Raw genomic sequence first — 115,343 nt, forward strand, 5'->3', positions numbered from 1 at the left:
TGGTAGATCCCTCCATGGAGCACTAAGGCTGCCATTACAAGTGCACCAATGGCTAGAGCCATTAGTTCAGTTTCACTTGTAATACCCCAGGCTCTCCACATTTGGAAAATTCCTGAGGTGATCTGAAGGCCTTGGAAATTGCCCCCTAAATCAGCATTAAGGATTTCTTGGCCGACTATTGGCCAAACCACCTGCGCACCTGGTTTCACGTGCGTGGGGTCGGCTAGCCAACCTGAGTAGTTGGAAAAGCGGGCACCGTGGAAGAAGGCACCACTCATCCAAATAAACACAACAGCCAAGTGGCCGAAGTGGGCCGAAAAGATTTTTCGGCTCGTTTCTTCCACATCACCGATGTGGGTTTCAAAATCGTGAGCGTCTGCGTGGAGGTTCCAAATCCAGGTTGTGGTTTTGGGACCTTTGGCGAGGCTTCTAGACCAGAAACCGGGCTGTCCGGCTTTTTCAATGTCGGCTGGGACGGGGTCCCTGTCGACAGGCTGGTCGTAAATAGCCTTCGTCCCACGCTCTGGTGGGCTAATGGTCATCGAGAGGTTCCTCGAGGTACGGGTATCGAGGTGGAGGGCCACCCCTTGGACAGGCACATAGGTCCTGCCAGGGCCCCGAGATCGCAATTGCATAAAGCAAAAATGAACTCGGGCGCCAGTGATAGTGGAGGTAGAAACCTGCCTTTTCACTGGAGCGAGTGGGCCCCTGTAAGGGGACCGCTCCCGAAAGCATAAATGCGACAGCCGGTCACTACTGAAGCCAGTAACAAATGTTCTATCCGTCCGTTAATCAGTCTGGGCCTGGAGTCTTCAGAAGAGTCTCGGCTAGCCCTTGATACTTAATTCACGTAAATTTACATCTACCAGGCAAGAGTATGTTTGAGGCCTAAGTAACATAAATAAAGAAATCAGTCATAATAAGACTTTGTGGCGGATTTTCTTCCTCTTTGCAGAGCTCTCAAGATGCCCAAATTGCTCTGTTGCCCCTAGGTTGAAGTTGGAGGGGGTTGTTGAGGTGATGTTTTGAAAAGCAATTTTTGCTTGTTATCCCGATTAATTAAATTTTTCCAAATTCTCTCTCTAGTTTGTTTACTGATCTTCGCTTCGGCATGGTCTGTTGATGGCTTGCCTGCCTTTCAGTTCAAAGACGAACAGGAAGCCTTCGCAGAGCTGGACTCTTTTCATTTGGAAGAAGTCCCCCCTTCCGCGGTTGTGGAGCAATTGCGCAATGAACTCGATGAATATCAGCCAACTTTGAGTCTCCTAAGTCCCTCTAGTGGAGATGTCTTGCCAACACAAGATTGGGAATTGTTGATGCAAGTAAAAGATTGGCCTATCAATAATGATAGGGAACTTGGGATAGGACCCCATGTGGTTTTGCAAGTTGATGATGCTGAACCAGTTCGATTAACTGATGAAAACGATGGAGAACTTAGAGTCCTTATGAAAGCTTTAAAGCCAGGGACTCATAGACTGTCTGCTTATCTCGCATACCCATGGGGAGAAGCTGTAAGAAGTCCTGGTAGTAGGCTTCAGTGGCGCCTGCATTCATTACAGTCATTAGAAGGCACTCAGCCGGAGGATGATCAACCTTGGCTTACTGTTGTGAGCCCTTCTGATTTAAGTAGTATTGAACCTATTTTAATTGACTGGATACTTTGGAATGCTCCTTTGCAGAATCTGATTGAAGGAGACATAGTTTGGCGCATGAGAATAACGCTTGATGGAGAGAGTTTCCTTTTGTCTTCTGAAGAGCCGATTTGGATAAAGGGGTTTGGGGATCAAGCAAGTACTGTCCAATTTGAATTATTAGATGGAATGGGTGAGGCGATAGAGCCTGTCTTTAATAAACAATTAGTGGAACTTAATTCAACTGAATTTGATAATAAACCCATTTGGATGAATTCAGACATTAGTGATAAATCTGTTGCCAGACTCTTAGGCCAAGGCCCTCAGGACTTAGAGAAATCCTCCACCATTGAGCAAATGACTTTTAGTTCTGATCAGAGTTTGTTCAATAAAGAAGAGTTGCCAATTCCTGAGGAGAGCTTAGATGTTATGAGCTCCAAGGTATTAGACCCACCTAAAGAGAGTATTAAGGAGTCTTCCCCTTAAGAATTTGCTCAGCATTTTGAAAGTCCTCTTGATATTGTTCCCCTGAAAAAAACATCAGCTAAATCTCACTCCGATCGATTGGCTCTTGGCCTTTCAGCGAGTTCATGGCCTTTGCTGCAAAGACTAAGGGATAGGTCTTTTGTTTATAGCTTGGCACTAACAGCTAGGGCAGCTTTGGCGGTTAAAAATTTGCCCGAGGATGTATTTGTAGGGTCCGCAAGTGAAATTATTGAGAAACATTGGGTTAAAGGAGGAACAATTTTTGTTGTTGGAGCTATTGGCGCAGTTACACGATTAATAGCTCCTTTGCTAAAGAACAAAGTAGATGATCCAGCTGTGATTGTTCTTGATGCTTTCCCTTTGAATATTGTCCCACTAGTTGGTGGTCATCAGGCTGGGGCTGAAGATTTAGCACATCAGGTGGCTGCTGCGTTTGGCGCTAAAGCTGTGATAACTGGAGATTCGTATTTTCATAGAAGATTGGCCTTAGATAGTTTTGGAGAAGCGTGGGGATGGTTGCCGGGAGGTAGCTCAGAAGCTTGGCAAGATTTAATGCTGAGACAAGCGTCTTTTGAAAAAGTTTGTCTAGAACAAAGCTCAGGTACGAAATTGTGGCAATCCACTCAAGGCTTTTTTAATTCTTTTATCTCAGCGAATGAAGAGAGATCATTGACTGGCGGAAACCTACACATTGGCCCTTGTTCAGTCAGACAATGTGGATGGCATCCTGCAACCTTATGGCTTGGGATTGGTTGTGAGCGCGCTACTAGTTTTGAATTGTTGGAGGAAGTGGTTACTCAAACTTTGCAGGAAGAAGGCTTTGCTCCAGAAGCTGTTGCAGGTATCGCAACTATTGATTTGAAATCAGATGAGCCAGCTCTAATCACTTTGTCAAAAGAGAAAGCTTGGCCAACAAGATTTTTTAATGCAGTTGCTCTTTCTAAAGTTCCAGTTCCAAACCCTTCAGTTGCAGTTCAAAAGGAAGTGGGTACTCCTTCTGTTGCAGAAGCTGCCGCAATTCTTGCGGCTCAAAACAGCAATGGTTTAAGAGTTCAGAAACAGATATATCGCGCTAGAGCTGGTCAACAAGGTGCAGTCACTATTGCTATAGCTGAATCAGAAGCACCCTTTGCCCCAAGAAGAGGTGAGTTGCATTTGGTTGGTAGTGGTCCTGGCGATTTGTCCATGCTTACTCAAGATGCTCGTTTTGCGCTTGCCAGGTCAGTCGTTTGGGTCGGATATACCCCTTATTTGGATTTATTGGAACCATTACGAGGGTTTCATCAAGCCCGTGTAGAAGGGAAATTAACCCATGAAAAAGATCGTTGCAAACAAGCACTTGACTTGGCTATGCAGGGAGTTCGAGTCGCATTGATTTCTTCGGGCGATAGTGGAATTTATGGAATGGCTGGCTTGGCCCTTGAGTTTTGGATGAGATTGCCTATAGAGGCTAGGCCATTATTTCAAGTACATCCCGGTGTCTCTGCATTCCAAATGGCGGCTGCCCGATCAGGAGCTCCTCTCATGCAGGACTTTTGTGCTATTAGTCTTAGTGATTATTTGACTCCATGGAAGACAATTGAGTCTCGCTTGCATGCTGCAGCACAAGGAGATTTTGTGGTTGCGCTATACAACCCAAGGTCTATAGATCGTGAGTGGCAATTAAAGAAAGCCATAGAAGTTTTTTTAGAATATAGAGCTACGAATACACCAGTTTTATATAGTCGACAACTTGCACGTCCAAACGAATATGTAAAGCTATTTACCCTTGCAACATTGCCTATTGAGGAAGTTGATATGTTGACTTTGGTCCTTGTAGGAAATAGTGCCAGTTCTTCTAAGGATGGGATTTTTCTGACCCCTCGGGGGTATTCCTAATGAGGGTTTAGTTTTGAAGTCGGGATGACAGGATTCGAACCTGCGGCCCCTTCGTCCCGAACGAAGTGCGCTACCAAGCTGCGCTACATCCCGATATTGGTCTTTATAAGAAGGGGCTTGGACTGTGGCCAGTTGCTTCTTAAAGTTGCTTTATTAGGAGGGAAGTCTTGTTAAAACCAACTTGGCTAAGAGTAAAGGCTCCTCAGCATGAGCGTATTGGGGATGTAGCGGAATTGCTTTCGGATCTCAATTTAAATACTGTTTGTCAAGAAGCTAGTTGCCCAAATATTGGGGAGTGTTTTGCAGGTGGTACAGCTACCTTTTTAATTATGGGACCAGGCTGTACAAGAGCCTGTCCTTATTGTGATATTGATTTTGATAAGAGTAAAAGAGACCTTGATTTAACCGAACCTCTTCGCCTTGCTGAGGCAGTGGCTAGGATGAGGCTGCGTCATGTTGTTATTACATCGGTTAATCGTGATGATCTAGGGGATGGTGGAGCCAGTCATTTTGTAGCTTGTGTTGAGGCAGTTCGGAAGAAATCGCCTAAGACTTCTGTTGAATTATTAATACCAGATTTTTGTGGGAACTGGGATGCACTAGAGCAAGTAATGACATCTTCACCAGAAGTTCTTAACCACAATATTGAGACTGTGCCAAGACTTTATTCAAAAGCCCGACCACAAGCAGAGTACAAAAGATCTTTAGAGCTTTTGAGCAGGGTAAAAGTTGATAGCCCAAAGGTATATACTAAATCTGGTTTAATGGTTGGTCTAGGTGAAACAGATGATGAGGTTTTAGATGTATTGGCAGATTTAAAATCCCATAATGTTGATATAGTAACTATTGGTCAATACCTTTCTCCTGGAGAAAAGCATTTGCCAGTTGAGCGTTTTGTTCCCCCAACACAGTTTGAGGTGTTTCGTGTAAAAGGTGAAGAGGAATTGGGCTTTCTTCAGGTTATTAGTACACCACTTACTCGTAGTAGTTATCATGCGGGAGAGGTTCAGTCTTTGATGGAGAAATTCCCTCGATAAATATTTATATTAGTGAACCTATAACTGGAATCCATTCTTGTATTTCCCATGTGACTAAACCTGCAACAATCATAGGGTCTTGTTTAATTAATATCGTTGCAGTTTCGATATCTTTTGATTCAAGGACTAATAATCCACCTCCTCCTGGTTTGCCTTGTGCATCGACTAAATACCCACTAGATATATTTAACCCTTGCGACCTTAAATGATTAACCCAACTCTTATGGGCATTAATATAATGTTTTTTTTTCTGAGGAACTAATTCTAGAGCTTTTGGCTTGAAGATCTCTGTTTTTATAAATAAGGGCATATTTAAACTGCAACTTTTTCTTTTTCAGCCAAGCCAACTTTGGCCCTTTCGCTTGGGGGTACAAGAACCTTAAACTTCTTGCTCCAAAGCTCCCAATCTAAAAGAATTTCCTTTGCTTTGTTGCTATCAGTTTCTTTGGCATGAGACTCGAGTAATGGCTTTATAAGTAATTCTTGTTCAGGAGTAGTTAGGTCGAAAATGTCTACATTATCTTTGTTGACGCGCAAGTTTGCACGCTGATCTTCGTCCAGTAGAAAAGTGACACCACCAGTCATGCCTGCTGCGACATTCCTTCCTGTAGATCCAAGGATTACTACTATGCCGCCTGTCATATATTCGCAGCAGTGATCTCCAGAACCTTCAACTACCGCTTGGGCACCACTATTCCTGACTGCGAATCTCTCACCTACTCTTCCTAGGGCGAATAGCTTGCCACCAGTAGCTCCGTAGAGACATGTATTTCCAAGAATTACTTGTTTGCTTTTATTGGAGACTTCTTGAGGAGGTATAACAGTTATGAGCCCACCATTAATACCCTTGCCTACATAGTCATTGGCTTCACCAACTAATCTGATATTCATGCCCTGTATTAGAAATGCTCCAAAGCTTTGCCCCGCAGAACCATTAAAGGTGAGATCTAATTGGCCTTTGAAGCCTTTATTTCCATATAGTTGAGCTATTTCTCCAGAGACCCTTGCACATACACTTCTGTCAGTATTTTTTATACTAATAGATCTAAAAATTCTCCCATGGTTATTAACTGCAGTTCGAAAATCTTGGTCATTTAGCAATTTTTCCTCCAATATCGGACCATTGCTATGAGCATTTTTATCATGAATGACCCAATTTCGATTGTTTGCTTCTTCGATTGGCGTAAGTAAACAAGTAAGATCTACAGCCTTTGTCTTTGTTAGTTCAACTTCCCTAGGTTTAAGTAGTTCTGTGCGACCAATCAATTCTTCTAATTTCTTATAGCCAAGTACACTCATTATTTGCCTTACCTCTTCGGCAATAAAGAGGAAGAAATTAACAACGTGTTCAGGTAGACCCGGAAATCTTTTTCGTAGATTCGCTTTTTGCGTTGCTACACCTACAGGGCAATTATTGGTATGACAAACTCTGGCCATAATGCATCCCTCTGCAATCATAGCTACGGATCCAAATCCATATTCTTCGGCTCCAAGTAATGCGGCTATAACTACATCCCAACCTGTTTTTAAACCACCGTCCGCGCGAAGTAAAACTCGATCTCTTAATCCATTTTCAAGAAGAGATCTATGTACTTCCGTAAGTCCCAATTCCCAAGGGCATCCCGCATGCTTGATGGAACTAAGAGGGGAGGCCCCAGTCCCGCCGTCATGACCTGAGATTTGAATAACATCAGCATTGGCTTTTGCAACTCCAGCAGCAATAGTTCCTATACCAATTTCAGCAACAAGTTTTACGCTAACTTTGGCAGTGGGGTGAATTTGGTGTAGGTCGTGGATAAGTTGTGCGAGGTCTTCTATGGAATAAATGTCATGGTGAGGAGGTGGAGAAATAAGTGCTACGCCAGGCTTGCTATTGCGTAATTTTGCTATATATGAATCAACTTTTGGGCCTGGCAGTTGCCCTCCCTCCCCAGGTTTTGCCCCTTGAGCAACTTTTATTTCAAGCTGCTTTGCACTTCGAAGATATTCAGGCGTAACTCCGAAACGGCCAGAAGCAACTTGTTTTATTGCTGAACATGCAGTATCTCCATTTCGGAGACCATTAATGGTTGGTAGGGTCTGTGAATGACTTTCGTTGTCAACATCATCAAGGATTTTGAACCTAGCTGGGTCTTCTCCACCTTCACCACTATTACTTTTACCTCCAATTCTGTTCATAGCTATAGCGAGAACTTCATGAGCTTCTCTTGACAATGCTCCGAGGCTCATGCCTCCTGTGCAAAAACGTTGGCAAATGCTTTCAACACTTTCAATTTGATCAAGTGGAATTGGATTTTGTGCAAGCTTAAAAGTAAGTAGATCTCTAAGAGCTGTAGAAGGCCTATTTTCTAAAAGTGTTTTATAAGTTGAAAAATGATCGTAACTTGGGCCAGCTTTTACTGCTTCATGCAGAGCTTTGGACATTTCGGGAGTATTAAGGTGAAACTCTCCACCATTTCGATATTGAACGAATCCCATAAATTCGAGCTTCTTGCGGTCTAGTTCGGGAAAAGCTTTTGTGTGGAAGCAAAGTGTTTCTATGGCCAAGTCATTAATAGTTAGGCCTGCAATACGACTAGTTGTTCCTTGGAAGGCCAAGTTAATCAGGTCGGCGCCAATGCCTATAGCTTCAAAGATTTGAGCTCCGTGGTAACTTGCCAACATTGATATTCCAATTTTTGAAAGTATTTTTCTCAAACCATCTTCTAAAGCCTTTTGTAAGTTTTTTTGTGCCTCTTCGATTTTAAGATTGGGTAACTTGTTTGTTTCTATAAGTTTTTGTGTTCGAGGAAGTTTCCACCAATGTCTAGTGGTTTCTAATGCAAGCCAGGGGCAAACTGCACTTGCTCCATAGCCAATTAAACAAGCTAAATGATGCGTGCTCCAACATTGAGCAGTGTCAACTACAAGAGAGGTATTTAGGCGAAGCCCTTTCTTAAGTAGATAATGGTGAACAGCTCCTACTGCAAGAAGAGGAGATATATAAGTGGTTTTTGCATTAACTCCGCGGTCTGAAAGGATAAGAATTTGAACTCCCTCTAGAACAGCATTTTCTGCTTTTTTGCATAACTTTTCAACTGCTTCCGTGAGGCCTTGAGGACCATCTTCTACAGAAACTAGAGTTGAAATAGTCTGTGTAGAAAGTTTCTGGTTAGATAGTGTATTGAGTTCTGATTCGTTAAGTACTGGACTTTGTATATGTATTACTGAAGCTGCTGAAGACTCTGGCTGAAGAGAGCATCCGCGTTTGCCTAGATGCATCTCTAGACTCATGACTAATTTTTCTCGAAGAGGATCAATGGGTGGATTGGTAACTTGTGCAAATCGTTGTTTAAAATAGTCAAAAAGTAAATGAGGTTTTGTAGAAAGAATGGCAAGAGGAATGTCATCTCCCATGCAATATGTTGGTTCTTTCGCTCCCCCTGCCATTGCGTCAATGACAAGGTCAAAATCTTCCGCGGTAAAGCCGAAGGCTGTTTGTTGTTGAAGTAAATCTAGATCTGACAGCAATGTGTTTTCTTGCCATGGTTGAGGAGTGAGAGTTTTTCGATTTTCGGAAAGCCATTGGGCATATGGATAACGAGAGGCAGTTTCTTCTTTCACATCCCAATTACGAAGAAGCCGCCTTTCTTGCAGGTTCACTGCAAGCATCTGGCCCGGACCAAGGCGTCCTTTTTCAATGATTTGATTGTCTTCTAATTCCACAACTCCTGTTTCAGAGCCCATAACAACAAACCCGTCACGGGTGATGCAATAGCGGGCAGGACGCAGCCCATTGCGGTCTAAGGTCGCACCAACGTAATTACCGTCTGCAAAAACAAGCAATGCTGGACCGTCCCAAGCTTCTTGGGTACAGGCTGAATACTCGTAAAAGGCTTGTATCTCTGGTTTTTCCTTTAGCTCGGGCTGATTGCGAAATGCCTCTGGAACGAGAGTTAGAAGACTGTCTGTAATCGGTCGCCCACTGCGCACTAATAGCTCGAGCGTGGCATCTAGATTTGCGGAGTCGCTGAATTGTGGATTGACAACTGGTTTTATGTCATTCGCATTATTTTCCCAAACTTTTTGAAGATTTACTTCTGTAGCTTTTGCCCAATTCAGGTTCCCTAAAAGAGTATTTATTTCCCCGTTATGTCCTAATAGGCGCATTGGCTGAGCTAGTGGCCAACGTGGAAGAGTATTAGTGCTAAATCTGCGGTGATATACGGCAAAAGCTACTTCAAATCTAGGATCTTGCAGGTCCGTGAAAAATCTGGATAAGACTTCTGAGCGGACCATTCCTTTGTAAACAATCGTTTGGTTGCTTAGAGAACTTATGTATAGCTGTTCTGCGTCAATACCCCAGGCGCACCTTGTTCTTTCTCCTATACGGCGTCTGAGTCGAAACAATAAAGCTTCTAGCTCTTTGCCTGTTTGGGTGCCAGTAATAAGCCATTGCTCAATTCTTGGTGCGGTTTTTAGTGCAAGAGGGCCAAGCTCGCTGCTATTGACTGGTACCTGCCTCCAACCAATGGAGTTGAGGCCTAGGGAAACAGCTTCTTCTTCGCAAAAATTCTTGGCTTGCCTCCTTTTGGCTTTGTCTTGAGGGAAAAAGATCATGCCTAGACCAGATGAACTGGTATTAAGCGGTTCAGCTTCTTTCCAAATTGCTTTTAAATAGCTCCAAGGAATTCCGCAGAGAATTCCTGCTCCATCGCCAGAATCGCTATCACCGCCGCAGCCTCCTCGGTGTTCCATGCATTCCAGGCCGCGAAGGGCTTGTTTTAGAACCCAATTACTTTTTTCTCCTTCGATATGAGCTAAAAAGCCGACACCGCAGGCATCTTTCTCACCGGCTACTGCTAGCGGAGCATGGCTATCGCAGTAGGGCCATTCATGTTCATTGAGGACTTGAGACATAACCTTTTAACCAAGCTGTCTTTCTTGCTTGAGCGGAAGAGGAACTAACTGGGGAAACATCAACTGTTAATCCTAGAGATGTGCCTTCCTAAAAAGACCTGCATTGAATGAGGTGGTTGACTTCCACCGTCTTTCATTAGGCTTTTCTACTAGCTTAATTTTCCATTGGAAAATTGGGTGAGAGGGTTTTGTATTGGTAATCGTTTTAAGGGAATTCATTGTTGTGCTTAAAGTTTTTTTTTGCTGACATGCTTTAGCTTTCTTTAACAAGGGTCATGTCTCAGCATGCTCTCAATCAAATCAAGGCCTTCTTGCAAGGCTCTGTAGCTTTTCAGTTTTAACCATTTAGTCATGAGCAAATGCAACTCCTTTTAGGGAGGTGACCAAGTATTGTGGGAGATTGTGAAAACCGGTCGGACATCCGACCATATGTTTATCGTCGATGCCAACTATCCAACAGCTGATTCGTACTGAGCGACAGCGACTCACACGTAAAACCAAATCACCTGCTCTGCGTGCTTGCCCTGAGCGAAGAGGAGTCTGTACAAGGGTTTATACCTCAACCCCTAAAAAGCCCAACTCAGCTTTGCGAAAAGTTGCTCGTGTAAGACTCACTTCGGGCTTTGAAGTAACTGCCTATATCCCAGGTATTGGTCATAATCTTCAAGAGCACTCGGTAGTACTTATTCGAGGTGGAAGAGTTAAGGATCTTCCTGGTGTTCGATATCACATCATTAGAGGGACTCTTGATACTGCTGGAGTTAAAGATCGTCGTCAGGCTCGATCTAAGTACGGAGCAAAGTCACCTAAGGAGTGACCAACTTCTATTAATTTGAATCTTTTCTTAGCTCTTAATTAACTTCAAACACTTTCTTATCTATGTCTCGCCGTAATGCTGCTGAGAAACGTCCAGTTCTTCCTGACCCTCAGTTTAATAATCGATTGGCGACCATGATGGTTGCACGTTTGATGAAGCATGGGAAGAAATCAACCGCTCAGCGAATCCTTTCTCAAGCATTTGGATTAATCAATGAACGGACTGGTTCCGATCCAATTGAGTTATTTGAAACCGCAGTAAAGAATGCCACGCCCCTTGTAGAAGTCAGAGCTAGAAGAGTGGGTGGAGCTACCTATCAGGTCCCTATGGAAGTGCGGCAGGAAAGAGGAACTGCTATGGCATTGAGGTGGCTAGTTAATTTTTCACGAGCAAGAAACGGCAGGAGCATGGCTCAAAAGCTTGCTGGAGAACTCATGGATGCAGCTAATGAAGCAGGTAGTGCGGTTCGAAAAAGGGAGGAAACCCATAAGATGGCAGAAGCCAACAAGGCTTTTGCTCACTACCGCTATTGACCTACATCAGCCTTTCTAGGAACTCGTCAATTGAGTGAGAAGAGGGCCGACATGTAGAGTCTCAGATCGTTTTAACGCACAACCCCGGAGAGATTGCTGTGGCTCGCGCCTTCCCATTAGAACGTGTACGTAATATAGGTATCGCTGCGCATATAGACGCTGGGAAAACAACCTGTACAGAACGAATCTTGTTCTATTCAGGAGTTGTGCACAAGATGGGAGAGGTGCATGATGGCGCTGCAGTCACTGACTGGATGGCTCAGGAGAGAGAGCGGGGCATTACCATTACTGCCGCAGCAATTTCAACCACCTGGCAAGATCATCGAATCAACATTATTGATACACCAGGTCACGTTGATTTCACAATAGAAGTTGAGCGCTCTATGCGAGTGCTGGATGGCGTAATTGCTGTCTTTTGTGCAGTTGGTGGAGTACAGCCTCAATCTGAAACGGTTTGGCGCCAGGCCGACCGATATTCAGTTCCAAGAATGGTCTTTGTTAATAAAATGGATCGGACTGGGGCTGACTTCTTAAAGGTCTATAAGCAAATTAAAGATCGATTAAAAGCAAATGCAGCACCAATTCAGTTACCTATAGGTGCTGAAAATGACCTTAAAGGAATTGTTGATCTTGTTAAGAACAAGGCTTTTATCTATAAGGATGATCTTGGTAAGGACATCCAAGAGACTGAAATACCTGAGGAGATGATTGAGCTCGCAGCTGAATGGCGTGCAAAATTGATGGAGTGTGTTGCTGAAACAGATGAGAGCCTTATTGAGGTTTTTCTTGAGACAGGAGAATTAAATCAAGACCAACTTGAGGCAGGTATTAGAGAAGGTGTGCTTAAGCATGGCTTGGTTCCAATGCTTTGTGGCTCCGCATTTAAAAACAAGGGTGTTCAATTGCTGTTGGATGCTGTTGTGGATTATTTGCCTGCTCCAGTTGATGTTCCACCAATTCAGGGTTTATTGCCTTCAGGAGATGAGGCTGTACGCCCTTCCGACGACTCTGCCCCATTCAGTGCGTTGGCTTTCAAAGTAATGGCTGATCCTTATGGAAAACTTACCTTTGTGAGGATGTATTCCGGAATTCTTGAGAAAGGAAGCTATGTATTGAACTCAACTAAAAATGAGAAAGAGAGGATCTCTAGGTTGATTATCCTTAAGGCAGATGATCGAGAGGAAGTTGATGAGTTGCGAGCTGGTGATTTAGGGGCAGTTCTTGGATTGAAGAACACAACAACTGGAGACACTCTTTGTGCGACAGAGGATCCAATTGTGTTGGAAACTCTGTTCATCCCAGAACCGGTTATTTCAGTTGCTGTTGAGCCAAAAACCAAGGGTGATATGGAAAAGCTTTCCAAGGCACTCACAGCATTAGCTGAGGAAGATCCCACTTTCCGGGTTAGTACAGATCCTGAAACTAGTCAGACAGTTATTGCTGGAATGGGTGAACTTCACCTTGAAATTCTTGTGGATCGCATGCTTCGAGAGTTCAAAGTTGAGGCAAATATTGGAGCGCCTCAGGTCTCTTATAGAGAGACGATTAGAGCCAGTTCGCGAGGTGAAGGAAAATTTGCCAGACAAACAGGAGGTAAAGGTCAATATGGCCATGTTGTTATAGAAATGGAACCTGGAGAGCCTGGTTCAGGATTCGAATTTGTAAATAAGATTGTGGGTGGTGTTGTCCCCAAGGAATTTATTAAGCCAGCCGAATCAGGAATGAAAGAGACTTGTGAATCAGGTGTGATAGCTGGATATCCATTAATTGATGTCAAGGTGACAATGGTTGATGGGTCTTACCACGATGTTGACTCATCTGAAATGGCTTTCAAAATTGCAGGTTCGATGGCCTTTAAAGATGGAGTAAAGAAGTGCAGTCCAGTACTCCTTGAACCTATGATGAAGGTCGAAGTTGAGATTCCTGAGGATTTCCTTGGGTCGATCATCGGAGACCTTTCTTCTAGAAGAGGTCAAGTCGAAGGACAGTCCATAGATGATGGATTGTCTAAAGTGCAGTCCAAAGTGCCACTAGCCGAAATGTTCGGTTACGCCACTCAACTCCGATCTATGACACAGGGTCGGGGTATCTTTTCCATGGAGTTCAGCCACTATGAGGAAGTTCCTCGCAACGTAGCTGAAGCCATCATCTCCAAGAATCAGGGCAATTAATTCCTGATCTCTACAATTCAATCCTTATCCCCGATTCTTTAACAAATGGCACGCGAGAAGTTTGAGAGGAACAAGCCTCACGTCAACATCGGTACTATTGGCCACGTTGATCACGGCAAAACCACCCTTACAGCAGCAATTACTAATGTGCTAGCTAAAAAGGGCCAGGCAAAAGCCCAGGACTATGGCGATATTGATGGCGCCCCTGAAGAAAGAGAGCGCGGCATCACTATCAATACTGCTCATGTTGAGTATGAGACAGATGGCAGGCATTACGCCCATGTTGATTGTCCTGGCCACGCAGATTATGTGAAAAACATGATTACTGGTGCTGCACAGATGGATGGAGCAATCCTTGTCTGTGCTGCAACTGATGGACCAATGGCTCAAACCAAGGAGCACATCCTTCTTGCTAAGCAAGTTGGTGTTCCTGCACTGGTAGTAGCACTTAACAAGTGCGACATGGTCGATGACGAGGAGATCATCGAGCTTGTTGAGATGGAAATTCGTGAGCTGCTTAGTAGTTATGACTTCCCTGGGGACGATATCCCAATTGTTCAAGTGTCAAGCTTGAAGGCATTAGAGGGTGATTCAGCTTGGGAATCAAAGATTGAAGAGCTGATGACCGCTGTAGATTCCTCTATCCCAGAGCCAGAGCGAGAGGTGGATAAGCCCTTCCTTATGGCAGTGGAGGATGTTTTCTCAATTACTGGTCGAGGAACTGTGGCCACAGGTCGCATAGAGCGCGGCAAGGTAGTTGTTGGTGAAGAAATAGAAATAGTCGGGATTAAAGACACCCGTAAAACAACTGTTACTGGTGTGGAGATGTTCAGAAAGCTTCTAGATGAAGGAATGGCTGGTGACAATGTTGGTTTACTACTTCGGGGTATTCAAAAAGAGGATATTGAGCGGGGTATGGTTCTTGTTAAGCCAGGATCAATTACTCCACACACAAAGTTCGAAGGCGAAGTTTATGTACTGAAAAAAGAAGAAGGTGGCAGGCACACCCCTTTCTTTGCTGGTTATCGACCTCAGTTCTATATCCGTACAACTGATGTGACCGGTCAAATCACTGCATTTACTTCTGATGATGGAAGTAACGTGGAAATGGTTATGCCTGGTGATCGCATCAAGATGACAGGAGAATTGATTTGTCCTGTTGCTATTGAGCAAGGTATGAGGTTTGCCATACGAGAAGGGGGGCGGACTATTGGAGCAGGGGTTGTATCAAAGATTCTTGAGTAGATAGATCTTTTCTTTTTAGGGGCAGAGAAGGCTCTAGAGTTTTCTCTATCCCCTAAAATAATTTATAGGCTTATTTGCATAAAGCACCTAGAAAATTAATTCACCCCCCTTTCTATTAAGAGAGGGGACATCACCTTTGATTCCCATGTCTACGGCTATCGCACAGCAAAAGATTCGGATCCGACTTAAGGCGTTTGATCGACGTATGCTTGATCTCTCCTGTGACAAAATCATTGAGACGGCTGATACAACTGCTGCTTCCGCTATAGGTCCTATCCCTTTGCCTACAAAACGGAAGATCTATTGTGTCCTTCGTTCACCACATGTGGATAAGGATTCAAGGGAGCACTTTGAGACTCGGACACATCGTCGGATAATTGATATTTATAGCCCTTCTGCGAAGACTATTGACGCATTAATGAAACTTGATCTCCCTAGTGGAGTTGATATTGAAGTTAAGCTTTGAGAATCACAAAACATACAAAGCGAGATTATTTAACTAAAATTCAACTCTGTTCAGGACGATTTCCGTGACGGATATTTCAGTCAGGGAATTGCCCTTATTCCCATTGCCAGATTTGGTTCTATTTCCGCAGGAGGTACTTCCTTTACATATCTTCGAATCTAGATATCGCATCATGCTGCAAACAGTGTTGGAAGGTGATGGACGTTTTGGAGTATTGAGGTGGGACCCTGAAAAGAAGACAATGGCTGAAGTTGGCTGTTGTGCAGAAGTTGTTCAACATCACACTTCTGAGGATGGGCGCAGTTACATCGTTACCATTGGTCAGCAGCGGTTTCGTACTCTCGATTTGATTAGGAAAACACCCTTTCTAACCGCAATGGTCACCTGGATTGAGGACGAAGAGATAACAGATCAAGAAGCACTTTCTAAGTTGGCTATTCAGGTTGAATCATCTCTTCGAGATGTTGTTGGTCTTACTGCAAAGTTGACTGATTCTGAGATGTTTTTGCCAGATGATCTTCCAGATCTGCCAAGAGAGCTTTCCTTCTGGGTTGCTGCGCATCTTGATGGCCCAGTGTCCGATTTGCAGCAATTATTGCTTCAAAGTACTGATACTAAGGGACGCTTACAGCGCGAGTTAGAGATGTTGGATCACACAAAGCGGCAATTGGCTGCAAGAACAGCTTTAAAGGATACTTTTTCTAATGTTGACCAAGCTAATAGTTGATGTTACTTAGATCAATAGTCTCCATTGCTTTTGTTAGTTGCATATCAATGCTTTTGATATGGCTTATTAGAGATCGTAAATATCAATCTATAAATACGGTCGCGACTGCTTATGACAAGTGGACTAAAGATCAGTTGCTTGAAAGATTGTGGGGCGAGCATATACACCTTGGCTTTTATGATGCCTCTTCCCAAAAGATGGATTTTCGAGAGGCAAAAGTTGCTTTTGTGCACAAGTTGGTCCAGTGGAGTGGTTTGGATCAATTGCCCAAAGGCTCCAGGATTTTGGATGTTGGATGTGGTATTGGTGGGTCTACTAGAATCCTTGCCAAGGATTATGGCTTTGAAATTATAGGAATAAGCATTAGTTCTGCTCAGGTTAGACGTGCTTCTGAACTCACATCAGATCAATTAACTTGTAGTTTCCAGGTAATGGATGCATTGGATTTGAACTTTCCTGAAAGTACTTTTGATGGTGTTTGGAGTGTTGAAGTAGGCCCACATATTCAAGATAAACAGAAGTATGCAGATGAGTTGTTGCGGGTTTTACGGCCAGGGGGTGTTTTAGCAGTTGCTGATTGGAATAAACGTAATTTACAAGATGGGGAGATTGTTGGGATTGAAAAGTGGGTTATGCGCCAGTTATTAAACCAATGGGCTCACCCTGAATTTGCAAGCATTTCGGGCTTTAAAATGAATCTTTTAAGAAGTCCTTTTTGCGGAGGTGGAGTAGATACTGAGGACTGGACACGAGCAACACTACCTTCATGGAATGAGTCGATCATGGAAGGGATTCGTAGGCCTAAAGCTGTATTTGGTTTAGGCCTATTTTCAGTAATTAAAGGTCTTCGAGAAATACCTACGATTTTACTTATGAGATGGGCTTTTGCGAAAGGACTGATGCGTTTTGGGGTATTTCGTTCTCGTGGCTAGTTTTTTGACTTTAAATCATTTGATCGCTTGGGTATGCCCCAAAATTAGCAAGATGTTCACATAAGGGATCTAAACTTTGCAGAAGTTCCACAAGCAAATGATCTATTTGGTTTGGTAATTCAACATCTACAAAGAACACATATTCACCTAGTTCTCTTTTCGAAGGTCGCGATTCTATACGACTCATGTTTAGACCTAATTTGGCTATACATTTTAGGGCTTTGAGCAGAGCCCCTGGGGAATTGGCATGCAGAGAAAAGGCAATGCTTGCAATATCCGCTTTTCTTGATGGCTCATCATGAGAGAGAAGAAGGAAGCGAGTCCTGTTTCCTGGTAAGTCATTTATAGGGAAAGCTAGCTCTAACAGTCCCATAGGATTGCCTGAATTTTTTGAAGCTATGGCAGCCCTGAATTTGCTGCCTTTGATCATTCGTACTGCATCTGCTGTTGAGGTGGTTGGCAACTGAAGTGCATTAGGTAAATGCTTGCTTAGCCAACCGCTACATTGAGCGAGTGCTTGTGGGTGAGAGAGAACTTCAGAAATCTCCTGGATTTGACCACTACCTATTAAGGAATGTTGGATGGGTATTACTAAGGCTCTTTGAATAAAGAGTTCAGGATATAACCAGAGTGCATCAAGGCTTGCCGTTACTCCTCCTTCTACCGAATTTTCTATAGGGATTACTGCTCCATCACAATTTTTTTTTGCAACATGCTCTACTACAGAGTGCAATCCTTGACAGGGCACCAGTTCAATTTCTTGCAGTCCTTCCAGTTCTGCCAAGGAAATAGCAGCCTTCTCGGCGTAGGTCCCCTCAGGACCTAGAAAAGCTAAGCGTTTAAGCATTCTCATTTTCTAGCAGAAAGGCCGATAAAATCATTAAGCGTTACCCGCCGGTTATGTCTCTGGCGTTCAGAGCCTGTCAGAAATTAGATTTACCGTTCAGAGACAATGTTGAACGGTTGCCTGATTACTTGCTTCAGCAGGAGAGAGTAGTTGGTGCAATGCTTGATTCGAAAAAACTTACTCTTCTAGGCCCAGGCAGCTATCGATATACCGTAACTAGCCTGCAGGTTTTTCAATTACAAGTGAATCCAGTAGTTTCTATAGGAGTTGTTAATTGCGAGGATGGCAAGCTCAGAATGCATGCCACTGATAGTGAGTTGAAAGGCTTGGGCTTGGTAGATGATTTTGTTCTTGGTTTGGAGGCTACCCTAGAAGCCACCCAAAAAGGACTTGAGGGCGAAGCTCTTCTCTCGGTAACAGTTAGTCAGCCTCCTTTATTAAGACTAATTCCCGCTTCAGTTCTAGAAAGCACTGGTCGTTCAATATTAAATGGCATTTTATTAGGAATTAAAGCAAGAGTTGGGCAGCAACTTGTGGAAGACTTTGAAGATTGGTGTCGTGAATCATCAAAAAGTTAACTGATAACTTTATTGAGTTTTTTTTGGTTATAGAGCTTTTTTAGAAATGTCTTTCTATGCAATGAAGTTGCTCCTAATGTAAGTAATGAACTTCTATGTAAGGCTGTGCCATAGCCAACGTGTTTTTCTAGCCCATATTTGGGAAATTGATTTGATAGCCGCTTGATTAATTCGTCTCTTGATTGTTTTGCAAGAACACTGGCTGCGGAGATTGCAATGTTAGAACTATCTCCATTGACTATGGTTTTTTGAGGCCCTTCCCAATTACTGATAGGTAATATTCCATCCACAAGTACAAGGTCAATTGGCTCGGAGATTTTTTGTAGGGCTCTTATCATTGCTGTTTCGGTAGCAAGTCTTATGCCGAAGGTATCAATCTCTCTGGCAGAAGCTTGTCCAAGGCCCCAAGCTGTAGACAACTTTTCAATTTTAGGCACTAGAAATGCTCTATGTTTTTTGGACATAGCTTTACTATCAGTAAGCCCTAAGTCTTGTAGGGTTTTCCTGGCAGTCTCATTTAAAACAACTGCACCTGCGAAGACAGGCCCAAATAAACAGCCGCGTCCAACTTCATCTACGCCAGCTATTTTTTGGGATTGAGAGATCATCTCAATTTGCTGCTGAAGAACGTCTTCTTCGTCGACGAGGATCCTCAGGTTCAGGAGCAGATTGATTCTCAGGAGAAGGGCTTTGCGTTGAAGCTTCTTCAGATGTGTCTTTATCTTCTAGTGGTGTAATTTCTACGCTTAGAGCATGTTTATTTTCTTCTGCTTGTTCTAATCTTTCTTTTTCGATTGAGTCAGCATTTGCTGCAGTTGATGCTTCTGGTATTGAACGATTTGTTCCACGCCCACTATTCCTTCCTCTACGTCTCTTCCTATTTGAAATTGTTGAGAGATCTTGTCTAGCTTCTTCAAGTATTTGCTCAGTACTTTCCCCTGGTCTAATCACTCTTACCACTAGGTTCTCACTGTCTGGAGTTGGGTCTAGAAGCAGAGCTGGACTAAGTCCCAACGCACTAAAAACTATCTCTTCTTGTTCATTCATTTCTACTGGAATGATATCAGGTTCTTGGCGGTTGTTATTTACTTCTGAAGAAGAATTTTCTTCTTGGTTCTCATTGCTACTGCCTGTGGCTTCGAGGCTGCTTTCTAAGGTGGAGAGCTCGTTTGGAGATCGGCTACGACCCCCACGTTTGCGGCGAATATTATTACTTTCAAGTGAATTTTGCAAGTCAAATTTTATTGAACTAGTTGACTTAACAAGGCCAGCTTCTTGCACTATTGGCTTCGCTAATTCGTCACCAGGTAGAACACTGGTAAGACCTAGCCCATGACAGTGAGGACAAGACTTGCCAAAAAGTTCATATATATTTTGCCCTTGTCTCTTTCGAGTAAGCTCAACAAGGCCTAGTTCAGTAAGTTGTGCAATTTGAGGTCGTGCTGAGTCGTCTTTTACTGCTGATGTGAAATGTTCTAGTAATTGCAGCTGATCTCGTCTTGACTCCATATCTATAAAATCAATAATTATGACTCCCCCGATGTTCCTAAGTTTAAGTTGTCTTGCGATTTCTATTGCGGCCTCACAGTTGGTCCAAAGTACGGTCTCTCTTGCATTCGCTGAGCGTGTAAAAGAACCAGAATTGACATCAATAACGGTTAAAGCTTCCGTTGGCTCAATAATTACGTATCCACCAGAGGGCAGGTCTACTCTTGGTCTTAGAGCATCTTGAATAGCTGAATTAATTCTAAAATGCTCTAGAAGACTATTAGATCCAGAATGCGCTTCTACTAATGTATTTGGGCTGTCTTGCTCAAGAAAATTACTTACTCGTTCAATAGCATTTGGATTATCTAGAATAACTCTGACTAAATCTGGACAGATATGATCACGGAGTATTCGGTAAATAAAATCCTCATCACGATTTAAAAGTATTGGAGGTTCAGATAGCTCTGCAGCTTGTTGAATTGCTTCCCATTGTTTAAGTAGGCATTCAAGATCATCGATAAGTAAGTCATCGCTAATTCCCTCTGCTTCTGTTCTAACTAATAGGCCAGTCGCTGGAGGCTTAACTAGAACTCCAAGTGCTCTTAATCGGTTCCTTTCCCCTTCAGAACTAATCTTCCTGGATATATTTACACCTTGACCATGAGGTTGAAGGACTAAATATCTTCCTGGGAGAGCAAGATTTCCTGTAAGACGAGGCCCTTTTGTGCCAGTTGGCTCTTTCATGACTTGAACCAACACTTTTTGGCGCGGTTCAAGCAATTCAGTAATTCCTGCAGCACTCTTCTTCAGACGAAGAGGGCCTAGATCACTGACATGAATAAATCCGTTTTTTTCACTTTCACCAATATTGACAAAGGCTGCATCAATACCTGGCAGGACGTTTTCCACTGTGCCGAGGTAGACATCCCCAATTTGATAGCGCCCTTGAGCAACGATCAATTCATCTACTCGTTCATCGGTGAGCAATGCTGCGATACGCAACTGCTCCGCGATAACAATTTGTTTGGGCATAGAAAAGAAGGTGAGAAGCCCTACTTGGCTATTTACCAATCAATCGCCTTCAGACGCACTGTTGAAGGCTTAGCTAATGGTTTTCAACCAGAAGGTTGTTCAATAAATACACGGAGTCGAAGCTCCTATGATTTGCCGGTTACTTACCCGGAAACGTCGTACCGGAATGAGTAATGAAGCTGTTGGCCTAGCTTTTCTCGAGTGTGGGTTGAGAAGGCCTGTGATTGCCAAGTCGCATTTTGCTAGCTACTCGGCCTACGTCAACACTAGCATTTTATTAATCTCAGCTTTTCTCTTTTAACATCATTGACTCGTATTGGTTGGTTTAGATTTTCTCCTATCCAATGTCTTATATGGTCAGGTTTCAGGCTCCGGCCTAATTTATCGATTTGTGCGTCTAGTTGCAGGTTTACTCCGCGATAAGCATTCTTCTGCTCGTTTTTGTCTATAAAACAATTGAGTTGAATCGAACGAAGTACTGAACGACAGTCTCGTTCGCGAGGCCTTCCTTTTTTATCTTTGTCTTTCCATATGAGTTGAGTTGATTTGAGGATAGATTTGATTGCATTTTCCCATTCAAGAGCTGTTGGGTAATGACTTGTTTCTACTTCGAGGTTGAAATTCCACAATGCCCCATCTAGTTCTTGCGATAGGCTTTTGCTTTTTAAAGGTATCTTGATTGCATTTTGCAGTACTAATCCTTGCGGTAGCTTCGATTGAAGTTCTGTTTGTACAAAATGGGCATCAACATATTTGGTGAATTCAATATCCATTAGTTCCTGGAATGCCTGAACTCCTAGAGGGAGTGCTAGGGCAATTTGTAATCGTGGTAATGGGTGGTAGCCACCCGTGAAACTTACTGGCAGATTGCTTCTCCTAAGTGCACGTTCGAATAGTCGCACCATGTCGAGATGACTTAAAAAAGACATGGCTCCAGTTTTGGAGAAACGAAGGCGAATTTTGCAAGCTCGTTCACTGGGAGGAGCTTTTACCTTTAGTTTTGCTGGAATTGGTGGAGGCGGGATTATTTCATTGTGACCTAGCTCTGGGCCACAAACGCCACAGCTGCTACAAGCTCCAAATGAACAATCAGGTATTACAGATCCTTGAATTGCTCGTTGAAGATCCTTTGATAACCAGTCTTTCTCCACCCCACTATCAATGTGATCCCATGGAAGTGCTTGGGCACAAAACTGTTCTAATTGTTCATGTTTAAGAGCCTTGACTGAGTTCCAGTTACCGAGCTCAATATCCCTGTATTGGCCTTCCAGATTGGCAGATTTTATTGCTTTATTCCAAGCTGCATATGCCTTGTCAAGTGATTCAAACCATGAGTCCATTCCTGCACCAGCCTTCCATGCTGCTTCAATAACAGGTGCAAGTTTTCTATCTCCACGCCCTACGAAATCCTCCATTGCAGAGATACGAACATCCGTGAAGTTTGCTTTTATACCTTTTAAGAGCCTTAATGCCTGGCGAAGGATTTGTTGTCTTCGTTCAAATTCAGTTGTAGAGACGCTATGCCATTGGAAAGGTGTATGAGGTTTTGGGGTGAAATTGCTAATAGTTATGTTTAGTTTTAGTTGGCCTAGGTCCTTACATTTTTGTTGGAGCATTTTGCAGGTTTCGGAAATGCCGAGCACGTCTGAATCATTTTCTCCTGGCAGACCAATCATGAAATATAATTTGACTTTTTTGAATCCATTTACCATTGCTTTGCGGATACCTTTAAGTAGCTCATCGTCCGTCAGCCCTTTGTTTACAATATCTCTTAGGCGTTGAGTGCCTGCTTCTGGCGCGAAGGTTAAACTGCCTTGCCTTGCCCCTCCTACTATATGAGCAATATCATCATCAAATCTATCAACTCGTTGACTTGGAAGCTGCAAAGTTACATTTTTGTTGGCTAGTCGATTGCGAAGTTGAACTCCTACTGAAGGCAGTGAAAGATAATCACTACAACTTAAAGAAAGTAGTGAAAAGTCACTGTAACCTGTTTTTTTCATACCTTCTTCTACTGCATCTATTACGGCATCTGGATCAACATCTCGTGCGGGCCTAGTTAACATTCCTGGCTGACAGAAACGGCATCCTCGAGTACATCCTCGTCTTATTTCAATTGTTAACCTGTCATGGACGGTTTCAATATTTGGTACCAATCCCATCGCGTATTTTGGCATTGGTGTTGCGACTCTTCTGAGTATTCGTTTAGGCAAGGAATCATCCTTGGGGATTATTGTTACTCCATCTTTGCTTAGTAGATATAGTGAGGGTACATATACTCCAGGAACATGGGCTAATTCTCGTAAAGTTTCTGATCTAGATAGTTTTAGCTTCTTTGAGTATGAAACTATTAACCCAATTTCGGGTAATAGTTCTTCTCCGTCTCCTAGCGCGATGAAATCAAAAAAAGCTGAATATGGCTCTGGATTACTCGTCGCTGTTGGCCCACCGGCAAATATTAATGGAGGAGAGTTGGGATCATTGAGTGGAAGATCACCACGTTGATGTGAGTAGAGAGCTATTTGGGCCAGATCAAGCATCTCTAAAATGTTTGTGGCTCCAAGCTCATAACTCAGGCTGAAACCCAAAATATCAAAAGCGATCAGTGGTCTTCGACTTTCAACAGCAAATAACTTCTCTTTGGATTCGCGAAGTCTTTTTGAGAGGTCTGCAGCAGGTAGATATGCGCGATCACAGAGTTGGTTCGGGATTGAGTTCAGAATTGAATAAAGAATGATATGTCCAAGATTGCTTGCGCCCACTTCATAAAGCTCTGGGTAAGTTAGTGCCCAGCGCACTGTTGCTTTATCCCAGTTATGTGGCTCTACGCCAAGTTCATTGCCTATATAACGAGCTGGCTTGTGTATTCCAGTATCTACTAACTTCTCAAAGGCGACAGGCTTGGATAGGTGGTTTTCAAATGCTTGGTTTTTTGAGGTAGGACTCACTGTTAAAACTTTCCCTTGCTTCATGGTATTGACGAACTGACCACATAAGTACCCTTTGCATAGCAAGATGATTGCTGAACTTGCAGCATTCAAGTGGTACAGGTCAACGACAATTACCTAAAACTCAAGGCAGGCTATCTTTTCCCCGAGATAGCTCGCAGAGTTAAGGCCTTTAGTGCAAATAATCCTGATGCTCAATTGATTCGTTTGGGCATAGGCGATGTCACAGAACCATTGCCTAAAGCTTGTAGAGAAGCGATGAAGGTTGCAATTGATGACATGGGAACGGTTGAAGGTTTTCATGGCTACGGCCCAGAACAGGGTTATTCCTGGTTGAGGGAGAAAATTGCTAAGCATGACTATCAGGCCAGGGGCTGTGAAATAGTCGCGGATGAAATCTTTGTGTCCGATGGCTCGAAATGTGACAGTAGCAATATTTTGGACATTCTTGGTTTTGGAAATCGAATAGCTGTTACTGATCCTGTATATCCAGTATATGTAGATAGCAATGTTATGGCAGGAAATACGGGGCCAGCCCAAAAGTCAGGTCGTTATGATGGACTAATTTATCTGCCAATTAGTGCGGAGAATAATTTTCAAGCAAGTTTACCTGAAGAGAAGGTTGATATAATTTATCTTTGTTTTCCCAATAATCCAACAGGTGCTGTATGTAGCAAGGAAGAACTGGCGAAGTGGATAGCCTATGCAAAGAGTAATGATGCTCTTATCCTTTTTGATGCAGCCTATGAAGCATTTATTCAAGATGAGAATCTTCCGCATTCAATTTATGAGGTTGAAGGGGCCCGTGAGTGTGCAATTGAGTTTCGTTCTTTCTCTAAGAATGCGGGATTTACAGGCACAAGATGTGCCTTTACAGTGATACCAAAAAGTCTGTCTGGTATAGGTATTGGTGGTAAGTATGTTGATCTATGGAGCCTCTGGAATCGTAGGCAAAGTACTAAATTTAATGGTGTTAGTTATATTATTCAACGTGGTGCAGAAGCTGTTTATTCACCTGAAGGAAGCTTGCAAGTGAAGGAATTAGTAGCCTTTTATATGCAAAATGCAAATATAATTTGTAGCGAACTTTCGAATGCAGGTTTTTCAGTATTTGGAGGTAAACATGCACCATATGTTTGGCTCAGGGTCCCTGATGGAATGGATTCATGGGGTTTCTTTGACGACCTTTTGACAAAGGTCAATGTGGTTGGCACCCCGGGTAGTGGCTTTGGTTTTTCTGGTGAAGGATATTTCCGACTTTCAGCGTTTAATAGTCGGGCTAATGTTGAAGAGGCTATGCGACGTATATCTTCCTTATGAGGTCTCTCTGGAGTTCAGTAATTTGGTTTGATCCGCTAGCCATCTAGATTGTCTTGTAGATAATTCCTGAGCATGTCCGTTGACACCCCGATTCGGAGTCCCGGTGGTGCTGCTGTGATTGAGAAGCAGACTGAAAGGATCCGAAAGCCGTCACCGCTTTATAAAGTCTTACTTCACAATGACCCGGTAAACACTATGGAATTTGTGGTGCTTACTCTTCGCCAAGTTGTCCCTCAGCTTAGTGAGCAAGATGCTATGGCTGTCATGCTTGAAGCACATCAGACAGGCGTTGGTCTTGTCATTGTCTGTGATTTGGAACCCGCAGAGTTTTATTCCGAGACATTAAAGGGGAAAGGCCTAACCAGCACAATTGAACCAGAAAACTGAAAAACCTTTCATTTGCCACTTTTTGGACTTCTTGGCTCTCCATTAGGCCTCGATGGGTGCCAACACTTTCCTTGATCCCTTGCCTGTACCTTTTGGGCTGGTTGATAGTGCAACCATTCAGGCTATATAGATCAGATTTATTACCTGAAGAACTTGCGTTGTTTGGCACTTTAATAAGCTTTATTTCCTTTCTTTTTTTCATGCCTGGATGGGCAAAGGTTAGATGGAAAACATCTTCTCCTTGGATATATCTGGGTTTAGTAGAAAAGAAAAAATCATTGAACTTAGCGCTTACAAAATTTTCAAGAGGTTTATTGCTCGCAGCTTTTTTGTTGGTTCTTTTAATGGGGCCAATCTTACTATTTGGGTGGGGAGAATGGCTTGGCAGTTGGAGCCCAAGACTTGTGGTAGATGCCTTGCTCCTGGTCGTTTGGGGTTTGTTAGAAGAATTGATATTTAGAGGGTGGTTATGGCATGAGCTTGAGTATTTGATTTCAGCTAGGTTGGCTATATTCACGCAAGCAGCAATCTTTAGTGTTGCACATATTAGATTCACTTTTAATTTTTGGGATTTATGGCTATTGCTCTTGGGGTTATTTGTGCTTGGTTTGATTTTGGCTGCCAGAAGGATTTTAGATAAAGGTTCTTTATGGGGTTGTATAGGCTTGCATGGAGGGTTGGCTGCAGGATGGTTTGTTCTTACAAATGGGCTGATAAGCCTTTCTTCTAATGCTCCTATATGGTTGGTTGGCCCTGCAAACCCTATTGGGGGAGGCGTACCTATTGCTGTTTTATGTGTAATTCTTTTGCTTCAAGTAAATGCAGTTCCAATCACTCGTCGACCATCTAATGGAGCTCGTAATGCTTCTTCTAAGGGGGCGACTCCATAATCTCGCTCTAGCAAATCAATTACAGTTCGACCAAAATCATTTGGATCTTTGTCAAATGCTTCAAGGCAAATTTTCCCAAAAGTGCTTCCCATTGGCTCTGGATTCCAGAGTAACTTCTTTGCTGTCCATGGCATCATGCTCATAGGGTTATAGCCTTTTTTGAGTATGCCTTGATCAAACCCATATTGTTCTAGGTGTGTATGTGGCTGTAAGCCAATAAAGAAAATTGCTGGGTTAACTTTATCTTGTCCAAATATTTTTTCAAGTTCCCTATGATAAGCAACAGTTTGACGAATGGTGTCAGGTCTTTCGTCAATTACATTAAATGAATAGTTAACTGAAACGTGTTGATTAAACCCTGATTTTACAAGTAACTTACAATTTTCCAAAACTGTACTTAAATTATACCCCATTCTCATTTTTCTTACAAGCTCTTGTGAGCCTGAGGTGATGCCAATCTCGAAGTAATTCATGCCTGTATCTACCATCAATTTAGCGAGCTCCTGATCAATATTGTCTGCTCGAATATAGGCGGCCCAGTGAATATCTTTTAGGCCTTCCTGCTGAATCTCTCTGAGTAGTTCTTTGGCATCATCCATATAACGTCGTGCTGGTATAAATTGTGCATCTGTAAACCAAAAACCACGAACTCCTAAATCATATAATTGACGCATTTCTTTTACGACTTCTTTAACAGGATTTACCCTAACTTGCTTGCCCTCTACAATTGTATATACACAATAACAACAGTTATGTGGGCAACCTCTTTTAGTTTGAACGCCTACATAGAAGTCACCACCCTCAAGGTACCAATTCAGCTGTGGCCATATTGATGAAATATATTGATAATTACAGGCTGTCTTTGGCCGAGTGTTTGGCTTTTCATGTATGAGGCCGTTTCGAGGCTTTTCGCCAACTATGAAACAACGCTCATCATCAAAATTGATTCCACGTAATATCTTTTCTAGTAATGGTTCTCCTTCACCAACAGAAACTACAGTCCCCTTCGGAAGTGACTTGTCTAATTGTTCGTAAAATACACTTACCGCGCCACCCCCAAGGACTGCTTTTGCTTGGAGATTGAAGTTTCGTGCGGCTTTGAGGCCAACTCGTACTAGACGGGTATTTCTTCTCAATTCCCCATAATGACTTGTCATTAAACGAAGCCCCCCTATAGCTCCTCGTAATCGTTTTATAGGGTTAGCTGAATAAAAAACTTCAAATGAGTTTTGCAGTGGATTCCCTCCCCTCCCATCCACTGGTGCATAAATTTGTATGTCTCTCCAGGAAAAAACTAGTAGTGTTGGCTGGAATTTATGAATCGCAGCTAATAGTAGTCGTTCAACATCAATAATAGGTAAAGCTGCTAAATCTAATATCTGTTGGGGTAAGTGAGGAAAGCATTTGTGTAAGTGATCTGCTAAATAGATGGGACCAATAGGAAAGATTGGATTGCATGGCAGGCGAATCAGTAGCACTTTTGCTTTGCCCGAATCTTTTTTGACAAAGGTTTGGTGCTCTTGGGTCAACAGTTTCGCTTCGGGTGATTTCATTGTAAACAACGAATTTAAGTTTAAAAAATCTTTTTTCTGAAGTTCAACTGGCCAAACTTCTTATTAAGGGCTTTTAGCCTGAATTGAGAAGTTTTGAGTGATTTCTCGATGCTTAAAATTGAGATCTTTTGACATCATGAATTCATGTGAGTCTGGTGGGGGGTTTTTATACAAAATTTTTACAGAACCAGTTCCGCAATTTTTATACATGCTCTTCGTATCAACTTTGAACTCCTTATTCATGATTGCAAAGAGAATTGTTTCAGCAAGTACTGCAGCAGAGCCGGTGACTGGATTTGAACCTGCGACCTACTGATTACGAATCAGTTGCTCTACCTCTGAGCTACACCGGCGACAAGATGAACTTAACATTCTAAATTATGTCTTTTGCATCATTGAGCAAACTCTCATCTTCTTCTGAACCCAAGCTAACCCCTGAGTTGCGGGAAAGACTCTTAAGGGAGTCCAAGCATCCTTTAAGAGGTTTAAGAAGGGCTCTTTGGGTCGCCTTATTTGGGTCAGCCTCTATTGGAGCTTTTGTGATGACTTTTAGAGGGTTGGCTGGTGATGCCGTCTCTTATCGAGATATCTATATCCAAATAGGAGCGTTGATTATCTTTGGTGGATTGCTTTGGTTGGACCGTTCTGAAAAATGATGAATTTTTTTTAGTTCAACTTAGTTCAACTTTCGTCTTTGGGTTACCAGCTTATAGGCCTTAACTATGTCTCCTTCTTCCCAGTTCGCAAAGCGATCACACCCAATGCCGCATTCAAATCCTGTTGCAACATCCTTAACATCATCCTTGTTTCTACGTAGTGAATCGAGGTCGCCTTCGAAAACAAATTGATTTGAACGTTGAACTCGAACTTTGCAATTACGTTGAAGCTTTCCAGTAGTTACATAGCAACCTGCAACGGCACTTTTCCCTACGGAGAAGATTGCTCTAACTTCAGCCTCTCCTAAGGCTTCTTCTACCATCTCAGGCTCTAGCAATCCTTCCATGGCCATTTGAATATCTTCAAGCAGCTTGTAGATAACCTCGTAATCTCTTACGTCAACACCAGTAGCATCAGCTGCGCGTTTAGCCCCAGATGCCATTGAAGTGTTGAATCCAACAATGACGGCACCTGAGGCGGCTGCTAAATCAACGTCTGTTTCGGTGATTTCTCCTGGAGCAGAAAGTAATACCCGGACTTGAACTTCATCCTTTGGCAATTGCTCTAGAGAGCCAAGAATGGCTTCAACACTGCCTTGTACGTCAGCTTTCAGAATAATGTTCAGTTCTTTGAGCTCTCCTTCACTTGCTTGCCCTGACATTGCGGAGAGAGATACACGCCTTGATGCCATTTGTTGGGCTAATCGAGTGGCTCTTGCATCGGATGCCCTTTCGCCAACAACGGAGCGTGCTGCCTTCTCGTCTGGGTAAACCTCAAATTCATCACCTGCTGTAGGTACTTCGCTGAATCCCAATGCTTCTACTGCATAAGAAGGTCCAGCGCCTTTGAGTCTTGTTCCATTTTCATCAACCATTGCCCGGACTTTGCCAAGAACAGGTCCTGCAGCAAGAACGTCCCCTGTTTTGAGAGTGCCATTTTGAACCAGAAGTGTTGCTACAGGGCCTTTGGCTTTATCTAGATGAGCTTCTATAACTGTTCCTTTTGCGAGTCGATTGGGGTTCGCTTGTAAGTCTTCAACTTCAGTGACTAAAAGGATCATTTCTAGAAGTTTGTCTATGTTTTCCCCTTTAATTGCACTCACTGGAACCATCACAACATCTCCTCCCCATTCTTCGGCGAGAAGATTTTGATCAGACAATTCTTGCTTTACACGATCTGCTGAGGAACCTTCTTTGTCGATCTTGTTGATGGCGACGACTATGGGGACTTCTGCTGCACGTGCATGACTAATTGCTTCCAAGGTTTGAGGCCGAACTCCATCATCTGCTGCTACTACTAGAACGGCAACATCGGTAACTTTTGTGCCTCTGGCTCGCATTGCGGTAAATGCTTCATGCCCAGGGGTGTCTAAGAAAGTGAGCTTTCTCTGCTTCCCATTTTGTTCAACTTCGACTTGATATGCCCCGATGTGTTGTGTGATGCCACCGGCTTCTCCTGCGGCAACTCTGGCTTTACGTATCGCATCTAGCAAACTTGTCTTGCCATGATCGACATGGCCCATGACGGTGACGACAGGAGGACGGCGAATTAGGTGCTTTAGATCAGCCTCCTCAATCATTTCAGCAGTTTTCTTCGCTGCTTCTTCAATGTCGTCTTGCAGAACTGGTACCCCAAATTCTTCTGCAACTGTTTCGATTGTGGACAGGTCGAGTGATTGCGTAACTGTTGCAACTATGCCTTTGAAGAAAAGAGACTTGATGATTTCTGAGCTTTCTACGCTCAGCATGTCTGCAAGTTCTTGAACGGTAAGATTGTCCTCTGGGACAATTAGCATTTCTGGACGAACTTGCTTAGCTTCTCTAGCTGCTCTTAGTTCCATAGCCCGTCTACGTTGACGCTGACGAGTAGTTTCTTTTTTGCGCTTACGCATTGCCGCTAAAGGCTTTGCGGCACCTTTTTGTTTAGATTTTGGTTTAGCTGGTCTAGCAAGACTTGCAGAAAGAACAATTGCTTGTTGCTCTCCTGCAAATCCACTGGTTTCTGTAGTTAGTGCATCATCATTTTCACCGATGATATGTACTTTTTGCCGCTGCTTTTGAGGTGATTTGTTTCTCAGAGCTTCTAGTTTGGCGCTGTCATCCCAATCTGGTTTACCTGGCCTTCGTGGTGCACCTGCTGGGCCCGCACCAGGTCTGTGACCAGGACGCTTTGGTGCTGCTGGAGGATTTGGCCTATTCGCTGGAGGAGACGTTCCATCTGAACCGCCTCGAGGACTTACTGTTGTCCCGTCGGGCCGACGGGGCGGTGGAGTACCAGGCCGTCCTGTTGGCTTTTGGAGTTGCATTAGCTCACCAGGGGCCACTGGTTTACGCATCCCTGATGGCATGCCTTGGCGATTGCCACCACTTGAGCGATTGCTGGAATCGCGAGGTGGCTGATTACCACTAGAGCGATCTCTACGGATTGGTTTCCCTACAAGCTCAAGGGTATTTCCTGCACCTCTAGGTTGACCGGGTTTGCTTTGATTGGGACGAGTCGGTGGGCTTGGACGTTGAGAGGTGCCTGAACGTTGAGGAATGTTGTTTCTCTGATTAGGTCCACCTAGAGGACGTGAGCTAATCCCTGGACGCTTTCTATCGGGGCGTTGGCCTCCTTCAGGTCGGGAGGGAGGTGATGTTGGGCGTTTCGGTTGGGGACGACCAACCAACTCAGGCTTTGTGGTCGAACGCTCTTGCAAATTAGGATTTTTGACTGGTGGCCCATTGCGACGAGAAGCATCAGGAGATTGAGGTTTGGAAACTATCTTTGGTCGTGGTGCAGGAGAATTTGGAGGTCTATTCCCACTGAAGTTTGTAGATTTCGTATTGTTTATTGCTCTATTCGCAGGAGTTGGTCTCTGTTGTATTGAAGGCTTTATGGGTGCTTTTGGAGAGTTAGGGCTTTTAGGCCCTTTTGGAGGCGCAGGACGATTTACGGGTGTCTTGGCGGCTTTATTGACAGGATTAGGGGAAATGCTTTTTGGTGGCGTTTTTGTTTGTACAAGAACTGGGCGACTTGGAGCTGATGGTCGCTTGGCTGAATCAGCAGCAGCAGGTCTATTGGGACTAGTAGGTTTTTGCGGAGATGTTGCTTTTGGTTTGGTTGGTTTAGCTGCGACTTGATTGGCAGGAGATGGCTTAGAGCCTGATGTTTGAGTTTTTGTAGGTGTTGGAGAAGATCCAGCTTTCTTTAAAGAAAGGATCTCCTTACCTGTTGATGAGGGAGGCTTTGTGGTTGAAACTGCTTTCTTGTTGTCTCTTAGAAGCCCCTTAATGCGTTTTGCCTCGTCCTCGCTAATCGAACTACTGTGACTTTTGACAGGAATAGATAGCTTGTTGGCGGCATCGAGCACGTCCTTATTTTCCAGGCCAAGATCCCTGGAAAGCTCGTAAATTCTGATTTTGCCGCTGATGGTCATTAAGGTCTCCTGTCGGACCGGACACTGGGTGCCTCGGGACTCCACACACAGTGGAGCCATAGTTCATCTTGCCTCAGCGGGTAGATCATTGCAGTGATTTACCCGCTGTTTAAGCACCTTCACAATGTTTTCTGGCACCTGACAGCGCAGGGCTTTTTGTAAACGTTTGCGGCGGTGCGCCTCATTAAGGCAGTCCTCGTTAGGGCATAGATAGGCTGATCTGCCCATTCCTCTATCAAGGACTACTCCATCCTGATGGTCTCGAATTACTCGTAGAAGCTGTTTGCGATCAATCAGCTTCCTACAGGCAACGCAACGACGCAGGACGGTGGGTTGCATTACCGGGCTCCATCCTCTGGTGTTTCAACCTCATTTTCTGCCATTTCAGTTTCTTTGTTGGAGTTTTTTGCTGATTCGGAGTCAGTAGTCTCCTCGTCGTTGAAGTCTTCTTCATCCTCGGGAAGAGGATATAACTCTCTTAAACGGGCATCTTCTTCAGCTCGGGCAGTTTGCTCAGCAGCTAGCCTTTCTTCAGCTTCTTTTTGAAGCTCTTCTTCTTGTTCTCGTTGGGCTATTAATTCCGCTACTTCAGCATCTTCACTAGCTTGGTCATATTCTTGAGAATTCTTGATATCAATCTTCCATCCTGTAAGTCTCGCCGCTAGTCGAACATTTTGTCCTTCACGACCTATTGCAAGACTTAATTGATCAGGTGGAACTAAAACATGGGCATGTTGCCCTGCAGGATCTACTAAACGGACCATTTCAACTCTGGAAGGACTTAAAGAGTTGGCAATGTATTGAGTTGGATCTTGTGACCAGCGAATGACATCTATTTTTTCTCCTCGAAGTTCATTGACCACTTGTTGAATTCGTGAGCCTCGTGCTCCTATGCAAGCACCTACAGGGTCAACTTCTCTTTCAATGCTGTCAACAGCAACTTTCGTTCGTGGGCCGACTGAACGTGAAGGAGGGTTTGCTTCTCTTGCGACAGCAACAATCCGTACAGACCCTTCTTGGATTTCAGGTACTTCGTTTTCAAAGAGGTAAACAACTAGGCCTGCATTTGACCTGCTAACGAAAAGTTGGGGTCCTCTGCGAGGGATTTCACTAACTTCTTTTAGGAATACTTTGAAGGTTGCATTCGCTCGATAGTTGTCATTTGGCAATTGATCACGGCGAGGTAATTCTGCTTCGACCTCAGGGCGCCCTAGGCCAGAACTCACGGCCATAATTACCGATTGCCTTTCAAAACGTATTACTCGAGCAGTTAAGACAGGATCTTCTAGATCTGCAAATTCTTCCTGAATCATTCGTCTTTGTTGATCTCGTAGCTTTTGGGCCAATACCTGTTTAGTAGTAGAAGCTGCCATCCGGCCAAAGTCTTCTTTTTCAGGAGTTACATCTAGAACAACGGTGTCACCCACCTGTGCATCTTCTGCTACTTGCATTACCTCAGTCAAAGAGATTTGGTGGTCTTCACTTTCTACTTCTTCAACAATAATCTTGCTAGCTAGAACACGATACCCTTCTTCTTCAAGGTCAAGACCAACATCAAAGTTACTAAAGTATTCTTCTTCAAAGGGGTCTTCACTTATACCTATATATAGGGTCCTTCTATATCTTTCATATCCTTTTAATAGTGCTTCTCTAAGAGCAGCTTCCACAACCTGAGGTGGAAGTTTCTTCTCCTCACTAATGTCTTCGATGAGGTTATTGAGGCCGGGGAGGATAACTAGTGCCATCGAAGATGGGTGGGAAGGAATTTAATGTGGTTGGAGGGGGGCAAGCTTATTAGCTTTTGGAGGTTGTTAGTCGAACACTAATGACTTCCTCCCTTGGGATCTGTTTAATTTGCCCTTTGATGTTCAGGTGAACATGAGTTTCTGATCTCTCGTGCAAAAGACCTGTTCTTGAAAGATTAGATCCGCTGTCGTTTTGAATGGTTACTTCTATAGGAAATCCTTTGAAGGTCTTGAAATCTTTATCAGTTTTAAGTTGCTCTCCTATCCCTGGGCTACTGATTTCAAGTACGTAACCTTGATCTAGAAGTTCTGATGCCTCAATCGCGTCTCCCATAGGTTCACTGAAACGTGCGCAATCGTCTAATGAAACGTCGCCGCCATCACTATGACGAATTTGAACCTGCATAGTCATTGGAATCAAATTCGTATGCAAATGCAAACCGCAGAGATTAAAACCATTTTTTTCAGCTGTTGCTGAAGCAATGGTCTCCAGTTCAGCAAGGATTGGATGAGACAACTGGCGGGAGGGGGGTGGAGCTTCGCACCCGACCGTTTTAAGAGTTGACATGCCCCCTAATACACGAGGGTCCAGCCAGGCACTAGATAATCTACTTGATTGGGATCTACTTTGTCCGCTTTAAATTTTGCAGATGTTGGATCTCTGCTCTTTGGAGGAAGCAGTTGCCATTAGTTGATTCTTCATTTGGTTAGTCTCTTCTATATGGATGTTCTATTAGTTGTTGCGATCAAAGCGCTATCGCGTGTTGTCCGAGCTTGTGGATTGTCAGTTTTGTTGGTCTTTTCAGCCCTGTTGCTAGGGCCCATCTCAGCCTTGGCATTGTCGGAATCAGAAATTCATTCCGGTCATAGTTTCATTGCTGAGGCTGTTCAACGAGTAGCGCCTGCAGTTGTGAGGATCGATACTGAAAGGACTGTTCATAGAGAGCCTTACGACCCTACGTTGATAGATCCATTGCTCCGAGACCTCTTGGGTGAACCTGAATTAGGCCAAGGAAGAGAGCGAGGTCAAGGGTCAGGGGTATTGATTGATGATGGCTTGATACTAACTAATGCGCATGTTGTTGAAGATGCGGATGAAGTGACGATTACTCTTGCTGATGGAGATCAATGTGATGGAAATGTCGTTGGTAAAGATTCAGTTACGGACCTTGCTTTAGTTCGTTTAGATGACATGGCAGGATTGCAAATTGCTCCATTGGGAAATTCTGAGGATCTTCAGGTCGGCGATTGGGCAATTGCTCTAGGTACTCCTTATGGCCTTGAAAGAACTGTGACTTTCGGAATTATTAGTAGTCTTCATAGGAATATAAGTAGCCTTGGTTTCTCTGATAAACGGTTGGATTTAATTCAGACTGACGCTGCTATCAATCCTGGAAATTCTGGGGGGCCACTGGTCAATAGTTTCGGAGAAGTTGTAGGCATCAATACTCTTGTACGTTCTGGACCTGGGGCTGGGCTTGGATTTGCAATACCAATAAATTTGGCGAGAGATGTTTCTGAACAATTAATTACCAACGGAGAAGTTTTACACCCTTATCTTGGTGTTCAACTAATTGCACTAACAGCTCGTTTGGCTAGAGAGCATAATAAAGATCCTAATTCTTTAGTGGAACTGCCTGAAAGAACAGGAGCATTAGTTCAAAATGTTGTACCTGACAGCCCTGCGGAAAAAGCAGGGTTAAGAAGAGGCGATCTTGTTATTGGGTTAGGTGATATTGATATCAAAGATCCTCAGGAATTACTAAAGGAAGTAGATAAGGCTCATATCGGAATGCCTTTATCTTTGACAATCATGAGAAATGGACGAGACTTGTCTTTATCTGTTAAACCAGAAGCATTGCCTGGATTTAGCTGAAGACTTTGCTACGTTCACGCGGAGACTTTTTCAACATGGCTGATTTACAAACTCAGATGAAGCAAGCAGTAGCTGAAGCTGCTGTGCAACAAGTTTCTGATGGCATGGTGCTAGGGCTAGGGTCAGGATCTACGGCTGCTCTGGTGATAAAAGCGCTGGGAGAGAAACTTGCTGCTGGTGAAATTAATAATATTGTTGGCGTTGCAACTTCGTTTCAAGGAGAAGTCTTGGCAGCTGAGCTAGGAATACCTTTGCGAGACTTAAATGCTGTTGAACGTATTGATTTGGCGATAGATGGAGCAGATGAAGTAGACCCTGACTTTCAGTTGATTAAAGGAGGAGGTGCCTGCCATGTTTTGGAGAAACTAGTTGCAACCAGAGCAGAAAGGTTTGTTGTTGTCGTTGATTCAACGAAGTTAGTTGACAGACTTAACCTCAACTTTTTATTACCAGTAGAGGTTTTACCAACTGCATGGTGTCAGATAAAGCAAGAGTTAATAAAGATGGGGGGGGAGGCTGATCTTCGTATGGCTCAGCGCAAAGCAGGGCCTGTGGTTACAGATCAAGGTAACCTTGTTCTTGATGTACGTTTTGAAGGTGGAATTTCGAATGCTTTTTTACTGGAATCTAAAATAAATAATATTCCTGGTGTTTTGGAAAATGGTCTATTTGTTGATCTGGCTGATGAGGTCTTGGTTGGAGAGATTAAAGATGGATACCCAGGGGTTCGCTCTCTAAAGAAGCTTAATTAGCTTGTTTGTTTGAACGGATATTTACTGACTCAGCATGACTATGTAAACCTTCACTATGAGCAAGTTCTTTGATGGCAGCTTCTGTTGCTTCTAATGCGTTTTGAGTAAACGTAATTAGTGAGGTAGTTTTTAGGAAAGTTTCTACACCTAAGGCACCACTAAACCTTGCTGTTCCGCAGGTTGGGAGTGTGTGATTAGGCCCCGCTAAATAATCCCCTGCTGCTTCTGGTGTCCAAGGACCTAGAAAAATTGCACCAGCATTTTTGACCTTTTCTGATAAAGCCTGAGGACGCTCAACTAATAACTCTAAGTGCTCAGGGGCGAATGCATTACTTAATTCGATGCAGTTTTCCAAGCTCTTACATACAACTATTAAGCCCCAATCACTTAGAGATGACTTGCATATTTCCGCTCTTGGATGATCTTTTAATTGAGCTTCCAAATGACTTGGGAGGGATTTCGCCAGATTGTCGTCTGTGGTAAGCAATATCGCCGATGCAAGTGGATCATGTTCAGCTTGTGCAAGTAGGTCAGCGGCAACATGTTCTACTAGCGCTGTATGGTCGGCAATGATGAGGACCTCACTTGGGCCTGCAAGTGAGTCGATCCCTACTTGCCCATATACAGATTTTTTAGCAAGGGTGACATAGAGGTTGCCAGGACCACTTATTACATCCACTTTTGGTACTGACTCTGTGCCAAAAGCAAGCGCACCAATTGCTTGTGCGCCTCCTATGCGATATACCTCTTCGACCCCTGAGAGGTGAGCCGCTGCCATCACTGTTTTATTTAGTGCACCTGTTGCTCCTGCTGGTGAAGTCATCACAAGGCGCTTTACTCCAGCGACCTTGGCTGGTATGGCATTCATAAGAACGGTGCTTGGATAAGAGGCTCTGCCTCCAGGTACATAGATTCCAGCTTTTTCAACAGGAAGCCATCTGCGAGCTAGTACTTCGCCATGTAATCCTTCATAGCTAAGATCTTTAGGCTTTTGGCGCGAATGAAAATCGCTTATTCGGCGATGGGCTAACTGAAGTGCTGACTTGAGTGCTTCAGGTGTTTCTTCCCATGCTTGTTTGAGGGTTTGGGGGGGGATGCTGATGGGGTCGGGGAGAAACCCATCAAATCGTTGGGTATAGGTTTTGACTGCCTTGTCACCATTAACTCTTACGTTCTCAAGAATTTCCTCTACGGCTTGTATAGCTTTTCTTTGTGGTTCGCCAGTAGTTCTCCTTGACAGCCTTTTCAGCTGATCCTTAGCAATTGTTTGATCTCTAATACATCTCATTAGAGTTGAAATTGGTTTTTGATAGGTGTGACTTCTAGCCAATTTTTGCAACGGCCACTTGTCCTCAAATTAGATCCTTCTAGCTGCAGGTGGACCATAAATGGAGCTTTTTAGAGGAATCTTGGTTGAGAGAAGAGATGCTGAGTTATTGTGTTGGATTATTGAAATAGCCTAAGGCTCTGTGGCCAACAACAAGTCTTCCAAAAAGCGCGTTCAAATAGCTGAACGTAACCGTCAAGAGAACAAGTCTTACAAGTCTGCATTGCGTACTCTCATGAAGCGGTGTTTGAGCGCTTGCACTGCATATTCTGAAGCTCCTGGCGATGCTGCAAAGCAAAATATTCAAACAAGTATGAATCAAGCTTTTAGCAAGATTGATAAGGCCGTGAAGAGAGGGGTTCTCCACCGCAATACTGGAGCTAATCAAAAATCGAGATTAAGCTTGGCTGTCAAACAGGCAATTGAGCCTGCTAAAACAACTTAGTTTTTTCCCTTCAAGCCTTCTAAAATCAGGGTCATTATCAAATCAAGTGTCTTCTTCAACACTTATAGACAGTCACTGTCATATTGTTTTTCGCAATTTTGACGATGACTTGGATGAAGTAGCAGAACGGTGGCGTGCAGCTGGTGTTACCGCTCTTTTACATGCTTGTGTTGAGCCTTCTGAAATACCTGCCATTAGATCGTTAGCTGATCGATTCTCTGAAATGAGATATTCGGTAGGAGTGCATCCATTGGATACAAAGCATTGGAATGTTGATACACAAGAAACCTTGCGAAAGGCTGCAGGGGAAGATTCTCGCGTTGTTGCTATAGGGGAGCTAGGCCTGGATTTATATAGAGACTCCAATCTTGAAGAACAGTTGAGTGTCCTAAGACCTCAACTGGATTTGGCAATGGAGTTGGATTTGCCAGTCATTATTCATTGTCGAGATGCCGCGGATCAAATGTTAGAAGAGCTACGAGCGCGTCATAAGAATCATCAATGCCCTAAAGGTGTAATGCATTGTTGGGGAGGAACCCCTGCAGAGATGGAGGGTTTCCTTGAATTAGGTTTTTATATAAGTTTCAGTGGCACGGTTACTTTCCCTAAAGCCACAGCAATTCATGATTGTGCTCGAATGGTACCTGATAATCGTTTCTTAGTAGAGACTGATTGCCCCTTTTTGGCCCCTGTCCCTCGAAGAGGCAAACGAAATGAACCAGCTTTTGTAGAAGCTGTTGCTGCAAAAGTTGCTGAAATTCGTGCTCAGCCCTTTGCCAGTGTCGCTAAATGTACTAGCGAGAATGCTAGGAGTTTGTTTGCACTTCCTTGATTTGTCAGCATGATTGCTTGATTTTGTCCGGTTAGGTGTAAGATCGTTGTTTGCTGTGGCAAAGACGCAGAACTCTGTGTCACTGCCTTCAGAAAGAGTCCATTCCAAATCTTGTGCATTGTCGACGTCGGCTGAATTGACCCAATTCCTTTGAGATTCTGAGCACACTAACTATGTCCCTTTGCTAGGGCGTAGTTTGTTTTGTTTGTGAATTCCTCAATCGCTTGGTTTCACCAAAAGATGTTCCTCTAGTGGACAAGTAATTCCATCCTCACTTCTCAACTGCAGGTCTACGCATGGGTAGAAGCGCGATTCAGGTCGCCAAGACCGCAACTTATTTGCCCGATTTGGTTGAGGTACAGAGGGCCAGTTTTAAGTGGTTTTTAGAGAAAGGGTTAATTGAGGAGCTGGAAAGCTTCTCCCCAATAACTGATTACACAGGGAAGCTTGAGCTTCATTTTGTTGGTAGTGAATATCGACTCAAGCGACCTAGGCATGATGTAGAGGAGGCTAAGAGGCGAGATGCAACATTTGCATCTCAAATGTATGTGACTTGCCGATTGGTTAACAAGGAAACAGGTGAGATTAAAGAACAGGAAGTATTTATAGGTGAGCTGCCCCTCATGACAGAAAGGGGAACATTCATTATTAATGGTGCTGAAAGGGTTATTGTTAATCAAATTGTACGTAGTCCAGGAGTTTATTTTAAGGATGAGCAGGATAAAAATGGCCGTAGAACTTATAATGCCAGTGTTATTCCAAATAGAGGTGCTTGGTTAAAGTTTGAGACTGATAAAAATGATTTACTCCATGTTCGAGTAGATAAAACACGGAAAATAAATGCTCATGTGCTAATGAGAGCAATGGGTCTTTCTGATAATGATGTAATAGATAAACTGCGACATCCTGAATATTACAAGAAGTCAATTGATGCTGCTAATGATGAGGGGATAAGCTCTGAAGATCAAGCACTTTTAGAGCTTTATAAGAAATTACGACCTGGCGAACCTCCTTCAGTAAGTGGTGGTCAGCAGCTACTCCAAGCAAGGTTTTTTGATCCAAAACGATATGACTTGGGCAGGGTTGGCCGTTACAAAATAAACAAAAAACTTCGACTAACTATCCCTGACACGGTTAGAACACTTACTCATGAGGATGTTCTATCGACGCTGGACTATTTGATTAACTTAGAATTAGATGTTGGTGGTGCAAGTCTTGATGATATAGATCATTTAGGTAATCGCCGCGTACGATCTGTTGGTGAGTTGCTCCAGAACCAGGTCCGTGTTGGGTTAAATCGTTTAGAGAGGATTATTAAAGAAAGAATGACTGTGGGTGAGACAGATTCTCTTACCCCTGCACAATTAGTGAACCCTAAGCCACTTGTTGCGGCTATCAAGGAGTTTTTTGGGTCTAGCCAATTAAGTCAGTTCATGGATCAGACTAATCCGTTGGCTGAATTAACTCATAAAAGACGTATTTCTGCTCTTGGGCCAGGAGGCTTGACAAGAGAGCGTGCAGGATTTGCTGTTAGAGATATTCATCCTTCTCATTACGGCCGTTTATGCCCAATTGAAACTCCTGAAGGGCCAAATGCGGGATTAATTAATTCATTAGCAACTCATGCAAGAGTAAATCAGTATGGATTTATTGAAACCCCATTTTGGAAAGTTGAAGATGGTCGAGTAATAAAAGAAGGAGACCCTATTTATCTCTCCGCTGACCTAGAAGATGAATGTCGTGTAGCTCCTGGAGATGTAGCTACAGATTCGGAAGGCAAGATTCTTGCGGACCTAATACCTGTGAGATATCGCCAGGACTTTGAGAAAGTTCCCCCAGAGCAGGTTGATTATGTGCAGCTTTCTCCTGTGCAAGTTATTTCTGTTGCAACATCTCTGATTCCTTTCTTAGAGCATGACGATGCAAACAGAGCCTTAATGGGATCCAATATGCAAAGGCAGGCTGTCCCTCTTTTGCGACCTGAACGACCTTTGGTAGGTACCGGCCTAGAAACTCAGGTCGCGAGAGATTCAGGAATGGTTCCTATTTCTAAAGTTAATGGAACGGTTACTTTTGTTGATGCAACTGCCATTGTGGTTCGTGATGAAGAGGGGGCTGACCATACCCACTACCTTCAAAAATATCAACGTTCAAATCAGGATACTTGTCTTAATCAACGTCCAATAGTCCACCAAGGAGATTCAGTAATTGTTGGTCAGGTGCTGGCTGATGGCTCTGCTTGTGAAGGTGGTGAAATAGCCCTTGGCCAAAATGTTCTCGTGGCATACATGCCTTGGGAAGGATACAACTATGAGGATGCAATTCTTGTAAGTGAGCGACTAGTTAAAGATGATTTGTACACTTCTGTTCATATTGAAAAGTATGAAATTGAAGCTAGGCAAACTAAATTAGGGCCTGAAGAGATTACACGTGAGATACCAAATATTGCAGAGGAAAGTCTTGGCAACCTAGATGAATTGGGGATAATTAGAATAGGCGCTTTTGTAGAAAGTGGAGACATACTTGTTGGTAAGGTTACCCCTAAGGGTGAGTCAGATCAGCCACCAGAGGAGAAGTTGTTGCGTGCAATCTTTGGAGAGAAAGCTCGAGATGTACGAGATAATTCTCTAAGAGTTCCTAGTACTGAAAGAGGAAGAGTTGTTGATGTTCGTATATACACAAGAGAGCAAGGTGATGAGTTGCCGCCAGGCGCGAACATGGTTGTTCGTGTATATGTTGCTCAGCGTAGAAAGATACAAGTTGGTGACAAGATGGCAGGGAGACATGGCAATAAAGGAATCATTAGTCGGATACTTCCGCGGGAGGATATGCCCTATCTGCCAGATGGTACCCCAGTGGATATTGTTTTAAACCCACTTGGCGTTCCGAGTCGTATGAACGTCGGCCAGGTCTTTGAATGTTTGATGGGATGGGCGGCAGCAAATCTTCAATGCCGTGTAAAAGTTGTTCCCTTTGATGAGATGTATGGGGCTGAGAAATCTCAACAGACTGTAGAGGCTTATTTAAAAGAAGCTGCTAAACAACCTGGCAAGGAATGGGTCTACAACCCTGACAACCCTGGCAAGCTTCAATTGATAGATGGTCGCTCAGGTGAACCTTTTGATCAGTCAGTAACAGTCGGTTATGCCCAAATTTTGAAGCTTGTTCACTTGGTAGACGACAAGATTCATGCAAGGTCTACTGGCCCATATTCATTGGTTACCCAACAGCCTCTTGGAGGTAAAGCTCAACAAGGAGGTCAGCGTCTTGGAGAGATGGAAGTTTGGGCGCTTGAAGCCTATGGAGCAGCTTATACATTGCAAGAGCTCCTTACGGTTAAATCCGATGACATGCAAGGCAGGAATGAGGCACTGAATGCAATAGTCAAGGGCAAGCCAATACCTAGGCCTGGAACTCCAGAGTCCTTCAAGGTTTTGATGAGAGAGCTTCAGTCCTTAGGCTTGGATATCGCTGTATATACAGATGAAGGTAAGGAAGTTGATCTTATGCAGGATGTTAATCCTCGTAGGAGTACACCTAGTAGACCTACATATGAGTCCTTAGGAGTCACGGATTATGACGATGATTAATCATTTGATGTAACCATTTTTGTTCTAACTTTATCTACTAACTGGCTATGACTAACAGCAACTTACGTACCGAAAACCACTTTGATTACGTCAAGATAACCCTTGCTTCTCCAGACCGTGTAATGGAGTGGGGGCAAAGGACATTGCCTAATGGTCAGGTTGTAGGTGAAGTTACTAAGCCTGAAACTATTAATTACCGCACACTGAAGCCAGAGATGGATGGCTTATTTTGCGAAAAGATCTTTGGTCCGTCTAAGGATTGGGAGTGTCATTGTGGTAAATACAAACGTGTTAGGCATCGTGGAATTGTTTGTGAGCGTTGTGGCGTTGAAGTTACTGAAAGTAGAGTACGCAGGCACCGTATGGGGTTCATTAAACTTGCGGCCCCTGTCTCACATGTTTGGTATCTAAAGGGTATCCCAAGTTATGTTGCTATTTTGCTTGATATGCCCTTAAGGGATGTTGAGCAAATTGTTTATTTTAATTGTTATGTTGTTCTTGATGCAGGAGACCATCAAGACCTGAAGTACAAACAGTTGCTAACAGAGGATGAATGGCTTGAGATAGAAGATGAGATATATGCAGAAGATTCAACTATAGAAAATGAGCCTATAGTTGGTATTGGTGCAGAGGCTTTAAAACAATTATTGGAAGACTTGGAGTTGCCAAAAGTCGCAGAAGAATTACGTGAGGAGATCGCAGGTAGTAAAGGGCAGAAAAGGGCCAAGCTGATTAAGCGCCTTAGGGTTATTGATAATTTTATTGCTACTAATGCAAATCCAGAATGGATGGTATTAGATGCAATACCAGTCATACCTCCAGATCTGCGCCCTATGGTGCAACTTGATGGAGGTAGATTTGCTACTTCTGACTTGAATGATTTATATAGAAGAGTAATTAATAGGAACAATCGTTTAGCTAGACTTCAAGAAATTCTTGCCCCTGAAATTATTGTTCGTAATGAAAAGAGAATGCTTCAAGAGGCAGTTGATGCCTTAATTGATAATGGACGGCGTGGGCGGACTGTTGTTGGGGCTAATAACCGACCTTTGAAATCTTTAAGTGACATTATTGAGGGCAAACAGGGGCGATTTAGACAGAATTTGCTTGGGAAGAGGGTCGATTACTCAGGACGCTCTGTGATAGTTGTTGGGCCAAAATTAAAAATGCATCAGTGTGGTTTACCAAAGGAAATGGCAATTGAATTATTTCAGCCATTTGTAATTCATCGCCTTATTCGTCAAAACATAGTTAACAACATTAAAGCAGCTAAGAAATTGATTCAGCGGGCTGATGATGAAGTTATGCAGGTCTTGCAGGAGGTGATTGAGGGTCACCCAATACTTTTGAATAGGGCCCCTACCTTGCACCGTTTAGGTATTCAGGCTTTTGAGCCAAAACTTGTAGACGGTAGAGCAATTCAATTACATCCACTAGTTTGCCCAGCTTTTAACGCAGATTTTGATGGAGACCAAATGGCCGTCCATGTACCTCTGGCTATAGAAGCTCAGACTGAGGCGAGAATGTTGATGTTGGCGAGTAATAACATCCTTTCCCCAGCTACTGGTGATCCAATTATTACTCCTTCCCAGGATATGGTTCTTGGCTCTTATTATTTGACTGCTTTAAAGCCTGGTGCTCCTCAACCAGAATTTGGAGATAGATCTAAAACCTTTGCGAGTCTTGAGGATGCCATTAAAGCTTTTGAGGATAAAAGAGTTCATCTTCATGATTGGGTTTGGGTCCGTTTCAGCGGTGAAGTAGAAGACGAGGATGAGTCTGAAGTTCCAATTAAGGCTGAGAAACTTTCAGATGGAACTCGCTTTGAGCAATGGACGTATAGGAGAGATCGACTAGATGAGGAAGGAGCTTTGATAAGCCGCTACATTCTCACAACTGTTGGGAGAATCGTGATGAACCACACCATTATGGATGCTGTGGCAGTTACATAACTAACTTCTATAGATTCACACTTAATTCCACTCGTTATTAATTCATCAACGATTACCGATGACCCCAGCTTCTCCTAAAACTCGTAAGTCTTCTACCAAGTCCACTAGGTCTAAAGCTAAGGGTGGAAAAGGTTCTAAAAAAGGTGCCAAGGCAAAATTAAGTACATCTCCTGTTCTTGCAAAGACTCCACCACCATTTAGAAATAGGATTGTAGATAAGAAAGGGTTAAAGCAATTAGTTGCATGGGCTTATAAGACACATGGCACTGCTGCTACAGCTGCCATGGCTGATAACCTTAAAGATTTAGGCTTTCGTTTTGCCACTCAAGCTGCAGTTTCAATTTCGGTTGACGACTTAAAAGTGCCCGAGGCTAAGCAGGATCTTTTAGGTCAGGCAGAAGAACAAATTACGGCTACTGAAGAGTGTTATCGTTTGGGTGAAATCACTGAAGTTGAACGTCACACAAAGGTTATTGATACTTGGACTGAAACGAATGAAAGGCTTGTAGACGCCGTTAAAAAGAACTTTAACCAGAATGATCCTCTGAACTCAGTCTGGATGATGGCTAATTCAGGGGCGCGAGGAAATATGTCACAGGTTCGTCAATTGGTAGGCATGCGTGGATTAATGGCTAATCCTCAGGGGGAGATTATTGACTTACCTATTCGTACTAATTTCCGTGAAGGTTTAACTGTTACCGAATACGTTATCTCTTCTTATGGTGCCAGAAAAGGATTAGTAGATACTGCTCTTCGTACAGCTGACTCTGGTTACTTAACTCGACGCTTGGTAGATGTTGCTCAGGATGTAATTGTCCGAGAAGAAGATTGCGGTACTAAAAGAGCAATTCTTGTCAAACAAGAAGATGGTGGCTTTGGGAATCGTTTGGTTGGTCGTTTAACTGCAGAACAACTTCTTGGAACTGATGGAGAAGTAATTGCTGAGCGAGATACCGAAATAGACCCTGTGCTTTCTAGGCGGATAGAAAAAGCTGGACTTCAGGGAGTGATGATTCGCTCTCCACTTACTTGCGAAGCAACTCGCTCAGTTTGTAGGAAGTGTTATGGCTGGGCGCTTGCTCATAATGAATTAGTTGATTTAGGAGAGGCGGTAGGAATTATTGCGGCTCAATCAATTGGTGAGCCTGGAACACAGTTGACTATGCGTACCTTCCATACGGGTGGAGTTTCTACGGCAGAAACAGGCGTTGTTCGTTCCATAGTTGAAGGTACTGTTGAGTTTGGCCCTAAAGCGCGTGTTCGTGGTTATCGGACGCCTCATGGTGTTGAAGCTCAACAGGCCGAGGTTGATTTTGCTTTGACCGTTACCCCAATAGGTAATAAGGGGCGTGCCCAAAGAGTTGATATAACAAATGGCTCGTTATTGTTTGTTGAAGATGGCCAGCAAATAGCAGCAGATGTAACTCTTGCTCAAATTGCAGCAGGTGCAGTCAAGAAAAGCGTTGAAAAGGCTACTAAGGATGTTATTTGTGACTTGGCTGGCCAAGTTAGGTATGAGAATGCAATTCAGCCTAAGTCGGTCACTGATAGGCAAGGGAATATCACTTTAAAAGCACAGCGTCTTGGTCGACTGTGGGTATTGGCTGGGGATGTTTATAACCTCCCACCCAATGCATTGCCAGTTGTTAAGGGCAACGTCAAGGTTGAACATGGTCAGGTGCTGGCTGAGGCGAGCCAAGCCAGTGAATTTGGTGGAGAGGTACGTTTACGTGATTCGATAGGGGATTCTCGAGAAGTACAAATAGTCACAACTTCTATGACTCTCAAAGACTTTAAGTTGATGGGAGAATCGACTCATTCTGGTGAAATATGGCATTTAGAGGCAAAAGATGGTACCCGTTATCGGCTTAATACTATTCCTGGGAGCAAGATTGGTAATGGAGAAGTTATTGCTGAGCTAGCTGATGATAGGTTCCGTACACAAACAGGTGGCTTAGCAAAATTTGCTCCTGGCTTGGCAATTAAGAAGGCAAGGTCAGCAAAGAATGGTTTTGAGGTAAGTAAAGGAGGAACTTTGTTGTGGATTCCCCAGGAAACCCACGAGATTAATAAAGACATTTCATTATTAATGATTAAAGATGGTCAGTGGATTGAAGCAGGTACAGAGGTCGTTAAAGATATTTTTAGTCAAACAGCAGGCATCGTAACTGTCACTCAGAAGAATGATATTTTGCGGGAAATTATTGTTCGTAGTGGGAGCTTCCATATTTGTAGTGAAAATAAGGTTTTGGAACGCTTTAGAGGTGATGGTCAAATGGTTAACCCAGGGGAGAAAATTGCCAAAGGCATTGATTCAGATGTCATGACTTTTGTGCAAACTGTCGAGACTCCTGAAGGTAGTGGTTTATTGCTCAGACCAGTAGAGGAATATTCCATCCCCAACGAAGCTCAATTGCCTGAGTTGTCACACATTAAGCAATTGAACGGACCACATTTGGGATTAAAGGCAACCCAGCGCCTTGCTTTTAAAGATGGTGAATTAATTAAGTCAGTCGAGGGTGTTGAGTTGCTTAAAACACAGTTAAGCCTGGAGACATTTGATACGACCCCGCAAATGACTGTTGATGTAGAGGCAATCAGAGATAAAAGAGCTAAAACTATTGAGAGGCTTCGCTTAGTAATCCTTGAGTCTATTTTGGTTCGTAGGGATACTATTTCAGATTCAAGTCATGGATCAACTCATACCGAACTTCAAATCGAGGATGGTCAAACAGTTAATGCAGGGGATGTGGTAGCAACTACTCAGATTTTGTGCAAACAAGAGGGAATTGCTCAATTGCCAGAAATGCAAGAAGGAGACCCTATAAGACGTCTCATTGTTGAGCGTGATGAGGATACAGTTACTTTGACGACTAAAGAACCCCCTGTGGTCAAATTAGGTCAGAGATTGGTTGATGGCGAATCCTTGTCTAAGAGCGATATTTCGTCTTGTTGTGGTGAGGTCGAGAGCGTTGACGATAAAAAAGTAACCTTGCGTTTAGGACGTCCATATATGGTTTCTCCAGACTCTGTTTTACATGTTCGGGATGGTGATTTAGTACAGAGGGGAGATGGATTAGCTCTTTTAGTGTTTGAACGTCAAAAAACTGGAGATATTGTTCAGGGCTTACCAAGGATTGAAGAACTATTAGAAGCTCGTCGCCCTAGAGAGTCTGCAATTTTGTGTAAGAAGTCAGGCACTGTAGATATTAAGCAAGGAGAAGATGATGAATCAATTACCGTGAATGTTATTGAAGAAGGTGATTCAATCGCCGAGTATCCAATTCTTTTAGGCCGTAACGTCATGGTCAGTAATTCCCAGCAAGTACATGCTGGTGAATTATTAACTGATGGCCCAATTAACCCTCACGAATTACTTGATTGTTTCTTTTCTGATTTACGCGACCGCAAACCTTTAATGGAAGCAGCACAGGAATCTATCGCAAAACTCCAACATCGACTGGTAACTGAAGTGCAAAATGTTTATAAGTCTCAGGGAGTTTCAATTGATGATAAACATATTGAGGTGATTGTTCGTCAGATGACTAGTAAGGTCCGAATTGAAGATGCAGGAGACACAACTTTGCTCCCTGGAGAATTAATTGAACTAAGACAAGTTGAAGATACCAATCAGGCAATGTCTATAACTGGAGGTGCTCCGGCTGAATTCACTCCTGTTCTTCTTGGCATAACTAAAGCCTCTCTTAATACTGATAGTTTCATTTCAGCTGCATCATTCCAAGAAACCACTCGTGTATTAACTGAAGCAGCGATTGAAGGGAAGAGTGATTGGCTGAGAGGACTTAAGGAGAACGTGATTATTGGTCGACTTATTCCTGCTGGCACAGGGTTTAGCGGCTTTGAAGAAGAGCTTCGAGCTGAAGCGGGTCCTCATCCAGATATTTTGGCGGAAGACCCTGCTGGGTACCGCCGTATGCAGAATTTGCGTCCGGACTACACAGTTGAAATGCCAGCTTCTCCAGCAGCTAGTTCAACTGCAGTTCTAGATGACCCTAGTGATGAAGATCTAGAAGCGACTCGAAACCGTCATGGCATTGATCCATCTTCAAGTAATTTTGCTGCTTTTGTTAGACCAACTAGCGAAAATGAATTGGAGGAAGATCAATCTCCTGACCCTGCAGCGTTAGAAGGCCTTCAGGAAGAAGGACTCCTCTCAGATGATTAATTGGGTGAATTCATCCTCATTCATTTGCTGTTCATTGGTTTAATTTCTCTCTCTACTAAATTTTGACAATGCTTGAACCAAGGTTGATCCCACAGCGTCGGCTTCCGCGTTATGGTTTTCATAATCATATTGAAAAGTTAAATGGGCGTCTTGCAATGATTGGTTTTATTGCTTTGATGCTCGTTGAGTTCAGGCTTGGACATGGCTTGTTGATTTGGTGAGTAATTTGCCCATTGCTTGTGGCAAAGATGTACTTCTTGGAAAGAGCAGAAGTGACTTAGAGCAATGGGTTGCTTTACGTGGGGAAGAGCCTTTTCGAGGAAGACAGTTGCATCAATGGCTTTATACCAAAGGTGTGAAGACTCTTGATGAGATAACTGTTTTGCCCAAGACCTTGCGTTCAACACTTGATAAAAGTGGTGTAGAGATTGGGAGACTTGAGGAGGCTAAACGAGTTGTCGCTCTTGACCTGACTACTAAATTGCTTTTAGAAACTTCTGACGGTGAAAAAATTGAGACTGTTGGCATCCCGAGTGAGCATCGCTTAACTGTTTGTGTATCAAGTCAAGTTGGATGTTCGATGGCTTGTCGGTTTTGTGCAACTGGAAAGGAAGGTTTAACTAGGTCATTGGAAGTGAATGAGATTGTTGATCAGGTTTTGAGTGTCAGGGAGGCAATGAATAGACGGCCATCTCACATAGTGTTTATGGGTATGGGAGAACCATTGCTAAATATCTATGCTGTATTGAATGCAATCCGTTGTTTTAATGAAGATCTAGGAATTAGTCAGAGGAGGATTACGGTAAGTACCGTTGGAGTTGCCAATACTTTGCCGAAACTGGGAGAGTTGGCGATGAGACATCTTGGGAGAGTTCAATTTACTTTGGCGGTAAGTCTTCATGCTCCAAACCAGAAGTTACGTGAGTTTTTGGTTCCAACTGCTAAGGCTTATCCATTGGAGCTTCTTCTTGAGGATTGTCGTCATTATTTAGACATCACAGGAAGGCGAGTGAGCTTTGAGTATGTTTTATTAGGAGGTGTCAATGATCTCCCAGAACATGCAGAGGAGTTGTCATTGCGAGTAAGTGGATTTCAGAGCCATGTAAATCTAATTGCTTATAACCCTATTGATGAGGAGGACTTTAATCGTCCTAGTCAGAGGCGAATTAATGCATTTAGAAATGTACTAGAACAAAAAGGTATTGCTGTCAGCTTACGTGCAAGTCGAGGTTTGGATCAAAATGCAGCCTGTGGTCAGCTAAGGAGAAATCATCAACCTAATTGATAATTAGTAGAATCTCGTTTGGGGTCAAATGCACCTCTTGGAATAGCTTCTTTCCATGGTGTTACGATTGTCATTAAGAGAAAAGATGGTACCGCAGTAGCCATACTTAGAGCAAAAAAACTACTCCAACCAATTTGATTTGCTACAAAGCCTCCAGGTGTTGATAGTAGAGATCTGCTAAGAGCATAGATACCTGACAAAAGGGCATATTGGGAAGCTGAGAATCTCGGATTGCATAAACTCATAAGGAGAGCCAGGAAGGCACTGACCATCATTCCGCTACAGAAGTTTTCGACGGTAACTGCGATTAGAAGCCTTTGAATAGTCCCCCCAAAATGGGCAAGTGCCCAATATGCAAGGTTGCTTATTGCGCCTACTATTCCATAAATCCAAAGAGCCTTATTTAGGCCTAGTTTGCTAAAGAAAATTCCGCCAGTTGCAGTGCCTAACATTGTGGCTGCTATCCCCCAGCCTCCTTGGATTGCGCCTATGAGTTCTGGTGTGAAACCAGCTTGAATAAGGAATGGCACTGACATAAGACTGAGTAATCCATCGGGCCAGCGATATAGCAATACAAGAGTTAATAATTGTATGGCTTTACGTTTTCCAGTGCGTCCAACAAATTCATATGCAGGGCCTAAAACTGCCTCTCTTAAGGTAGGAAGAGAGTTCTCTATTTGGGTTAGCTTTGGTGCTAATAGAGTGAAGGGTGAGATCGCTAACATAAGTATTCCCGCTAGTAGAAATGCAATTCGCCATCCAAATATTCCAGCAATAAAAAAGCCTCCTGCACCAATGAACAGCATTGCCAGGCGATATCCCAGACTTGCTGCTGCAGCACCTCCTCCTCTTTCTTTTTCTGGCAATAAGTCTGTTCGGTAGGCATCTACAACAACATCTTGTGAGGCACTAAGTATTGCTACTAATAAGGCGGCTAAGCCTACTAAAAATAGATGAAAAGGTTCTTCGTTGGGTTTAAGGCTAAGGAATGCAATTAGATTGATCCCTATCAATATTTGAAGTATTGCTATCCAGCCTCTACGCCTATCTGGCCATGGAATTGCCCACTTGTCCATTAAGGGGGCCCAGAAAAGTTTGAGAGTGTATGGAAGTTCAATTAGCCCTAACAGTCCAATCATCTCAATAGGGATTCCAAGAGCAGTTAGCCAGCCTTGAAGGAGCTTGCTAATCGTCATTAACGGCAATCCGCTTGCGAAACCTTCAATGCCGACTGTGAGTGTTCTGACAGCCTGGCCTGCCTGAGGAGAAAATTTTGATTTGAGGTTTTGAAATCTTTTGCGCATCATTAGTGTTAGGAACAGAACAGAATGTCCAAAAAATTGCTGTGTCTTTCTTCCGTTCCACTTTGCTCCCTTTAATTATCGTTCTTATCTTTGGGTTGGCATTTATTGCCGTTAGTGCCCGTATTTGGCTGCCGGGTGACATGATTGCTCCGGCTCCAATTGGTTGAGATCACTCCACAAAAGCCTTTACGATCTACCGCATGACAGATGCTTCAGATCAGATAACAGATGAGGGTTTGGTCAATTTGGCCATTGATCCAGATGTCTTGGCACAAGAGTTGGCTGCTGAACTTCTTGGAGACCCATTAGATGAAATTGACCCTGAAAGTGCAGGCCCTAATGCGTTAAGCGTCGCACGCGAGTGTGAATTGGGTTTGGATTGGCTGCAAAAAGGACATCAAGAGCGCAGACTTCAAGGACTACGTGTTTTTTGTGAGCACCGGGATCCACGAGCTCTTCCTCTTCTTATCCCTTTATTGCGTGAGCCTTGCCCTGTGGAGCGGATGAGTGCTGTTTATGCATTGGGTAGAAATCCTTGCCCTAGAGCTGTTGAAATTTTGGTTCAGTTATTGAAAACAGATGGTAATGCTTATGTTCGTAAAGCTACGGCTTGGAGTCTGGGAAATTATCCAGATGCCTCTGTCTTGCAGCCACTAGTAGATGCTCTTCAGCATGATGTTGCTGCAGTGAGGCTTTGGGCAGCTGGCTCGTTAGCAGAAGTAGGAGGTAATTCATTGAAGAATGCAGAATCCGCAGCAGATCAGTTGTTAATCAGTCTAAGAATTGACAGTGAACCTTTGGTTAGGAGTAATTGTATTTGGGCTCTTGGTCGTCTACATGACAAGTTGCCTGAGAGTTTGAGGGCTCAGATGGTGGATGTTTTTTTTAATGTTTTGTTGAATGATCTAGAAGCATCTGTACGTGATGAGGCGAGCATCGCGTTAGAGCAATTAGAGAACCCACAAGTCATAGCAAGGCTTAAGGGGCTGATCGATGAAGGACTTTTGGTTTGAGAGGTTTTTTCAAAACACAGCCTTGTTACAACAGTCGCAAAATTTTGGTCAGAGTTTCTATAACATCATGGTCTTTGAAAGACAGATGCATGCCACAACGCACTCTGCGATTCCGCATTCGACAGGATGGTCGGGTTGAAGAGAGCGTTGAGGGAGTGATCGGTGAGGACTGTAATCAGCTCACTGAAAAGCTTGAGGCCGCTTTGGGCTCAGTTGAGCACAGAGAACGGACCTCAGAGTCTTACCTCCGTCCCCAGGACCAGGCACAGTCCATCCCTGCAGAAATCCTCTGATGTCCCACTTCAGCACACTAAAAACCCAACTGCGAAAGCTCGAACCGCTTGTACAGGCCTTACAGGAGTTAGGGCATGTTCCAAACTTAGGCGAGCATATAATTCGTGGTTACCGTGGCCAGACTGTTAAGGCCGAGCTGGCAGTTCAAATGGCCAATGATGGTGGTGATATTGGTTTTCGATGGAATCCCTCCACAGAGTCGTATGAATTGGTTGCTGACTTGGACTTGTGGAAACATACGGTCCCAGTAGAGCGCTTTTTGGCACAATTAACTCAGCGTTATGCACTCAATACTGTTCTTGCAGCAACCGCACAAGAGGGTTTTGAGGTCTCAAAGCAAAGTAGCAACATCGATGGCTCTATTGAATTGGTCGTAACCCGTTGGGACCCCTGACTCGGGAATCCGATCCATCAAAGGCGTTTTTAGCCAATTCTCAAAGTGAATTTTCACGTAATGGCTTTGAACCGTGCTTGGGTGGAAAATTGCGCGAAAAGGCTGTTTGGGTCGACGAATCAGCTTGTATAGGATGTCGTTATTGTGCTCATGTTGCTACCAACACTTTTGTGATAGAGAGTGATTTGGGGCGTTCAAGGGCAGTTCGGCAAGATGGAGACAGTTCAGAGCGAATCCAGGAAGCTATAGATACATGCCCTGTTGACTGTATTCATTGGGTTCAGTTCGAAGAACTTGCAGATTTACGTTTGCAGTTAGATCAACTTGACTTACATCCTCTTGGGACGTTGCCCAGGGTGCCTAAAAGACTTAAGCCTCGAAAAAAAAATCAATAATTTTAGTGTGCCCACTTCTATTCCTTGCCGTCGCTTTGGTCGTTCAGAGATAGAAATACCAATTTTGTCTCTTGGTGGAATGCGATATCAACAGAGCTGGTCTGATCTGGCTTTGGATGAAATTTCTTTTAATGAGCAATCTCATGTGGAAAATATTTTGGAGGCAGCTGTGTCCTGTGGTTTGCATCATGTAGAAACTGCAAGGCATTACGGAAGTTCTGAGCTGCAGCTTGGTAGGGCAATGCAGAAGATCTCTGATTCAAAGCGTTTGCTTCAGACAAAAGTTCCTGCGAATGATGATCCCCATTCTTTTGAAAAAGAGTTGGAGTTGAGTTTTGAAAGACTTAAATGCAAAAGGGTTGATCTGTTCGCAATTCATGGTCTGAATCTCCCTGAGCATCTGGATCAGACTCTGCGCCCAAATGGGTGTATGGATGTTGTTCGTAGATGGCAGGATGACGGGAGAATTGGGCATGTTGGTTTCTCTACTCATGGTCCAGTAGATCTAATTATTGAGGCGATTAAGACAGGCCATTTTGATTACGTGAACCTTCATTGGTATTACATTTGGCAAGAGAATTCACTTGCTTTAGATGTTGCGAAAGAATATGATTTAGGCGTTTTCATAATTAGCCCTACTGATAAGGGAGGACATCTTCATAACCCTTCTTTAGAACTTATTAAGTTGTGTGCTCCCCTACACCCTATTGTTTTTAATGATCTCTTCTGCTTAAGTGATCCAAGGGTACACACTATTAGTGTAGGTGTAGCCAACTTGCAAGATTTTGAGAAGCACCTTGAAGCAGTAACACTTTTAGATAGTGTTCAAAATTATTTGCCGGAAATAAAGGCACGTTTGTATTCTGCTGCACGAATGAAGTTAGGCGATGCTTGGTTAGATAGCTGGAAGGTAGGTCTGCCAAGTTGGCAAGAAACCCCAGGCCATATAAACCTTCATGTTTTGCTTTGGCTTCATAATCTGCTTGAGGCATGGGATATGGAAAGTTATGCAAAGGCTCGCTATTGCTTGTTAGGTAATGGGGGACATTGGTTTCCAGGTAGTAATGCTGATGTTTTAGATAGTGAGGTTAGTGAAATAAGTTTAAGGGAAGCTCTTTGCAATAGCCCTTGGCGAGATGATATCCCTTTATTGCTGAGGAATCTCCGAGAACGAATTGGTGGGCAATCTAGGCAAAGGCTTTCTAGTGCATAGTGCCTAGGGGCCTTTTCGTTGGTATACCTATCGACCTTGGGTAAATAGTTGGACATTCTGAATCTTTTTTTACTCTTATCTGATGACGTAAACCACGATTATTTGGGAGCTGAATACTTTCTACTTTAATTATTTTAGATTTTAATGGTTTTAAAGCTTCAATGAGTTTCTTCTCTTCTACTAGGTTCCACTGACCACGAAATAATAATGCTTCTTTGTTTGTTTTGATTAAAGGTATTAAATATTCAGCTAAAACCGGACAACTTGCTACTGCGCGTGCCATGGCTAAATCAAACTTTCCACGACAAGCTTTATCATGACCAGTAGTCTCTACACGCTCCGTACGAACAGTTACTCTTGGATTTAATCCTAAATCTTTAACCATTCCCTTGAGAGCATCCGTTTTCTTCCGGACAGATTCTATGAGTGTTAACTTTGCTTTAGGTAGGGCTATTGCAACTGCAAGTCCAGGGAAGCCACAACCGGTGCCTACATCAATAATGCTGAGGGGTATTTGTGGGGTCGACAGTTCATGACTAAGAGGCCAGAGGCTGTCAAAAATTTGTGAAATCCAATAATCTTCACCTTCTATGAGTTTTGTCAGATTTATTTGTGAATTCCATTTTTGTAGTGATGTTTGAAGAGTTCTCATTTGCTCAAATTGTTGATTTGATGGTTCCCATTGCATCGTTTCCCAAATCGATGGACTCGGCTGTGAAAAATCTGTATGGCTATGTAACTGCATTTCTGGGTTGATCTCTTTAGGATGTGGAAGAAGGGGGATTCTTGGATTTGTTTTTAAGATTTTGATTTTAGATTTGACTGCTCTCCCTAACTATTACGAACAATTAGAAGTCTCTCGCTCTGCAGATAATGAGACACTTCGGAGAGCGTTCTGTCGATTGAGTAAGACTCTTCACCCAGATACGACTTCTTTGCCGCCTGAAACGGCTTCTGAGAAATTTCAAGCACTAAAAAAGGCTTATGAGTTTCTTTCTGACCCGGCTCTGAGAAAGTCCTATGACGAAAGTCTTGATCTAGAGATTTCAATAAAATCATCATCAAGCTCAAAGTTGATGGAGACTCGCTTTAAGGGTCAACGAAAGAAAGAAGAAGTTCGCCGACCGCTCTCAGGAGGAGAGCTTTTCTCACTTTTGCTACTTGGCTTGGTCTTATGCATAAGTTTGTTGGTGGCAGGCGGAATTTCTCTGGTACAGGGACGGGAGTTGCAGGTGCGACCAAGCTGGCTCATAGTTGATTGGATTGTTGTTAAGGCTTCTCCACAGCAAGATGGTCGATCACCTACTTCCTTCTTCGGATATCCCACTGAATAGACACTCTTTAATGTCTATAGAAAGGTGGCTGGCTGAGTTGGGAGCTGAGCAAAGTGCAGAGGATCTTTCGCGATGGAATTGGGAAATGCCTGAATGGTCAGCAGAAATAAAGATCGACCAAGAGGAACTGATAGTTATTTGGAGATGTGATGTTGAGCGACGATGTGCTTTCCCCTATGGGCTTTCAAGACAAGATGTAGAAGCAGCACTTATTCAGGGCCCTTGATTCCTATTGACTGAAACAAACTAAAAGCAGTCTAGCCCTTTTTTGATAGCGAAATAGCACTTTTCTAGTTGATCGTCGGTGAGACAGAGAGGAGGCAAAAGGTAAACGACTTGACCTAATGGCCTTAGAAACACCCCGTGCTCCAAAGCCTTTGCTTGTAATACTTTCCCGGTATGATTTAGATATCCTTTTTGATCATTTACTGCTAAGTCAAATGCTGCTATTGAGCCAATTAGTCTAGGTTTAGAGACTTTTGAATGTGTTGAAAGCTCTTCAAGATGGGGACGGTGGCGTTCTTCAAATTTTTCGAATAAATGAGGCTCTTTGGCCAGTAAATCCAAGCTTGCATTGGCTGCTGCACATCCTAAGGGGTTAGCAGTAAAGCTATGCCCATGCCAAAGAGTAACTCGGGGATCTTCTCCAATAAATGTTTCGAATATTGATTCTTTAGCCATCGTCACTCCCATTGGTAGGAATCCAGCAGTGAGGCCTTTGGATAATGAAATTAGATCAGGAGTGATCCCGGCTCTTTGAAATGCGAAAACTTGCCCGCATCGTCCGAACCCTGTAAGTACTTCATCGGCTATAAGTAATGCCCCAGATTTGCGGACAAGGTTTTCAAGAGATTGTAAAAACTCTTTCCTGACTATTTTCATTCCTCCAGCGCCTTGAATTAAGGGCTCAAGAATTACCGCAGCAGTGGGAGTCTTGAGGAGTTTTTCAAGTTGTTGAAGAACTAACTGTTCCTTATTTTCAACGTTCTGATCATCCCACCAAGTGTGTGGCCAAGGTAATCGACTTACTGGAAACAATAAACCCTCAAAGGCTTCATTAAATAAATTTCTTTCCCCAACTGCCATCGCTCCGAAAGTGTCCCCATGGTACGCGCCCTCGAAAGCAATAATTTGTTGGCGTGGTTCTCCTTGATTAGCCCAAAACTGGTAGGCAATCTTCAACGCAACTTCTACCGCAGTCGAGCCATTGTCTGAAAAAAAGAGTCTTTCTAACCCTGTTAAAGCACTTAGACGAGTAGCAAGTTTTTCCGCTTGTGGGTGCACAAAGTTTGCAAAAATAACTTGTTCAAGTTGTTTGGCTTGCTCATAGATTGCAGATGCAATTTCTGGATGAGCATGACCGTGAAGAGTTACCCACCAGCTACTGATGGCATCAATAAGTGATTCTGAGTTTTCGAGATGCAGGATGGCTCCATCTCCTCCAAGAACTCGTATAGGTGGAGATGCTGAAATGATTTGAGTAAATGGTGGCCAGAGATGTGGGCCCCAAGGGTTTTTCTTAGATGTTGTTGAGCTCATTAGCCAAGAAGTTTTTTGAAGCTGTCTTCAATCTTTTGTCTTTCCCATTCTCTTCTAAGGCTGTCAGCATTCAGAGAATTCAAAAAGGGCAATTGAGCAATCACCGGAACCCCCCCAAATTGTTCAAGTGTGGTGGGATTGTCTGGGTGAAGTGGACCATTGAGAACAAGGCCAAGAACAGAAATTTTGCGCAATTGCAGTGCTTCAAGACTGAGAAGGGTGTGATTAAGTGTCCCTAGACCACTTTTGGCTACTAGAACGATTGGCAGTTGCCATTTCTCAAGCTGATCAATTTGTAGCCAGTCTCTAGTGAAAGGGACCATGAGCCCTCCAGCAGTTTCTATAACTAATGGACTTTTGCTTATTGGCAAAGTTAAGTTTTCAGGTTTGATTACACTGTTTTCTTGCTCTGCTGCCCAGTGAGGAGAGACAGGAGCTTTAAAGATATAGGTCTCTGGAAGACATCGTGTAGTTGGAAGATTTAGTAGTCGGCAAATTGTTTCTCTATCCACCTCACTATTAGATCCTGTTTGTACTGGTTTCCAATATTGGGCCTTTAGTCCTTGCACTAGTAGAGCACTGACAATTGTTTTCCCTACCTCTGTACCGGTTCCACATATCACGAGGCTTTTCATAGAAGATTTCATTTTCTGGCCAGTAATAATTGAATCACCCAGGTAAGTTTTCGTTGGTTTTTCTCTGCTTCTTGTGGCCAAGTCTTTATGAGACGTCGTAATTCGCCAACCTTTAATGTCTGGCTTTGACTGGCATGCGCACCTATTTGGCGTATAGGACGTAATAGAGAAATGACTTCTTTGTTGTGTTGGGTGACTGTGTGAGCAACTTGCCATTGGATGGCATGGGAGGGGATGGATTTGAATAATTGAGACTTAGATGGCAATTGAAGTGCGGTGCAGGGAACTGCTGCGTTATTTGCTGCAAGACGCCATTCGGGAAAACTATCTGCTCTAGGAACGGCTATTGCAAGCCAACCCCCGGGGGAGAGCGCTTCAAACCATTCTTTTACTTTGTATTCGACATTTGGGAACCAGTGAAGGGCAAAACTTGATGCAATTAGATCAGGAGGTTTTGGCCATTGTGGTAAACCAAGATTTAGGTCCCATAATTGGGTGTAACTATTGGAAGTTTGCTGTTCTAACATTCTCATACTTCCATCTATTCTTATTACCTTTTGGAATGGATGTAGTTTTTCAATTGCATCGGCTAGGAAACCAGTACCTGCTCCGAGATCCACCCAAAACCCTTTAGAAATATTTTGTGCCGCACAATTTTTAGCGAGTAACTTTGCAATATCCTTTTGAAGTTGAGCATGGGTGCTATACCTGTGAGCGGCAAGATCAAAGTTGGAGATAACCTTCCTAGACCATTTTTCAGCCATTTTTCTGTTCTAGCCAATCACAAACTTTTTCGATTACTTCTGAGGTCATGAGAGTGTGACCTCCCTCTTCAATAATCCAATGGGAAATTGGTTTTTCTACTTTGGTTGTCAAATCTTTTATTAGATCTTTTCTCGTTTGTGGAAGGATGATTTCATCTTTTGCACCTTCTATAACGAGAACTCTTGCATTTGATGGAAACTCAGCAGGCAAAGCTTTCGTTTCTATAAGTAAATCAAGGTCTGCTTTTAGTTTCTTTCTACCTTCAGAGGAAATACCTTTCTGTATGGGACCAGCGATTGTATTATCAACTGAATTGGGATGAAAGGCTTTGCCTAGAAAAGTTTTAAGCATTTGATTTTCATTTTGGGTGCCTAGAAGATTTCTCATTGAATTTAAGGCAATTGATATTGAGCGATTAGTAGAGTTTTTGGGGACAAAACGACTAAAACTTGCGACGAGTACAACATCGGTTGCTTCGCTAAGAACTTTGCTATTGATTAGATGAAGTCCAAGTGAATGCCCAATAAATACATTTTGCTTGTGATTTTTGATCGGTGGAGTTTCCGTCCATTGGGCCTGGTGGGTTGGGATGCTTCCATACCCTCGTTCGCAACTTTGCCAATTCCATCCACGAGCTTGGAAGTGACTTGCCCATGCCTGCCACCCTTCACTGTCACCAGCCCAGCCATGCATCGCAATCACTTCATTCATAAATTCTTCAAGGCTTCTATTAGCTTTTCCAATGTCTCATTAGGCAGATTTCTATGAATGACAATCCTGAGTCTGGCCGTCCCTTCTGGCACCGTAGGAGGGCGAATGGCAACACTAAGTAGGTTTGCAGCTTCTAATTTTGCTTGATAGGACAAGGCTTTTTGGTCATTACCGATTAGGAGAGAAATGATTTGACTATTCCCTGGTGGGCGAGCCCATCCTGCTGAAGCCAGACGGTTTCTCCATTGTTCTGCATTGTGTTGTATTTCCTGGCACCAGTGAGGATTGGTTTTTATTAGATTTAGTGCTGCCAATGAGGCTGCGGCTATTGGTGGTGCAAGCGCAGTGGTATAGCGAAAGGCTCCACTGGTTTGTAGAAGATTTTCTCCTAGTTTAGAACTGCAGGCTAGAAAGGCTCCACCAGCTCCAAAAGCTTTACCGAAAGTACCGCTAATCATTTTTAAGGAGCCACTTATTCCATAGGCAAGACCTTTACCCTGCGGTCCCATGACTCCGATTGCATGTGCCTCATCAACAAGCATAATCGCGCCATGTTTTTCGCAAAGATCAGCCATTTCTATTAGAGAAGGACTAGTCCCCTCCATGCTGAAAACACTTTCAGTAATAACAAGAGGAGGATATTTTGGATCCTTGACTATACATTTGCTTAATTTAATTTCTAAATCTGATAAATTATTATGTGCAAAACGTTGAATACGTGCTCCACTTGCCTTGGCTCCAACTAAAAGAGAATGGTGTATCAGGCGATCTGCTATTACAGTAGTATTTCGATTTGCGAGAGCTATAACTGCGGCCAGGTTTGCTTGAAATCCACTTGGAAATACATAGGCTTTGTCTTTCCCGAGCCAATGTGCAAGCTCTTCTTCGAGCGCGCAATGTATAGGCCGACTGCCCGTGATTAGACGTGAACCACCTGCTCCAACGCCCTCCATATTCATGGTTGAGGTAGCTGCTTCAATAAGATCGGGATGTCTGCTGAGACCTAGATAATCATTACTGGCTAGATCAATCAGTATTTTTTGCTCCTTTGTTGGTGCTGTTGATTGCAGGAGATTATCTCCTGGACCAAGAGCCCAAGTCCTGATTTTTCGACGTCTTGAGGGTGGAATGCTCTGCATTTGCTTCCTTTGGAGTTCGTGATGAATCAGGTTTGCTTTGATTGATGAATAATGATGTGTTTCTTCAAGCTGAAATTACTTATCAATGACTTGAAGACTTCTTTAGGATTAAGTCGATGAGTTGAGTGGCGCTCGTACGACCTCATTTGATGTCGCCATGGGTGATGTAGATCCTTCAGCGATCTTCTCATTTCCGCTGGATAACTTCCAGTTGGAGGCTGTTGATGCACTTAATCAAGGGCATTCTGTAGTTGTTAGTGCCCCTACTGGTTCTGGCAAGACTTTGGTTGGGGAATATGCCATATATAGAGCTATAGCCCATAAGCAAAAGGTTTTTTATACCACTCCTTTAAAGGCTCTTTCAAATCAAAAGCTTCGTGACTTTAGAGAACAGTTTGGGGATAAGAACGTAGGACTAATGACTGGTGATTTGAGTATGAATAGGGATGCCTCGATTGTGGTGATGACCACTGAAATCTTCCGAAATATGCTTTATGCGGGAGTTGAGGGCCATGATGACCCTCTCGCGGATGTTGAGACGGTTGTACTCGATGAATGTCATTACATGAATGATGCCCAACGCGGAACGGTTTGGGAAGAATCAATTATTCATTGTCCTTCGACAGTTCAACTAGTTGCCCTTTCTGCGACAGTTGCTAATGCAAGTCAATTGACTGATTGGATTCAACGTGTGCATGGTCCAACTGAACTCGTGATTAGTTCTCACCGTCCAGTTCCCTTAAATTTTCTTTTTTGCAGTGCAAAGGGATTACATCCTCTTTTAAATAAAGAGGGAACTGGATTAAATCCGAATTGCAAGGTTTGGCGAGCACCTAAAGGATATAAGCGTAAGGGGAGAACTCAGAAACCTCCTCAACCAGAACCACCGCCGATTAGTTTTGTTGTTGCGCAGATGGCCCAAAGAGATATGTTGCCAGCAATTTATTTTATTTTTAGTCGACGTGGATGTGATCGAGCTGTTAGAGATCTTGGGTCTCAGTGTTTAGTAAAACCATTTGAAAAAGATCGTATCCGTGAAAGATTGAACTTATACATACAGACAAACCCAGAGGCTGTTCGTGATGCCCATCATGTTGATGCTCTGCTTAAAGGTATAGCGGCTCATCATGCTGGGGTTTTGCCAGCCTGGAAGGAATTGATTGAGGAGTTGTTCCAGGAGGGGCTTGTGAAGGTCGTTTTTGCTACTGAGACTTTGGCAGCTGGAATCAATATGCCAGCTCGTACAACTGCTATTGCTGCTTTGTCGAAGAGAACAGAGCGTGGTCATCGACAACTTATGGGTAGTGAATTCCTTCAAATGGCTGGTAGGGCAGGTAGACGTGGTTTGGACTCGCAAGGTTATGTGGTTACCGTTCAAAGTCGCTTTGAAGGTGTTCGTGAAGCTGGATATTTGGCAACCAGTCCTGCTGATCCGTTAGCAAGTCAATTCACGCCAAGTTATGGAATGGTTCTTAATTTGCTTCAGCGTTATGAGCTTAATAAGGCAAAGGAGTTAGTTGAGAGGAGTTTTGGTCGTTATCTTGCCACGTTGGATTTGGTTGAGGAAGAGGAGCTTTTAGAGCAGTTGCAAATTCAGTTAGGAACCCTTCAAGGTGTAGCCGGAGATGTGCCTTGGGAAGATTTCGAGATATATGAAAAGTGTCGCAGTCGACTAAAAGAGGAGCGACGTCTTTTGAGAATCTTGCAACAACAAGCGGCAGAGACTCTTGCTAATGAGCTTACATTGGCACTTCAATTTTCAAGTCTGGGAGCCTTGGTGAGTCTTAAGGCTCCTCAGTTACGTGGAAGGATTACGCCTGCTGTTATTGTTGATAAGTTAGATGGCTCTGGTCAGTTTCCTCTCCTTCTTTGCCTTACAGATGAGAATGTTTGGTTGCTTTTACCTTGTCATGCAGTTGTAAGTTTGCATGCTGAATTGAGCTGTTTGGAGGTAAGTGGTTTTGCAGGATCTGATCTCAAGCGATCTGGTGAGATTCGACATGGGGATAAGCACAGTGCAGATTTAGCTTTAGCTGTTTCTCAAATGGCTAAACGCCATGACATGAAAACCCCTCAATATGATTTGGCTGGTGAAGTGCTTACTCAGGCTAAATTAGTGAATGAGTTGGCCCAAGATTTAGAGCAGCAACCAGCACATCGTTGGGGGGATAGAAAACAACTTAAAAAGCATCGTCGAAGGATGGAGGAATTAGAGATAGAAATTCGCGAAAGGAAGAGAGTCCTTTATCACAGAGCAAATCATCACTGGGAAAAATTTCTGGTATTGATTGCAATACTCCAGCATTTTGGATGTTTAGATGATTTAGAGCCGACCGAAATAGGTCGCACTATTGGAGCTTTACGAGGTGATAACGAATTGTGGTTGGGCCTTGCCTTAATAAGCGGGCACTTGGATGAGTTGCCCCCCTGTGACTTGGCTGCCGTTTTTGAGGCAATTAGTACAGAAGTTAATCGACCTGACTTGTGGAGTGGCTATTCCTTGCCGAAAGGAGCTGAGGATGCATTGCATGATTTATCAGGAATTCGTAGGGAGGTGTTACGTATTCAAGAGCAACATGAAGTAGACATCCCTGCGTGGTGGGAACCTGAATTAATGGGATTAGTCCATGCCTGGGCAAGAGGTGCGACATGGAGCGATTTGATAGCGAACACGTCGTTGGATGAGGGTGATGTTGTAAGAGTTTTGCGCCGAACTATAGATTTATTGGCACAAGTCCCCTATTGCGAGGCTGTTAGCGAGCAACTGCGAGGTAATGCCCGCTTGGCAATTAAAGCTTTAAACCGCTTTCCAGTTTGTGAGGCTGAGGATCTTTTGAAGGCTTCTGAAGAGACAGATGGTGGGAAAAATCCCGCCACAGAACGTGTGGTTTGAACATCTCGTTCTATACCCTATGAAATAGTTTTATCGGGGGTAGTCATTCGAGCAGGATTGACTATTTCATCGAACTCATCTTTGGTTATATAGCCAAGCTGCATTGATGCACTACGAAGACTTAGTCCATTTTTATGAGCATGGTGAGCTATCTGACTTGCTTTCTCATAACCAATCTTTGGCGCTAATGCTGTGACTAGCATTAATGATTGATTTAAATCCTTCTCGATTTTGTTTTGGTTTGGTTTCATGCCTTCTACCATCGCTACTCTAGAGTTGCGGCATGCGTCATGAAGTAGATCTAGGCTGTGTAAAAGGTTGAATCCGATCAGAGGTTTGTAGGCGTTCATTTGTAGATGTCCACCACTACCAGCCATGGCTACTGCCGCATCAAGCCCCATTATTTGGGTACAAATCATTGCCATCGACTCACATTGAGTAGGGTTTACTTTCCCTGGCATAATTGAGCTTCCTGGCTCGTTGTCCGGTAGTTCTAGTTCAGCAAACCCAGTTCGGGGCCCACAGGAAAGAAGCCTCAGGTCGTTGTAGATTTTAAGTAGTGCGACTGCCAATAGGCGAGCTTGGGACATCGTATTAACTAATCCATCATGGCTTGCCATTACGGCAAATTTATTTTGGGCAACGGTAAAAGGAAGCTTTGTAAGACGCGCTAGTTCAAGTGTTGCTTTCTTGTCAAACTGTGATGGAGCGTTTATTCCTGTGCCTACAGCGGTTCCTCCTATTGGGAGAGGGTAAAGCTCTTTTAGAGAGTCTTTCAGCCGGTTGTAAGCGACTATTAATTGGGTTTCCCACGCTGATACCTCTTGGCCGAGTGTAATCGGCACTGCATCTTGCAAATGTGTTCTACCTGTTTTGACAATATTCTTCCAATCGCGACTTTTTTGAGCAAAGGTGTTGATGAGTAATTTCAGTTCAGGCAAAAGTTTTTTTGTAATTGCTTCTGTTGCTGCAATATGAATTGCTGAAGGGAAGGTGTCATTTGTTGACTGGGATAGATTTACGTGATCATTCGGGTGAATTGGTTTATAGCTGCCTACAACTTCTCCCTTAAAAACAGATGCCAGATTGCTTATTACTTCGTTGACATTCATGTTTGTATGAGTTCCACTTCCTGTTTGCCAAACTGTTAACGGGAACTGGTTGTCGTGAATGCCAGCAATGATCTCTTTTGTCGCTTTGATGATTAGATCTTGTTTTAGAGTATCTAGTACCCCTAAGTCATGGTTCGCAATAGCTGAAGCTTGTTTGATTTTTGCTAATGAATAAACTATTGCTATTGGTACAAGATCACCTTGTACGGCGAAATTCTTTAGGGAGCGCTGAGTTTGGGCGCCCCAAAGAACATCTTTTGGGACTTCTACTGCTCCCAAACTGTCTTTCTCGATGCGAATTAGTTCAGCCATTATATTTTGAAGGGTGGAGGTTTAGATTGATCTTGACTCTTAGTAGGTTCTTAGATGTGAGCCTAAAATGATGGACTTATTATTGAGCATAGATATTTAGCAAGTCTATTTTTTGTTATTATGCAATAATTAAATCGGATTAGATATGAGATCATGTGATGTCAAGCTCTAGTCGGTCCCAAATTGCATGTAAGTTTGCTTGATGTAAGTCAGTGCTAAAGCAATCAGCAAGTTTGGCATTGCCAAGCCGTTTTACTACAGTTGGATCGTTTTCAAGATTCTTCCTAAAGTTTCCTCCCTCCTGATTCCAAGCTGAATGCGCATGAAGTTGAACAACCTTATAAGCTTCTTCTCGGCTCATGCCAGTTTCAACTAGAGCTAAAAGGACTCTTTGGCTGAAAACAACACCTCCATATATGTTCATATTTTGAATCATATTTTTCGGGTAGATGCCTAGTCCTTCAATGACCTGAGTCATTTCTCTGAGCATGAAGTGGAGTGTGATTGAGCAATCAGGCAGCATCATCCTTTCTGCAGAGCTATGACTTATATCTCTTTCATGCCATAGAACCACATTCTCTAATGCTGCTACTACATAGCTACGTAATACTCGAGAAAGACCACTAATCCGTTCACTGCGAATTGGATTGCGTTTATGAGGCATGGCAGAGCTGCCTTTTTGGCCTTTTGCAAAGCTCTCCTCTACTTCAAGAACATCCGTACGCTGTAAGTTGCGAATCTCTGTTGCGAAACGATCTAGGCAAGCGCCTACAAGTGCAATTGTCTGTATGTAGTCTGCATGTCGGTCTCTGGAAATAACTTGAGTACTTGCTGTGTCTGGCTGTAAACCAAGCTTTTCACAAGTAAGTTTCTCCACTCTTGGATCAGTATTCGCATAAGTTCCCATAGCCCCACTTATTTGTCCTACTGAAATATCTTTATCTAATCTTTCTAGGCGTTTTGAATTGCGTATTGTTTCGGCTAACCAGCCTGCCAATTTGAATCCAAAGGTAATTGGTTCGCCGTGAATTGCATGAGACCTGCCAATCATCACAGTGCCTTTGTGCTTTTTGGCTAATTGATGAATAGCACCTTGAAGTTGTTCGATTTCCTTGAGAAGAAGCTTTATGGAGGAATGCATTTGGAGAGCGAGACCAGTATCCAATACGTCACTACTGGTCATACCCACATGGATATATCGCCCTGCATCTCCAACATGCTCATTCACATTTGTGAGAAAGGCAATCACGTCATGACGAACTTCTTCCTCTATTTCGAGAATTCTTTTGGGGTCGAAGTTGGCTTTTTCTCGAATTTGGGTGATTGCACCTTCGGGGATTGTCCCTAAGTCAAAGTTGGCTTCGCAGGCTGCCAACTCAACATCTAGCCAGCTTTGATATTTGGCTCGTTCAGTCCAAATTTGCCCCATTTCGGGCAGGGTATAGCGTTCTATCAATGGTCTTTGGATTTAGAAGTTTTTGAACAGAGACCTTTGTTCAGGCTGACTTTAGCCGGCAATGCTCTACTTCCCAATGGACGTAGCCCCCCCATGATTGTTGTCGTACCCAACAACGGCCTCCCTTGCATTGAATCACTTGAAATGGAGGGAGATCATTAGGCTGGTTTTCAATGGTCACAAATCTGCCTGGTGGTAGTAACTCCAGAACATTGCCTGATTCATGACTTGGCAGAAGCCGAAGGCCTTCTTCTTGAAGCTCTTTGCGTTGGTTTTCTGAATCTGATGATTTTGATGGAGACACGTCCTTTCGGGCGAGTTGGAAGGATCCTCTCGGGGTTTTTGCTGTTTAGCCTGACTTCGAAGGTATTTGTTCCGTTTTCAACCCCACTTATATGACGAAATGTCAGCAAAGTGCCGTTTAGATCTTTATTTGGTCAGTCTTGGCCTCGCCTCATCAAGGCATCAGGCTCAGCAGTTAATTCGTGCTGGAAAAGTTCGGGATAACTTTGGAAAGCTTTTAGATAAGCCAGGTCAGCTCATTCCGTCAGGCGAGGATCTGGTGGTAAAGGCTTCCCCACGCTTTGTATCGCGTGGAGGAGAAAAACTTCTAGGTGCACTTAATGCTTTCCCTATAAAAATTCAAGGAAGAATTTGCCTCGATGCAGGTATTTCCACTGGGGGATTTACTGATTGCTTATTGCAGCATGGTGCCGCTCGTGTGTATGGGGTCGATGTTGGTTATGGGCAGGTTGCCTGGACTTTGAGAAATGATTCGCGTGTGGTTCTAAAGGAAAGGACAAATTTGCGGAAGTTAATGCCTGAGCAAATTTATGGGGTTGATCACCCATGGCCAAATTTCGCTGTAGCAGATTTGTCATTCATTTCACTTCGATTGGTTCTGCCTTCAATTAAGGGTTTAATAGTTGCCGAGTCTTCTGAGTGCATTCTTTTGGTAAAACCCCAATTTGAGGTTGGTCGTGAGAAAGTTGGCAAAGGAGGAGTAGTTAGAGATCCTGCTGATCACCTTGGGGCTTTGCAATCTGTGATTTCAGCAGTCGAGGCTAATGGGTGGGTCCCTCGAGGAGTTATAAGATCTCCTCTTAAAGGACCTGCTGGTAATCAGGAATATCTTTTATGGACAAGTACTGCAGGAGAGCCATTAAACATGTCTCAGTTGGAGGATTTAGTTGAAGGATCTTTGACTTGAAGAACTCTCAAAGTGCAGAGCTGTCCTTATCCCCTGTGCGAATCCTTACTACTGATTCGACTGGGCCAACAAAGATTTTCCCATCGCCAATTTCACCAGTTTTAGCGGCTTCACCAATTGCTTGAAGCACATTTCCCACCTGTTCATCATCAACTACAACCTCTATCTTCAGCTTTTGAAGAAATTCAACAGTAAATTCCGACCCCCTGTAACGCTCCACCTGACCTTTCTGCCGACCGAACCCCCTGACTTCGCTGACTGTCATGCCTACTATTCCAGCATTGACCAATGCGAGCTTCACATCTTCTAGTTTGAAGGGACGGATAATTGCTTCGACTTTTTTCATGGTTAGTTTTTCCCTAGGGTTTAATTAATTTATAAGCAACTTTGTCAGAATTTTCTTTGAACCGTTGCAGCTGAAAGGTGATTTAAAGATAGACCTGCATCTTTGGCATCTTTAGATAGTGATGAGACATCCTCCTCTGGAAGAACTACTTGACTAGCAGCTAAAGCTTCCCAGTGTTCGTCTTCGAAATGTGTTTGCAGCCAAAGCATTCCATGAATGCTGATTGGACGGACTTGTATCCCTGACTCGGTCCCAATTAGCCACATATCCATAAAAAAGTCCGCCAAGTGACCCTATTAAGGGGTCTAAGGCGAACCTTCGTTGTTGCTGTTGTTACCGATTTGGCTGTTTATGTTTTATGAGTCAACACTTTGGCGGTGTTGATAAACCTTGCCTCTATAGCGAAGTTTTACTTGTGTATCGGCAGGAAGCACTTCGTGCTTAAGGGACGCTTGATAGCGCTTGCCTCTATATACGTGTTCAACAAGCGCGGTACTGGCTTGTTCGTGTTCAGTGCTCTTGTATTGAACACCTCTGTAGACCCGTTGCTCGGTAAGCATTGCCATTGACCTCGAAGGGATTGATTGGAAAATTCCTTACTAAAAGGAACTACCGCTTCTAGGGAAGGAGCGTTGCTTCGCCTTGCGGGGGGCTACTTCCTGCTTTATGGCCAAGGATTATCGCTTGACCTAGCTCAACGTTTTGTCCTTCCATATAGTTCTATACGATTTAGGCTGTTCATGGTGAACACTTTTGCGCTTTTCTTCTAAAGACTTTATAAAGATATTTTTGTTCGGGATGTTTTTGTCGAATTTGCTTGGTCTGGCCTTGATAAGCCATTGAGTGATTTGAGAGACTTTGATTCTTGGCTTTGTTTTCGTGACCACTCATTCGATGAATACCAAGCAACCTCTCTATGGAGAAAGGGCCATTTCAGAGGCTGAGTTGATTTGTTTTGAGAATCCAAACTTAGTAAGACCTTATGAAATTTCTATTGAGTTGCCTGAATTCACCTGTAAATGTCCGTTTTCTGGTTATCCAGATTTCGCGGTCTTGAGGCTAATTTATGAACCAGGATTAAAAATTTTGGAGTTGAAATCTATCAAATTTTACATAAATAGCTATCGTGAAAAGAAGATATCTCATGAGGAAGTTGCTAATAGAATACTGGATGATTTAGTTGAGGCATGTGAGCCTAATTGGATGAAATTAGAAGTTGATTTTAATCCAAGAGGGAATGTCCATACTGTTATAAGAGTTAGTCATGGTAAATGAAATAGTTAGTTTCCATTGATTGTTGAAAGTAAGATTGGCAGTTCTTCGGCTAGCCCACTTAGGTTCCTATTGCATAGTCCTCCCACATGTAAGGAGGAATTCTCTTGATCGCAGATTGCCCAAAGTTGTCTTGTGGCAACCATGCTTAGAGCACCACCAGTAAGTGTGATGGCAAATGCTAAATAAACAATTGGTACGCCAGGATCTCTCTTTAGAAGTAGACCACTAGCCGGTAAGATTTGAATCACTTTTAATGGTATTCCATTGATTTCAGCGGGTTCGCCTCCAGGGCGAAGGTTGGCTAGAAGTTCACCTTTCGGATTGAAAACTTGTATAGGGCCTGCTTCATTTGTCAGGCTGATAACAACAGGCTCGCTTCCATCAGTACGGGTTGGCAGTACGAGCCCCCAAACGTTTTCGCCAAGCTCAGGCAGTTTGTTTAGTGGAAGTTGAAGTTTTGGGCTGCGACCTATTTGTAAGGTAATTGCGGCTAAAGACCAGTCGGCTTGATAAACGGTAATTCCTTTGAACCTTAAAGGATGATTTACGCTTACTTCTTTGATACTTTTCTTGGCTTTAGTAGTTTCCAAAAGTTCTATCTTCGACCTGAATTGTTCAGGCCTACCTTTTGGGTCCCTTTCAATATTGAAGTCAGTAAGGCTGAGGGTAAGTTGACTGACTCCTTCCTTGTTCATTAGTTCTAATGAGCGACCAGGAGCAAGAAATCTTTCGACTCGTTGTCCTCCAAAAGCACCCCAAACAGCTCCTATCATTAAAAGTACTAGGCCAATATGAACTAATGGGGGGCCTATGCGGCCAATCACGCCTTTTCTGGCAGCAAGCCTCCCTTCGTGATTTTGGACATCCCAACCGCTTTCCTTTAAAAGCTTGGTTAGTTTCTTTAAGAGAACTTGGTTTTGTGTGGTTGGAAGAGTTTCTGCAATTGCTAGTTTGCTGATTTGTCGAGGCTCTTTGTAATCAATCCAACGAAGTGCAGCTTGTAAGGTTGGCCATTGACGTCTCCAACTACAAATCATTAATGCAATTCCAAGCCAGGCTAACAGTGCTAAAAACCAATTACTTGTATAAACATGATCCAGTTCGAGACGAAGGATCATTTGACCATCAAAAATGCCTAGCCAGGGATTTTCTTGATAGATATCTATGTAATTAGCGCTTGGCTCGCCTTGAGGTATTGCTGTTCCTAGGGCACTAGATAGAGCAATTACTAATAGGAGAGCAATGGCTACTCTCAAGTCTGAAATCCATGAGAGCAAGCGTTTAAAAAATGCCATGCTTCAAATCCACCGAGAAAGCAGGCTTAATAACCCTATTGATAAAAATAATGCGCCACTTATTGGTGGTATCCAACTTCCTATAGGTTTTAAAGCTAGAAGACCTGGCAACACGGCGGCTGCAGTTCCTGCTAATAGCAAAGGAATTACTTGCCCGATACCAAAACAAGCAAGCATTATCATTCCAAGAATTGGGTTTTCACTTTGGCTAATCCATCCGAGTAGCACCGCTAATACTGGGGTCGTACATGGGGAGGATGCGAGCCCGAAGGTGAGTCCTGCCGCGACAGGTGCTATGGCTGGAGGGATTCTCTTTAAGACTGACGAGGAGGGATCAGGTCCTATAGGTAATGGAATCTTTATTAGCCCAAGAAGATTTAGTCCCATTACTACTGCTAAAACAGCAACTAAATTTGGGAAATAAGAAGGTAATTGCCCATACAGCCTTCCTATGAAACCGCTGAGACTTCCTAGTATTACTAAAGCACCAACTATTCCGCTGCAGAAGGCGAGGCTCCGTTGGAATGCATTTTGTTGATTCTCAAACCCAGCCAAATAAGCGACTGTGATTGGTAAAAGAGATAAAGAACAAGGCCCCAAACTTGTTAACAGACCTCCCAAAAAAACAATTAGGAGGGTTAATGGACCTGGATTGCTAAGGCCATCTGTTAATAGTTGCTCGCTTATGCGAGCTAGATCAGATATTGCGAGTTCCAATGAGGGAATGGTTAAGATTTACTAGCACTTGGCCAACATACAGGTCTTTAAACAATTTAGGCGCGAGTTCGTTTGATTGGTCTGTTACCTAATAGTCCAGTGGACTCTAATGAACACCGAACTAGTAGGCCAGCAATTAGAAGGCTTGAAATAAGTGAGTTGCCACCATAACTTACAATTGGCAAAGGCAATCCTGTTGTAGGCATTGCTCCAGATGCTACAGCTATGTGCATTATTGCTTGCCCTACTAGCATAGTGCTACAACCTATTGCTACTAGTTTTGACTGGTTGTTCCTGCACCGAAAGGCAATTCGAATACCAAGGAATGCTATCAAAAAAAGAAATATTAAAAGCATTAATGAACCTACAAAACCAAACTCTTCGGCGAACACTGCGTAAATAAAATCAGTACTTTGAATTGGAAGATATTGCAACTTTTGGGTAGACAGGCCGTATCCTTGACCAAGCCATCCTCCTGACCCAATTGCTAGAAGACTTTGGATAAGTTGATAACCATTCCCTTGCGCATCTTTCCAGGGATCAAGAAAAGAGATGACACGTAACTTTTGATACTCATTGCTAAGTATGCTCCAGGTTCCAATGAATCCACCCCCTAGAACTGTTCCAATTAGTGGCATTAATCGCACCCCTGCAGCCAGGCCGATCAGCCAAATCAAGATTCCAGTTAAAGCTGCAGTACTTAGGTTGGGTTGCTTAAGTATTAAGAGTAATAGGCATACAAAAGTGCCCAGCCAAAAAAACTTTTGATCAGCACCAATTCTCTTCCAGTGTGCAAAAAGGTTTGCTGCTTGCAAGATAACGAATGGTTTGACTAGCTCTGATGGTTGAATTTGCAAAGGACCTACGATTAACCATCTACTAGCACCATTAACAGTGGTCCCTGCGATTAGTGTGAATGCAACCAGTAAGCAACCCAAGATGAGTCCAGGACCCGCAAGTTTTAGCCAACGCCGGATACTTGTCGAGATCGCAAACAAAAGTAAGCTCCAGCTAGCGGTCATCCATATCAATTGCCTTTTGATGTAGTAAGCCCCATCTCCCATTTCTCTTGTTGCAACCCACCAACTTGCAGAGCCGAGGATAAAGAGTCCTGCGATGCTCCAAAACCCGATGAGGCTAATTAGCAAACGTCCTTCAGCTGGCCAGATTGGCCATGGGAGAGGTAAGAATTTTTGCCAAGAAAACGCGGTGGAGTTTTGGCCAGAAGTATTGAAGTGACCGTCTCTTTGATCATTTAGTGCGTTCACTCGCCTAACTTTTGAGGAACTGCTCAAGATGGTCAAGGCTAATGAAGTTAGTCTATTGAGACGTCTCTTGAGTGATTTGCCAAGCCTTTAATAAGAACAGAAAAAGGTTTTGCAATGCTTTTTGGCTTGTTGTAAGTCACACTTCATATGATTTATCTGCCAATTTGCCATTGCCTTATTATTGATTTATAGGGATTTAGTGAGATATAGTTAACTATACATCTCGCTAAATCCCTATAATATAAGTTGGTTTTTATTTGCCTTTAGGGGGGTATATTTAGCTGGCCTATGTTATTTGCTTGGCTCAGGTTATATGACTATTCCTTCTTTTGATTTAAGTAAAAAAATAGATAGTATGGTTAGTGCTTTCTATGATGAATTCCCTTATCCTCCAGATGGTTTAGTTGATGGCCCTCCCCCAGGTTTCAACTGGAGATGGTCGTTCGAAGATGTTTACTCAAGTTGTACAGGGTTAAGCCCTGCCAATGTTGGGGCCTTAAAGCCTTTGCGAATACTTGATGCAGGCTGTGGCAGTGGCGTTAGTACAGACTATTTGGCTCACCAAAATCCCGGCTCAGAAATTTTGGCAATTGATATATCTCCTGGGACCCTTGACGTGGCTAGGAAGCGATTGAAGCGATCTGGTGGCGATGCAAAGGCGAGGGTAAGAATCAAAAATTGCAGTCTTCTTAAAGTTGAACATGAAGAGTCGTTTGATTACATTAATTCTGTTGGTGTATTGCACCATTTGCCGGACCCAAAAGAAGGCCTTAAGGCATTGGCTAAACTGCTTAAGCCGGGAGGAATTATTCATTTGTTCCTTTATGCTTCACACGGTCGTAAAGAAATCCAATCTATACAGCGGGCCCTTAGCCTTTTGGGGGCTGATCATGGTGGAGAAGGCGTAAGGCTTGGGAGAGAGCTTTTTGCTACCTTGCCGGTTAACAATCTTCTTCGCCGCAGTCATGAGCAAAGATGGCAAGACTTAGAATTGGTTGATGCAAATTTTGCAGATATGTACCTACACCCAATGGAGAAAAGCTTTGTTCTGTCTGAATTGTTTCAGCTAGTTGATTTTGCTAACCTAAAATTTTTAGGTTTCTCGGATCCTGCTACATGGGATATTTCAAGATTATTAAATGGAAATCTTCTTGAAAGAGCCAGGTCTCTTACAAGAATTAGTCAATGGCAACTTATTGAATATTTGGATCCTGAAATTAATCATTTTGAATTCTTCTTATCGAAAGGGCCTTTGCCCCAAAAAAATTGGAATGATGATTCGTCTATTTTATCTTCATATGGAAAACTTAGTAAGTGTATTTGGGGTTGGCCGAATAAGAACTTGCTCGATTGCAATTTGAATCGGCTGGTTCTTACTGATGATGAGTTTGAGCTTCTAAAGGCTATTGAGATTCTTTCTTCCAGCGTCCCACTAGGGGCATTGCCTTTGGGTTGGAAATCCTCTCGGATTGCTTGCACTGCAAGGACTCTGCAGGAAAAGCAAGTCTTATTGATCTCACTACTGCCAAATCCACCCACGTGATAGATTCCGCGGGCCTTTATTAACAGAGCATAGGCGCCCTTGCTGGTATCCCAGCTTCTACAGAATGGAACAAAGCCTCCTAAGGGGGGTGATGTTGCACTGCAAAAATCTGAGGATCTCATCAATGGCGTCGAGACCACTCTGAATACAGACGCATCCAATAAGGGCTTAACAGCTTCATTGGATGAATATGGGCAGCTTCAGCTCCGCTTCATCTTGGCGACATTAGTGATCACATCTTTTGCGGTTGCTATTACAGCCTTTGTCTTTGATCTCAGAACTGCTGGCAGTTTGTTAGTGGGTTCATTGTTTGGAGTCCTTTATCTACGGCTTTTAGCTCGGAGTATTGGGAGACTTGCAAGGAGTTCGGAGAAGGTGGGGAAGGTGCAGCTGTTGGTTCCTGTTTTACTCGTCATAGCGGCCTCTAGGCTGCCTGAACTAGAGCTTCTACCGGCTTTATTGGGCTTTTTGCTTTATAAGCCGGCGATGATTCTTCAAGTTCTACGTGAGAACTGATCAATAGCCACACCTAAGGCAATGAAGTGTCGGATTTCCGACCTCACTATCCATCCCTCTTAACTAGCCACACCGCAAAACAAGCTTTGATGGGTTCCATTTCTTTTTTACTTCCATTTGCCGAATTAGAGGTTGGTAAACACCTTTATTGGGAGATCGGGAGCCTCAGGCTCCATGGACAGGTCTTTTTGACCTCATGGATTGTGATTGGAGCTCTTTTGGCTCTTGTGGTTGTAGGCACAAGAAAGATGGAGAGAGACCCTCAAGGTGTTCAGAACCTTCTTGAGTTCCTGTGGGATTACATACGTGATTTGGCTAGGACTCAAATAGGCGAAAAGGTCTACAGGGATTGGATGCCTTTCATCGGCACATTATTTTTGTTCATTTTTGTAAGTAATTGGGGAGGTGCTTTGGTCCCTTGGAGGTTGATTCATCTTCCAAGTGGCGAGCTAGGAGCTCCAACAGCTGATATCAACACGACTGTTGCATTAGCCCTGTTGGTTTCTCTCTCTTATTTCTATGCGGGTTTGAGCAATAAGGGTTTGCGGTACTTCGAGTATTACGTTCACCCAACTCCGATCATGCTCCCTTTCAAGATTGTTGAGGACTTTACTAAGCCACTATCACTCTCTTTTCGTCTTTTTGGAAACATCCTTGCTGACGAATTAGTAGTTGCTGTGTTGGTTTTTCTTGTGCCTCTGGTATTGCCTGTACCAGTCATGTTTCTTGGCTTGTTTACTAGTGCAATTCAAGCTTTGATTTTCGCCACTCTTGCCGCTTATTACATCGGTGAGGCTGTCGAGGAACATCACTGATTAGTTCCGATTAAGACAGTACCAACCCACGGTCTGTCAAACTCCTTGCGCGAGGTCCGTTCTTCACGGGCCCATCTCTTAAATACAGAGGTGTCCTACTCGCAGGTATAAACTCCCGGTCCCTATACGCGCTTTTAAAGCGCTCCACACTTTTAGTTCAACCATGGATTCCATTACCACCGCCGCCTCAGTTGTCGCAGCCGGTCTGGCTGTAGGCCTAGGTGCCATTGGCCCAGGCATAGGTCAGGGCAGCGCAGCCCAAGGTGCAGTAGAAGGCATTGCTCGCCAGCCTGAAGCTGAAGGAAAGATCCGCGGCACTTTGCTGCTTTCCTTCGCATTCATGGAATCACTCACCATTTATGGCCTTGTGGTTGCATTGGTACTGCTCTTTGCTAATCCCTTTGCAGGTTGAGATACCTAATCAGGCTTTGGAGTTTTTTCTGGTAAATGTTTTTACTAGAGCTAACTCCAAACCTGATGAGTATTCATCCTCCTCAAGGGGCCTAGGCCGCTTTAAGGCTTGTTTTCACCAATAAAACCCTCGCAAATGCCCAACTTATTTTTGTTCGGTGCCACTGAGGGAGGTCTTTTCGACTTCGATGCAACCCTGCCTCTTATGGCAGTCCAGGTTGTTCTCCTCACATTCATACTTAACGCTCTCTTCTTCAAGCCCGTTGGCAGGGTCGTGGAGGAAAGGGAGGGTTATGTCACGACCAGTCGAGCTGAGGCAAAGCAAAAGCTTGCTCAAGTTGAACGACTCGAGGCTGAACTCAAAGATCAACTAAAGCAAGCCAGACAGGCTGCGCAAAAGCTGATTGGTGATGCCGAGAAGGATTCCGACAAGCTTTATAGGGAGGCATTGGCTTTGGCTACTGCAGAAGCTAATGCTTCTAGAGAAAAGGCCCGCCGTGAAATTGATTCTCAAAGAGAATCTGCTCTAAATCAGTTGAAAGCTGATGCAGATCAGCTAGGGAAGCTGATTGTTGATCGTCTATTGGCAGCCAAATGACTTTCTATTCTTTTTTTGCTGCAGAAGGATTTGGACTGAATCTCAACCTTTTTGAGACCAACATCCTCAATTTGGCAGTTGTAATTTTTGGCCTATACAAGTTCCTTCCTAATTTCTTAGGAGGAATGTTGGAAAGACGCAGGAAGGCTATTTTGGTAGACCTTGAAGATGCAGAAGAGCGCCTTGCTACAGCAACAACATCTCTAGCGAAAGCTCAAAAGGATCTTGCCGCCGCTGAAGATAAGGCAATGCAGATAAGGAAGGATTGCAAAGCGCGTGCTGAGGCAATTCGACTTGAGAGTGAAAAACGTACTGTGGAGGAGATGGCTCGTATTAAGCAAGGTGCCGCTTCTGATTTAGATGCAGAGGCAGCACGTGTTAGCGCACAATTAAGGCGAGAAGCAGCGCGTCTTGCTATTGAGAAAGCTTTGGCTACTCTTCCGGGTAAATTAGATAAGAAGACAAAAGATAAATTGGTCAGTCAATCAATTAAGAATATGGGGGCGGTCTGATGCCACTACTTAATACAATTACAACTCCTTATGCTGAAGCCTTCTTGCAGATTGCTTCTAGCAGAGATGAAGTCGATCAAGTTGTTGATCAGGCAAAAGCAATCCTGGATCTTTGGGAAAACTCCCCAGAATTAAGCGAAGCAATGGCTTCCCCTGTATTGGAAGTAGAAGCTAAGAAAGCTGCTATTGAAAAGCTATTTGCTGACCAGGTCACCCCTTCTTTTTTGAATCTTCTTAAGTTACTTGCTGATCGTCAGCGGATTGGTCTTTTAGATTCTGTTTTACAACGTTTGCTCGAGTTGTATCGCCAACAGCGAAACATTGCTCTTGCAACTGTTACTACAGCTTCTGAAATTACTGACGAGCAAAAAACTGAACTGTTAAAGAAAGTCCAGTTGGTTGCAGGTACTGACAAGTTGGAGATCAACTTAAATGTTGACCCTGATTTAATTGGTGGTTTCGTTGTCAGTGTTGGATCAAAAGTTATCGATGCAAGCCTTGCAGGGCAAGTTCGACGACTTGGTCTTGCGCTTGCCAAGGTGAGCTAATCCCTCAAAGACCTAACTGCCTCATCCTCTCTCCTAAACCCTCTCAATTTCCTCGCTAGCTACTCATGGTTTCCATACGCCCCGACGAGATCAGCTCAATTCTCAAGCAGCAGATCGCTGATTATGACAAATCAGTTTCAGTGAGCAATGTTGGTACTGTCCTTCAGGTTGGTGACGGTATTGCACGTATTTATGGCCTTGAAAAGGCCATGGCAGGTGAACTGGTTGAGTTTGAGGACGGTACAGAGGGTATTGCTTTAAATCTGGAGGATGACAACGTAGGCGCGGTGTTAATGGGAGAAGGCCTTGGCATACAAGAGGGAAGCACAGTTAAGGCAACTGGCAAAATCGCCTCAGTCCCAGTTGGTGATGCAACTTTAGGGAGGGTAGTTAATCCTTTAGGGCAACCTGTAGATGGGAATGGAGATATTCCATCAACTGAGACAAGGCTTATTGAGTCAGTCGCTCCTGGAATCATTAAAAGAAAGTCGGTTCATGAGCCTATGCAAACCGGCATTACTTCTATTGATGCAATGATCCCTATTGGCAGGGGACAGCGTGAGTTAATTATTGGCGATCGCCAAACAGGTAAAACTGCAATTGCTCTTGACACAATTATCAACCAAAAAGGTCAGGATGTTGTTTGTGTTTATGTTGCTGTTGGGCAGAAGTCTGCTTCAGTAGCAAATGTTGTAGAAGTTTTAAGAGAGAAAGGAGCGCTTGATTACACAGTTGTTGTTAATGCAAGTGCCTCTGACCCTGCAGCCCTTCAATATTTGGCACCTTATACAGGAGCAGCCATTGCTGAGTACTTTATGTATAAGGGAAAAGCAACATTAGTTATTTATGATGATTTAACTAAACAAGCTCAGGCTTATAGACAGATGTCTCTTTTGCTTCGCCGTCCCCCGGGTCGTGAGGCATATCCAGGTGATGTTTTCTATTTGCATAGTCGTTTATTAGAAAGAGCGGCGAAACTCTCTGATGCAATGGGCAAGGGCTCTATGACTGCATTGCCTATAATCGAAACTCAGGCTGGAGACGTTTCAGCATATATTCCTACTAATGTAATTTCGATTACTGATGGTCAAATTTTCCTTAGCTCGGACCTTTTTAACTCTGGCTTAAGACCTGCTATTAACGTTGGTATTTCTGTTAGTCGAGTTGGCGGTGCAGCTCAAACTAAAGCCATTAAGAAGATCGCTGGCACTCTGAAGCTTGAACTAGCCCAATTTGACGAATTGGCGGCATTCTCTCAGTTTGCATCTGATCTTGACGAGGCAACTCAAAAACAACTTGGTCGAGGGAAGAGACTGAGAGAATTGCTTAAACAGCCACAATTTGACCCTTTGAATTTGGCTGAGCAGGTTGCGATTGTGTATGCAGGAGTGAAGGGCCTTATTGACGAAGTTCCAGAGGAAAAAGTTACTCAGTTTGCAAGAGAACTTAGAGATTATTTGAAAACAAATAGTTCAGACTTCATCTCAAAGATTCTCAGTGAGAAGGCCCTAAGTGAGGAATCAGAATCCACACTTAAGGCGGCAATTGAAGAGGTGAAATCATCAATGTTGGCTACGGCTTGATCCTGAACTATTAATCCAGGAGAAAATTACTAATGGCAAACCTTAAAGACATCCGTGACAGAATTGTTTCTGTTAAAAACACTAGGAAGATTACTGAGGCAATGCGCCTAGTTGCAGCTGCAAAGGTTCGACGGGCTCAGGAACAAGTCTTGAGAAGCCGGCCTTTTGCAGATCGCCTAGCGCGCGTTTTGGAGAATATCCAGTCACGTATGCAGTTTGATATTGCGGATGCACCGTTATTGAAAACTCGTGATTTAAATAGCATCACTTTGCTTGCTGTTACTGGAGATAGAGGCTTATGTGGTGGCTATAACTCAAACATTATTAAACGTACTGAACAACGTTATGCTGAATTGAAAGGTCAAGGTTATAAACCTGACCTTGTTTTAATAGGCCGTAAGGCTATAACTTATTTCCAAAATCGTGCCAGCCAATATTCGATACGAGCAACTTTTACAGATCTAGAGCAAGTGCCCACCTCGCAAGATGCTGAATCAATAACCAACGAAGTTCTTGCAGAGTTTCTTTCGCAGAGCACAGACCGTATTGAAGTTATCTATACAAAGTTTATTAATTTGGTGAGTTGTGTGCCTGTTGTTCAGACCTTGTTGCCTCTTGATCCTCAGGGAATAGCAGAGCCAGATGATGAAATTTTTAGGTTAACAACAAAAGATAGTCGACTGACTATTGAGAAAGGAACTGCACCATCAAATGAACAGCCTCCTTTGCCTTCTGACATAGTTTTTGAGCAAAGTCCAGAGCAGTTGCTAAACGCATTGCTTCCTCTTTACTTGCAAAACCAGCTTCTTAGAGCTTTGCAAGAGTCTGCCGCATCAGAGTTGGCTAGCAGGATGACAGCAATGAATAATGCTAGTGATAATGCTAAGGAGTTGGCTAAGACTTTGACCCTTGATTACAACAAAGCTCGCCAAGCTGCTATTACTCAGGAGATTCTTGAGGTTGTTGGTGGTTCTTGCGCATAATCTTAGAAAATATAGATTATTTAATACCAATCTTTCATACTGACTATATTGTTGAGTTGTTTGGAGGAAAAGATTCTCCTTGAGATTGAAGTTCTTTCATTTAAGCTTTCAATGGCCAGAACATATGCCATTGCAGGATCTGCGCATGTATCTTATTGCGGAAATAAACAAATATGGAAAGCCATTGCGTTGGGCAATTACTTCTGTTGAAGGTAGCGCTGAGCCTTTTAGGAACAGGAAGGTCAACATTGAGGCAGTGATAAAAATTTCATATTGATGACTTTTGGTGGCCCTTTTATTCCTCTCCCTCCTGCTGCTACTGACTTAGCAGTTATGCCTACCCTGATGCTTGTGCCGTCAGGTATTGGTTGCTCAATAGGTGGTTTTGCGGGTGATGCAATACCATCAGCTCGATTATTGGCAGCGGCTAGTGGTTGCTTGATCACTCATCCAAATGTATTGAATGGTGCAACTCTCTATTGGAGTGATAGGCGCATGCATTATGTAGAGGGCTATGCCCTTGATCGTTTTGCAGCAGCTGAAATTGCTCTGCGGCCAGTGAGATCTCAAAAGATTGGCCTACTTATTGATGCTGGGATTGAGTCGGAGTTGAGATTGCGTCAATTGCAGGTGGCCGATGGATGTCGCGCGACACTTGGACTAAATGTTGGGCCTGTAGTTATTACTGAGGCTCCTTTGGAAATTCATATTCGAAATGGAAAGAGTGGTGCAAGTTGGGGAGAATTAGGAGCACCTCAATTGCTGCTCAAAGCCGGTAAATTGTTGAAGGATCAGGGCGCAACTGCGATCGCAATTGTCACACGTTTTCCTGATGATCACGAGAGCTTGGACTTGGCTACTTATCGCAATGGCCGAGGCGTTGACCCCTTGGCTGGTGCGGAGGCCGTTATTAGTCACCTTTTAGTTGAGGAACTCTGTATTCCTTGTGCTCATGCTCCTGCACTTGCGACCCTTCCATTAAATAGTGATGTTGCACCTGTTTCTGTAGCTGAGGAATTGGGATATAGCTTCCTAGCTTCTGTATTGGTGGGGTTGAGTAGAGCGCCAAATATTGAGCCTATTTCAGGTGAGACTGAGAAGCTACTTTCCTTGGATAAAGATATCCTTAGGGCAGAGCAGATTGGAGCGGTAGTCGCTCCGGAGTCAGCTCTTGGTGGTTCAGCAGTGCTGTCTTCTCTAGAACGTGGGACCCCCTTGATTACTGTCCAAAACAGTTGTCAATTGACTGTTGATAAGAAGTCCTTAGGGCTTACAGACAAGATTTGTAGGGAAAATCGTTTGGAGGTTTTTTCTGCGAAAAATTATTCGGAAGCCGCTGGACTTGTTTTAGCTTTACGAGAAGGAATTTCTTGTGATGCTTTACAGAGGCCTTTGGACTCATTGGTGGAGCAATAGGGCTTCAAATCAAGTTGTAGTTCTAGCGCAAACATGCCATTGGATGGCGCGGAGGTATGTCTAAAGCCTTAGCTACACCAGGATGACATACTGCTCCATTTACTATATTGAGACCAGAAAGTAATTCAGGCCTTTCAGTGACCGCTTCTTCTAGTCCTCTACCTGCAATTCCAAGGATATAAGGTAGTGTGACACTAACCAATGCTTCAGTAGATGTAAAAGGTACCGCTCCAGGCATGTTGCCAACAGCATAGTGTTGAACATCGTGAATAGTGACTGTGGGATGTGTGTGTGTGGTCTCAACGCTTGTAGCCACACATCCTCCTTGATCAATTGCTACATCAACTATTACTGAGCGAGGCTTCATTTGCGTCACCAACTCTTCATCGACCAGTGTGGGTGCTCTCCCTCCTGGTGTGAGGACTGCCCCAATTAGAAGATCTGCTGTAGGAACTAGCCTTTCAACAAGTCCACGACTACTCACGACGCTAATTAGTCGACCGTTTCGATGAGACTCCAATTTTCTTAGCCTTTCTGGGGAACGATCTAGAAGCATCACTTCTGCATCCATACCGGCTGCAAGTCTTGCTGCATTCCATCCAACTGTTCCAGCTCCTAAAACAATCACACGCGCTGGTCTAACTCCTGTACACCCTCCAATTAGAACCCCACTCCCTCCATGAGGGCGTTCAAGGAGATTTGCACCTACTTGAGCAGCTAGTCGGCCTGCAATTTCACTCATTGGTGCGAGTAGTGGCAGGCTCCCATCTTCCATTTGAACTGTTTCATAACCTACAGCTGTTGTACCTGAGGCAATTAATGCTTCCCCTACGTCTGGGTAGGCAGCTAAATGTAAATAGGTGAAAAGGACCATATCCTTTCGCAAGAAACAAAATTCCTCTGCCTGGGGCTCTTTCACTTTTACTACTAGATGAGCAGCCCAAGCCTCCTCTCGATTGACTATATTTGCCCCGGCTTTTGCATAGGCTTCGTCATTAATGCCTGCACCTTGCCCTGCACCAGATTGAACCCGCACTTCTAAACCTTGAGTTATTAATTCTCTTACTGCATCTGGAGTGAGGGCAACTCTGAGCTCATCGGCTTTGATTTCGGTTGGTACCCCTATGCTCGCCATTGGGGCCGATAGAGCGGAGGACGGCATGGATAATTGTTGTTTATCTAAGACTGGCCAAATCTTGCTGTGATTGCCAGTATTTGTATTGTCATGCAGAGGCTATTGGAATACGCCAGCCGGTCCCAAATGCTTGGAAGCTAACTTTTAGTAAAGGTGGTGATTGTTTTCTTTTGAATTCTCCTTTCTTTAGTAGCTGTTTTATATGATTGATTAAATCAGGGCTATATCCTTTGTTGATAAGGATTTCAGTACTAACACGATCTTCTATAAGAGCTTTTAAAAGAGGATCTAATAAGGAGTATTCAGGAAGAGAATCACAGTCAAGTTGGCCTGGACGCAATTCTGCGCTGGGAGCTTTTGTTCGGATTACTTCTCCAATTAGATCACCTTGCAGAGGAAGACCAAGGTTTTTGCGGCAAGTCATTGAAGCAGAACTATCCAGCCACTCGCATAGAGAAAACACAGTTGTTTTATATACGTCTCCAATAACTGAAAGCCCGCCATTCATATCCCCATAAAGTGTGCAGTAGCCAACTGCTAGCTCAGATTTATTTCCTGTGGAGAGTAGTAGATGACCTCCTTGATTTGCTATGGCCATTAACAAAGTTCCTCTAATACGCGATTGAAGATTTTCTGCAGTTATCCCTTCTGGAAATTTGCCTAGGGTGTCCAGAAGACTCAAATTAAAGCTTTTCATGAGCTCTTCTATGGGGATTGTGTGTGATTTGAGGCCCAGAATCTCTGCCAAATTCAATGCATCATTAATTGAGCCTTTTGAACTCCATGGAGATGGCATTAAAATACCCGTAACTTTGTCAGCACCTAATGCTGCTGTCGCAATTACAGCTACTAGTGCTGAGTCGATACCTCCACTAAGGCCTATCAATGCGGTATTAAAGCAACATTTTCTCGCATAGTCCTTGACTCCTAGGACGAGAGCTTCAAATACTTCTTGAAGAGGGTCTTTTTGGAGTTGTAAGGAGAGAGTATTTGGTTCCTTTGTGTCCCAGATAGCAAGTGACTCTTTATAACTTGGCAGTTTCAAAAGGAGTTTATTGTCTTCATTGACAACAAAACTTGCGCCGTCAAAAATAAGTTCGTCATTTGCTCCAACTTGGTTTAAATAAATGACTGGACACTTGAGTCGCTTCGCCGCTCGATTGGCCAATTTTTGGCGTAAAAAATCCTTCGATTTGCTGAAGGGTGAAGCAGAAAGATTGATTAGCAAATCGATTTTATGTTCAATCAAACTTTCAACGGGGTCAGGTCCTATAACCTTTTGCCCCTGAAGTTGTTCTTCTACCCATATATCTTCGCAGATGGTTATTCCAAGGCGCCATACTCTCTCTGCACTTTTTAGTTGCAGGACTCCTGGTTTTTGAGAAGGACGGAAGTAACGCTTTTCATCAAAAACGTCGTATGAGGGTAGTAGTTGTTTACGACTGACTACTTTCCAACCTTCTTTATTGATCAGGGCGAAGGAATTAAAGAGTCTTGGCAATTGTTGATCAGGCGCTTGCTCCGCAATGCCTACTAATACAGATAGTTTGGGACATTCAATGGCGATTAACTTGGAGAGATCATTTAAAACTTGATCTTGTTTATTAAGTAAAGATGTATTCAATAAAAGGTCTCTGGGTGGATAGCCCCATAGAGACAACTCTGGTGTTAGTAATAGCTCTGCGTCTAAGAGTGTTGCTTCTTTGCACGCAACACTGATTCGCTTCCCATTTCCGGAGATGTCTCCCACAAGAGGGTTTAGTTGTGCCAAAGCGAATTTCATTAGGCCTTTGAGGTAAATCCGTATAAGTGATGTTTGAGAAGTAATCTCAAGACAGATGTTGGAATATGAGTTCTTTCAAGATTTGCTCGTATCGTGGAACTTGATGTGGCGGGAATAACTAACGGAAGTAAATCAATTTTCCCTCCTAGAGCTTCGAGCTCTTGTATTTGTTCTGATTTAAGAGGCCAGCCATCTCTGGGTGCAATGGCTAAACGAGTTTTTTGCATAATGGCCTTAGCGTTTGTCCATTGAGGGATTTGAGAAGCCAGATCGCTCCCTATTACAAAAACCAGCTCTGCTGATGGCCAGAGGCTGGAAGCTTTTTTTAAAGTAGAAATGGTCCATGGACTGCTAATTGCCTGTACTAACTCCAAATTAGGATTGTTGATTGATTTGACTAGCGCATTTAAAAGTGATTGTCTTTTTTCTAGAGAGGTTCCATGTGTTTTCATAGGGTTGTCACTAGCCCAAGTGACAACTTTTGGGAAAATAGTTAATAACCCTTCCAGTAAAAGCTGATGACCAACTGTGGGAGGATCAGCGCTAGTTCCAAATAAGGCTATTATTTGTAGTTTACTTGTCATGGGAGAAGAGTATTTGGTTGGCCTGGCGCGTTGAGAATTGGCTTCGGCCAATTACTTAGCCATTGTCTAACTTGAGGATCACTTTTTGCGAGACGTCTCAGCATGTCGCCAGGTTGAACCTCTCGTTGGTGTTTCCCTCGGAGCAGCTCTTGCGCTGTGAGTCGGCCTGTCATTTTTGTTGTATAAACAGCCAAGGCAGCCTGAGCAAAGGCAACTGGAGCGGCTGAAGCAAGGGTTAAACCGCCAGATATTGGAGCTGAAATGAAAAGTACTTGCCGTATCCCACCTAGTACAAGTTGGATTCCGATTTGTGCTCCTCCTAACAGGAAGTTATGAGTTGAAAGTCTCGCCAGTATCTGCCTCGCTGCCGGGCCACCTATTTGCAAACCGTACAAATTGCATAGTTGAATGACCAAGGCAGTGTCACAGGCCATTCCACCAGCTAGGTCAAGGAGTAGGAGTGGATTAGCAGCAACCCCGGAAGCTTTTACTGCTGCAAAGCGACCAATAATGCTTTGAGCTTCTAATTTGCTTCTTTTTAAGCGATTTTGTTTAAGAGATTGGGAGAAATTATCGGCTTGACGGAGAGTATTTAAAGCAAGTATTAGCTCTCCGTGCTTTGTGAGCAGTTTGACCAGGCTTTTACGCAAGGATTCAATTCTTGGAGCAACTGGATAGCTTCTTGCTTTGCCGTCATTTTGCAGTTTCACCTGTCTTGGAGCAGCAGCCACTACTTGAAGTTGTAGTTCAGAGATTCGTCTTGGGAGGCGTCTGCGAATGCTCTTCGTCAGCTCTTCTTGTTCTGTAGGTGACCATTGATCAGATCGGTTTAAAACTAATAAAATTGGTTTGCCACTTTTAAGGAGCGTATCTAGAGCTTCGAACTCAACTCTATTGAGGTCACTATCTATAACAAATAAGATTAGGTCGATTTGAAGCACTAATTTTGCGGCCAAACGGCATCTGCTTTCGGCTGAGATTTCATCTATTCCAGGTGTATCAACTAGCTGAACATATTGAAGTTTTTTTATAGGTTGATCCCAGTAAGTAGTTTGAATATTTCTTGTACAGCCGTGGCCAACATCAGTGTCGAAACATGTTTTTTCAAGCAGAGCATTCAGTAGGCTTGATTTTCCTACGCCGACTCTTCCAAAGACTCCGATGCGTATGCTTTTATTTGTTAATCGCTTTAGTTGGCGGTCTAAAGAAATCAATTCCCCCGCAAGTTGGATCTTTTCTCTATTACTGATATGCAATTCTCTGCGCCATTTACTTAGCAATAACCGGCAGCGCTCCGGAGTGGTTGGGGTCTCTTTCATTGGGTAGATTTCCGCCACCATCCTGCTAGAACAGCCAAAACTGCTTCTGCACCAATTAACCCTACGAAGCCACCAAATTCATCTACAACTACTCGCATACTACGTCTATTCCCTTGGAAGCCCGTAAGTAAGGTATCTGCTCGAATCATTTCAGGAACAAATTCCACTGGCTCGCTTAGTTCGGCAGGGGTCAAGTGCCCTCGCCCTTGAAGAAGAGCTGTGAGTAATCGCTCTCTACTCGCTATTCCAAGAACATTGTCTACTTCAGCTCCTAATACAACCCACCATTGAGAGTTTTTAGTGAGTAGTTTTTGCCTAAGACTTTCAAGAGTTGCATAACCATTCAAAGTTGGTGCTGCAACTCTAGGTGTCATTAGATCTCTAGCAGTGAGATCATTTAGTTGGAAGACTTTGGTTATCATTGCGGCTTCGTCTGCTTCTATTTGCCCTTGTTGTGAGCCTATTTTTGCCATTTGGCGGATATCTTCTTCATCACTACTGATTTCAGTTTCGGCGGTAATTGTTGGCAGTAACTTTTCCAGTAAGCTGACTAAAGGTCTCATTATTAAACTAAGTAGATCTAAAACTGGCGCACATGTAAGAGATACTTCCAGTGCTTTTCTGCTGCCAAGAGATTTTGGAAGGATTTCACCAAGGAGTATTACTAGCACTGTGAGACCAAATGAAAAGAGCGGTAATGCGGCTCCGCTAATCGCTCTTTGTTTAAAAACCCAGGCGGCATAACCCCCAAGCATCATGCTCCCGAATATGTTGAAGCAGTTATTTGCGACCACTAATACCGAAAGAGTTCTTCCAAGTCTCCGTTGCAGTTTCGCAAGACGCTTTGCATTGGCAACTGGTTTTGTTCTAGCGGCTAATTCATGAATCCTTACAGGATTGACTGTAAGAAGAGCTGCTTCAACCCCAGAACAAAAGGCAGAACCTGCAATTACAGCCACTACAAGAAGTACTAATAGCAGAAGGTCTGAACTCATGCTTGAGATGTTGTTAGAGGGATTTTGGACGGCATGGAAGAATCCATGATTGCTTTATTTGCAAGAAATGAAGTGGCTGCAGCTTAAGTACTACTTAAGTCTATGGATTGTTGAAGGGGGGGGAGAGGTTGTTTCATACAGCCCAACCAATCGAAGAGTTGGTAATCGCTTTGGGTAGTGATTCAGTTTTTCGTTTATACATCTAGTGGTTGAATCAGCCAAGTGCTTTTCCTATTAGCTTCAATAGTCACCCTATTTGCTCATCGAAGGTCTGTTTACCCAGTAAGTTTAAGGCCCACTCCCTTTTGGTTTGGCATGAATTCTGAGTCTTCGCTGTGATTAATTTGATTGACTTTTCAAAAAGGCGCGAAAGATTTCTTGCGAAATTAGAAGGGAAAGCGGCAGTTATTCCAGCTGCATCGATGGTTGTTCACCATGCTGACTGTGAGTATCCATTTAGGCAAAATAGTGATTTTTGGTATTTAACAGGCTTTGATGAGCCTGATGCAGTTGCTCTTTTTTTGCCTCATAGAGACAAAGGAGAGCAGTTTGTACTTTTTGTTCGGCCTAAGGAACCTGAAAATGAAGTTTGGCATGGTTCGCGTTGGGGTACGAATGGCGCCATAGAACATTTTGGGGTTGACATTGCTCATCCATTAAGTGATTTAGAAGACTACTTAGTCGATTACCTTTTAGGGGCTAAAGGGATAGCTTTCAGAGTTGGTAAACATCCCAAGATTGAAACTTTAGTTTTGCGGGCTTGGTGTAAACAACTCGATCATTCCTCTAAAAGTGGTCAAGCGGCATTCGGTTTATTTGCACCCTGTTCAATCCTTCATGAAATGAGGCTTAGAAAGGAGCCTGAGGAGTTGGAGCGCATGAGGGAGGCTGCAAGAATCTCGGCTGAAGCACATGAAATAGCCCGTAGGTTTGTTAGACCAGAAATTAATGAGCGACAAGTTCAGGCAGTTCTGGAGAATTATTTTTTGGAGCAGGGAGCAAGAGGACCTGCTTATGGATCGATTGTTGCTGGCGGTGATAATGCTTGCGTACTCCATTACACAGCAAACAATTGCACACTTAGGTCTGGGGATCTGCTGTTAATTGATGCAGGATGCTCTTTAGTTGATTACTACAACGGTGATATCACCCGTACTTTCCCTGTTAATGGTCGCTTTACTCCTCAGCAGAGGGACCTTTATGAAGTTGTCCTCGCTGCTCAAAGAGCTGCCGTAGAGGATGTTGTTGTTGGTCATGATGCTGAAGGAGTGCACTTAACAGCGCTGCGTATTTTGGTGGAGGGGTTAATAGAACTGGGACTCTTGGTCGGAAGCACTGAATCAGTCATTGCAGAAGGTAGTTATCGTCATCTTTATATGCATCGAACAGGTCATTGGCTGGGATTAGATGTACATGATGTCGGTGCTTACAGGCTGGGTGAATATCCCGTGGAGTTGGAAGAAGGAATGGTCCTTACAGTTGAGCCTGGGATATACGTAAGTGATCGCCTTGCTGTTCCTGAAGGGCAACCTGAAATAAAGGACCATTGGAAGGGTATTGGTATTCGAATTGAAGATGATGTTTTGGTAACAGGAAATGAGCCTGAAGTTTTGTCTGGAGATGCCCTAAAGTCGATTGACGATTTAGAAGCTTAAATAGGTTATTGGCCTATGATTTTTCTTTGATCAGATTATTAGATGAAGGGGAAATGTATAGCATCAGTTGTTTTGCAGAGTATCCTTTCAGCACCTGATTTGATAAGTTTATTTTCATATTCTTTGCGGGTATTTTGGTGTTGGACTCCCTGAAGATGTGGAGGCGCTATAGCTAAACTGATAAATGTTTGCCCCGGCAATTTTTTCCTTGCTTCTTTAATTGTTAGAACATCTGCGACTGTGTCTCCTAGATATCCAATGGGTGGGAAGTTCGCGCCAAGCTGCCCTTTGCCAAGACTGTTGGCTAATTGCAAAAAACCTTGAGGGTTTGGTTTGTCAGGAGCGTCTCCCATCGCAATTAGGGGGGGGTTCTTGAGACCAATCCGGTCCTCAAGAACAAACCTTGCTGATTCGGGTTCGGCCCCACTAACAAACCCCCACGTAATTTGCTTGAGGCTTAAGGCTTCAAAAAAATCTTTTTCAACTAGTAAAGGTTCGTTTCGGATAAATCCTTTCCATTCAGTTCGGTCGGCTGTGAAAGGATCCCCTCCAAAATAAAATCCACTAAAGATCTCAATCAAGTGACTTCGAGAAGGTGGATTTAATGACAAGTTCTGGGCATCTTGGAATCTTTTTATAAGCTCAAGGCTGCAATCCCAATCGTTATTCCAGCTCCCTTCGGCCTTGAGGCTGTCAATCTCCTTGAGGGCCGGCTCCCAGCCGCAGAAATGATTAACGGTTCTTTGAATGGCCAAACGGTAGCTTTTAGAGACGTCTCGAATGACCCCGTCAATGTCGAATAGAAGCAAACCTTTCAAGCTTTAATTAATTGCAAGTTTGTAGGGCTGTTAGGTTAGTTGTTTATTCAAACTCTTAGATCGCTGAAATGACGGTATCCGAAGGCGCTGCCGCTGACCAGGAGGTCGCAGCAAGTACTCCTGTTAATAATTCAGAGGCCGTATCTCAGCCTAAAGATAGTGCTGAGGATGGTTCAGCTGCAAAAGCTGGTCGTCCTGTCATACATGGTGGGACAGCCGCTCTGGCTACCGCGACTATTGATGCTGATGGAGTCCCTTCAGGACATACCCCAAAAGCTGATGAGGGTCGTTTTTTGCTAAAAATTCTTTGGTTGCCTGACAATGTTGCCTTAGCAGTAGACCAAATTGTTGGTGGTGGTCCTAGCCCTTTAACGGCTTACTTCTTTTGGCCTCGAGAAGATGCATGGGAAACTCTAAAAGGAGAGCTAGAGGGTAAAAGCTGGATAACTGATAATGAAAGAGTTGAGGTTTTGAATAAAGCCACTGAAGTGATTAATTATTGGCAAGAGGAGGGCAAAGGGAAAGGGCTTGAAGAGGCAAAGCTTAAATTTCCAGACGTGACTTTCTGCGGGACTGCTTAGATACAGCCGCCACCTAGCTTTCTATATATTGGCGAGCTGTTGAATGTTCTATAACGCATCTTTCTCAAATAAATCTGCCGCTTCGATAGTCGCTTTTACATTAAATAAGTCTTGTGCAATTTCTTTTCTTATAGTGAAATTATTTATTCCTTGATGAGAAAGTCTGGTTATTTCTGACTTGTTTCTAATGCTGGCTACAAGTAGCTGACAATTGCTTTCGGATTCTTTTAAAATTTTTTGCATTGATATGAGTTCTTTTTCGCCGTCTTTTCCATGATCATTAATTCGGCCTAAGTAAGCAGCTATATAGCTTGCTCCTAATGCAGATGCTATTAGTGCTTGCTCTGCTTCAAAGCAGGCAGTTAAGGTCACTGCAATATTTGATGCTATTAATATTTTTGCGGCTTTTGTACCATTTTTTGTTATAGGAATTTTTATAAATACTTTAATTGAGGGGGTAGCAAGTTGAGCCAATGCAAAACCACAGTCGATGATTTTGGTGGCTGTTTCACCCCAGGCTTGAATATGAAGTTCTTTTATCCCAAGTTGTTCTGCTTCTTTTACAAATCTCCGGAAATTAATTATTTCTGATGACTCTTTAGATGCTTTAAGTAGAGAAGGGTTAGTAGTGATTCCTGAAAAAAGTCCTAATGGTAAACATTCAGCCCAGGCTGTTCTGTCAGCACTGTCAAGAAAAAGTTTAAGTCCCATTCAATGCTCCTTTGCATTGGAATTGGACTTAACTTAGAAGAAATCTTATCTATTTAGGGATTTAAGGATTTGCTTGCTTGGACTCGCGCACGAGCACGACTAAGCACTTGTTGAGCCTTTAGCTTTTCAGTGGAAGGTTCTTGGCCTTCAAATTGACTTAAGTTTGTTTTGGCTTTTTCAAGTTCTGCTTCTGCAGAGGATGAGTTAATACTTTCTCCTAACTCTGCTCCATTCACTAGCACAGTTACATCATCAGCTTCGACTTCTGCGAATCCACCCATTAAGGCAATCGAATTCCAGTTGCCGTTTGTTAGAACTCTCATAACGCCTATATCTAGGGCTGTAACCATAGATATATGTCCAGGTAATACTCCAAGTAAACCAGTAGTACTTGGAAGAATTATCTCGTCTGCTGGACCATCGAAAACGCTTTTGTCGGGCGCCAGCACCCTAAGTGTGAGGGACATTAGTTAATAGCGTTGAAGGTGACTGATTGGTTAGGGATTTTGGAAGCCTTGGAGGAATCAAGAGATTTGATTATCCCTTTGCTTCTGCGGAAATTTTTTCTGCTTTCGCCTTGACTTCATCGATGTTGCCAACCAAATAGAAGGCTTGTTCTGGAAGGTGGTCGAGTTCTCCAGAAAGAATCATGTTGAAGCCAGCGATAGTGTCTTCTAACTTCACATATTTACCGGACATACCGGTAAATATTTCAGCTACAAAGAATGGCTGGGATAGGAATTTTTCGATCTTTCTTGCACGGTCAACAGTTCTACGATCTTCTTCAGAGAGTTCATCCAAACCAAGAATTGCAATGATGTCTTGAAGTTCTTTATATCGCTGGAGAGTGGATTGAACGCTTCTAGCAGTTTGATAGTGTTCGTCGCCAACAACTGAAGGTTGCAGCATGGTACTAGTGGAGTCCAACGGGTCAACTGCTGGATAAATGCCTTTGGCTGCTAATGCACGTGCTAAAACCGTTGTTGCATCAAGGTGGGCGAAAGTTGTAGCAGGGGCAGGATCAGTCAGATCGTCTGCGGGGACATATACAGCCTGAATAGATGTAATAGAGCCCTCAAGCGTAGAAGTGATCCTTTCTTGGAGTTCTCCAACGTCCGTACCTAATGTTGGTTGATACCCAACTGCTGAAGGCATTCTGCCTAAAAGTGCCGAAACTTCTGAACCAGCCTGCACAAATCTGAAGATGTTGTCTACAAAAAGAAGTACGTCTTGCTTATTTACATCCCGGAAGTGTTCAGCCATTGTTAAAGCTGAAAGGCCTACCCTCATCCTTGCTCCAGGAGGCTCATTCATCTGGCCGAAGCACAATGCAACTTTTGATTTTGTAAGGTCGTCGGCATTGATAACGCCTGATTCTTTGAATTCTTCGTAGAGGTCGTTCCCTTCACGAGTGCGCTCTCCGACACCGCCGAAAACTGATACACCGCCATGCTCTTTGGCGATGTTATTGATTAACTCCTGAATTAAAACTGTTTTACCAACACCAGCACCACCAAATAGACCAACTTTTCCTCCTTGGCGATATGGAGCAAGCAAGTCAATAACTTTGATCCCAGTTTCGAAAACCTTTGGCTTTGTTTCTAAATCTGTAAGTTTTGGGGCGGGGCGATGTATTGGGGCTGTTGCGGAACTTGTAACAGGACCTTGTTCGTCTACGGGTTCACCTAAGACATTAAAAATTCTGCCAAGTGTTGCTTCACCTACTGGAACCGAGATGGGTGCCCCTGTATCAAGTGCCTCCATCCCCCGGACAAGACCATCAGTGCCACTCATGGCAACAGCACGCACTCTGTGATCTCCTAGGAGCTGTTGTACTTCTGCTGTCAGAGCAACATCTTGCCCTGCAGGATTTTTGCCTTCTATGCGGAGAGCATTAAGTATTTTGGGCAGCTTGCCGGCAGGGAATTCCACATCCAATACCGGACCTATGACCTGGCGAACGACGCCCATGGTGCCGGATGAGGTAGTAGCAGCAGCAGCCATAAGAAAATTTGGTGAATTTAGGGGGCGGGCTATGAACTATTGCCCTTCCTTAGCGGCGCAAGATTACCACTGTGCCCGAACCATAAGCTTGGGTTCGGTCAACCGCACAGTTGAAATGTGGCGGAGCAGTGGTGTCTCCGAATAGGCTCGCACTCGTCGGGGCTGACTGCTAGCTCAGCTCTCGTTGTGGCGTTTTACGCCCTGTTGTTGATCCTCCTGCATTAATCCATGGCAGCTGTTTCTCTCAGCGTCTCCACTGTTAAGCCTCTCGGAGACCGCGTTTTTATTAAAGTCTCCGAATCGGAGGAGAAAACCGCCGGTGGCATTCTTTTGCCAGATACCGCTAAGGAAAAGCCACAGGTCGGAGAGGTCGCCCAGGTTGGTCCTGGTAAGCGCAATGAAGACGGATCTCGTCAGTCACCTGAAGTTGGAGTAGGAGACAAGGTCCTCTACAGCAAGTATGCAGGTACCGACATCAAGCTCGGTAGTGATGAATACGTTCTTTTGTCCGAGAAGGACATCCTTGCAGTTGTTAACTGAAGTTTTTCAGTTAACTCTGCCCTTCAATTGAATTAAAAACCATCCCTTTTCAGGAAAACGCTTCCCATGGCTAAGCGCATTATTTACAACGAGCAAGCCCGTCGAGCACTCGAACGTGGTATTGACATTCTGGCCGAATCAGTGGCCGTGACACTTGGTCCTAAAGGACGAAATGTTGTTTTAGAGAAAAAGTTTGGGGCCCCTCAAATTATCAATGATGGTGTAACCATTGCTAAGGAAATTGAGTTAGAGGATCACATTGAAAATACCGGTGTTGCATTGATCCGGCAGGCAGCTTCCAAAACAAATGATGCGGCTGGAGATGGTACAACTACAGCTACAGTTTTGGCACATGCGATGGTCAAAGCTGGTTTAAGAAATGTAGCTGCCGGAGCTAATGCAATAACCCTTAAAAAGGGAATAGATAAGGCTACTGAATTTTTGGTTCAGCAAATCCAAGATCATTCGAAGCCCATCAGCGATAGCAATGCAATTGCCCAATGCGGAACTATTGCTGCTGGTAATGATGAAGAAGTGGGTCGCATGATTGCCAATGCCATGGACAAGGTTGGAAAGGAAGGGGTGATTTCCCTTGAAGAAGGCAAATCCATGACAACTGAGCTAGAAGTCACTGAGGGCATGCGCTTTGACAAGGGGTATATATCTCCTTACTTCGCTACTGATACCGAGAGAATGGAAGCAGTTCTCGATGAGCCTTACATTCTTTTAACTGATAAAAAAATTGCTTTAGTTCAGGACTTGGTTCCTGTGCTTGAGCAGATTGCTCGTACAGGTAAACCACTTTTGATAATTGCAGAGGATATAGAGAAGGAAGCTTTAGCCACATTGGTAGTGAATCGTCTTAGAGGCGTCTTAAATGTTGCAGCTGTCAAGGCACCAGGTTTTGGCGATAGGCGCAAAGCCATGCTTGAGGACATGGCAGTTCTTACTAATGGTCAGTTGATTACTGAGGATGCTGGCCTGAAGATAGAAAATGCAACCTTGGAAATGCTAGGTACAGCTCGTAGAGTCACTATCAACAAGGACAACAGCACAATCGTCGCAGAAGGTAATGAAGAGGCTGTAAAAGCTAGATGCGAGCAGATTAAGAAGCAGATGGATGAAACTGACTCCACTTATGACAAGGAAAAGCTTCAAGAGCGTCTTGCCAAACTCGCTGGCGGAGTGGCAGTAGTAAAAGTTGGTGCCGCAACTGAAACAGAGATGAAAGATAAAAAACTTCGTCTCGAGGATGCTATTAACGCTACCAAGGCAGCTGTTGAAGAGGGAATAGTCCCTGGAGGAGGTACCACTTTGGCTCATCTTGCACCTGCATTGCAGGACTGGGCTTCAGCCAATCTCGCTGGAGAAGAGCTGATAGGTGCAAATATTGTTGAAGCTGCCCTTACCTCTCCTTTGATGAGGATTGCTGAGAATGCAGGCGCTAATGGTGCTGTAGTTGCTGAAAATGTTAAGAGTAAGCCTATTAGCGATGGTTATAATGCAGCTACAGGTGAATACGTTGACATGCTTGCAGCAGGCATAGTTGACCCTGCGAAAGTTACACGTTCTGGCTTGCAAAATGCTGCTTCTATAGCTGGAATGGTCCTTACGACCGAGTGTATTGTTGCTGATTTGCCAGAAAAGAAAGAAGCAGCACCTGCAGGAGCAGGAGCTGGCATGGGCGGTGATTTCGATTATTAATTGCATTTGGTTAGAACAAAAAAGAAGGGACCGAAAGGTCCCTTCTTTTTTGTTCTAACTTAAGTACTGATCCAGATTATTTTTGATGTATTTTTTTTGCTTATATTCTAATTTTGGATCTATTTAAGCCATCCTGCACTAAGAATAATTGCAAGGCTCAAGAAGATAGTTAGACAAGCCCAAGTCGTTTTACTAAGAGTTGCTTCTGCGCTGCTTGCACTTGTAAACATTGAACTACCACTTGCTGCCAAGCCTCCCATACCATCGCCTTTTGGGCTATGCAAAAGAACTAAAAGTATTAGGAGTAGGCCTGAAGCTACCCAGACCCAGGAAAGAATTGAAATAAGCATTTTTTCAGTCTAGAAAATTTTTTGGGAATCCCTGTTTTGGGAAAGAGAATTCTCTTTTATACGGGTTGAGGCAACCTTGGAGGGATTCTAGGTAATTCGATATTTTCTATTAATGAAGAACCTGTCATTGCCTCTGGTTTTGGGAGCTCTAGAAGCTGCAGAACTGTAGGAGCTATATCGGCTAGTCCTCCACCCTCTCTCAAGCGGATTTGATTCCCATGGCCAATTAGCTTTCTTTTTTCTCCTTCAACAAGAATTACAGGAACAGGATTGGTGGTATGGGCTGTCCAGGGTTGGCCATCAGGACCTTTCATTAGTTCAGCATTGCCATGATCAGCGGTAATGATCAAAGTTCCGCTCATTCGGCCAGTGGCATCTAAGAGGCGCCCTATGCAGTCGTCTACTTTCCTGATGGCCTCCTGTGCAGCTTCCATCACCCCTGTATGACCAACCATGTCAGGATTTGCGTAGTTGATGACAATTAAGGAATAGGAACCGCTTTCAATAGCTTCGATGCAGCCATTCGTAAGTGCATCTGCCGACATGGAAGGGGCTAGGTCATAGGTAGCAACTCTTGGAGATGGAACAAGGTGACGATCTTCCCCTTTTAGGGGCTTTTCTATCCCTCCATTTAAGAAGTAGGTGACATGAGGATATTTCTCTGTTTCAGCTGTGCGGAATTGACGTAGCCCGTGTTCTGAAACAACTTGTCCCAAGAGGTTGTCAAGTGATTCTGGCGGAAAGACAACTGATACAGGAAGTTCTGCTTCGTACTGAGTAAATGTCACAACATTGATATTTGGCTTGTATGGGCGGGCGAACTTATTGAAGTCTTTAATTGTTAGAGCTTGGATTAATTGTCTTGCTCTGTCTGGGCGAAAGTTAAACATTATTAGTCCATCACCTTCTTTGATGTAGCTAGAAGAAAGTCTTGTTGGCTCTAGAAACTCGTCTGTAGTTCCATTCCCATAACTTTTTTGCAAGACCTCAGTTGAGGTGCAATTACTGATAGGTAGATTTGGATTGGTTAATAGATCGAATGATTTAGCCGTTCTCTCCCATCGATTGTCTCGATCCATCGCCCAATATCTGCCTGCAATGCTTGCAAGTTTGCCAATTCCGATTTCTTCTAATTTTTGTTGTATTCCTTTCAGGTAAGTAGTTGCACTTTGAGTAGGGGTGTCTCTCCCATCCGTAATTGCATGGATAGCTATTTTTTTCAGGCCAGCTGATTTTGCCCAATCAAGTAACCCATATAAATGTTCTAGATGGCTATGCACCCCACCATCTGAACAGAGCCCAATTAAATGAAGGGTTTTCTCAGATGCTTTTAAAGATCCTGCAAGGTTTTTTAGGACATTGGTATCCCCAAGTTTGTTTTGATTGACTGCTTCGCTTATTCGGACTAACTCTTGTTGGATTATTCGGCCTGCACCAATTGTTAGATGGCCTACTTCCGAGTTGCCCATTTGGTTGTCTGGTAGGCCAACATCAGCTCCACTGGCTTGGATGAGTGTATGTGGATAGGCATGCCAAAGCGCATCGATGACAGGTGTTTCGGTACTTCGAATCGCATTATTCTCACTTTGCTCACGGTGCCCCCATCCATCAAGTATTGCCAGGACTACAGGAGCGATCTGGCAGGAAGGATTGAAATCTCCGGAAATACTTTTCGGCATTCTTAACCCGATGATTCCTCCTGTGTAGAGGATTCTTGTTTATTAAATTACTGGTTTTAGGAGGTTGGGCTGCAATTGTGCTGAGTTCTGTCAGTTTTTGCCAATCCCTTTAGTTTCAATAAAGGGTGGATCGAAATAAACTTTCCTTTGACAGCACGCGAAATGACTCAACCCAACAATGAATAATGATCAAAGGGTCGAGATACTTTCCGAACAAGAGCTTGGGCTGACAATTACGCGATTGGCTTCTCAAGTTATGGAATCGGTTAAAGATATTGGTGACTTAGTTCTGTTGGGTATACCGACTAGGGGAGTTCATCTTTCGCGTGTCCTCGCCAAGGAACTGGAATCTTTGTCGGGGAAAGCTATTGCTCAGGGAATTCTAGATCCCACTTTTCATCGAGATGATTTGATTCGTGTAGGTACAAGAATGGTTGAGCCGACAGAACTCCCTACCAGTGTTGAAGGGCGTCAGGTCGTCTTGGTAGATGATGTGATTTTTACTGGACGCACTGTGAGAGCTGCACTTGAAGCACTACAAGCTTGGGGAAGGCCTCAAAAAGTTTTGCTTTTAGTCATGGTTGATAGAGGACATCGGGAAGTCCCAATTCAACCAGATTTTTGTGGTAGGCAAGTCCCTACGCGCCGCACTGAAAATATTGAACTGCGCCTAAGTAAAATTGATGATGAAGAAGGGGTTTTTCTTCTTCAAGGATAATTAATCTAACCTACTATTAATTATTTAACTAAACCTAAATGCTGTCTTTTAAGTGCATTGCCAGTTCGCAAGTCTTCGCCGTCAACTTGTAGCATTGATTCAGAGTCGATATTGAATTTTAAACGGATACAATCTTCACCTGGTTGTCCAGGAGGATTTAAGGGTATTGAGGCCGATACCGTCTCCCACTCCTTAGTCGTTAAGGTATTGTTTGTTGATTTTAAAGTCGGCATCCCATCTATATAAATGACCTCGTGGGCTCCTTTCTCTTGAGGTTCTCCGAGCAGAAGTTCGATCTTGGTTTGATTAATACTACTGGCTGAAAGAATCATTTCTAGAGGGTCTGAGGTTGGCCATGGTTGACCAGGTAGAAAAATAGGGTGCCAGATATGTTGATTTGTCCTCTTTTCCCAACACCTTAGAGATACTCCTCTTTTGAGTACATCTCGAATAGTTACCCCAGGAGTAAGTTTTAAGGCCCCTATTGCAACAGCTTCTATTGGTGGAGGGGTAATTAGTTTGGTTGGTTTAACTTGTGTTTTAAGCCAATTTTTTATTAGAGGGATCTGAGTTCCTCCTCCAACTGTCACTATTGCGTGTAAATCTTTGAGGTCACAACCATTAGCTCTGCCACTAGCCAGAGTTTGCTTTAGTAGGCCCTCAAGACATTCCAACAAACCGCGCTCGATAAGAAGTCTTTCGAGCTCATTTCTAGAAAGTCGCAAAGATTTCTTTGATGTATTTGTTGTTTCAGCAGCAACTTCTAAAATTGTTTCTGAATCTTTTAGTGTTTGATCACTTAGGCGGCATTTAAGTGCTTCAGCTGCATTTAGAAGAGATTCAGTAAGAGGCTCTTTGGGAAATAAATAACTAGCTATCCAGTGATCAATATCCCTTCCCCCAAGAGTTAGTCCTGCTTTGCCCAGTACTTTTGCGCATCGAAGAGTCTGCTTGCTGATTCCCTCAAGGTCATGTCCAGCAAATCTAAGTAATTGCGCAACAGGAGCGGCACGACCTTCTCCACCTTCTAAGGCAACCATAGAAAGGTCGATTGTGCTCCCGCCAATATCTAGTACAAGTAGTTTTGAGCCTGGGGGCAGACCTGCCCCCATAGCGGCAGCAGTGGGCTCATCAACTAATGCTATTTCGTCTACTTTTAATGAGCTGCAAACATTAATTAGCCAAGTTCGATAGGCTTGATAACTTTCTACGGGTGCGGTTAGAACTAAACGTTTAATTCTTAACTCTTGGGGAAGTAGTTCCCATATCTTTTTAAGAAGCAATTCCCCTGCTGCGTTAGGAATTAGATCAGATTTATCATTTGCCGAAGAATTTGAATCTGTAGAACCTATAAAGCGTTTGAAATTACTTGAAAGCTTAGTACTACTCTCATTTGATAATCCGTAGTCAATAACCTGTTGCCCAAAAAGCTTTTGAGAAAGCTCTGTACCTTTTGAATAGACAAGACTTGGGACTTCCCCAGCTTTGCGGCAAATGTGCGGAAGATTAATTAACTTAGGAGAAAGATCCTTTTCCCCTTGAAAGGCTACAACTGTAGTTGTGTTACCGAGGTCTATTGCCAATGTCCCAAATTGATCTGGACTCTGAACCTTTTGATTTGGTCCTGAGAGTAATTTTTCCATTTTGTGGGTGTGTACTCAGGCAATTAGTGAGTAAGAGGACTGATGATGGATAGGTTCCAAACTTTGGTGTTTTCCTTCTACAGGGAAGAGCCAGATATAAAAGCGAAACTTCAGCCATTAAATCAGTGCAGGATTTCGCTTAGCTGGGGTGTGATCAGAATAGATTGTAAGGATTATCAGCACATGAGGCAGATTGCTGCATTGATAGTTTATTTGAGACATCCGTTTGCAGAATTGAGGCTTGGTAGAAGAATTGCCTTGCGCTCCCCAGGCTCGTTACAACAGTTTTTTGAGCTGAACCTCTCTTTGCGCAAAGATTTGACTTCTTAGAAGTTTTTGCTCACAGTCGATTAGTATCAATAGAACCTTTAATTCGGACTCTGTGATTTCTTCAGGCTTGGATTCGAAAGATCTCGCTAAGAGAGGAGAGAGTCTCATCCGTCAATCCACTAATAGGTATTTGACAACAGTTCGAATCGCTTTCAGAGCTAAGCAACGAAGGTTTGATGACTTTGATGGACTTTTAGAGGAGTCAAGTGTGAAGCCCGTTCAAAGGGCCATCGTGGAACTAAGTGATGAGCAGGATCAGCCTGATCTATTGCCTGGCTAGGTCAAGGATTAGTGATTCAATATGAAGGACTTGGTTGGCGAGTAGCTAGAGATTCTTCCCGAGCTTATTTCCCAGTCCTGCTAGGGGCTGATCGCTTTGCAATAGAGCTCACCCATCATGAATGGAATTCGCTCGAGAGTCTTATTCGCAATCTTCTTAAGGAGTACCAGGGCCTTTTAAATCAATTAATGGAAGAGGAATCTCTTTCGGTAGAGCTTGAGCGGAATGTTTGGTGGGGGTGTTTGGAGGGAGATCGCAAATCTTGGAGTCTTCAGCTTGTATTGGATGGAAAGGGTGAGCCTTCTCGGCGAGGGGTGGAAATCTATTGGCCATCGCCAGCCTCCAAAGCTGTTACAGATGCAATGAGAAAGATCTGGGATTCCAGTCAGACATAAGCTTTTTTAATCGCTTTCTAGGGAATGATCTCTCCATAAATTTTGCACTGTTATTTCACAGTTTTTCCACAAGCCCACCTGCGGAATTCCTTTAATTGTTTGAGGATGTGGAAAACGGAGTCCTTTGGCTTTTTGCTACTTGACGAGGGCTTCGGAAACGACCCACAAGAAGACCTGCGTCGAACTATTCGCCAAAAGATGAGTGTTGCTTTGAATCTTGAGTCGAGATGGTTTGAGACCGGTACTTTTTCAGAAACTTGACGACTGGCTATTTCAATCAAAACTAGTGGTCATTCAAAGGAGATTAGATGCCTGCAAATGATTTGAATGTGATGCCTGGTACTTCCTTGGAAGAGCAGATTTCCGAGATCATTCCAGAATTTGATGAAGAAGCATCGGATGGTTTGATTAGTTTTCAAGCAGAGTTACCAGCGGCCCTTCAAGCTGCCATGGTGGAATTTATAGAGCGTTATCCGAATTGGGATCAATATCGTTTAGTGCAAGCAGCACTGGCTGGATTCCTGGTTCAGAAAGGGGTGGAATCAAGGCAAATCACTCGCCTTTATGTGGGCAATATGTTTTGCTCTAATGCCTTGACAGAAAGCTTTTAGCTTGTTGAGTTTAACAAATAAGCTTTAGATCTTTATCTTGAGTCTATGAATTAAATCTAATGCTGTAACTTTGGGTACTGGGATAATTGACAATCGGTTGCCTTTTTTTAATATTCCTAATTGCTCTGGGCTGTAGATTTCTTTAAGCTCGTTCAAGCTTATTCGGATTTGAGCATGACATAAATATCTTAACTTAACACAGTCCCATCTTGGATTTTCGGGTGATGATTTTGGATCATAGTATTTTGACTGTTTATCAAATTGAGTAGGGTCTGTTTGGCTTTTTTGAATAACTTCCATTAGTCCGACAATTTCAGGAGGCTTGCAATTTGAGTGATAGAAGAATGCTTTATCTCCTATTTCCATTGAACGCATGAAGTTTCTTGCCTGGTAATTCCTGATTCCGTCCCAAAGAGTTTCTTTTTCCATGTGCAAGGTGTTTATCCCATATACATCTGGCTCGCTTTTCATTAGCCAGTAGTTTATGTCAGTCATAGCAAGGGATTTGGGCGAATTGCAGTGTGTGAACCTTGTGTGAACTTTTGGAAAACGAGCAGTTCTTAAGCCTGTCTTAATTGTGCCTTAAAAAGGCTTTTAAGCGAGTAGATCAGGGGTTGTGGCGTTGGTTCTGTAGCTCCATTTCGCGGTGGGATCACCGGTCGTCATCCCTTGTATTTGAGCAATGGATAAATCCCCACCGGTATAGAGCCCTTCCAAAGCACCTTTGGCATAGATGCCTATTCCAGAAACCCCTTTGGCTGTGGCTTGAGAAAAGGTCAGATCAGGAGTAAAGACACCAACGATCTTGATTTCATCAGTGACATCTAAACCCTCGATGATGTCGACTTTTTCGCCATTGGGGTTATTGCCAGCTTTGCCGTAAATCCAATTGGAGAGATGTTGATCGGATTTGATCACAATGAGGTCTTTGGCACCATCTTTCTCGGACCGATAGGTGTTCCAGCCAAAGTCACCATGGAGTTCATCGGCACCTGAACCTCCTGTAATGATGTCGCGTCCATTGCCACCATGAACTAAATCATCTCCAGCACCACTATCAAGAACATCCCAACCGGCTAAACCTCGAACGGTGTCAGCTCCCGTGCCACCTTCTATGACGGAACCTGATTTGACGGGTTGATTAAAAGTAGTTTGTTTGGCTTGAATTAAACCACCAGCAGATGATGCTCTAGAGACACGATTGATATTGATTGTTTGATCCCAGGTATTCGTTGTGATATCTAATTGGGAATCAGAAATATCTTTGATTTGACTAGATATAGCGGTAGAGTTACTAAACCAGTTGTCAACAATATCTTTTGTACTCTTGTTTTGAGAAAAGTCGAATTTAGTAGTAGAAGGAGTCGTGTTTTTAATTATTATACGGCCAGAACTTGCAACCAAATTTGATCTATTGGAATCAGAATATATTTTCACTTCCATATGCTCATAATCATTTAATTGATCTATCTCGAACTTATCATTCACGCTAAGCTCTCCATTGTTATTAAGTATTGCTGAACCTGTTAACCTGCCGGAGGTAAAGTCATCTCGATTTACATCGCTCAATGTATTCAAAACATAGCCTGGTGAAAATCTCCAATATAGCCTTTTCCCTTCTTTTTCACCGGTCACCTTAACCTTAAAGGTGAAACTATCTCCTTCCTTGAAGCTATCAGATTCAGATAATTTTCCATTTAAATTATTGTAAATATTTAAGGTGTATGTTTTATGTTCAGATGCTCCACCTGACGAGTTTAATAGTTCTTCTATATTCCATGTCTGATAATAACCTCTGTTGTTTTTTGCGTATATCTTTTCTATTGAGCTAAGTCTATCTTCGTCACCAGTTATAGTGTTTTTTACAATGTAAAGACCTTTTAAAATACCTTCGAAACCTGTAAACTTTAGACTCTCTACTTTATAATCATAAATGGCGGTATCAATTCCATCCATCCCTCCAATATAGTCATTACCTGAACCTCCCATAATCCTGTCGTTTCCTGAGTCTGCATAAATAGTGTCGTTGCCGCCGTCTCCATAAATAATGTCATTACCTGAACCTCCCCTAATCGTGTCGTTTCCTGAGCCTGCATAAATAGTGTCGTTGCCGCCTTCTCCCAAAATAATGTCATTTCCACCATGACTTGCAATTGTGTCGTCGTAGGCTGTCCCATAAATTGTGTCAGAATTTCTTAGTAAGATCTTTTGGAAATCGTATGGACTTTTTAAAACGTCAGATACAGTAACATTTGAATTCCTGCTGTTGCTACTCCCTAATGTCCCATAACTCGTGTAAATAGAGGTTATTTTCGATCTTTTATATCTACTAGTCGAGCTGTAATCGAAATTACCATATATATATTGATAGTAAGAACTTGTCCTCCCTTTTGTTCTGATTGTTCCTTTGTGAAAAATATAACTTTGATAATATTTAGACTTGCTAGTGTCTACATCAATATCTGGAATTGTACTAGGTACAACACCAACCTCCACAGGGAGTTTGTACCGTCTATAATCTTCTATTGCCAAAGTTTGCCTCCTTTTGATTCTCCTACAAGGACAAGGGCAGGCTTCCCCTTCCTAGGTTATCTAGTCAACCTAGCAGTCATTTAGAAGCTCTTGCCTTGCCATTCACAATTTGGACTAGATAAATAGGCTGGAGCGAATTCGCTTTTCTGGATCTTCCAATAACACCTCTAAACCCCTCAAAAAAGCTGATTCAGCCATTGGCTCTCTTCCTAATGGTTTAAATAATCAACCCTAAATCTCAGCACATGCAGCATGTCGTTATCTATGTACTAGGCGTCTTTTAAATGCAGTAAATAAAAATGGTGTGAACTTTGTGTGAACGGATTTTTCAAATTCCTTGTAATCGCTTTCCCTCACTCAAATGCCGCTTTTCATTAGCCAATAATTTATCTCAGTCATAGCAAGGGATTTGGGCGAAAATGGGCGGTTTGAATAAGGTTTGAATAAACCCTCGATCTCAGGGGCTCATAGATTGTCTAGTTACCAAAACGATAGTGCTTTCGGACTGCCTTATGCACTTCCCATGTACAAGACATCCCTTGAGGGAAGACAACTAGATCACCGACTCCAAACCTGACTGGCTGCCCTCCATCAGGAGTAACGCTCACATCTCCTTCGAGAATTAAACAAGTTTCTTTGTCGCTATATGTCCAAGGGAACTCACTGGGATCACAAGTCCATATCGGCCATTGCTTTATTCCTAGTTCGTTGATAGTGCTTTCAGGGCAGGGTGATGTTAGGGAGATTTCCAATTAATTATCTCGAGCTCAACCTCTTTCTAGCTGTTTTTAGCAGCGCGTCTTTGAATAGCGTCGAAGCTGATTTTTATGACCAATGGAAGAATTAACCAAAAGAGTGGAAGAGCTTGAGAAGAGAGTCCAGCATTTAGAAGCAATGCTGCGATTCCAAGTAAGAAAAAGCAAATGATCTCCATAGCTATTCACTGACTTCAGAGACTTCTTCTCTTGCATCAAGAACCGGTCTTAGTAGTTGGATTCGCCTTTTAATGTTGGCTATTGCGGCAGCTTCTTGAGTCACTTCGTCATCGCAACCCTCAAAGATTTCATCTGATTGAACTTTTAGCCAATTTAAAAAGTCTTCGGCTGTACATGACTTGTTAAACCCTCCCATCCATGAGTGAAAGGCGTTGTGGAGCTTAGAGTCAATCGCAATTACATTATTAATTTCATATTGAAAAAATTCATAATTACTTTTGTCATACAAATGATGCGCAGTTAGGGAAAAGTCTAGGTTTGTATTGCTTTTTTTTCTTTTGGTTACCTCGCAATATTGTTTCGCTTTCTTTTTGGCTAATTTAGTTACCTCTGAAAGCTTCTTATTGTCAGCTATTAGTGGTTTTGATACTTCTTTTAGTGTTTGAAGAATAGATTCAGAGACTGCTGAATTCCATGACTTTGTTGATCTGCTTTTGCAAATACTTTGTAAAGCCATGGATAAGCGCTTTATCCCATTAGCGGAATAACTAAGACCAGTTTCATCAGGTAAATCAATAAAATGATCATCATGTTTCATTGGAGGTCTTCCATGTTCTTCCCCTCTTTGCTCATGTTCCAATGCAGCTTTTAATAGATCCTGCCTATTTGCTAAACGAAGGATATAGCGAGTTTGCTGAGTATTAACAAATGCTTTCCCACTTTGTATGGTCACTCCTTTTTTAAGGCCACCAATATCAGCCACTCTTTCCATTACACATGACCTGACATATTTTTTGTGTCTTCGATCAAAAAAAGTTTTTATCAGCTTCCTCCATGGCCTCTCCTTGTCAACAGTTTCTTCGACATACTTAGCTAATTCAAGTGCGCCTGCCTTTGTGAACTTTCTTGCACCATGCTTTTTATTTATATAGATAAAATGTTCTTCCACATTCAGTGTCCAATCGTCATCAGGATCTTCATCAAAGAAATCACAAAATCTATAAATATCTTTGACACTCACTCTTAATATATCTGCTAATTTCTCGGCAGATATCAGAGTTGATTTAGGCTGATTAGAAACTTTATTCATTTAATTAAAGATTACCAGTAAAGAATCTCTCATTTCTTTTAACTTCTCAAAGATATTTCTATCACCACCGTTGTAGCCTGTATCTGGATGATATTTGAAAGATAATTTCTTAAATGCGCTTTGAATGTCTTGTTTAGTACCTGTATTTTTGTCGACATTGAAAACTTCCCAAGGTCTAAAGTTCTTAAAGATATCAATGCCATTGATAACTCCATAGCCGGAAGTAAGGTTTTTTTCTTCTCCTGGAAGTTCAACCCATTCTCTGAAATAGTGCTCCCAAGTAAGCCTTTTGGCAGCGCTAAGACCTGTATTTTTATGGTATATCTTCCACTCCTGATCTTCTTTGAGCTGAGTATAGTTGGTTTTATTCCATGCAATGGCAACAGCAGTTTTTATATCTTTTAATGGCATCTCTACAAGAGTTAAAGGAGGTGGAGAAAGTGCAAACTTAATTAATTCAATTACTTTATCTTCTGGGGAATTATAAACATTACAAAAAACCTGAATCTTTTCAAGTGTTGAGGAGTCAATTCCTCTTGGATCCCTAGAAGATTTTTTCCCTTTTGGCAAAATTCTTTCTAATAGCAATCCTTATTAGGATAGCAGCGCTGAAACTCTTAAGTATATATTTTTGCTTTTTGTTGGACTGCATTTCTTTGTTCCCAGAGAATGCGCCTCTTAATTGAAGTGAATAGGAGTTTGAGTAAAGTTTGAGTAAATCTTGACGATTCGCTGAGAGTAGTTGCTACCACTCAAATGCCGCTTTTCATTAGCCAGTAGTTTATCTCAGTCATAGCAAGGGATTTGGGCGAATTGCAGTGTGTGAACCTTGTGTGAACTTTTGGAAAACGAGCAGTTCTTAAGCCTGTCTTAATTGTGCCTTAAAAAGGCTTTTAAGCGAGTAGATCAGGGGTCGTGGCGTTGGTTCTGTAGCTCCATTTGGCGGTGGGATCACCGGTCGTCATCCCTTGTATTTGAGCAATGGATAAATCCCCACCGGTATAGAGCCCTTCCAAAGCACCTTTGGCGTAGATGCCCACACCACTAACTCCTTTTGCTGTGGCTTGAGCAAAGCTCAGATCAGGAGTAAAGACTCCAACAATTTTGATTTCATCAAAGGCATCTAAGCCTTCCATGATGTCAACTTTCTCACCATTGGGGTTATTGCCAGCTTTGCCATAAATCCAATTGGAGAGATGTTGATCGGATTTGATCACGATGAGATCTTTGGCGCCATCTTTCTCGGAGCGATAGGTATTCCAACCAAAGTCACCATGCAGTTCATCGGCACCTGAACCACCGGTAATGATGTCGCGTCCATTGCCACCATGAACTAAATCATCTCCAGCTCCACTATCTAAAACATCCCAACCTGCTAAACCGCGAACAGTATCAACACCATTACCACCATCAATAACGGAACCCGATTTCACCGGCTGATTAAAAGTAATTTGTTTGGCTTGAATTAAACCACCAGAAGACGCAGCTCGGGAGACACGATTGATATTGATTGTTTGATCCCAAGTATTGGTAGTAATAGCTAATTGGGAATCAGAAATATCTTTGCTTTGAGAGGTAATAGCTGTTGAAGTTGAGAACCAATTATCAACTATACTACTAACTTTATCTGATTCCTGAAAGTTATATTTACTAGACGAAGTCTTTTCTTCAATTTTGTCAATATAACCAAATCTCACATAGTCTATTGTTGGCTTTAAGGAAGTAGGTCCATCATCAAAACTGCTAATATCTATGGGATAATAAAGATATGCCATGTCACCATTTATATCATCTTCTATGCGAATCTCATATTTGTAATTAGTAGAATATTTGTCCTTTTTCTCAAGAACTACTGGTTCATCTAATTTAATATTTTTTGTAAGCCAGCTCAAATCACTTAGACTTACTTCATTATTTATAGGATCGGGGTATTTCGCTGCTTGGATATACAGATCTCCTCCAGGATCTGAAAATCCATTTACAGTTCCAAATGAAGGGTATCTGTAGTTGCCATATATTTTTCCGTTAAAAGTATAGTATTTACCTGATTCCTTATCATTAAATGAATGAGCAGAACGCCAATTTTTATTGTATATAGACTCTTGTCCCCAAGGCCATGGAGTACCTGCATAATCTGTAAAATGACCTTCTTTAAATAGACCATCTTTTGAAATAACAAGATTTAATTTTGTCAAATTAGATTCATAATCTTCCTTCGCCCATTTTCTTATTCTTTGTGTGTTAGTTTTTTTGTTATTTATATATAGTTCAAAGTCAAAGAACTTTTCTGGTTTTCCGTTTATTGTCTGGAGCCCCCAGGTACCATTTTCTTGCTCGATTTCAGGCTGCACATTGCCTTGAATAACTAAGTCACCTTCCTTAGATATAGTCATATCATATAAATCTGTATGCCATCCGGAATGTATTAAATTAACCCACCCCCGATCACCGTTTGAATTATACTTAACTAGTAATATTTGACTGTCATAGTCCTTAGGATGAGGGTTCCCATGATAAATATTTTGCTTAAGATCTTCAAATTTTCCTCCTCTAATATGGAAGGCTGCGAAGATATTCCCATTCTTATCTATTTCAATGTCAACCCAATCACCATCAAAATCTCCGCTATCAATTTGTTTCACCCACTTTAATTGACCTTTAGATGAAACTTTTGCAATAAACGCATCATTATCATCAGCCCATAATCCCATTGCATTCCTTCTAAACATTCCCCCTATATAAATATCATTATTTTGGTCTATTTCTATATCTTCTATTACTGTAGTTGGATCTCTATAGCTTGTTCTAGGGTAATTCGCTCCAAAAGGTAATTCCCAATTTAGTTTTCCACTTGAGTCGTATGAGCTAAGTGTATCTCCTCTATATGCGCCCCCATTATGTGAGAAGCTTTGACTGATTACTAAGCCTCCATTTGTATCAATCGCAAATTGATCAATTGCCCCTTTTTTTTGTAGATAAATTGTTTGTGGCATACACTAATTTGACTCCTTTTTTGTCCACATAGCTTTTAGCCCCCATCTCACGCTTTACGCGCAACGAGTAAATCTTAAGCAAATATTAAATCATCTTTCATCTAGATTGTCTAGTTGGCTTTACTAGAGCATGTTGCGCTGGCTTTTAAGAAACCAAGCATTGACTTGGAACGTTGGAATAGGTCTATGTATTGCTCTTGGCTTGGCTCGCTACCTGAGGCATTGATAGAACACCATCAGTCATGAAAAGAGTGGTGTGTATTTAGTGTGTATGGATTTTTCAAATTCCTTGAAATCCCTCTCCACTACTCAAATGGCGCTTTCATTAGCCACCAGTTACATGCTGTCATATCGTTAGTCATTGCAAGGGTTTTAGCTGGTTAGAGTAAAGGTTAGAGTAATCTGTGACGCAGAGAGCTTAAGCCTGCCTATATTCTGCCTCAGAAAAGCTTTGAAGGGTATTGGTATTAGTTGCAGCAAGACAACGTTGTGATCAGAATTACGGAATTAAGATTCGAAAAATCAAATGTTTGTCGCCTTTAACACCTTGAAGATTTCATAACTCATGGGAAATCAAATTTCTCCTACAACTAATCCTAAAGGCACAACTTATAAGACAAACGATGGTGATTATAACGATCAGGAATTTATCAATTACGGCAGACTAGAAATCTCTGGCACGCTGACTAACAACGCTGGCGGCACACTGACTAACAAGGCTGGCGGCAGGCAGAATTTCAGTCAGGAAAGTGCGCCGAAAGAGATGTATTACAACCTAGACAACAACGGCACGATGACTAACGAAGGCACGATGACTTTCGAGGGGCCTTCTTTGAATTATTACTATTTAGTCACGCTGAGTAACGAGGGTACGCTGAACAACAGCGGCACGCTGAAGTTCAGGAAAAGCAGCCTCGTGTTCCAAAACGGCACGTTGAATAACAATGCTGGCGGCACGCTCATCAACGAAACAGAATTTGACCAAAACCTCACCCTGAATAACAAAGGTATTTTTACCAACAAACGCAGGGTGGCTAACTACGGCACGCTGAATAACAAGGCGGGCGGCACGCTAGTTAACAAAGATAGTTTCTTTAACGGCACGAAGCTGAACAATGAGAAAGGTGGCACGCTGACTAACGAGAAAGACGGCAAGCTTTCATACAGAATTACGGTGATTAACGCCGGCACGCTGAATAACTACGGCAATCTTGTTTCGACCAACGCAGGTAGGCAAGATTGGAGTGACCCCACCATACTGACCAACGACGGCACACTGAATAACTACGGCACGATTGAAAACGTAGCAGACACCACGTTGACCAATAACGGCACGCTGGATAACGACGCTACGCTGAATAACGCCGGCATGCTGTATAACGGCGCTACGCTGACTAACTACCTGACGCTGAATAACAAAGGCTATCTGCGTAACCAGGCTGGCGGCACGCTGAATAATGACGGCAGTCTGACTAACTACCTGACGCTGGATAACATAGGCAATCTGTATAACAAGTCTGGCGGCACGCTGGATAACGACGACGAGCTTAGTAACTACGGCACACTGACTAATGAAGAAGGCGGCACGCTGTATAACACTGGCAATCTGTACAACAAGTCTGTCGGCACGCTGAATAACTACGGCATTCTTGATTTGACCAACGTAGGTAGGCAAGACACCATACTGACCAACGATGGCACACTGAATAACTACGGCACGCTGAATAACCACGCTACGCTGAACAACACTTGGGGCACGCTCACCAACTCCGGCACACTGACTAACGAGGCTGGGGGCACGCTGAATAACAAACGCACGCTGGATAACGACGCTACGCTGAATAACTACGGCACGCTGAATAACGACGCTACGCTGGATAACTACGACAAGCTCACCAACGCCGGCACGCTGAATAACGACGCTACGCTGAATAACCGCTACCAGCTGTTTAACGAAGGTACGCTGGATAACGACGGCACGCTTAGGAGCGACGTCACACTGACTAATGAAGAAGGCGGTACGCTGGATAACGACGGCACGCTTAGGAACGACGGCACACTGACTAACAAGGCTGGCGGCACGCTGAATAACAAAGGCAATCTGTATAACAAGGCTGGCGGCACGCTGAATAACTACGGCATTCTTGATTCGACCAACGTAGGTAGGCAAGACACCATACTGACCAACGATGGCACACTGAATAACTACGGCACGCTGAATAACGACGCTACGCTGGATAACACTTGGGGCACGCTGACCAAACTGACCAACGATGGCACACTGAATAACTACGGCGCGCTGAATAACGACGGCATATTGATTAACCAAGGCACGCTGAAAAACGAAGGCACGTTGCTCAACTACGGAACGATTACCGGTTCAGGAGAAATCATTGGTGATATCACGAATAACGGAACGATTTCACCAGGCAACTCAGCCGGTGGTCATTTATTTACAGGCAACTTTTATCACCTTGATGACAGCATTAAAAAAATTGAATTAGCTGGCTTGCATGATGGTAATGGTGTGCGTACAGGTGCAGATCACGACTGGCTAGAAATTACTGGTGATCTTGTTTTAGCTGGAGCACTAGAGGTTTCATTGATTGATGGATTCCAACTTTCTACAGGCGATAGTTTTGTGATTGCAAAAGTTGGAGGAGATCTGATTGGTCGATACGACGACCTAAAGGAAGGTGATTCGGTTGGAACGTTCAAAGCAGATGCAGATGACGGCGGTAGCCTTGAGTTATTCATCACTTATGAAGGTGGTGATGGTAATGATGTAGAGCTCTATAGCAAAAGCATTGTTGGGAATGAAGCCTCTGATCATCAAGATTTTGTTGGCAATAGTTTTGACTACAAGTTTTTTAATCAGGGAAATAATCAATATGGAATTCAAAGCGATGCTGGTGGAGAGATCGTTTCTCTTGGCGAGATGACTACTGTTAATTTCGATGATCAAGCATTCAATCTGTCTGAGGATGTTAAAGACACCTTTGATCAAGTCACCGGAATGAATGATGTCTCCGGTCAGATGTTCCGTTTGTACAACACAGTTTTTGATCGCCTAGCAGATGTCAATGGCTTAAAGGGATCGATTGAAGTCAATAGAGAGGCCGTTAAAACCTATAGAGAAATAGCGACAGAATTTCTTCAATCAGAAGAGTTCAAGAGTCTCTATGGAGAGACTATGAGTGATCAGACGTTTATTACCACGCTGTATAGCAACGCGTTGGATCGTGATGCTGATGCAGAAGGTTTAGCGCACTATGAAAGGGCGCTTAGTTCTGGAGAAAAGACGAGAGAACAGGTCGTGTTCGATATTTCTGAATCGCCCGAGCATAAAGAGATTTTCACTGCAATAACTGGGTTAACTAGCTCTCAGGCACTGTTCTCTTCTAATGCTTTGCTGAAGGATTCAGGTTTTAGTTATGGAGCTGGTAGCAATGATCTCAACTTTGGCGAGACAAAACAAAGAGAAGATGTGACTTATTTTTATCCGCAAGATAATTGGCAAGTCAGTGGTCAAGGATCTGATTTAGCTGCAGATCAAATCACAAAGATGAGCTTAGAGACGTCGCAAGTAATGCTTGGCAGTCAACAAGGTTCTAGCCTTTTCCAGCAAGAACAGTATTCCGACCTTCTAGATTTATCTGGTTTAGCTTGATGATCAATCGAAATAAATGGGCCGTAAATAAATTCACTCTCAGAGTTTTGATGGCAGCTAGTTCATTTCTCCTTCTATTCGTTATTGCTCAATTAATTACAGCGACGTCATCCTTTAAACCAAAACTATTCAGCCGTAGTCTCCAATCTTCAATTGAGTCACTTCGACAACAAATGGATATTCCCGGGGCTTCAATTTCGGTGATTGATGACGGCAGGATTGTTTGGGCGAGGGGCTTCGGAATAGCAGACAAAACTACTCAACGAAAGGTAACCGCTTCCACATTATTTACTGCCAATTCGATTACCAAAACACTAACTTCTTTGGCTGTAGTGAAACTGCTTGCCGAAAAAGGGATTGCCTTGGATGAACCGGTGAACCGTTACCTCACAAACTGGAAGATTCCAGACAACAGCTTCACAAAACGGGTACCAGTGACATTCAGGATGCTCCTTAATCACACTGCAGCTCTTACCTCGCCTTATCCCACTGGTTGTTGTGGCCCCAGAGAAACATTGCCAACGATGCAGCAGTTTTTAGAGGGAAAACCACCTGCAACTAATTTGCCAGTTCAGGTAACAAACGTGCCAGGCGAAAGTTATGCCTACTGCAATGGCTGTTACTCGGTGCTACAGCCAGCTCTTGAGGCCATTGGAGATAACAGCTTCAAATTATTAATGAAGGAGTTAGTGCTAGCGCCTTCCAATATGGGTGTTAGCACTTTTGATGACACGTTCTTCCTAGAAGACACTTCCACTATCGCAATTCCATACGATTCTGATGGCACTGTTCATCAACACGCGCCTATGCGCAATCCCATCCTCTCTACAGGTCTGCTCTGGACAACAGCAATTGATCTAGCCCGTTTTAATTTGGCCTTTGCTAGTGCACTGAGAGGAGAAAATGATCTGATTAATCAAAAACAGGCTGAAGCCTTGATAATTCCAAGTTCAACACCAACGCGCAGCCTGGGATTTTTTATTGGTGATAAGGATGCACAAGAAAATGCAAAGGGTGAGTACCTTTTTCATAGTGGATCCAATATTGGCTATCTCTCACTTTCTATCATTAGCAAAGACGGTAAGAAGGGCGCTGTGTTCCTGATCAACAAAGGACCAAATCCTTTCACAACAACCGATGTGCCTGAATACGCCTTTATTACAGATAGTCTGAAGCTGATCAACAAATATTATCGATGGGATTGACGAGGAATTGCCTGGTGTGAATTTTGTGTGAATGGATTTTTCAGATTTCTTGTAATCGCTTTCAGTGACTCAAATGCCGCTTTTCATTAGCCAGTGGTTTATCTCAGTCATAGCAAGGGATTTGGGCGAATTGCAGTGTGTGAACCTTGTGTGAACTTTTGGAAAACGAGCAGTTCTTAAGCCTGCCTTCATTGTGCCTCAGCATTACGCATTGTTTTCACAGCTAGCTGATGATTGCTGACAGTCTTGTGTGAGTTGTTTTAGCCAAAGTTGTAATTCATTTAATGCGCCTATATCGAGTTTGTAGTAAACCCAGCGCCCACTTTGCCTATCAGTGATAAGGCCAGATTCTTTAAGGACCTTAAGGTGAAAGGAAATCTTGGATTGAGCAAGACCTATCTCTTGAATGAGATCGCAGACACATTTTTCTCCGCTAGACAAGGATTCAATGATTTGCAATCTCAGAGGATCTGCCAAAGCTTTAAGCAGGTCTCTCGCCTGTGATTGGGCTACGACTGAACCCATTAACGAAGCAGCCAAAGAAATATCGATTTCATTTTATAAGAATTTGAGAATTCGCTTTCATCAAGTGGATTTGATGTATCAAAATAAGTTGATGAGTTGCTTCTTGGGACTCTTCGGTTTTTCTGCAATTGTCTTGCATGCGAATTGGAATCAATGGATTTGGGCGCATAGGTCGTCTTGTTTTTCGTGCTTTATGGGGCCGACCAAATATTGAGTTAGTTCAGATTAATGATCCTGCTGGTGATGCAAAAGTTGCTGCGCATTTGCTTGAGTTTGATTCTGTTCATGGGCGTTGGACTCATTCGATTCGATTTGACTTGTCTCAAATACTGATTGATGAACATGTTTTGAGCTACGCCCAGGAAAGTGATTTCACCCTTTGCCCATGGAGAGATGCAGGGGTAGATATTGTCTTGGATTGCTCGGGTAAGAACAAAACTCCAGAAGCCCTTAGCCCGTATTTCGACAAACTCGGGCTAAGTAAGGTCATCGTTGCTTGTCCAGTAACAGGACAAGTTGCAGGAGAAGAAGCACTCAACATCGTCTATGGAATTAACCACAATCTGTATGACCCAAACATTCATCGTGTTGTCACAGCTGCTTCTTGCACAACTAACTGCTTGGCGCCAATCGTAAAAGTCGTCAATGAAAACTTTGGAATCATGCATGGAGCCATTACCACTCTTCATGACATCACCAATACACAGGTTCCAATTGACTCTTTTAAAAGCGACTTAAGGCGAGCCCGCAGCAGTATTCAAAGCCTCATCCCCACTACAACTGGTTCGGCTAAAGCTATAGGAATGATTTTCCCCGAGCTTCAAGGCAAATTAAACGGACATGCTGTTCGTGTTCCACTCCTTAATGCTTCTCTCACGGATGCTGTCTTTGAATTAAATCGCAAAATCTCCGTAGAAGAAGCGAACCAAGCTTTTAAAAGTGCCTCCGAAGGAGATTTGAAAGGCATTCTTGGCTATGAAGAAAGGCCCTTAGTCTCCATTGACTACGTTAATGATTCACGCAGTTCAATTATTGATGCTTTGTCCACAATGGTTATAGATGGGAATCAATTAAAAGTTTTTG

At 43.2% G+C, this 115,343-nt stretch carries 102 protein-coding genes, 2 tRNA genes and 1 pseudogene (2 of these 105 cut by a window edge); 55 read left to right on the forward strand and 50 right to left on the reverse strand.

Features of this window, described 5'->3' with window-relative positions:
• On the reverse strand, window positions 1–542 hold the beginning of the coding sequence (gene psaA, locus SOI83_RS07760) for a photosystem I core protein PsaA (protein WP_320676112.1). It extends 1,708 nt beyond the left edge of the window; only the first 542 of its 2,250 coding nucleotides appear in the window; the start codon lies at window positions 540–542; the stop codon falls past the left edge of the window.
• Window positions 543–1,127: 585 nt separating this feature from the next.
• Here psaA and SOI83_RS07765 point away from each other — a divergent pair.
• Both SOI83_RS07765 and cobJ read left to right on the forward strand, forming a co-directional pair.
• A complete protein-coding gene (locus SOI83_RS07765; protein WP_320676113.1) occupies window positions 1,128–2,117 on the forward strand; it encodes a hypothetical protein in 990 nt (329 codons plus the stop codon).
• A 78-nt stretch (window positions 2,118–2,195) separates the two neighbouring features.
• A complete protein-coding gene (gene cobJ / locus SOI83_RS07770) occupies window positions 2,196–3,995 on the forward strand; it encodes a precorrin-3B C(17)-methyltransferase (protein WP_320676114.1) in 1,800 nt (599 codons plus the stop codon).
• Window positions 3,996–4,014: 19 nt separating this feature from the next.
• Here the strand turns inward: cobJ and SOI83_RS07775 are convergent.
• Window positions 4,015–4,088 (reverse strand) — tRNA-Pro (locus tag SOI83_RS07775).
• Between the two features lie 74 nt (window positions 4,089–4,162).
• Here SOI83_RS07775 and lipA point away from each other — a divergent pair.
• The gene (gene lipA, locus SOI83_RS07780; protein ID WP_320676115.1) at window positions 4,163–5,032 is read left to right on the forward strand and encodes a lipoyl synthase; all 870 of its coding nucleotides are present in this window, start codon (window positions 4,163–4,165) and stop codon (window positions 5,030–5,032) included.
• A 4-nt stretch (window positions 5,033–5,036) separates the two neighbouring features.
• Here lipA and SOI83_RS07785 read toward each other — a convergent pair whose 3' ends face one another.
• Together SOI83_RS07785 and gltB are read right to left on the reverse strand one after the other, a co-directional pair.
• A complete protein-coding gene (locus SOI83_RS07785; protein WP_320676116.1) occupies window positions 5,037–5,342 on the reverse strand; it encodes a YciI family protein in 306 nt (101 codons plus the stop codon).
• Window positions 5,343–5,344: 2 nt separating this feature from the next.
• On the reverse strand, window positions 5,345–9,931 hold the full coding sequence (gene gltB, locus SOI83_RS07790; RefSeq protein WP_320676117.1) for a glutamate synthase large subunit: 4,587 nt from the start codon (window positions 9,929–9,931) through the stop codon (window positions 5,345–5,347).
• Window positions 9,932–10,373: 442 nt separating this feature from the next.
• Here gltB and rpsL point away from each other — a divergent pair, with 442 nt between their 5' ends.
• From rpsL to SOI83_RS07825, 7 genes are all read left to right on the forward strand, one after another.
• Window positions 10,374–10,748 carry a 30S ribosomal protein S12 gene (gene rpsL, locus SOI83_RS07795; protein WP_320676118.1) on the forward strand — a complete coding sequence of 125 codons (375 nt, stop codon included), beginning with the start codon at window positions 10,374–10,376 and terminating at the stop codon, window positions 10,746–10,748.
• Window positions 10,749–10,810: 62 nt separating this feature from the next.
• A complete protein-coding gene (gene rpsG / locus SOI83_RS07800; protein WP_320676119.1) occupies window positions 10,811–11,281 on the forward strand; it encodes a 30S ribosomal protein S7 in 471 nt (156 codons plus the stop codon).
• 98 nt (window positions 11,282–11,379) lie between these two features.
• The gene (gene fusA / locus SOI83_RS07805) at window positions 11,380–13,452 is read left to right on the forward strand and encodes an elongation factor G (protein WP_320676120.1); all 2,073 of its coding nucleotides are present in this window, start codon (window positions 11,380–11,382) and stop codon (window positions 13,450–13,452) included.
• 45 nt (window positions 13,453–13,497) lie between these two features.
• Window positions 13,498–14,697 carry an elongation factor Tu gene (tuf, locus tag SOI83_RS07810; RefSeq protein WP_320676121.1) on the forward strand — a complete coding sequence of 400 codons (1,200 nt, stop codon included), beginning with the start codon at window positions 13,498–13,500 and terminating at the stop codon, window positions 14,695–14,697.
• A 145-nt stretch (window positions 14,698–14,842) separates the two neighbouring features.
• Window positions 14,843–15,163 (forward strand): 30S ribosomal protein S10, encoded by a 321-nt coding sequence (gene rpsJ, locus SOI83_RS07815; protein WP_009788866.1) that lies wholly within the window; start codon window positions 14,843–14,845, stop codon window positions 15,161–15,163.
• A 64-nt stretch (window positions 15,164–15,227) separates the two neighbouring features.
• Window positions 15,228–15,890 carry an LON peptidase substrate-binding domain-containing protein gene (locus SOI83_RS07820; protein ID WP_320676122.1) on the forward strand — a complete coding sequence of 221 codons (663 nt, stop codon included), beginning with the start codon at window positions 15,228–15,230 and terminating at the stop codon, window positions 15,888–15,890.
• Window positions 15,890–16,822, forward strand: a complete 933-nt coding sequence (locus SOI83_RS07825) for a methyltransferase domain-containing protein (protein ID WP_320676123.1) — start codon at window positions 15,890–15,892, stop codon at window positions 16,820–16,822. The genes SOI83_RS07820 and SOI83_RS07825 overlap by 1 nt, the downstream gene beginning before the upstream one ends.
• 10 nt (window positions 16,823–16,832) lie before the next feature.
• Here the strand turns inward: SOI83_RS07825 and pheA are convergent, their stop codons facing one another.
• Window positions 16,833–17,669: a prephenate dehydratase gene (gene pheA, locus SOI83_RS07830; RefSeq protein WP_320677718.1), complete on the reverse strand. Its 837-nt coding sequence runs from the start codon at window positions 17,667–17,669 to the stop codon at window positions 16,833–16,835.
• Between the two features lie 53 nt (window positions 17,670–17,722).
• Between pheA and SOI83_RS07835 the strand changes: the two genes are divergently transcribed.
• Window positions 17,723–18,247, forward strand: coding sequence for a DUF1997 domain-containing protein (locus tag SOI83_RS07835; protein ID WP_320676124.1), 525 nt, complete (start codon window positions 17,723–17,725; stop codon window positions 18,245–18,247).
• On the opposite strand, the gene SOI83_RS07840 is transcribed toward SOI83_RS07835, so the two are convergent.
• From SOI83_RS07840 to SOI83_RS07850, 3 genes are all read right to left on the reverse strand, one after another.
• Window positions 18,244–18,855 carry a ribonuclease HII gene (locus tag SOI83_RS07840; RefSeq protein ID WP_320676125.1) on the reverse strand — a complete coding sequence of 204 codons (612 nt, stop codon included), beginning with the start codon at window positions 18,853–18,855 and terminating at the stop codon, window positions 18,244–18,246. The genes SOI83_RS07835 and SOI83_RS07840 overlap by 4 nt on opposite strands.
• Before the next feature lies 1 nt (window position 18,856).
• The gene (locus tag SOI83_RS07845; RefSeq protein WP_320677719.1) at window positions 18,857–20,767 is read right to left on the reverse strand and encodes an Rne/Rng family ribonuclease; all 1,911 of its coding nucleotides are present in this window, start codon (window positions 20,765–20,767) and stop codon (window positions 18,857–18,859) included.
• Window positions 20,768–21,033: 266 nt separating this feature from the next.
• Entirely contained in the window at window positions 21,034–23,739 is a 2,706-nt protein-coding gene (locus tag SOI83_RS07850; RefSeq protein ID WP_414153405.1) for a TIGR03960 family B12-binding radical SAM protein, read from the reverse strand.
• Window positions 23,740–23,808: 69 nt separating this feature from the next.
• Between SOI83_RS07850 and SOI83_RS07855 the strand changes: the two genes are divergently transcribed.
• From SOI83_RS07855 to SOI83_RS07865, 3 genes are all read left to right on the forward strand, one after another.
• Window positions 23,809–25,035 (forward strand): LL-diaminopimelate aminotransferase, encoded by a 1,227-nt coding sequence (locus SOI83_RS07855; protein ID WP_320676127.1) that lies wholly within the window; start codon window positions 23,809–23,811, stop codon window positions 25,033–25,035.
• A gap of 72 nt (window positions 25,036–25,107) precedes the next feature.
• Complete coding sequence (clpS, locus tag SOI83_RS07860) at window positions 25,108–25,422, forward strand: ATP-dependent Clp protease adapter ClpS (RefSeq protein WP_320676128.1); 315 nt, start codon at window positions 25,108–25,110, stop codon at window positions 25,420–25,422.
• A 56-nt stretch (window positions 25,423–25,478) separates the two neighbouring features.
• Complete coding sequence (locus tag SOI83_RS07865; protein ID WP_320676129.1) at window positions 25,479–26,312, forward strand: CPBP family intramembrane glutamic endopeptidase; 834 nt, start codon at window positions 25,479–25,481, stop codon at window positions 26,310–26,312.
• On the opposite strand, the gene SOI83_RS07870 is transcribed toward SOI83_RS07865, so the two are convergent.
• Both SOI83_RS07870 and SOI83_RS07875 read right to left on the reverse strand, forming a co-directional pair.
• Complete coding sequence (locus SOI83_RS07870; RefSeq protein WP_414153406.1) at window positions 26,234–27,790, reverse strand: photosystem II high light acclimation radical SAM protein; 1,557 nt, start codon at window positions 27,788–27,790, stop codon at window positions 26,234–26,236. The two genes, SOI83_RS07865 and SOI83_RS07870, sit on opposite strands and share 79 nt — an antisense overlap.
• Window positions 27,791–28,146: 356 nt before the next feature.
• Window positions 28,147–28,218: transfer RNA gene (locus tag SOI83_RS07875), tRNA-Thr, on the reverse strand.
• Between the two features lie 27 nt (window positions 28,219–28,245).
• On the opposite strand from SOI83_RS07875, the gene SOI83_RS07880 reads away from it, so the two are divergent.
• Window positions 28,246–28,521 (forward strand): DUF3493 domain-containing protein, encoded by a 276-nt coding sequence (locus tag SOI83_RS07880; protein WP_320676131.1) that lies wholly within the window; start codon window positions 28,246–28,248, stop codon window positions 28,519–28,521.
• Between the two features lie 20 nt (window positions 28,522–28,541).
• Here SOI83_RS07880 and infB read toward each other — a convergent pair whose 3' ends face one another.
• The 4 genes from infB to rimP all read right to left on the reverse strand — a co-directional run bounded on the left by infB (window position 28,542) and on the right by rimP (window position 34,202).
• The gene (gene infB, locus SOI83_RS07885) at window positions 28,542–31,940 is read right to left on the reverse strand and encodes a translation initiation factor IF-2 (protein WP_320676132.1); all 3,399 of its coding nucleotides are present in this window, start codon (window positions 31,938–31,940) and stop codon (window positions 28,542–28,544) included.
• Window positions 31,941–32,003: 63 nt separating this feature from the next.
• Window positions 32,004–32,279, reverse strand: coding sequence for a YlxR family protein (locus SOI83_RS07890; RefSeq protein ID WP_320676133.1), 276 nt, complete (start codon window positions 32,277–32,279; stop codon window positions 32,004–32,006).
• Window positions 32,279–33,685 carry a transcription termination factor NusA gene (gene nusA, locus SOI83_RS07895; RefSeq protein ID WP_320676134.1) on the reverse strand — a complete coding sequence of 469 codons (1,407 nt, stop codon included), beginning with the start codon at window positions 33,683–33,685 and terminating at the stop codon, window positions 32,279–32,281. The genes SOI83_RS07890 and nusA overlap by 1 nt, the downstream gene beginning before the upstream one ends.
• A gap of 49 nt (window positions 33,686–33,734) precedes the next feature.
• Window positions 33,735–34,202, reverse strand: a complete 468-nt coding sequence (gene rimP, locus SOI83_RS07900) for a ribosome maturation factor RimP (protein WP_320677720.1) — start codon at window positions 34,200–34,202, stop codon at window positions 33,735–33,737.
• 204 nt (window positions 34,203–34,406) lie between these two features.
• Here rimP and SOI83_RS07905 point away from each other — a divergent pair, with 204 nt between their 5' ends.
• Together SOI83_RS07905 and rpiA are read left to right on the forward strand one after the other, a co-directional pair.
• Complete coding sequence (locus tag SOI83_RS07905) at window positions 34,407–35,561, forward strand: trypsin-like peptidase domain-containing protein (protein WP_320677721.1); 1,155 nt, start codon at window positions 34,407–34,409, stop codon at window positions 35,559–35,561.
• Window positions 35,562–35,596: 35 nt separating this feature from the next.
• The gene (gene rpiA / locus SOI83_RS07910; protein ID WP_320676135.1) at window positions 35,597–36,313 is read left to right on the forward strand and encodes a ribose-5-phosphate isomerase RpiA; all 717 of its coding nucleotides are present in this window, start codon (window positions 35,597–35,599) and stop codon (window positions 36,311–36,313) included.
• Here the strand turns inward: rpiA and hisD are convergent.
• Window positions 36,306–37,601 (reverse strand): histidinol dehydrogenase, encoded by a 1,296-nt coding sequence (gene hisD / locus SOI83_RS07915; protein WP_320677722.1) that lies wholly within the window; start codon window positions 37,599–37,601, stop codon window positions 36,306–36,308. The two genes, rpiA and hisD, sit on opposite strands and share 8 nt — an antisense overlap.
• 181 nt (window positions 37,602–37,782) lie before the next feature.
• Here hisD and rpsT point away from each other — a divergent pair, with 181 nt between their 5' ends.
• The 7 genes from rpsT to rlmN all read left to right on the forward strand — a co-directional run bounded on the left by rpsT (window position 37,783) and on the right by rlmN (window position 49,930).
• Window positions 37,783–38,085 carry a 30S ribosomal protein S20 gene (rpsT, locus tag SOI83_RS07920; protein ID WP_320676136.1) on the forward strand — a complete coding sequence of 101 codons (303 nt, stop codon included), beginning with the start codon at window positions 37,783–37,785 and terminating at the stop codon, window positions 38,083–38,085.
• A gap of 46 nt (window positions 38,086–38,131) precedes the next feature.
• Window positions 38,132–38,917 carry a TatD family hydrolase gene (locus SOI83_RS07925; protein WP_320676137.1) on the forward strand — a complete coding sequence of 262 codons (786 nt, stop codon included), beginning with the start codon at window positions 38,132–38,134 and terminating at the stop codon, window positions 38,915–38,917.
• A 296-nt stretch (window positions 38,918–39,213) separates the two neighbouring features.
• The gene (rpoB, locus tag SOI83_RS07930; protein WP_320676138.1) at window positions 39,214–42,507 is read left to right on the forward strand and encodes a DNA-directed RNA polymerase subunit beta; all 3,294 of its coding nucleotides are present in this window, start codon (window positions 39,214–39,216) and stop codon (window positions 42,505–42,507) included.
• Between the two features lie 47 nt (window positions 42,508–42,554).
• Window positions 42,555–44,459, forward strand: a complete 1,905-nt coding sequence (locus SOI83_RS07935; protein ID WP_320676139.1) for a DNA-directed RNA polymerase subunit gamma — start codon at window positions 42,555–42,557, stop codon at window positions 44,457–44,459.
• Window positions 44,460–44,517: 58 nt separating this feature from the next.
• Entirely contained in the window at window positions 44,518–48,645 is a 4,128-nt protein-coding gene (locus SOI83_RS07940) for a DNA-directed RNA polymerase subunit beta' (protein ID WP_320676140.1), read from the forward strand.
• Window positions 48,646–48,713: 68 nt separating this feature from the next.
• Window positions 48,714–48,866 carry a high light inducible protein gene (locus tag SOI83_RS07945; protein WP_320676141.1) on the forward strand — a complete coding sequence of 51 codons (153 nt, stop codon included), beginning with the start codon at window positions 48,714–48,716 and terminating at the stop codon, window positions 48,864–48,866.
• On the forward strand, window positions 48,863–49,930 hold the full coding sequence (gene rlmN / locus SOI83_RS07950) for a 23S rRNA (adenine(2503)-C(2))-methyltransferase RlmN (RefSeq protein WP_320676142.1): 1,068 nt from the start codon (window positions 48,863–48,865) through the stop codon (window positions 49,928–49,930). Before SOI83_RS07945 ends, rlmN begins: the two co-directional genes overlap by 4 nt.
• On the opposite strand, the gene SOI83_RS07955 is transcribed toward rlmN, so the two are convergent.
• On the reverse strand, window positions 49,918–51,237 hold the full coding sequence (locus tag SOI83_RS07955) for an AmpG family muropeptide MFS transporter (RefSeq protein ID WP_320676143.1): 1,320 nt from the start codon (window positions 51,235–51,237) through the stop codon (window positions 49,918–49,920). The two genes, rlmN and SOI83_RS07955, sit on opposite strands and share 13 nt — an antisense overlap.
• A gap of 197 nt (window positions 51,238–51,434) precedes the next feature.
• Between SOI83_RS07955 and SOI83_RS07960 the strand changes: the two genes are divergently transcribed.
• The 5 genes from SOI83_RS07960 (at window position 51,435) to SOI83_RS07980 (ending at window position 54,543) form a co-directional block, all read left to right on the forward strand.
• Window positions 51,435–52,247, forward strand: a complete 813-nt coding sequence (locus SOI83_RS07960; RefSeq protein WP_320676144.1) for a HEAT repeat domain-containing protein — start codon at window positions 51,435–51,437, stop codon at window positions 52,245–52,247.
• An 89-nt stretch (window positions 52,248–52,336) separates the two neighbouring features.
• On the forward strand, window positions 52,337–52,540 hold the full coding sequence (locus SOI83_RS07965; protein ID WP_320677723.1) for a DUF2997 domain-containing protein: 204 nt from the start codon (window positions 52,337–52,339) through the stop codon (window positions 52,538–52,540).
• Window positions 52,540–52,935: a DUF1257 domain-containing protein gene (locus tag SOI83_RS07970; RefSeq protein WP_320676145.1), complete on the forward strand. Its 396-nt coding sequence runs from the start codon at window positions 52,540–52,542 to the stop codon at window positions 52,933–52,935. Before SOI83_RS07965 ends, SOI83_RS07970 begins: the two co-directional genes overlap by 1 nt.
• On the forward strand, window positions 52,932–53,330 hold the full coding sequence (locus SOI83_RS07975) for a ferredoxin (protein WP_320677724.1): 399 nt from the start codon (window positions 52,932–52,934) through the stop codon (window positions 53,328–53,330). The genes SOI83_RS07970 and SOI83_RS07975 overlap by 4 nt, the downstream gene beginning before the upstream one ends.
• Window positions 53,331–53,337: 7 nt before the next feature.
• Complete coding sequence (locus tag SOI83_RS07980; RefSeq protein ID WP_320676146.1) at window positions 53,338–54,543, forward strand: aldo/keto reductase; 1,206 nt, start codon at window positions 53,338–53,340, stop codon at window positions 54,541–54,543.
• Here the strand turns inward: SOI83_RS07980 and rsmG are convergent.
• Window positions 54,533–55,288 carry a 16S rRNA (guanine(527)-N(7))-methyltransferase RsmG gene (rsmG, locus tag SOI83_RS07985; RefSeq protein WP_320676147.1) on the reverse strand — a complete coding sequence of 252 codons (756 nt, stop codon included), beginning with the start codon at window positions 55,286–55,288 and terminating at the stop codon, window positions 54,533–54,535. The two genes, SOI83_RS07980 and rsmG, sit on opposite strands and share 11 nt — an antisense overlap.
• Before the next feature lie 73 nt (window positions 55,289–55,361).
• Here rsmG and SOI83_RS07990 point away from each other — a divergent pair, with 73 nt between their 5' ends.
• Both SOI83_RS07990 and SOI83_RS07995 read left to right on the forward strand, forming a co-directional pair.
• Window positions 55,362–55,877 carry a J domain-containing protein gene (locus tag SOI83_RS07990; protein ID WP_320676148.1) on the forward strand — a complete coding sequence of 172 codons (516 nt, stop codon included), beginning with the start codon at window positions 55,362–55,364 and terminating at the stop codon, window positions 55,875–55,877.
• A 10-nt stretch (window positions 55,878–55,887) separates the two neighbouring features.
• The gene (locus tag SOI83_RS07995) at window positions 55,888–56,103 is read left to right on the forward strand and encodes a DUF3143 domain-containing protein (protein ID WP_320676149.1); all 216 of its coding nucleotides are present in this window, start codon (window positions 55,888–55,890) and stop codon (window positions 56,101–56,103) included.
• Between the two features lie 20 nt (window positions 56,104–56,123).
• Here the strand turns inward: SOI83_RS07995 and bioA are convergent, their stop codons facing one another.
• The 5 genes from bioA to SOI83_RS08020 are packed head-to-tail and all read right to left on the reverse strand — an operon-like array spanning window position 56,124 to window position 60,666.
• Window positions 56,124–57,416: an adenosylmethionine--8-amino-7-oxononanoate transaminase gene (bioA, locus tag SOI83_RS08000; RefSeq protein WP_320676150.1), complete on the reverse strand. Its 1,293-nt coding sequence runs from the start codon at window positions 57,414–57,416 to the stop codon at window positions 56,124–56,126.
• Window positions 57,416–58,063: a dethiobiotin synthase gene (gene bioD / locus SOI83_RS08005; protein WP_320676151.1), complete on the reverse strand. Its 648-nt coding sequence runs from the start codon at window positions 58,061–58,063 to the stop codon at window positions 57,416–57,418. The genes bioA and bioD overlap by 1 nt, the downstream gene beginning before the upstream one ends.
• Window positions 58,060–58,815 carry a methyltransferase domain-containing protein gene (locus tag SOI83_RS08010; protein ID WP_320676152.1) on the reverse strand — a complete coding sequence of 252 codons (756 nt, stop codon included), beginning with the start codon at window positions 58,813–58,815 and terminating at the stop codon, window positions 58,060–58,062. The genes bioD and SOI83_RS08010 overlap by 4 nt, the downstream gene beginning before the upstream one ends.
• Complete coding sequence (locus SOI83_RS08015) at window positions 58,808–59,527, reverse strand: alpha/beta hydrolase (RefSeq protein ID WP_320676153.1); 720 nt, start codon at window positions 59,525–59,527, stop codon at window positions 58,808–58,810. Before SOI83_RS08015 ends, SOI83_RS08010 begins: the two co-directional genes overlap by 8 nt.
• Window positions 59,524–60,666 carry an 8-amino-7-oxononanoate synthase gene (locus SOI83_RS08020; RefSeq protein WP_320676154.1) on the reverse strand — a complete coding sequence of 381 codons (1,143 nt, stop codon included), beginning with the start codon at window positions 60,664–60,666 and terminating at the stop codon, window positions 59,524–59,526. The genes SOI83_RS08015 and SOI83_RS08020 overlap by 4 nt, the downstream gene beginning before the upstream one ends.
• Before the next feature lie 157 nt (window positions 60,667–60,823).
• Here SOI83_RS08020 and SOI83_RS08025 point away from each other — a divergent pair, with 157 nt between their 5' ends.
• Window positions 60,824–63,559: a DEAD/DEAH box helicase gene (locus SOI83_RS08025; protein WP_320677725.1), complete on the forward strand. Its 2,736-nt coding sequence runs from the start codon at window positions 60,824–60,826 to the stop codon at window positions 63,557–63,559.
• Between the two features lie 17 nt (window positions 63,560–63,576).
• Here SOI83_RS08025 and SOI83_RS08030 read toward each other — a convergent pair whose 3' ends face one another.
• The 3 genes from SOI83_RS08030 to SOI83_RS08040 all read right to left on the reverse strand — a co-directional run bounded on the left by SOI83_RS08030 (window position 63,577) and on the right by SOI83_RS08040 (window position 66,674).
• Window positions 63,577–64,983 carry a class II fumarate hydratase gene (locus tag SOI83_RS08030; protein ID WP_320676155.1) on the reverse strand — a complete coding sequence of 469 codons (1,407 nt, stop codon included), beginning with the start codon at window positions 64,981–64,983 and terminating at the stop codon, window positions 63,577–63,579.
• A 151-nt stretch (window positions 64,984–65,134) separates the two neighbouring features.
• Window positions 65,135–66,439: an adenylosuccinate lyase gene (gene purB / locus SOI83_RS08035; RefSeq protein ID WP_320676156.1), complete on the reverse strand. Its 1,305-nt coding sequence runs from the start codon at window positions 66,437–66,439 to the stop codon at window positions 65,135–65,137.
• 40 nt (window positions 66,440–66,479) lie between these two features.
• Complete coding sequence (locus SOI83_RS08040; RefSeq protein ID WP_320677726.1) at window positions 66,480–66,674, reverse strand: hypothetical protein; 195 nt, start codon at window positions 66,672–66,674, stop codon at window positions 66,480–66,482.
• 168 nt (window positions 66,675–66,842) lie between these two features.
• Here SOI83_RS08040 and SOI83_RS08045 point away from each other — a divergent pair, with 168 nt between their 5' ends.
• Entirely contained in the window at window positions 66,843–67,649 is an 807-nt protein-coding gene (locus SOI83_RS08045; protein WP_320676157.1) for a TlyA family RNA methyltransferase, read from the forward strand.
• Window positions 67,650–67,656: 7 nt separating this feature from the next.
• On the opposite strand, the gene SOI83_RS08050 is transcribed toward SOI83_RS08045, so the two are convergent.
• The 3 genes from SOI83_RS08050 to SOI83_RS08060 form a co-directional block, all read right to left on the reverse strand.
• Window positions 67,657–67,995: a P-II family nitrogen regulator gene (locus SOI83_RS08050; protein ID WP_320676158.1), complete on the reverse strand. Its 339-nt coding sequence runs from the start codon at window positions 67,993–67,995 to the stop codon at window positions 67,657–67,659.
• A 44-nt stretch (window positions 67,996–68,039) separates the two neighbouring features.
• Window positions 68,040–68,267, reverse strand: coding sequence for a hypothetical protein (locus SOI83_RS08055; protein WP_320676159.1), 228 nt, complete (start codon window positions 68,265–68,267; stop codon window positions 68,040–68,042).
• 84 nt (window positions 68,268–68,351) lie between these two features.
• Window positions 68,352–68,561, reverse strand: coding sequence for a DUF4278 domain-containing protein (locus SOI83_RS08060; RefSeq protein WP_320676160.1), 210 nt, complete (start codon window positions 68,559–68,561; stop codon window positions 68,352–68,354).
• 328 nt (window positions 68,562–68,889) lie between these two features.
• Between SOI83_RS08060 and queF the strand changes: the two genes are divergently transcribed.
• A complete protein-coding gene (gene queF / locus SOI83_RS08065; protein WP_320676161.1) occupies window positions 68,890–69,270 on the forward strand; it encodes a preQ(1) synthase in 381 nt (126 codons plus the stop codon).
• 5 nt (window positions 69,271–69,275) lie between these two features.
• Here queF and SOI83_RS08070 read toward each other — a convergent pair whose 3' ends face one another.
• Genes SOI83_RS08070 through SOI83_RS08080 form a run of 3 tightly spaced genes read right to left on the reverse strand, consistent with a single transcriptional unit; the run spans window position 69,276 to window position 72,451 of the window.
• Complete coding sequence (locus SOI83_RS08070) at window positions 69,276–70,565, reverse strand: cytochrome c biogenesis protein ResB (RefSeq protein ID WP_320676162.1); 1,290 nt, start codon at window positions 70,563–70,565, stop codon at window positions 69,276–69,278.
• Window positions 70,566–70,568: 3 nt separating this feature from the next.
• Window positions 70,569–71,282 (reverse strand): cytochrome c biogenesis CcdA family protein, encoded by a 714-nt coding sequence (locus SOI83_RS08075; protein ID WP_320676163.1) that lies wholly within the window; start codon window positions 71,280–71,282, stop codon window positions 70,569–70,571.
• 56 nt (window positions 71,283–71,338) lie between these two features.
• A complete protein-coding gene (locus SOI83_RS08080) occupies window positions 71,339–72,451 on the reverse strand; it encodes a putative peptidoglycan glycosyltransferase FtsW (protein WP_320677727.1) in 1,113 nt (370 codons plus the stop codon).
• A gap of 412 nt (window positions 72,452–72,863) precedes the next feature.
• Here SOI83_RS08080 and SOI83_RS08085 point away from each other — a divergent pair, with 412 nt between their 5' ends.
• From SOI83_RS08085 to SOI83_RS08130, 10 genes are all read left to right on the forward strand, one after another.
• The gene (locus tag SOI83_RS08085) at window positions 72,864–74,093 is read left to right on the forward strand and encodes a class I SAM-dependent methyltransferase (protein WP_320676164.1); all 1,230 of its coding nucleotides are present in this window, start codon (window positions 72,864–72,866) and stop codon (window positions 74,091–74,093) included.
• Between the two features lie 39 nt (window positions 74,094–74,132).
• Window positions 74,133–74,609 (forward strand): ATP synthase, encoded by a 477-nt coding sequence (locus SOI83_RS08090; protein ID WP_320676165.1) that lies wholly within the window; start codon window positions 74,133–74,135, stop codon window positions 74,607–74,609.
• A gap of 89 nt (window positions 74,610–74,698) precedes the next feature.
• Entirely contained in the window at window positions 74,699–75,424 is a 726-nt protein-coding gene (gene atpB / locus SOI83_RS08095) for a F0F1 ATP synthase subunit A (RefSeq protein ID WP_320676166.1), read from the forward strand.
• A 163-nt stretch (window positions 75,425–75,587) separates the two neighbouring features.
• Window positions 75,588–75,836 (forward strand): ATP synthase F0 subunit C, encoded by a 249-nt coding sequence (atpE, locus tag SOI83_RS08100; RefSeq protein ID WP_011125758.1) that lies wholly within the window; start codon window positions 75,588–75,590, stop codon window positions 75,834–75,836.
• A 135-nt stretch (window positions 75,837–75,971) separates the two neighbouring features.
• Entirely contained in the window at window positions 75,972–76,433 is a 462-nt protein-coding gene (locus SOI83_RS08105) for a F0F1 ATP synthase subunit B' (RefSeq protein WP_320676167.1), read from the forward strand.
• Window positions 76,430–76,945, forward strand: coding sequence for a F0F1 ATP synthase subunit B (locus tag SOI83_RS08110; RefSeq protein ID WP_320676168.1), 516 nt, complete (start codon window positions 76,430–76,432; stop codon window positions 76,943–76,945). Before SOI83_RS08105 ends, SOI83_RS08110 begins: the two co-directional genes overlap by 4 nt.
• Entirely contained in the window at window positions 76,945–77,493 is a 549-nt protein-coding gene (gene atpH / locus SOI83_RS08115; RefSeq protein ID WP_320676169.1) for an ATP synthase F1 subunit delta, read from the forward strand. The genes SOI83_RS08110 and atpH overlap by 1 nt, the downstream gene beginning before the upstream one ends.
• A gap of 65 nt (window positions 77,494–77,558) precedes the next feature.
• Window positions 77,559–79,076, forward strand: coding sequence for a F0F1 ATP synthase subunit alpha (gene atpA / locus SOI83_RS08120; protein ID WP_320676170.1), 1,518 nt, complete (start codon window positions 77,559–77,561; stop codon window positions 79,074–79,076).
• A gap of 32 nt (window positions 79,077–79,108) precedes the next feature.
• On the forward strand, window positions 79,109–80,059 hold the full coding sequence (locus SOI83_RS08125) for a F0F1 ATP synthase subunit gamma (protein ID WP_320676171.1): 951 nt from the start codon (window positions 79,109–79,111) through the stop codon (window positions 80,057–80,059).
• A gap of 276 nt (window positions 80,060–80,335) precedes the next feature.
• Entirely contained in the window at window positions 80,336–81,475 is a 1,140-nt protein-coding gene (locus SOI83_RS08130; protein WP_320676172.1) for a DUF3326 domain-containing protein, read from the forward strand.
• A gap of 22 nt (window positions 81,476–81,497) precedes the next feature.
• Here the strand turns inward: SOI83_RS08130 and ald are convergent, their stop codons facing one another.
• From ald to SOI83_RS08155, 5 genes are all read right to left on the reverse strand, one after another.
• Window positions 81,498–82,637 (reverse strand): alanine dehydrogenase, encoded by a 1,140-nt coding sequence (gene ald / locus SOI83_RS08135; protein ID WP_320676173.1) that lies wholly within the window; start codon window positions 82,635–82,637, stop codon window positions 81,498–81,500.
• 61 nt (window positions 82,638–82,698) lie between these two features.
• The gene (locus SOI83_RS08140; RefSeq protein WP_320676174.1) at window positions 82,699–84,393 is read right to left on the reverse strand and encodes an NAD+ synthase; all 1,695 of its coding nucleotides are present in this window, start codon (window positions 84,391–84,393) and stop codon (window positions 82,699–82,701) included.
• A complete protein-coding gene (locus SOI83_RS08145; RefSeq protein WP_320676175.1) occupies window positions 84,393–84,977 on the reverse strand; it encodes a nicotinate-nucleotide adenylyltransferase in 585 nt (194 codons plus the stop codon). Before SOI83_RS08145 ends, SOI83_RS08140 begins: the two co-directional genes overlap by 1 nt.
• A complete protein-coding gene (locus tag SOI83_RS08150) occupies window positions 84,974–86,296 on the reverse strand; it encodes a GTP-binding protein (protein WP_320676176.1) in 1,323 nt (440 codons plus the stop codon). The genes SOI83_RS08145 and SOI83_RS08150 overlap by 4 nt, the downstream gene beginning before the upstream one ends.
• A complete protein-coding gene (locus SOI83_RS08155; RefSeq protein ID WP_320676177.1) occupies window positions 86,293–87,291 on the reverse strand; it encodes a hemolysin family protein in 999 nt (332 codons plus the stop codon). Before SOI83_RS08155 ends, SOI83_RS08150 begins: the two co-directional genes overlap by 4 nt.
• 335 nt (window positions 87,292–87,626) lie before the next feature.
• Here SOI83_RS08155 and SOI83_RS08160 point away from each other — a divergent pair, with 335 nt between their 5' ends.
• Window positions 87,627–88,946, forward strand: coding sequence for an aminopeptidase P N-terminal domain-containing protein (locus SOI83_RS08160; RefSeq protein ID WP_320676178.1), 1,320 nt, complete (start codon window positions 87,627–87,629; stop codon window positions 88,944–88,946).
• A 38-nt stretch (window positions 88,947–88,984) separates the two neighbouring features.
• Here SOI83_RS08160 and SOI83_RS08165 read toward each other — a convergent pair whose 3' ends face one another.
• Window positions 88,985–89,764, reverse strand: a complete 780-nt coding sequence (locus tag SOI83_RS08165; protein ID WP_320676179.1) for a TIGR01548 family HAD-type hydrolase — start codon at window positions 89,762–89,764, stop codon at window positions 88,985–88,987.
• 68 nt (window positions 89,765–89,832) lie between these two features.
• Here SOI83_RS08165 and SOI83_RS08170 point away from each other — a divergent pair.
• A pseudogene (locus SOI83_RS08170) lies at window positions 89,833–90,330 on the forward strand (30S ribosomal protein PSRP-3); the annotation flags it as partial.
• A gap of 63 nt (window positions 90,331–90,393) precedes the next feature.
• On the opposite strand, the gene SOI83_RS08175 reads toward SOI83_RS08170, so the two are convergent.
• From SOI83_RS08175 to atpD, 3 genes are all read right to left on the reverse strand, one after another.
• A complete protein-coding gene (locus SOI83_RS08175; protein ID WP_320676181.1) occupies window positions 90,394–91,056 on the reverse strand; it encodes a transaldolase family protein in 663 nt (220 codons plus the stop codon).
• Window positions 91,057–91,109: 53 nt separating this feature from the next.
• Window positions 91,110–91,523, reverse strand: coding sequence for an ATP synthase F1 subunit epsilon (atpC, locus tag SOI83_RS08180; protein WP_320676182.1), 414 nt, complete (start codon window positions 91,521–91,523; stop codon window positions 91,110–91,112).
• A 70-nt stretch (window positions 91,524–91,593) separates the two neighbouring features.
• Window positions 91,594–93,060, reverse strand: coding sequence for a F0F1 ATP synthase subunit beta (atpD, locus tag SOI83_RS08185; RefSeq protein ID WP_320676183.1), 1,467 nt, complete (start codon window positions 93,058–93,060; stop codon window positions 91,594–91,596).
• Between the two features lie 228 nt (window positions 93,061–93,288).
• On the opposite strand from atpD, the gene groES reads away from it, so the two are divergent.
• On the forward strand, window positions 93,289–93,600 hold the full coding sequence (gene groES / locus SOI83_RS08190; RefSeq protein ID WP_320676184.1) for a co-chaperone GroES: 312 nt from the start codon (window positions 93,289–93,291) through the stop codon (window positions 93,598–93,600).
• 66 nt (window positions 93,601–93,666) lie between these two features.
• A complete protein-coding gene (groL, locus tag SOI83_RS08195) occupies window positions 93,667–95,304 on the forward strand; it encodes a chaperonin GroEL (RefSeq protein WP_320676185.1) in 1,638 nt (545 codons plus the stop codon).
• A gap of 119 nt (window positions 95,305–95,423) precedes the next feature.
• Here groL and secG read toward each other — a convergent pair whose 3' ends face one another.
• Both secG and gpmI read right to left on the reverse strand, forming a co-directional pair.
• Window positions 95,424–95,654 (reverse strand): preprotein translocase subunit SecG, encoded by a 231-nt coding sequence (gene secG, locus SOI83_RS08200; RefSeq protein ID WP_320676186.1) that lies wholly within the window; start codon window positions 95,652–95,654, stop codon window positions 95,424–95,426.
• Window positions 95,655–95,710: 56 nt separating this feature from the next.
• Window positions 95,711–97,333: a 2,3-bisphosphoglycerate-independent phosphoglycerate mutase gene (gene gpmI, locus SOI83_RS08205; RefSeq protein WP_320676187.1), complete on the reverse strand. Its 1,623-nt coding sequence runs from the start codon at window positions 97,331–97,333 to the stop codon at window positions 95,711–95,713.
• A gap of 178 nt (window positions 97,334–97,511) precedes the next feature.
• On the opposite strand from gpmI, the gene pyrR reads away from it, so the two are divergent.
• Window positions 97,512–98,051, forward strand: coding sequence for a bifunctional pyr operon transcriptional regulator/uracil phosphoribosyltransferase PyrR (gene pyrR, locus SOI83_RS08210; RefSeq protein ID WP_320676188.1), 540 nt, complete (start codon window positions 97,512–97,514; stop codon window positions 98,049–98,051).
• Window positions 98,052–98,071: 20 nt separating this feature from the next.
• Here the strand turns inward: pyrR and SOI83_RS08215 are convergent, their stop codons facing one another.
• Complete coding sequence (locus SOI83_RS08215) at window positions 98,072–99,694, reverse strand: Hsp70 family protein (RefSeq protein ID WP_320676189.1); 1,623 nt, start codon at window positions 99,692–99,694, stop codon at window positions 98,072–98,074.
• Between the two features lie 382 nt (window positions 99,695–100,076).
• On the opposite strand from SOI83_RS08215, the gene SOI83_RS08220 reads away from it, so the two are divergent.
• From SOI83_RS08220 to SOI83_RS08230, 3 genes are all read left to right on the forward strand, one after another.
• Window positions 100,077–100,304: a DNA-directed RNA polymerase subunit omega gene (locus SOI83_RS08220; protein WP_320676190.1), complete on the forward strand. Its 228-nt coding sequence runs from the start codon at window positions 100,077–100,079 to the stop codon at window positions 100,302–100,304.
• An 11-nt stretch (window positions 100,305–100,315) separates the two neighbouring features.
• Complete coding sequence (locus SOI83_RS08225; protein ID WP_320676191.1) at window positions 100,316–100,699, forward strand: DUF1818 family protein; 384 nt, start codon at window positions 100,316–100,318, stop codon at window positions 100,697–100,699.
• A 308-nt stretch (window positions 100,700–101,007) separates the two neighbouring features.
• The gene (locus SOI83_RS08230; protein WP_320676192.1) at window positions 101,008–101,310 is read left to right on the forward strand and encodes a DUF2811 domain-containing protein; all 303 of its coding nucleotides are present in this window, start codon (window positions 101,008–101,010) and stop codon (window positions 101,308–101,310) included.
• A gap of 24 nt (window positions 101,311–101,334) precedes the next feature.
• Here SOI83_RS08230 and SOI83_RS08235 read toward each other — a convergent pair whose 3' ends face one another.
• The 6 genes from SOI83_RS08235 to SOI83_RS08260 form a co-directional block, all read right to left on the reverse strand.
• A complete protein-coding gene (locus SOI83_RS08235) occupies window positions 101,335–101,805 on the reverse strand; it encodes an EVE domain-containing protein (protein ID WP_320676193.1) in 471 nt (156 codons plus the stop codon).
• A 99-nt stretch (window positions 101,806–101,904) separates the two neighbouring features.
• Window positions 101,905–103,842: a hypothetical protein gene (locus SOI83_RS08240; protein ID WP_320676194.1), complete on the reverse strand. Its 1,938-nt coding sequence runs from the start codon at window positions 103,840–103,842 to the stop codon at window positions 101,905–101,907.
• 476 nt (window positions 103,843–104,318) lie between these two features.
• A complete protein-coding gene (locus SOI83_RS08245) occupies window positions 104,319–104,594 on the reverse strand; it encodes a cupin domain-containing protein (RefSeq protein WP_320676195.1) in 276 nt (91 codons plus the stop codon).
• 184 nt (window positions 104,595–104,778) lie between these two features.
• On the reverse strand, window positions 104,779–105,867 hold the full coding sequence (locus tag SOI83_RS08250; RefSeq protein ID WP_320676196.1) for a hypothetical protein: 1,089 nt from the start codon (window positions 105,865–105,867) through the stop codon (window positions 104,779–104,781).
• On the reverse strand, window positions 105,868–106,437 hold the full coding sequence (locus tag SOI83_RS08255) for a DnaJ domain-containing protein (RefSeq protein WP_320676197.1): 570 nt from the start codon (window positions 106,435–106,437) through the stop codon (window positions 105,868–105,870).
• A gap of 323 nt (window positions 106,438–106,760) precedes the next feature.
• Window positions 106,761–108,860: a calcium-binding protein gene (locus tag SOI83_RS08260; protein WP_320676198.1), complete on the reverse strand. Its 2,100-nt coding sequence runs from the start codon at window positions 108,858–108,860 to the stop codon at window positions 106,761–106,763.
• Window positions 108,861–109,425: 565 nt separating this feature from the next.
• Between SOI83_RS08260 and SOI83_RS08265 the strand changes: the two genes are divergently transcribed.
• Both SOI83_RS08265 and SOI83_RS08270 read left to right on the forward strand, forming a co-directional pair.
• Window positions 109,426–112,530, forward strand: a complete 3,105-nt coding sequence (locus tag SOI83_RS08265) for a DUF4214 domain-containing protein (protein ID WP_320676199.1) — start codon at window positions 109,426–109,428, stop codon at window positions 112,528–112,530.
• A 173-nt stretch (window positions 112,531–112,703) separates the two neighbouring features.
• Complete coding sequence (locus tag SOI83_RS08270; protein ID WP_320676200.1) at window positions 112,704–113,735, forward strand: serine hydrolase domain-containing protein; 1,032 nt, start codon at window positions 112,704–112,706, stop codon at window positions 113,733–113,735.
• Between the two features lie 204 nt (window positions 113,736–113,939).
• On the opposite strand, the gene SOI83_RS08275 is transcribed toward SOI83_RS08270, so the two are convergent.
• Entirely contained in the window at window positions 113,940–114,260 is a 321-nt protein-coding gene (locus SOI83_RS08275) for a metalloregulator ArsR/SmtB family transcription factor (protein WP_320677728.1), read from the reverse strand.
• Between the two features lie 137 nt (window positions 114,261–114,397).
• On the opposite strand from SOI83_RS08275, the gene SOI83_RS08280 reads away from it, so the two are divergent.
• Window positions 114,398–115,343: the 5' portion of an ArsJ-associated glyceraldehyde-3-phosphate dehydrogenase gene (locus tag SOI83_RS08280; RefSeq protein ID WP_320676201.1), read on the forward strand. 83 nt of this gene lie beyond the right edge of the window; 946 of the gene's 1,029 nt are visible here — the first part of the coding sequence; it begins with the start codon at window positions 114,398–114,400; the stop codon falls past the right edge of the window.

This window comes from Prochlorococcus sp. MIT 1300, from assembly GCF_034092375.1.
Lineage (GTDB): Bacteria > Cyanobacteriota > Cyanobacteriia > PCC-6307 > Cyanobiaceae > MIT-1300.

Excerpts from the sequence above, each read along its gene's own strand:
- SOI83_RS07825 (WP_320676123.1), top strand. The coding sequence starts at position 15,890 with ATGTTACTTAGATCAATAGTCTCCATTGCTTTTGTTAGTTGCATATCA.
- rpiA (WP_320676135.1), top strand. The coding sequence starts at position 35,597 with ATGGCTGATTTACAAACTCAGATGAAGCAAGCAGTAGCTGAAGCTGCT.
- SOI83_RS08215 (WP_320676189.1), bottom strand. The coding sequence starts at position 99,694 with ATGGAAAAATTACTCTCAGGACCAAATCAAAAGGTTCAGAGTCCAGAT.
- SOI83_RS08150 (WP_320676176.1), bottom strand. The coding sequence starts at position 86,296 with ATGAAAGAGACCCCAACCACTCCGGAGCGCTGCCGGTTATTGCTAAGT.
- SOI83_RS08250 (WP_320676196.1), bottom strand. The coding sequence starts at position 105,867 with ATGAATAAAGTTTCTAATCAGCCTAAATCAACTCTGATATCTGCCGAG.
- tuf (WP_320676121.1), top strand. The coding sequence starts at position 13,498 with ATGGCACGCGAGAAGTTTGAGAGGAACAAGCCTCACGTCAACATCGGT.
- queF (WP_320676161.1), top strand. The coding sequence starts at position 68,890 with ATGAATACCAAGCAACCTCTCTATGGAGAAAGGGCCATTTCAGAGGCT.
- pheA (WP_320677718.1), bottom strand. The coding sequence starts at position 17,669 with ATGCTTAAACGCTTAGCTTTTCTAGGTCCTGAGGGGACCTACGCCGAG.
- SOI83_RS08010 (WP_320676152.1), bottom strand. The coding sequence starts at position 58,815 with ATGGCTGAAAAATGGTCTAGGAAGGTTATCTCCAACTTTGATCTTGCC.
- SOI83_RS08015 (WP_320676153.1), bottom strand. The coding sequence starts at position 59,527 with ATGAATGAAGTGATTGCGATGCATGGCTGGGCTGGTGACAGTGAAGGG.
- infB (WP_320676132.1), bottom strand. The coding sequence starts at position 31,940 with ATGACCATCAGCGGCAAAATCAGAATTTACGAGCTTTCCAGGGATCTT.
- nusA (WP_320676134.1), bottom strand. The coding sequence starts at position 33,685 with ATGGCACTAGTTATCCTCCCCGGCCTCAATAACCTCATCGAAGACATT.
- SOI83_RS07965 (WP_320677723.1), top strand. The coding sequence starts at position 52,337 with ATGCCACAACGCACTCTGCGATTCCGCATTCGACAGGATGGTCGGGTT.
- rpoB (WP_320676138.1), top strand. The coding sequence starts at position 39,214 with ATGGGTAGAAGCGCGATTCAGGTCGCCAAGACCGCAACTTATTTGCCC.
- SOI83_RS08060 (WP_320676160.1), bottom strand. The coding sequence starts at position 68,561 with ATGGCAATGCTTACCGAGCAACGGGTCTACAGAGGTGTTCAATACAAG.
- hisD (WP_320677722.1), bottom strand. The coding sequence starts at position 37,601 with ATGAGATGTATTAGAGATCAAACAATTGCTAAGGATCAGCTGAAAAGG.
- SOI83_RS08125 (WP_320676171.1), top strand. The coding sequence starts at position 79,109 with ATGGCAAACCTTAAAGACATCCGTGACAGAATTGTTTCTGTTAAAAAC.
- SOI83_RS08045 (WP_320676157.1), top strand. The coding sequence starts at position 66,843 with ATGTCAGCAAAGTGCCGTTTAGATCTTTATTTGGTCAGTCTTGGCCTC.
- groL (WP_320676185.1), top strand. The coding sequence starts at position 93,667 with ATGGCTAAGCGCATTATTTACAACGAGCAAGCCCGTCGAGCACTCGAA.
- SOI83_RS07955 (WP_320676143.1), bottom strand. The coding sequence starts at position 51,237 with ATGATGCGCAAAAGATTTCAAAACCTCAAATCAAAATTTTCTCCTCAG.
- rsmG (WP_320676147.1), bottom strand. The coding sequence starts at position 55,288 with ATGCAGTTACATAGCCATACAGATTTTTCACAGCCGAGTCCATCGATT.
- SOI83_RS07945 (WP_320676141.1), top strand. The coding sequence starts at position 48,714 with ATGCTTGAACCAAGGTTGATCCCACAGCGTCGGCTTCCGCGTTATGGT.
- SOI83_RS08235 (WP_320676193.1), bottom strand. The coding sequence starts at position 101,805 with ATGACTGACATAAACTACTGGCTAATGAAAAGCGAGCCAGATGTATAT.
- SOI83_RS08050 (WP_320676158.1), bottom strand. The coding sequence starts at position 67,995 with ATGAAAAAAGTCGAAGCAATTATCCGTCCCTTCAAACTAGAAGATGTG.
- atpC (WP_320676182.1), bottom strand. The coding sequence starts at position 91,523 with ATGTCCCTCACACTTAGGGTGCTGGCGCCCGACAAAAGCGTTTTCGAT.
- SOI83_RS07840 (WP_320676125.1), bottom strand. The coding sequence starts at position 18,855 with ATGATCTCTCAATCCCAAAAAATAGCTGGCGTAGATGAAGTTGGACGC.
- SOI83_RS08175 (WP_320676181.1), bottom strand. The coding sequence starts at position 91,056 with ATGGGACTTAAACTTTTTCTTGACAGTGCTGACAGAACAGCCTGGGCT.
- SOI83_RS07785 (WP_320676116.1), bottom strand. The coding sequence starts at position 5,342 with ATGCCCTTATTTATAAAAACAGAGATCTTCAAGCCAAAAGCTCTAGAA.
- rpsG (WP_320676119.1), top strand. The coding sequence starts at position 10,811 with ATGTCTCGCCGTAATGCTGCTGAGAAACGTCCAGTTCTTCCTGACCCT.
- SOI83_RS08230 (WP_320676192.1), top strand. The coding sequence starts at position 101,008 with ATGCCTGCAAATGATTTGAATGTGATGCCTGGTACTTCCTTGGAAGAG.
- rpsL (WP_320676118.1), top strand. The coding sequence starts at position 10,374 with ATGCCAACTATCCAACAGCTGATTCGTACTGAGCGACAGCGACTCACA.
- SOI83_RS08030 (WP_320676155.1), bottom strand. The coding sequence starts at position 64,983 with ATGGCTGAACTAATTCGCATCGAGAAAGACAGTTTGGGAGCAGTAGAA.
- secG (WP_320676186.1), bottom strand. The coding sequence starts at position 95,654 with ATGCTTATTTCAATTCTTTCCTGGGTCTGGGTAGCTTCAGGCCTACTC.
- SOI83_RS07880 (WP_320676131.1), top strand. The coding sequence starts at position 28,246 with ATGTCTTTTGCATCATTGAGCAAACTCTCATCTTCTTCTGAACCCAAG.
- atpB (WP_320676166.1), top strand. The coding sequence starts at position 74,699 with ATGGGTTCCATTTCTTTTTTACTTCCATTTGCCGAATTAGAGGTTGGT.
- SOI83_RS07890 (WP_320676133.1), bottom strand. The coding sequence starts at position 32,279 with ATGCAACCCACCGTCCTGCGTCGTTGCGTTGCCTGTAGGAAGCTGATT.
- SOI83_RS08025 (WP_320677725.1), top strand. The coding sequence starts at position 60,824 with ATGGGTGATGTAGATCCTTCAGCGATCTTCTCATTTCCGCTGGATAAC.
- SOI83_RS07835 (WP_320676124.1), top strand. The coding sequence starts at position 17,723 with ATGTCTCTGGCGTTCAGAGCCTGTCAGAAATTAGATTTACCGTTCAGA.
- atpD (WP_320676183.1), bottom strand. The coding sequence starts at position 93,060 with ATGGCTGCTGCTGCTACTACCTCATCCGGCACCATGGGCGTCGTTCGC.
- atpH (WP_320676169.1), top strand. The coding sequence starts at position 76,945 with ATGCCACTACTTAATACAATTACAACTCCTTATGCTGAAGCCTTCTTG.
- SOI83_RS07960 (WP_320676144.1), top strand. The coding sequence starts at position 51,435 with ATGACAGATGCTTCAGATCAGATAACAGATGAGGGTTTGGTCAATTTG.
- SOI83_RS07995 (WP_320676149.1), top strand. The coding sequence starts at position 55,888 with ATGTCTATAGAAAGGTGGCTGGCTGAGTTGGGAGCTGAGCAAAGTGCA.
- SOI83_RS08055 (WP_320676159.1), bottom strand. The coding sequence starts at position 68,267 with ATGGATATGTGGCTAATTGGGACCGAGTCAGGGATACAAGTCCGTCCA.
- SOI83_RS08105 (WP_320676167.1), top strand. The coding sequence starts at position 75,972 with ATGCCCAACTTATTTTTGTTCGGTGCCACTGAGGGAGGTCTTTTCGAC.
- ald (WP_320676173.1), bottom strand. The coding sequence starts at position 82,637 with ATGCCGTCCTCCGCTCTATCGGCCCCAATGGCGAGCATAGGGGTACCA.
- atpA (WP_320676170.1), top strand. The coding sequence starts at position 77,559 with ATGGTTTCCATACGCCCCGACGAGATCAGCTCAATTCTCAAGCAGCAG.
- SOI83_RS07970 (WP_320676145.1), top strand. The coding sequence starts at position 52,540 with ATGTCCCACTTCAGCACACTAAAAACCCAACTGCGAAAGCTCGAACCG.
- groES (WP_320676184.1), top strand. The coding sequence starts at position 93,289 with ATGGCAGCTGTTTCTCTCAGCGTCTCCACTGTTAAGCCTCTCGGAGAC.
- SOI83_RS07935 (WP_320676139.1), top strand. The coding sequence starts at position 42,555 with ATGACTAACAGCAACTTACGTACCGAAAACCACTTTGATTACGTCAAG.
- SOI83_RS08270 (WP_320676200.1), top strand. The coding sequence starts at position 112,704 with ATGGATATTCCCGGGGCTTCAATTTCGGTGATTGATGACGGCAGGATT.
- pyrR (WP_320676188.1), top strand. The coding sequence starts at position 97,512 with ATGAATAATGATCAAAGGGTCGAGATACTTTCCGAACAAGAGCTTGGG.
- SOI83_RS08085 (WP_320676164.1), top strand. The coding sequence starts at position 72,864 with ATGACTATTCCTTCTTTTGATTTAAGTAAAAAAATAGATAGTATGGTT.
- atpE (WP_011125758.1), top strand. The coding sequence starts at position 75,588 with ATGGATTCCATTACCACCGCCGCCTCAGTTGTCGCAGCCGGTCTGGCT.
- gpmI (WP_320676187.1), bottom strand. The coding sequence starts at position 97,333 with ATGCCGAAAAGTATTTCCGGAGATTTCAATCCTTCCTGCCAGATCGCT.
- SOI83_RS07940 (WP_320676140.1), top strand. The coding sequence starts at position 44,518 with ATGACCCCAGCTTCTCCTAAAACTCGTAAGTCTTCTACCAAGTCCACT.
- SOI83_RS08275 (WP_320677728.1), bottom strand. The coding sequence starts at position 114,260 with ATGGGTTCAGTCGTAGCCCAATCACAGGCGAGAGACCTGCTTAAAGCT.
- SOI83_RS08265 (WP_320676199.1), top strand. The coding sequence starts at position 109,426 with ATGGGAAATCAAATTTCTCCTACAACTAATCCTAAAGGCACAACTTAT.
- SOI83_RS08260 (WP_320676198.1), bottom strand. The coding sequence starts at position 108,860 with ATGCCACAAACAATTTATCTACAAAAAAAAGGGGCAATTGATCAATTT.
- SOI83_RS08070 (WP_320676162.1), bottom strand. The coding sequence starts at position 70,565 with ATGGCATTTTTTAAACGCTTGCTCTCATGGATTTCAGACTTGAGAGTA.
- SOI83_RS08130 (WP_320676172.1), top strand. The coding sequence starts at position 80,336 with ATGACTTTTGGTGGCCCTTTTATTCCTCTCCCTCCTGCTGCTACTGAC.
- SOI83_RS08140 (WP_320676174.1), bottom strand. The coding sequence starts at position 84,393 with ATGAAATTCGCTTTGGCACAACTAAACCCTCTTGTGGGAGACATCTCC.
- SOI83_RS07850 (WP_414153405.1), bottom strand. The coding sequence starts at position 23,739 with ATGAAGCAAGGGAAAGTTTTAACAGTGAGTCCTACCTCAAAAAACCAA.
- SOI83_RS08155 (WP_320676177.1), bottom strand. The coding sequence starts at position 87,291 with ATGAGTTCAGACCTTCTGCTATTAGTACTTCTTGTAGTGGCTGTAATT.
- SOI83_RS08145 (WP_320676175.1), bottom strand. The coding sequence starts at position 84,977 with ATGACAAGTAAACTACAAATAATAGCCTTATTTGGAACTAGCGCTGAT.
- SOI83_RS07845 (WP_320677719.1), bottom strand. The coding sequence starts at position 20,767 with ATGCCCAAACAAATTGTTATCGCGGAGCAGTTGCGTATCGCAGCATTG.
- SOI83_RS07905 (WP_320677721.1), top strand. The coding sequence starts at position 34,407 with ATGGATGTTCTATTAGTTGTTGCGATCAAAGCGCTATCGCGTGTTGTC.
- rpsJ (WP_009788866.1), top strand. The coding sequence starts at position 14,843 with ATGTCTACGGCTATCGCACAGCAAAAGATTCGGATCCGACTTAAGGCG.
- SOI83_RS08020 (WP_320676154.1), bottom strand. The coding sequence starts at position 60,666 with ATGCAGAGCATTCCACCCTCAAGACGTCGAAAAATCAGGACTTGGGCT.
- bioA (WP_320676150.1), bottom strand. The coding sequence starts at position 57,416 with ATGAGCTCAACAACATCTAAGAAAAACCCTTGGGGCCCACATCTCTGG.
- clpS (WP_320676128.1), top strand. The coding sequence starts at position 25,108 with ATGTCCGTTGACACCCCGATTCGGAGTCCCGGTGGTGCTGCTGTGATT.
- SOI83_RS08110 (WP_320676168.1), top strand. The coding sequence starts at position 76,430 with ATGACTTTCTATTCTTTTTTTGCTGCAGAAGGATTTGGACTGAATCTC.
- bioD (WP_320676151.1), bottom strand. The coding sequence starts at position 58,063 with ATGAAATCTTCTATGAAAAGCCTCGTGATATGTGGAACCGGTACAGAG.
- gltB (WP_320676117.1), bottom strand. The coding sequence starts at position 9,931 with ATGTCTCAAGTCCTCAATGAACATGAATGGCCCTACTGCGATAGCCAT.